General features: G+C 65.9%; 111 protein-coding genes, 7 pseudogenes and 1 riboswitch (2 of these 119 only partly in view). Of the genes and pseudogenes, 65 read left to right on the forward strand and 53 right to left on the reverse strand.

What is annotated here, in order from left to right; all coding sequences use genetic code 11:
• Both CDN38_RS18055 and CDN38_RS18060 read right to left on the reverse strand, forming a co-directional pair.
• On the reverse strand, positions 1-238 hold the 5' portion of the coding sequence (locus tag CDN38_RS18055) for an aromatic ring-hydroxylating oxygenase subunit alpha (RefSeq protein WP_036413812.1). It extends 1,055 nt beyond the left edge of the window; the window shows 238 of its 1,293 coding nt (coding positions 1-238); its start codon is at positions 236-238; its stop codon lies off the left edge, out of view.
• A gap of 4 nt (positions 239-242) precedes the next feature.
• The gene (locus tag CDN38_RS18060; RefSeq protein ID WP_036413809.1) at positions 243-785 is read right to left on the reverse strand and encodes a carboxymuconolactone decarboxylase family protein; all 543 of its coding nucleotides are present in this window, start codon (positions 783-785) and stop codon (positions 243-245) included.
• Positions 786-1,065: 280 nt separating this feature from the next.
• On the opposite strand from CDN38_RS18060, the gene CDN38_RS18065 reads away from it, so the two are divergent.
• From CDN38_RS18065 to CDN38_RS18095, 7 genes are all read left to right on the forward strand, one after another.
• Positions 1,066-2,364 carry an amidohydrolase family protein gene (locus tag CDN38_RS18065; RefSeq protein ID WP_036413807.1) on the forward strand — a complete coding sequence of 433 codons (1,299 nt, stop codon included), beginning with the start codon at positions 1,066-1,068 and terminating at the stop codon, positions 2,362-2,364.
• A 63-nt stretch (positions 2,365-2,427) separates the two neighbouring features.
• Complete coding sequence (locus CDN38_RS18070) at positions 2,428-3,594, forward strand: acyl-CoA dehydrogenase family protein (RefSeq protein ID WP_036413805.1); 1,167 nt, start codon at positions 2,428-2,430, stop codon at positions 3,592-3,594.
• A 133-nt stretch (positions 3,595-3,727) separates the two neighbouring features.
• Positions 3,728-4,876, forward strand: coding sequence for a thiolase family protein (locus CDN38_RS18075; protein ID WP_075512045.1), 1,149 nt, complete (start codon positions 3,728-3,730; stop codon positions 4,874-4,876).
• 85 nt (positions 4,877-4,961) lie between these two features.
• Positions 4,962-5,576, forward strand: coding sequence for a TetR/AcrR family transcriptional regulator (locus tag CDN38_RS18080; protein ID WP_082277271.1), 615 nt, complete (start codon positions 4,962-4,964; stop codon positions 5,574-5,576).
• Positions 5,573-6,076, forward strand: coding sequence for a hypothetical protein (locus CDN38_RS18085; RefSeq protein WP_075512046.1), 504 nt, complete (start codon positions 5,573-5,575; stop codon positions 6,074-6,076). The genes CDN38_RS18080 and CDN38_RS18085 overlap by 4 nt, the downstream gene beginning before the upstream one ends.
• A gap of 135 nt (positions 6,077-6,211) precedes the next feature.
• Positions 6,212-7,483 (forward strand): cytochrome P450, encoded by a 1,272-nt coding sequence (locus tag CDN38_RS18090; RefSeq protein ID WP_075512047.1) that lies wholly within the window; start codon positions 6,212-6,214, stop codon positions 7,481-7,483.
• Positions 7,480-7,668, forward strand: a complete 189-nt coding sequence (locus tag CDN38_RS18095) for a ferredoxin (protein WP_075512048.1) — start codon at positions 7,480-7,482, stop codon at positions 7,666-7,668. Before CDN38_RS18090 ends, CDN38_RS18095 begins: the two co-directional genes overlap by 4 nt.
• Before the next feature lie 5 nt (positions 7,669-7,673).
• Here the strand turns inward: CDN38_RS18095 and CDN38_RS18100 are convergent, their stop codons facing one another.
• The 7 genes from CDN38_RS18100 to CDN38_RS18130 form a co-directional block, all read right to left on the reverse strand.
• Entirely contained in the window at positions 7,674-9,308 is a 1,635-nt protein-coding gene (locus tag CDN38_RS18100; protein WP_099319101.1) for a PE family protein, read from the reverse strand.
• Between the two features lie 75 nt (positions 9,309-9,383).
• Positions 9,384-9,575 carry a ferredoxin gene (locus CDN38_RS18105; RefSeq protein ID WP_036414195.1) on the reverse strand — a complete coding sequence of 64 codons (192 nt, stop codon included), beginning with the start codon at positions 9,573-9,575 and terminating at the stop codon, positions 9,384-9,386.
• A 10-nt stretch (positions 9,576-9,585) separates the two neighbouring features.
• Positions 9,586-10,791: a cytochrome P450 gene (locus CDN38_RS18110; RefSeq protein ID WP_075512138.1), complete on the reverse strand. Its 1,206-nt coding sequence runs from the start codon at positions 10,789-10,791 to the stop codon at positions 9,586-9,588.
• Positions 10,792-10,888: 97 nt separating this feature from the next.
• The gene (locus CDN38_RS18115; RefSeq protein WP_075512050.1) at positions 10,889-11,791 is read right to left on the reverse strand and encodes an alpha/beta fold hydrolase; all 903 of its coding nucleotides are present in this window, start codon (positions 11,789-11,791) and stop codon (positions 10,889-10,891) included.
• On the reverse strand, positions 11,788-13,443 hold the full coding sequence (locus CDN38_RS18120) for a thiolase C-terminal domain-containing protein (protein WP_075512051.1): 1,656 nt from the start codon (positions 13,441-13,443) through the stop codon (positions 11,788-11,790). Before CDN38_RS18120 ends, CDN38_RS18115 begins: the two co-directional genes overlap by 4 nt.
• 172 nt (positions 13,444-13,615) lie before the next feature.
• Positions 13,616-13,912, reverse strand: coding sequence for a ferredoxin (locus CDN38_RS18125; RefSeq protein WP_036414200.1), 297 nt, complete (start codon positions 13,910-13,912; stop codon positions 13,616-13,618).
• A complete protein-coding gene (locus tag CDN38_RS18130; protein ID WP_075512052.1) occupies positions 13,909-15,207 on the reverse strand; it encodes an NADH-ubiquinone oxidoreductase-F iron-sulfur binding region domain-containing protein in 1,299 nt (432 codons plus the stop codon). Before CDN38_RS18130 ends, CDN38_RS18125 begins: the two co-directional genes overlap by 4 nt.
• Positions 15,208-15,244: 37 nt before the next feature.
• Here CDN38_RS18130 and CDN38_RS18135 point away from each other — a divergent pair, with 37 nt between their 5' ends.
• Positions 15,245-15,718, forward strand: a complete 474-nt coding sequence (locus tag CDN38_RS18135; protein ID WP_075512053.1) for a hypothetical protein — start codon at positions 15,245-15,247, stop codon at positions 15,716-15,718.
• 5 nt (positions 15,719-15,723) lie between these two features.
• Here the strand turns inward: CDN38_RS18135 and CDN38_RS18140 are convergent, their stop codons facing one another.
• The 5 genes from CDN38_RS18140 to CDN38_RS18160 all read right to left on the reverse strand — a co-directional run bounded on the left by CDN38_RS18140 (position 15,724) and on the right by CDN38_RS18160 (position 19,970).
• Positions 15,724-16,593, reverse strand: coding sequence for an alpha/beta fold hydrolase (locus CDN38_RS18140; protein WP_075512054.1), 870 nt, complete (start codon positions 16,591-16,593; stop codon positions 15,724-15,726).
• Complete coding sequence (locus tag CDN38_RS18145; RefSeq protein WP_075512055.1) at positions 16,590-17,000, reverse strand: Rieske (2Fe-2S) protein; 411 nt, start codon at positions 16,998-17,000, stop codon at positions 16,590-16,592. The genes CDN38_RS18140 and CDN38_RS18145 overlap by 4 nt, the downstream gene beginning before the upstream one ends.
• A gap of 1 nt (position 17,001) precedes the next feature.
• The gene (locus CDN38_RS18150; RefSeq protein WP_075512056.1) at positions 17,002-18,147 is read right to left on the reverse strand and encodes an amidohydrolase family protein; all 1,146 of its coding nucleotides are present in this window, start codon (positions 18,145-18,147) and stop codon (positions 17,002-17,004) included.
• Between the two features lie 35 nt (positions 18,148-18,182).
• Positions 18,183-19,274: an amidohydrolase family protein gene (locus CDN38_RS18155; protein WP_075512139.1), complete on the reverse strand. Its 1,092-nt coding sequence runs from the start codon at positions 19,272-19,274 to the stop codon at positions 18,183-18,185.
• A 267-nt stretch (positions 19,275-19,541) separates the two neighbouring features.
• Complete coding sequence (locus CDN38_RS18160; RefSeq protein WP_075512057.1) at positions 19,542-19,970, reverse strand: DUF4189 domain-containing protein; 429 nt, start codon at positions 19,968-19,970, stop codon at positions 19,542-19,544.
• Positions 19,971-20,592: 622 nt separating this feature from the next.
• On the opposite strand from CDN38_RS18160, the gene CDN38_RS29575 reads away from it, so the two are divergent.
• Positions 20,593-20,970 carry a hypothetical protein gene (locus CDN38_RS29575; protein ID WP_075512058.1) on the forward strand — a complete coding sequence of 126 codons (378 nt, stop codon included), beginning with the start codon at positions 20,593-20,595 and terminating at the stop codon, positions 20,968-20,970.
• Between the two features lie 556 nt (positions 20,971-21,526).
• Here the strand turns inward: CDN38_RS29575 and CDN38_RS18175 are convergent.
• The 4 genes and pseudogenes from CDN38_RS18175 to CDN38_RS18190 all read right to left on the reverse strand — a co-directional run bounded on the left by CDN38_RS18175 (position 21,527) and on the right by CDN38_RS18190 (position 25,749).
• Positions 21,527-22,999 (reverse strand): annotated as a pseudogene (locus tag CDN38_RS18175) (phospholipase C).
• A gap of 146 nt (positions 23,000-23,145) precedes the next feature.
• Positions 23,146-24,147 (reverse strand): NAD-dependent epimerase/dehydratase family protein, encoded by a 1,002-nt coding sequence (locus tag CDN38_RS18180; protein WP_075512059.1) that lies wholly within the window; start codon positions 24,145-24,147, stop codon positions 23,146-23,148.
• A 7-nt stretch (positions 24,148-24,154) separates the two neighbouring features.
• Entirely contained in the window at positions 24,155-25,252 is a 1,098-nt protein-coding gene (locus CDN38_RS18185; RefSeq protein WP_075512060.1) for an NAD-dependent epimerase/dehydratase family protein, read from the reverse strand.
• Positions 25,249-25,749 (reverse strand): nuclear transport factor 2 family protein, encoded by a 501-nt coding sequence (locus CDN38_RS18190; protein WP_075512061.1) that lies wholly within the window; start codon positions 25,747-25,749, stop codon positions 25,249-25,251. The genes CDN38_RS18185 and CDN38_RS18190 overlap by 4 nt, the downstream gene beginning before the upstream one ends.
• Positions 25,750-25,848: 99 nt before the next feature.
• Between CDN38_RS18190 and CDN38_RS18195 the strand changes: the two genes are divergently transcribed.
• Positions 25,849-26,847 carry an acyl-CoA dehydrogenase family protein gene (locus CDN38_RS18195; protein ID WP_075512062.1) on the forward strand — a complete coding sequence of 333 codons (999 nt, stop codon included), beginning with the start codon at positions 25,849-25,851 and terminating at the stop codon, positions 26,845-26,847.
• Entirely contained in the window at positions 26,831-28,006 is a 1,176-nt protein-coding gene (locus tag CDN38_RS18200; RefSeq protein ID WP_075512063.1) for an acyl-CoA dehydrogenase family protein, read from the forward strand. Before CDN38_RS18195 ends, CDN38_RS18200 begins: the two co-directional genes overlap by 17 nt.
• Positions 28,007-28,095: 89 nt before the next feature.
• Here CDN38_RS18200 and CDN38_RS18205 read toward each other — a convergent pair whose 3' ends face one another.
• From CDN38_RS18205 to CDN38_RS18215, 3 genes are read right to left on the reverse strand one after another with little or no spacing between them, the layout of a single operon-like run.
• Positions 28,096-29,502, reverse strand: coding sequence for a cytochrome P450 (locus CDN38_RS18205; protein ID WP_075512064.1), 1,407 nt, complete (start codon positions 29,500-29,502; stop codon positions 28,096-28,098).
• On the reverse strand, positions 29,466-29,663 hold the full coding sequence (locus CDN38_RS18210) for a ferredoxin (protein ID WP_075512065.1): 198 nt from the start codon (positions 29,661-29,663) through the stop codon (positions 29,466-29,468). The genes CDN38_RS18205 and CDN38_RS18210 overlap by 37 nt, the downstream gene beginning before the upstream one ends.
• Before the next feature lie 18 nt (positions 29,664-29,681).
• Positions 29,682-30,383: an SDR family NAD(P)-dependent oxidoreductase gene (locus CDN38_RS18215; RefSeq protein ID WP_036414695.1), complete on the reverse strand. Its 702-nt coding sequence runs from the start codon at positions 30,381-30,383 to the stop codon at positions 29,682-29,684.
• Positions 30,384-30,645: 262 nt separating this feature from the next.
• Here CDN38_RS18215 and CDN38_RS18220 point away from each other — a divergent pair, with 262 nt between their 5' ends.
• The 10 genes from CDN38_RS18220 to CDN38_RS18265 all read left to right on the forward strand — a co-directional run bounded on the left by CDN38_RS18220 (position 30,646) and on the right by CDN38_RS18265 (position 43,308).
• A complete protein-coding gene (locus tag CDN38_RS18220; RefSeq protein ID WP_075512066.1) occupies positions 30,646-32,187 on the forward strand; it encodes an aldehyde dehydrogenase family protein in 1,542 nt (513 codons plus the stop codon).
• The gene (locus tag CDN38_RS18225; RefSeq protein ID WP_036414699.1) at positions 32,184-33,389 is read left to right on the forward strand and encodes a CaiB/BaiF CoA transferase family protein; all 1,206 of its coding nucleotides are present in this window, start codon (positions 32,184-32,186) and stop codon (positions 33,387-33,389) included. Before CDN38_RS18220 ends, CDN38_RS18225 begins: the two co-directional genes overlap by 4 nt.
• 337 nt (positions 33,390-33,726) lie before the next feature.
• Positions 33,727-34,533, forward strand: coding sequence for an MlaE family ABC transporter permease (locus tag CDN38_RS18230; protein ID WP_036414701.1), 807 nt, complete (start codon positions 33,727-33,729; stop codon positions 34,531-34,533).
• A 27-nt stretch (positions 34,534-34,560) separates the two neighbouring features.
• On the forward strand, positions 34,561-35,406 hold the full coding sequence (locus CDN38_RS18235) for an ABC transporter permease (RefSeq protein ID WP_036414703.1): 846 nt from the start codon (positions 34,561-34,563) through the stop codon (positions 35,404-35,406).
• Between the two features lie 7 nt (positions 35,407-35,413).
• Positions 35,414-36,691, forward strand: coding sequence for an MCE family protein (locus tag CDN38_RS18240; protein WP_082277272.1), 1,278 nt, complete (start codon positions 35,414-35,416; stop codon positions 36,689-36,691).
• A complete protein-coding gene (locus CDN38_RS18245) occupies positions 36,688-37,728 on the forward strand; it encodes an MCE family protein (RefSeq protein WP_075512067.1) in 1,041 nt (346 codons plus the stop codon). Before CDN38_RS18240 ends, CDN38_RS18245 begins: the two co-directional genes overlap by 4 nt.
• Positions 37,725-38,846 (forward strand): MCE family protein, encoded by a 1,122-nt coding sequence (locus CDN38_RS18250; RefSeq protein WP_075512068.1) that lies wholly within the window; start codon positions 37,725-37,727, stop codon positions 38,844-38,846. The genes CDN38_RS18245 and CDN38_RS18250 overlap by 4 nt, the downstream gene beginning before the upstream one ends.
• Positions 38,846-40,243 carry an MCE family protein gene (locus CDN38_RS18255; RefSeq protein ID WP_082277273.1) on the forward strand — a complete coding sequence of 466 codons (1,398 nt, stop codon included), beginning with the start codon at positions 38,846-38,848 and terminating at the stop codon, positions 40,241-40,243. Before CDN38_RS18250 ends, CDN38_RS18255 begins: the two co-directional genes overlap by 1 nt.
• Positions 40,240-41,604, forward strand: a complete 1,365-nt coding sequence (locus tag CDN38_RS18260) for an MCE family protein (RefSeq protein WP_082277274.1) — start codon at positions 40,240-40,242, stop codon at positions 41,602-41,604. Before CDN38_RS18255 ends, CDN38_RS18260 begins: the two co-directional genes overlap by 4 nt.
• On the forward strand, positions 41,605-43,308 hold the full coding sequence (locus tag CDN38_RS18265; protein ID WP_075512069.1) for an MCE family protein: 1,704 nt from the start codon (positions 41,605-41,607) through the stop codon (positions 43,306-43,308).
• A 14-nt stretch (positions 43,309-43,322) separates the two neighbouring features.
• Here the strand turns inward: CDN38_RS18265 and CDN38_RS18270 are convergent, their stop codons facing one another.
• From CDN38_RS18270 to CDN38_RS18280, 3 genes are all read right to left on the reverse strand, one after another.
• Entirely contained in the window at positions 43,323-43,838 is a 516-nt protein-coding gene (locus tag CDN38_RS18270) for an Rv2253/PknI dimerization domain-containing protein (protein WP_075512070.1), read from the reverse strand.
• 95 nt (positions 43,839-43,933) lie between these two features.
• Positions 43,934-44,413: a twin-arginine translocation pathway signal gene (locus tag CDN38_RS18275; protein ID WP_082277275.1), complete on the reverse strand. Its 480-nt coding sequence runs from the start codon at positions 44,411-44,413 to the stop codon at positions 43,934-43,936.
• A gap of 32 nt (positions 44,414-44,445) precedes the next feature.
• Positions 44,446-45,207 carry an Rv1363c family protein gene (locus CDN38_RS18280; protein ID WP_075512143.1) on the reverse strand — a complete coding sequence of 254 codons (762 nt, stop codon included), beginning with the start codon at positions 45,205-45,207 and terminating at the stop codon, positions 44,446-44,448.
• 140 nt (positions 45,208-45,347) lie between these two features.
• On the opposite strand from CDN38_RS18280, the gene CDN38_RS18285 reads away from it, so the two are divergent.
• Positions 45,348-45,752, forward strand: coding sequence for a hypothetical protein (locus CDN38_RS18285; RefSeq protein WP_036414722.1), 405 nt, complete (start codon positions 45,348-45,350; stop codon positions 45,750-45,752).
• Positions 45,753-45,767: 15 nt separating this feature from the next.
• Here the strand turns inward: CDN38_RS18285 and CDN38_RS18290 are convergent, their stop codons facing one another.
• On the reverse strand, positions 45,768-46,280 hold the full coding sequence (locus tag CDN38_RS18290; RefSeq protein ID WP_233027206.1) for a TetR/AcrR family transcriptional regulator: 513 nt from the start codon (positions 46,278-46,280) through the stop codon (positions 45,768-45,770).
• A 177-nt stretch (positions 46,281-46,457) separates the two neighbouring features.
• Between CDN38_RS18290 and CDN38_RS18295 the strand changes: the two genes are divergently transcribed.
• From CDN38_RS18295 to CDN38_RS32460, 6 genes and pseudogenes are all read left to right on the forward strand, one after another.
• Positions 46,458-47,207: a hypothetical protein gene (locus tag CDN38_RS18295; RefSeq protein WP_099319104.1), complete on the forward strand. Its 750-nt coding sequence runs from the start codon at positions 46,458-46,460 to the stop codon at positions 47,205-47,207.
• Positions 47,204-47,950, forward strand: coding sequence for a hypothetical protein (locus CDN38_RS18300; protein ID WP_099319105.1), 747 nt, complete (start codon positions 47,204-47,206; stop codon positions 47,948-47,950). The genes CDN38_RS18295 and CDN38_RS18300 overlap by 4 nt, the downstream gene beginning before the upstream one ends.
• The gene (locus CDN38_RS18305; RefSeq protein WP_075512074.1) at positions 47,947-48,537 is read left to right on the forward strand and encodes a cytochrome c oxidase subunit 3; all 591 of its coding nucleotides are present in this window, start codon (positions 47,947-47,949) and stop codon (positions 48,535-48,537) included. Before CDN38_RS18300 ends, CDN38_RS18305 begins: the two co-directional genes overlap by 4 nt.
• A 6-nt stretch (positions 48,538-48,543) precedes the next feature.
• Positions 48,544-48,825 (forward strand): cytochrome C oxidase subunit IV family protein, encoded by a 282-nt coding sequence (locus CDN38_RS18310; protein WP_075512075.1) that lies wholly within the window; start codon positions 48,544-48,546, stop codon positions 48,823-48,825.
• Between the two features lie 894 nt (positions 48,826-49,719).
• A pseudogene (locus CDN38_RS32455) lies at positions 49,720-50,226 on the forward strand (PE family protein); the annotation flags it as partial.
• Between the two features lie 390 nt (positions 50,227-50,616).
• A pseudogene (locus CDN38_RS32460) lies at positions 50,617-50,907 on the forward strand (cellulose binding domain-containing protein); the annotation flags it as partial.
• A 1,178-nt stretch (positions 50,908-52,085) separates the two neighbouring features.
• Here the strand turns inward: CDN38_RS32460 and CDN38_RS18320 are convergent.
• Positions 52,086-53,363 (reverse strand): cytochrome P450, encoded by a 1,278-nt coding sequence (locus CDN38_RS18320; protein WP_075512077.1) that lies wholly within the window; start codon positions 53,361-53,363, stop codon positions 52,086-52,088.
• A gap of 201 nt (positions 53,364-53,564) precedes the next feature.
• Here CDN38_RS18320 and CDN38_RS18325 point away from each other — a divergent pair.
• Positions 53,565-54,264, forward strand: a pseudogene (locus CDN38_RS18325) (TetR/AcrR family transcriptional regulator).
• Here the strand turns inward: CDN38_RS18325 and CDN38_RS18330 are convergent.
• On the reverse strand, positions 54,180-54,602 hold the full coding sequence (locus CDN38_RS18330; protein WP_075512079.1) for an Rv2576c family protein: 423 nt from the start codon (positions 54,600-54,602) through the stop codon (positions 54,180-54,182). The pseudogene CDN38_RS18325 and the gene CDN38_RS18330 overlap by 85 nt on opposite strands.
• The gene (locus tag CDN38_RS18335; RefSeq protein WP_075512080.1) at positions 54,599-55,363 is read right to left on the reverse strand and encodes an enoyl-CoA hydratase/isomerase family protein; all 765 of its coding nucleotides are present in this window, start codon (positions 55,361-55,363) and stop codon (positions 54,599-54,601) included. The genes CDN38_RS18330 and CDN38_RS18335 overlap by 4 nt, the downstream gene beginning before the upstream one ends.
• Positions 55,364-55,491: 128 nt before the next feature.
• On the opposite strand from CDN38_RS18335, the gene CDN38_RS18340 reads away from it, so the two are divergent.
• From CDN38_RS18340 to CDN38_RS18370, 7 genes are all read left to right on the forward strand, one after another.
• On the forward strand, positions 55,492-55,899 hold the full coding sequence (locus tag CDN38_RS18340; protein ID WP_233026928.1) for a lipoprotein LpqH: 408 nt from the start codon (positions 55,492-55,494) through the stop codon (positions 55,897-55,899).
• Between the two features lie 80 nt (positions 55,900-55,979).
• The gene (locus CDN38_RS18345) at positions 55,980-57,161 is read left to right on the forward strand and encodes an amidohydrolase family protein (RefSeq protein WP_075512145.1); all 1,182 of its coding nucleotides are present in this window, start codon (positions 55,980-55,982) and stop codon (positions 57,159-57,161) included.
• Positions 57,158-58,618: a FadD3 family acyl-CoA ligase gene (locus CDN38_RS18350; RefSeq protein ID WP_075512082.1), complete on the forward strand. Its 1,461-nt coding sequence runs from the start codon at positions 57,158-57,160 to the stop codon at positions 58,616-58,618. The genes CDN38_RS18345 and CDN38_RS18350 overlap by 4 nt, the downstream gene beginning before the upstream one ends.
• A gap of 340 nt (positions 58,619-58,958) precedes the next feature.
• A complete protein-coding gene (locus tag CDN38_RS18355) occupies positions 58,959-59,855 on the forward strand; it encodes an Rv1363c family protein (RefSeq protein WP_075512083.1) in 897 nt (298 codons plus the stop codon).
• A complete protein-coding gene (locus CDN38_RS18360; protein WP_075512084.1) occupies positions 59,852-60,451 on the forward strand; it encodes an Rv1363c family protein in 600 nt (199 codons plus the stop codon). Before CDN38_RS18355 ends, CDN38_RS18360 begins: the two co-directional genes overlap by 4 nt.
• A 41-nt stretch (positions 60,452-60,492) precedes the next feature.
• Complete coding sequence (locus tag CDN38_RS18365; protein ID WP_075512085.1) at positions 60,493-61,125, forward strand: fatty-acid--CoA ligase; 633 nt, start codon at positions 60,493-60,495, stop codon at positions 61,123-61,125.
• Positions 61,122-61,319, forward strand: coding sequence for a (2Fe-2S)-binding protein (locus CDN38_RS18370; protein ID WP_233026930.1), 198 nt, complete (start codon positions 61,122-61,124; stop codon positions 61,317-61,319). The genes CDN38_RS18365 and CDN38_RS18370 overlap by 4 nt, the downstream gene beginning before the upstream one ends.
• Position 61,320: 1 nt before the next feature.
• On the opposite strand, the gene CDN38_RS18375 is transcribed toward CDN38_RS18370, so the two are convergent.
• On the reverse strand, positions 61,321-63,045 hold the full coding sequence (locus tag CDN38_RS18375; RefSeq protein WP_075512086.1) for an alpha-keto acid decarboxylase family protein: 1,725 nt from the start codon (positions 63,043-63,045) through the stop codon (positions 61,321-61,323).
• A 35-nt stretch (positions 63,046-63,080) separates the two neighbouring features.
• Here CDN38_RS18375 and CDN38_RS18380 point away from each other — a divergent pair, with 35 nt between their 5' ends.
• From CDN38_RS18380 to CDN38_RS18395, 4 genes are all read left to right on the forward strand, one after another.
• Positions 63,081-63,524, forward strand: coding sequence for an SRPBCC family protein (locus CDN38_RS18380; protein WP_075512087.1), 444 nt, complete (start codon positions 63,081-63,083; stop codon positions 63,522-63,524).
• Positions 63,525-63,529: 5 nt separating this feature from the next.
• Entirely contained in the window at positions 63,530-64,609 is a 1,080-nt protein-coding gene (locus tag CDN38_RS18385) for a CaiB/BaiF CoA transferase family protein (protein ID WP_075512088.1), read from the forward strand.
• Positions 64,610-64,675: 66 nt separating this feature from the next.
• A complete protein-coding gene (locus CDN38_RS18390; RefSeq protein ID WP_082277284.1) occupies positions 64,676-65,131 on the forward strand; it encodes an SRPBCC family protein in 456 nt (151 codons plus the stop codon).
• 52 nt (positions 65,132-65,183) lie between these two features.
• Positions 65,184-65,624, forward strand: coding sequence for an SRPBCC family protein (locus tag CDN38_RS18395; RefSeq protein ID WP_075512089.1), 441 nt, complete (start codon positions 65,184-65,186; stop codon positions 65,622-65,624).
• On the opposite strand, the gene CDN38_RS18400 is transcribed toward CDN38_RS18395, so the two are convergent.
• The gene (locus tag CDN38_RS18400) at positions 65,605-66,795 is read right to left on the reverse strand and encodes a pyridoxal phosphate-dependent aminotransferase (protein ID WP_075512090.1); all 1,191 of its coding nucleotides are present in this window, start codon (positions 66,793-66,795) and stop codon (positions 65,605-65,607) included. The two genes, CDN38_RS18395 and CDN38_RS18400, sit on opposite strands and share 20 nt — an antisense overlap.
• Positions 66,796-67,082: 287 nt before the next feature.
• On the opposite strand from CDN38_RS18400, the gene CDN38_RS18405 reads away from it, so the two are divergent.
• Together CDN38_RS18405 and CDN38_RS18410 are read left to right on the forward strand one after the other, a co-directional pair.
• Positions 67,083-68,294, forward strand: coding sequence for an acetyl-CoA C-acetyltransferase (locus CDN38_RS18405; protein WP_075512091.1), 1,212 nt, complete (start codon positions 67,083-67,085; stop codon positions 68,292-68,294).
• A 5-nt stretch (positions 68,295-68,299) separates the two neighbouring features.
• Positions 68,300-70,459 carry a 3-hydroxyacyl-CoA dehydrogenase NAD-binding domain-containing protein gene (locus CDN38_RS18410; protein WP_075512092.1) on the forward strand — a complete coding sequence of 720 codons (2,160 nt, stop codon included), beginning with the start codon at positions 68,300-68,302 and terminating at the stop codon, positions 70,457-70,459.
• Positions 70,460-70,915: 456 nt separating this feature from the next.
• Here the strand turns inward: CDN38_RS18410 and CDN38_RS32465 are convergent, their stop codons facing one another.
• Both CDN38_RS32465 and CDN38_RS18420 read right to left on the reverse strand, forming a co-directional pair.
• Positions 70,916-71,236 (reverse strand): four-helix bundle copper-binding protein, encoded by a 321-nt coding sequence (locus CDN38_RS32465; protein ID WP_082277277.1) that lies wholly within the window; start codon positions 71,234-71,236, stop codon positions 70,916-70,918.
• Positions 71,237-71,485: 249 nt separating this feature from the next.
• A pseudogene (locus tag CDN38_RS18420) lies at positions 71,486-72,685 on the reverse strand (FAD-dependent monooxygenase).
• Between the two features lie 77 nt (positions 72,686-72,762).
• Between CDN38_RS18420 and CDN38_RS18425 the strand changes: the two are divergent.
• Positions 72,763-73,296 (forward strand): TetR/AcrR family transcriptional regulator, encoded by a 534-nt coding sequence (locus CDN38_RS18425; RefSeq protein ID WP_075512093.1) that lies wholly within the window; start codon positions 72,763-72,765, stop codon positions 73,294-73,296.
• A gap of 29 nt (positions 73,297-73,325) precedes the next feature.
• A complete protein-coding gene (locus CDN38_RS18430) occupies positions 73,326-74,309 on the forward strand; it encodes an LLM class F420-dependent oxidoreductase (protein ID WP_075512094.1) in 984 nt (327 codons plus the stop codon).
• 30 nt (positions 74,310-74,339) lie between these two features.
• Here CDN38_RS18430 and CDN38_RS18435 read toward each other — a convergent pair whose 3' ends face one another.
• Entirely contained in the window at positions 74,340-74,633 is a 294-nt protein-coding gene (locus CDN38_RS18435) for a putative quinol monooxygenase (RefSeq protein WP_075512095.1), read from the reverse strand.
• 197 nt (positions 74,634-74,830) lie between these two features.
• On the opposite strand from CDN38_RS18435, the gene CDN38_RS18440 reads away from it, so the two are divergent.
• Together CDN38_RS18440 and CDN38_RS18445 are read left to right on the forward strand one after the other, a co-directional pair.
• Positions 74,831-75,256, forward strand: coding sequence for a Zn-ribbon domain-containing OB-fold protein (locus CDN38_RS18440; protein WP_075512096.1), 426 nt, complete (start codon positions 74,831-74,833; stop codon positions 75,254-75,256).
• Positions 75,257-75,270: 14 nt separating this feature from the next.
• Complete coding sequence (locus CDN38_RS18445; protein WP_075512097.1) at positions 75,271-76,416, forward strand: thiolase family protein; 1,146 nt, start codon at positions 75,271-75,273, stop codon at positions 76,414-76,416.
• Here the strand turns inward: CDN38_RS18445 and CDN38_RS18450 are convergent.
• Entirely contained in the window at positions 76,413-78,062 is a 1,650-nt protein-coding gene (locus tag CDN38_RS18450) for a DNA repair helicase XPB (protein WP_075512098.1), read from the reverse strand. The two genes, CDN38_RS18445 and CDN38_RS18450, sit on opposite strands and share 4 nt — an antisense overlap.
• 43 nt (positions 78,063-78,105) lie before the next feature.
• Positions 78,106-80,382, reverse strand: a complete 2,277-nt coding sequence (locus tag CDN38_RS18455; protein ID WP_075512099.1) for a helicase-associated domain-containing protein — start codon at positions 80,380-80,382, stop codon at positions 78,106-78,108.
• A 71-nt stretch (positions 80,383-80,453) separates the two neighbouring features.
• Between CDN38_RS18455 and CDN38_RS18460 the strand changes: the two genes are divergently transcribed.
• The 4 genes from CDN38_RS18460 to CDN38_RS18475 are packed head-to-tail and all read left to right on the forward strand — an operon-like array spanning position 80,454 to position 82,060.
• A complete protein-coding gene (locus CDN38_RS18460; RefSeq protein WP_099319423.1) occupies positions 80,454-80,654 on the forward strand; it encodes a hypothetical protein in 201 nt (66 codons plus the stop codon).
• A 10-nt stretch (positions 80,655-80,664) separates the two neighbouring features.
• Positions 80,665-81,156 carry a cyclic pyranopterin monophosphate synthase MoaC gene (gene moaC / locus CDN38_RS18465; RefSeq protein WP_075512100.1) on the forward strand — a complete coding sequence of 164 codons (492 nt, stop codon included), beginning with the start codon at positions 80,665-80,667 and terminating at the stop codon, positions 81,154-81,156.
• The gene (locus tag CDN38_RS18470) at positions 81,153-81,638 is read left to right on the forward strand and encodes a MogA/MoaB family molybdenum cofactor biosynthesis protein (protein ID WP_075512101.1); all 486 of its coding nucleotides are present in this window, start codon (positions 81,153-81,155) and stop codon (positions 81,636-81,638) included. Before moaC ends, CDN38_RS18470 begins: the two co-directional genes overlap by 4 nt.
• A complete protein-coding gene (locus CDN38_RS18475) occupies positions 81,635-82,060 on the forward strand; it encodes a molybdenum cofactor biosynthesis protein MoaE (protein WP_075512102.1) in 426 nt (141 codons plus the stop codon). Before CDN38_RS18470 ends, CDN38_RS18475 begins: the two co-directional genes overlap by 4 nt.
• Positions 82,061-82,069: 9 nt before the next feature.
• Here CDN38_RS18475 and CDN38_RS18480 read toward each other — a convergent pair whose 3' ends face one another.
• The 4 genes from CDN38_RS18480 to CDN38_RS18495 form a co-directional block, all read right to left on the reverse strand.
• Entirely contained in the window at positions 82,070-82,936 is an 867-nt protein-coding gene (locus CDN38_RS18480; protein ID WP_075512103.1) for a transglycosylase family protein, read from the reverse strand.
• Between the two features lie 9 nt (positions 82,937-82,945).
• Positions 82,946-83,167: riboswitch (cyclic di-AMP (ydaO/yuaA leader) on the reverse strand.
• Between the two features lie 208 nt (positions 83,168-83,375).
• On the reverse strand, positions 83,376-83,642 hold the full coding sequence (locus CDN38_RS18485; RefSeq protein ID WP_075512104.1) for a MoaD/ThiS family protein: 267 nt from the start codon (positions 83,640-83,642) through the stop codon (positions 83,376-83,378).
• Between the two features lie 16 nt (positions 83,643-83,658).
• Positions 83,659-84,744, reverse strand: coding sequence for a GTP 3',8-cyclase MoaA (moaA, locus tag CDN38_RS18490; RefSeq protein WP_075512105.1), 1,086 nt, complete (start codon positions 84,742-84,744; stop codon positions 83,659-83,661).
• Entirely contained in the window at positions 84,741-85,145 is a 405-nt protein-coding gene (locus tag CDN38_RS18495; protein WP_075512106.1) for a YccF domain-containing protein, read from the reverse strand. Before CDN38_RS18495 ends, moaA begins: the two co-directional genes overlap by 4 nt.
• 163 nt (positions 85,146-85,308) lie before the next feature.
• On the opposite strand from CDN38_RS18495, the gene CDN38_RS18500 reads away from it, so the two are divergent.
• Together CDN38_RS18500 and CDN38_RS18505 are read left to right on the forward strand one after the other, a co-directional pair.
• Entirely contained in the window at positions 85,309-85,713 is a 405-nt protein-coding gene (locus CDN38_RS18500) for a cold-shock protein (RefSeq protein WP_075512107.1), read from the forward strand.
• A 346-nt stretch (positions 85,714-86,059) separates the two neighbouring features.
• The gene (locus CDN38_RS18505; protein ID WP_075512108.1) at positions 86,060-88,018 is read left to right on the forward strand and encodes an acyl-CoA dehydrogenase family protein; all 1,959 of its coding nucleotides are present in this window, start codon (positions 86,060-86,062) and stop codon (positions 88,016-88,018) included.
• A gap of 15 nt (positions 88,019-88,033) precedes the next feature.
• On the opposite strand, the pseudogene CDN38_RS18510 reads toward CDN38_RS18505, so the two are convergent.
• Positions 88,034-88,474 (reverse strand): annotated as a pseudogene (locus tag CDN38_RS18510) (D-serine/D-alanine/glycine transporter); the annotation flags it as partial.
• Positions 88,475-88,659: 185 nt separating this feature from the next.
• Between CDN38_RS18510 and CDN38_RS18515 the strand changes: the two are divergent.
• Entirely contained in the window at positions 88,660-89,664 is a 1,005-nt protein-coding gene (locus CDN38_RS18515; protein WP_075512147.1) for a glutathione S-transferase family protein, read from the forward strand.
• Between the two features lie 79 nt (positions 89,665-89,743).
• Here CDN38_RS18515 and CDN38_RS33090 read toward each other — a convergent pair whose 3' ends face one another.
• The 4 genes from CDN38_RS33090 to CDN38_RS18535 are packed head-to-tail and all read right to left on the reverse strand — an operon-like array spanning position 89,744 to position 93,845.
• Positions 89,744-91,411, reverse strand: a complete 1,668-nt coding sequence (locus CDN38_RS33090) for a hypothetical protein (protein ID WP_408633019.1) — start codon at positions 91,409-91,411, stop codon at positions 89,744-89,746.
• A gap of 14 nt (positions 91,412-91,425) precedes the next feature.
• A complete protein-coding gene (locus tag CDN38_RS18525) occupies positions 91,426-91,713 on the reverse strand; it encodes a hypothetical protein (RefSeq protein WP_233026932.1) in 288 nt (95 codons plus the stop codon).
• A 42-nt stretch (positions 91,714-91,755) separates the two neighbouring features.
• A complete protein-coding gene (locus CDN38_RS18530; protein ID WP_075512110.1) occupies positions 91,756-92,247 on the reverse strand; it encodes a DUF2771 domain-containing protein in 492 nt (163 codons plus the stop codon).
• Positions 92,244-93,845 (reverse strand): MFS transporter, encoded by a 1,602-nt coding sequence (locus tag CDN38_RS18535; protein WP_099319106.1) that lies wholly within the window; start codon positions 93,843-93,845, stop codon positions 92,244-92,246. Before CDN38_RS18535 ends, CDN38_RS18530 begins: the two co-directional genes overlap by 4 nt.
• A 193-nt stretch (positions 93,846-94,038) precedes the next feature.
• Here CDN38_RS18535 and CDN38_RS18540 point away from each other — a divergent pair, with 193 nt between their 5' ends.
• Complete coding sequence (locus tag CDN38_RS18540) at positions 94,039-94,842, forward strand: DUF3027 domain-containing protein (RefSeq protein ID WP_075512112.1); 804 nt, start codon at positions 94,039-94,041, stop codon at positions 94,840-94,842.
• Here CDN38_RS18540 and CDN38_RS18545 read toward each other — a convergent pair.
• Together CDN38_RS18545 and CDN38_RS18550 are read right to left on the reverse strand one after the other, a co-directional pair.
• A complete protein-coding gene (locus tag CDN38_RS18545; protein WP_075512113.1) occupies positions 94,839-95,294 on the reverse strand; it encodes an SRPBCC family protein in 456 nt (151 codons plus the stop codon). The genes CDN38_RS18540 and CDN38_RS18545 overlap by 4 nt on opposite strands.
• Before the next feature lie 39 nt (positions 95,295-95,333).
• Positions 95,334-95,609: a DUF2530 domain-containing protein gene (locus tag CDN38_RS18550; protein ID WP_036415386.1), complete on the reverse strand. Its 276-nt coding sequence runs from the start codon at positions 95,607-95,609 to the stop codon at positions 95,334-95,336.
• A gap of 624 nt (positions 95,610-96,233) precedes the next feature.
• Between CDN38_RS18550 and CDN38_RS18555 the strand changes: the two genes are divergently transcribed.
• From CDN38_RS18555 to CDN38_RS18565, 3 genes are read left to right on the forward strand one after another with little or no spacing between them, the layout of a single operon-like run.
• Complete coding sequence (locus tag CDN38_RS18555; RefSeq protein ID WP_063472408.1) at positions 96,234-96,665, forward strand: Rv0880 family HTH-type transcriptional regulator; 432 nt, start codon at positions 96,234-96,236, stop codon at positions 96,663-96,665.
• Positions 96,662-97,489: a TrmH family RNA methyltransferase gene (locus CDN38_RS18560; RefSeq protein ID WP_075512114.1), complete on the forward strand. Its 828-nt coding sequence runs from the start codon at positions 96,662-96,664 to the stop codon at positions 97,487-97,489. Before CDN38_RS18555 ends, CDN38_RS18560 begins: the two co-directional genes overlap by 4 nt.
• Positions 97,486-97,782 (forward strand): DUF2537 domain-containing protein, encoded by a 297-nt coding sequence (locus CDN38_RS18565; protein ID WP_075512115.1) that lies wholly within the window; start codon positions 97,486-97,488, stop codon positions 97,780-97,782. Before CDN38_RS18560 ends, CDN38_RS18565 begins: the two co-directional genes overlap by 4 nt.
• Here the strand turns inward: CDN38_RS18565 and sepH are convergent.
• Positions 97,779-98,528, reverse strand: a complete 750-nt coding sequence (sepH, locus tag CDN38_RS18570) for a septation protein SepH (protein ID WP_075512116.1) — start codon at positions 98,526-98,528, stop codon at positions 97,779-97,781. The two genes, CDN38_RS18565 and sepH, sit on opposite strands and share 4 nt — an antisense overlap.
• A 120-nt stretch (positions 98,529-98,648) precedes the next feature.
• The gene (gene serC / locus CDN38_RS18575) at positions 98,649-99,779 is read right to left on the reverse strand and encodes a phosphoserine transaminase (RefSeq protein WP_075512117.1); all 1,131 of its coding nucleotides are present in this window, start codon (positions 99,777-99,779) and stop codon (positions 98,649-98,651) included.
• Between the two features lie 219 nt (positions 99,780-99,998).
• On the opposite strand from serC, the gene CDN38_RS18580 reads away from it, so the two are divergent.
• Together CDN38_RS18580 and CDN38_RS18585 are read left to right on the forward strand one after the other, a co-directional pair.
• Entirely contained in the window at positions 99,999-101,024 is a 1,026-nt protein-coding gene (locus tag CDN38_RS18580; protein ID WP_075512118.1) for an AurF N-oxygenase family protein, read from the forward strand.
• Positions 101,025-101,030: 6 nt separating this feature from the next.
• Entirely contained in the window at positions 101,031-102,725 is a 1,695-nt protein-coding gene (locus CDN38_RS18585) for an FAD-dependent oxidoreductase (RefSeq protein WP_075512119.1), read from the forward strand.
• A gap of 1 nt (position 102,726) precedes the next feature.
• On the opposite strand, the pseudogene CDN38_RS32470 reads toward CDN38_RS18585, so the two are convergent.
• Positions 102,727-103,002 (reverse strand): annotated as a pseudogene (locus tag CDN38_RS32470) (VOC family protein); the annotation flags it as partial.
• On the reverse strand, positions 102,930-103,184 hold the full coding sequence (locus CDN38_RS32475; RefSeq protein ID WP_368773216.1) for a VOC family protein: 255 nt from the start codon (positions 103,182-103,184) through the stop codon (positions 102,930-102,932). The gene CDN38_RS32475 and the pseudogene CDN38_RS32470, both read right to left, overlap by 73 nt.
• A 1,187-nt stretch (positions 103,185-104,371) precedes the next feature.
• Between CDN38_RS32475 and CDN38_RS18595 the strand changes: the two genes are divergently transcribed.
• The gene (locus CDN38_RS18595; protein ID WP_075512120.1) at positions 104,372-105,877 is read left to right on the forward strand and encodes an Ig-like domain-containing protein; all 1,506 of its coding nucleotides are present in this window, start codon (positions 104,372-104,374) and stop codon (positions 105,875-105,877) included.
• A 60-nt stretch (positions 105,878-105,937) separates the two neighbouring features.
• On the opposite strand, the gene CDN38_RS18600 is transcribed toward CDN38_RS18595, so the two are convergent.
• Positions 105,938-107,059 (reverse strand): citrate synthase 2, encoded by a 1,122-nt coding sequence (locus CDN38_RS18600; RefSeq protein WP_075512121.1) that lies wholly within the window; start codon positions 107,057-107,059, stop codon positions 105,938-105,940.
• Between the two features lie 91 nt (positions 107,060-107,150).
• Between CDN38_RS18600 and pdxH the strand changes: the two genes are divergently transcribed.
• Both pdxH and CDN38_RS18610 read left to right on the forward strand, forming a co-directional pair.
• Positions 107,151-107,777 (forward strand): pyridoxamine 5'-phosphate oxidase, encoded by a 627-nt coding sequence (gene pdxH / locus CDN38_RS18605; RefSeq protein ID WP_099319107.1) that lies wholly within the window; start codon positions 107,151-107,153, stop codon positions 107,775-107,777.
• Between the two features lie 377 nt (positions 107,778-108,154).
• Positions 108,155-109,450, forward strand: a complete 1,296-nt coding sequence (locus CDN38_RS18610) for a citrate synthase (protein WP_075512123.1) — start codon at positions 108,155-108,157, stop codon at positions 109,448-109,450.
• A gap of 20 nt (positions 109,451-109,470) precedes the next feature.
• Here the strand turns inward: CDN38_RS18610 and CDN38_RS18615 are convergent, their stop codons facing one another.
• Both CDN38_RS18615 and CDN38_RS18620 read right to left on the reverse strand, forming a co-directional pair.
• On the reverse strand, positions 109,471-111,036 hold the full coding sequence (locus CDN38_RS18615; RefSeq protein WP_075512124.1) for a phytoene desaturase family protein: 1,566 nt from the start codon (positions 111,034-111,036) through the stop codon (positions 109,471-109,473).
• A 30-nt stretch (positions 111,037-111,066) separates the two neighbouring features.
• Complete coding sequence (locus CDN38_RS18620) at positions 111,067-111,330, reverse strand: DUF2630 family protein (RefSeq protein WP_075512125.1); 264 nt, start codon at positions 111,328-111,330, stop codon at positions 111,067-111,069.
• A gap of 131 nt (positions 111,331-111,461) precedes the next feature.
• On the opposite strand from CDN38_RS18620, the gene arfA reads away from it, so the two are divergent.
• The 3 genes in view from arfA to arfC are tightly spaced (at most 12 nt apart) and all read left to right on the forward strand, a layout consistent with a single transcriptional unit that may run on beyond the window.
• Positions 111,462-112,433, forward strand: a complete 972-nt coding sequence (arfA, locus tag CDN38_RS18625) for a channel-forming protein ArfA/OmpATb (RefSeq protein ID WP_075512148.1) — start codon at positions 111,462-111,464, stop codon at positions 112,431-112,433.
• A gap of 12 nt (positions 112,434-112,445) precedes the next feature.
• Positions 112,446-112,601, forward strand: a complete 156-nt coding sequence (arfB, locus tag CDN38_RS29580; RefSeq protein WP_099319108.1) for a channel accessory protein ArfB — start codon at positions 112,446-112,448, stop codon at positions 112,599-112,601.
• Positions 112,598-113,129 carry the 5' portion of a channel accessory protein ArfC, sunset domain variant gene (arfC, locus tag CDN38_RS18635; protein WP_233026933.1) on the forward strand. It continues 53 nt past the right edge of the window, so the window shows 532 of its 585 coding nt (coding positions 1-532); its start codon is at positions 112,598-112,600; its stop codon lies beyond the right edge, outside the window. The genes arfB and arfC overlap by 4 nt, the downstream gene beginning before the upstream one ends.

A 113,129-nucleotide genomic window follows, 5' to 3' on the forward strand; every position in this document is an offset into this window, starting at 1 on the left:
TGACGACGATCACCGACATGCCGGCGCCGGCCGACGGCAGCTCCTTGGTGAAGTAACTGCCGGTCCGGGGCAGGCGTTCGACACGGCCGACGTTGAGCCAGGTGCGCCGGAAGATCGCCTGCTGTTCCTCGGCGAAGTACTGCGGGTCGATCGAATCGGTGTAGTCGACCGGTGCGGTGCCCAATTCGGGATAGTTTTGCGTCCAGCTCCCCGCGGCTGGTTTGGTGAAGTGGGGCAAGGTACTACCTCTCTTGTTTCGAGTCTTGTTCCAGCTCGACGCCAAAAGTGTTGAAAGCCATGGCCAGTAGTGCATAGCAGCCGACCGTGAACACGTAGTCCATTCGCTGACGGTCGTCGAGGCGTTCGCCGAGAGCGGCCCAGGTCTCGTCGGACAACTCCGACTTCTCGTCGAGTTCGTCGACGCCGGTGAGCACCGCGCGTTCGAAGTCGTCGCCGGCTTCACCGCGGCGGACCGCGGCCACCTCGTCTTCGCCGATTCCGGCCTTTCGGGCCAGCGACACGTGATGGGTCCACTCGTAGGCGCAGCCGCGACGATGCGCAATCCGCAGGATGGCCAGTTCGCGGATCCGGGGCGGCAATGTGGAGGCGAACAACAGGTGGATGTTGAATCGCAGGAACGCCTTGGCCAGCGCGGGGTGATGGGCGAACGTCGACAGCGCGTTGCCGGCGTCTCCCGGGTTGCGGCGTTCCGGGGGCAACATGCCCGAGAGCGACTGCCGGACGCTCTCGTCCCACTGGTCGGCCGGCAGTGGCGGCAGACGCATCCGACGGCCTCCTCTCGACGCTTTGTCCCGATCCTCTCTTGTCCGGAGAATCAGATTCTCATTTCCAACTAATAGAGTTGCATGATTCGTTTCCCGGGTCAATCCCGCTGCGTGGAGTTTCGCTGCGCCCGCCCGCGCAGCTGCGCTGAATGTTGATTCTCACTTCGCGAGAAGATAGTTTCCAACAGTAGAGAGCTTGGAGGCAGTGGTGGCTCGCCGATGCCGGCTCGGTGGCCGCCCGCGGAGACACTCGATGGGCCCAAGGGAGAGGGGTACGGCCATGAACAAAGAGGACATGATCCTGATCAGCGTCGACGACCACACCGTTGAGCCGCCGAACATGTTCAAGAACCACCTGTCGTCGAAATACCTCGACGACGCACCGCGGCTGGTGCACAACCCCGACGGCTCGGACATGTGGAAGTTCCGCGACACGGTGATCCCGAATGTGGCGCTCAACGCGGTGGCCGGCCGGCCCAAGGAGGAATACGGGATCGAGCCCACGGGTCTGGACGAGATTCGGCCGGGTTGTTACAACGTCGACGAACGAGTCAAGGACATGAATGCCGGCGGCATCCTGGCTTCGATCTGCTTCCCGTCGTTCCCGGGCTTTGCCGGGCGGCTGTTTGCCACCGACGATCCCGATTTCTCGGTGGCGCTGGTGCAGGCCTACAACGACTGGCACATCGATGAGTGGTGCGGTGCCTACCCGGCGCGGTTCATCCCGATGGCGATACCGGTGATCTGGGATGCCGAGGCGTGTGCGGCGGAGGTGCGTCGGGTGTCGAAGAAGGGTGTGCGCGCGCTGACCTTCACCGAGAACCCGGCCGCGATGGGCTACCCCAGCTTCCACAACGAGTACTGGAACCCGCTGTGGAAGGCGTTGTGCGACACCAACACCGTGATGAACATCCATATCGGATCGTCGGGCCGGCTCGCGATCACCGCGCCGGACGCGCCGATGGACGTGATGATCACGCTGCAGCCGATGAACATCGTGCAGGCCGCCGCGGACCTGCTGTGGTCACGGCCCATCAAGGAGTACCCGGATCTGAAGATCGCGCTCTCGGAGGGCGGGACCGGATGGATCCCCTACTTCCTGGAGCGAGCGGACCGCACCTACGAGATGCACTCGACGTGGACGCATCAGAACTTCGGCGGCAAGCTGCCCTCCGATGTGTTCCGCGAGCACTTCCTCACCTGCTTCATCAGCGACAAGGTGGGCGTGGCGCTGCGCAACATGATTGGCATCGACAACATCTGCTGGGAGGCCGACTACCCGCACAGCGACTCGATGTGGCCGGGCGCACCCGAGGAACTCTGGGACGTCCTGTCGGTGAACAACGTGCCGGACGACGAGATCAACAAGATGACCCACCAGAACGCGATGCGCTGGTACTCGTTCGACCCGTTCACCCACATCACGCCGGAGCAGGCGACGATCGGCGCGTTGCGCAAGGCCGCCGAGGGCCACGACGTGTCCATTCGGGCGCTCAGCCACCACAAGGACCAGCGGGCGGGTTCGTCGTTCGCGGAGTTTGCGGCCAGCGCGAAAGAGCTTACCGGCAACCAGGATTGAGGCGCCCCATGCTGGCCAGCCGGGAGGTACCCCCAGCTCGCGCTGAAAGGAGGCGCGCAGGGGATGGAGTTTGAGCTCACGGAAGACCAGGAGCTGATTCGCCGGTCGGTGGCGGAGTTGGCGCGCAAGTTCGACGACCACTACTGGATGGAAAAAGACCAGGCGTACGAGTTTCCGCTCGAGTTCTACCGCGCCATAGCCGACGGCGGCTGGCTGGGGATGACGATTCCGACCGAGTACGGCGGCCATGGCCTGGGCATCACCGAGGCCACGATCCTGCTGGAGGAGGTCGCCAAATCCGGCGGCGCAATGAATGCCGCCAGCTCGATTCACTTGTCGATCTTCGGCATGCAACCCGTAGTGGTGCACGGCTCCGAGGAACTCAAGGCGCGCACATTGCCGCGCGTCGCCACTGGCGAAGTGCACGTGTGCTTCGGCGTGACCGAACCCGGTGCGGGGCTTGACACTTCACGCATCACCACCTTCGCCAAGCGCGACGGCGATCGCTATATCGTCAACGGCCGCAAGGTGTGGATCTCCAAGGCGATGGAATCCGACAAGATTCTGCTGCTAACTCGCACCCAAAGCTATGACGAAGTCAGCAAGAAGACCGACGGGATGACGCTGTTCCTCACCGACCTGGACCGCAGCCACGTCGACGTCCGCCCGATTCCCAAGATGGGCCGCAACGCTGTGAGCTCCAACGAGTTGTTCATCGACAACCTGGAGGTGCCGGTCGAGGACCGGATTGGCGAGGAGGGCAAGGGTTTCCAGTACATCCTCGACGGACTGAACCCGGAGCGGATGCTGATCGCGGCCGAAGCGTTAGGGATCGGCAGGGTCGCACTCGACAAGGCGGTCAAGTACGCCAACGAACGTGAGGTCTTCGGCCGGCCGATCGGCATGAACCAGGGCATCCAGTTCCCGCTGGCCGACGCGCTGGCCCGGCTGGACGCCGCCGAGCTGATGTTGCGCAAGGCGACGTGGCTCTATGACAACGGCAAACCCTGTGGGCGCGAAGCGAATACCGCCAAGTACCTGTGCGCCGACGCCGGTTTCACCGCGGCCGACCGGGCATTGCAAACCCACGGCGGCATGGGATACGCGGAGGAGTATCACGTCGCGCGCTACTTCCGCGAGGCCCGCCTGATGAAGATCGCACCGATCAGCCAGGAGATGATCCTGAATTTTCTTGGCACGCATGCGCTCAAGCTGCCTAGAAGTTACTGAGCGACTCAGCGGTACTGTGTTGCTCGTCGAACGTGTACTCACTGCAATTTTTTCGTGATTTTTTCGCACTCAGTACACGTTCGGCGATGATGGGGTGGTGGGCGGGACGGGATTGGATTGATCGGAGCAGACCTTGCGTGAAACAGTCATCGTCGAAGCCGTGCGGACCGCGGTGGGAAAACGCAACGGCGGATTGTCCGGAATGCACGCCGCCGACTTGTCCGCCATCGTCCTCAACGAACTGCTGGAACGCACCGGTATCAACCCTGAGATCGTCGACGACGTGATCTGGGGGTGTGTGTCCCAGGTCGGTGACCAGTCCAGCAACATCGGCCGCTACGCGGTCCTGGCCGCGGGCTGGCCGGAGAGCATCCCGGGAACTACGGTCAATCGGGCGTGCGGTTCCAGCCAGCAGGCGCTCGACTTTGCGGTGCAAGCGGTGATGTCGGGTCAGCAAGACGTCGTGGTGGCCGGTGGGGTCGAAGTGATGAGCCGCGTTCCGCTCGGTGCGGCCAGGGCGACCGGGATGCCGTATGGGCCGAAAGTCCTTGCCCGCTATGGTGATTTCTCGTTCAACCAAGGGCTGTCGGCGGAGATGATTGCCACGAAGTGGGGGTTTTCCCGGGGCCAGCTCGACGAATACTCCGCTCGATCCCATGAGCTCGCCGCCGCAGCCCAGGACCGCGGGGCCTTCATCGGCCAGATCGTGCCGGTTTTTGTCGACCACGCAACGATGGTGAACGCCGACGAGGGCGTGCGGCGCGGGACCAGTGTCGAGAAACTGGCGGCCCTCAAGCCGGCATTCATTGACGACGGTGTCATCCACGCGGGCAACTCGTCGCAAATCTCTGACGGCGCGGCCGCGCTGTTGGTGACCACCTCGGCGATGGCGCTGGAGCTGGGGTTGACGCCGATAGTGCGCTACCGAGCGGGCGCGGTCACCGGGGCCGATCCGGTGCTCATGCTCACCGGCCCGATTCCGGCGACCGAGAAGGTGCTGCGCAAGGCTTGTGTGGCGCTATCGGAGGTTGGCGTCTTCGAGGTGAACGAAGCGTTCGCGCCGGTGCCACTGGCGTGGCTCGCCGAAACCGGAGCCGATCCGGATCGGCTAAATCCGTTGGGCGGAGCCATCGCGCTGGGCCACCCGCTGGGCGCGTCCGGCGCGGTGTTGATGACGCGAATGGTGCATCACATGCGCGACAACGGGATTCGCTACGGCCTACAGACCATGTGCGAGGGTGGCGGCACCGCCAACGCCACCCTCGTCGAGCTCGTGGCTTAACACGGTGCGTGCGCCGCCTCTTGTGGGCGCGGCCAAACCAACCTACTGTATGTTCAGTAGGTTTTCGGTGAGACTAAGGAGTGCGGTGCCCGACGCACGGCCGTACAGCACGCTTCTGGCCAAGGGCGAGGACCGCAAGCAGCGGATCCTTGAGGTCGCGCAGCGGCTGTTGACGCGCAACGGCTGGCGCAATACGACGCTGGCCCAGATTGCCGGGGAAGCCGGGGTCAGCCCGGCGGGACTATTGCATCACTTCGAATCCAAGGAACAGCTGCTGCACGCGGTGCTAGACGCTCGTGACCTCGATGACGACTCCCATGCCGACCGGGCCGGTGATCTCCTCGTCGAAATCGCACGGGTTGCCGATCGCTTCAACCGGGCACCCGAACTGGTCGGCACGTTCACCGTGCTGCTGGTCGAAAACATCCTTCCCGACGCCCCGCTGCACGACCGCATGCTGGCCCGACAGCGCGAAGCGATCGACATTGTCGCCGAACTCATCCGGCGCGGTCAGGCGGACGGCCGGTATCGCAGCGAGATAGATCCGGCTGTCAAGGCAGTGGAGATTCTGGCCTTCGTCCACGGAATGGAAACGATATGGTTGCTCAATCCTTCGATACCCCTGACCGAGGTGTTCAAGGAGTACGCGGAGTCATTGGCACGGGACTTCGCCCCGCCCAGGACGTCCCAGAAGACATGAGATACCGCCTCGACGTCGTCGCTTCGAGCGTCGCCGACGTGGTGCAGTTCGCCGGCGGGTGGCTCTTTGACCGGGCGATGGCGGGCTGGGACGTCACCGTGCTTATCGCTGACCACCCTGACAACCGGCCGCTGCAGATCCTCGGGGTCCAGACACTCGACCTCGAAGACGCCTTGGCATCGGTGGATACCCGTCCGCGCCCACAGGCCCTGGCCGTCGCGGCCGATCTCTTCGGACGCGACTCGCGGGTGCGGCGAGGCGTGCTGAAGGCCCTCGATCATGGCGGCACCGAAGTCACGCTTTGGGGACAGACCTGGCCGGCCGAGCTGGATGACAGCGTCGGTCAGGTACAGCATCCGCTGAGCATGGCCGCTCGGACCTTCAAGGCTCAGGCGATGGCCGCGGCCGCGCTGCCCCAGGATTCCATCGGGCCAACCGAGATCTTCCGCAGCGGGTGGATGACCTGCCCGTCGGTCGCGGCTGATTTAGTCCCTGCCTAACCAGCCTCGACTGTGAATGTCGCGACGCCTTCGCGGCGTAGTCGCGTCGTGGATTTCACGGTCGGCGTCGGGCCAACGTTGCGGTTGGCGACCTCCTATGGAAATGTCATACTCATTAGTGAGAGGGAGGTTCTCATGTACGACGTCACCGAGGCGGACTTCTTCCGTGATGGCCGGCTCGTCGAGAACCCCTACCCCTACTACGAGGCGCTGCGCCGCCAGTGTCCGGTCGTCCGGGAAAACCATTACGGGGTGACCATGGTGACCGGCTGGGATGAAGCGGTGGCGGTGTTGAACGACGCCGAGACGTTCTCCTCGTGCATCTCGGTGACCGGCCCGTTCCCCGGTTTCCCGGTGCCGCTCGAGGGTGACGACGTAACCGAGCTGATCGAGCAGCATCGCGACGAGCTGCCGTTCAGCGACCAGCTGCCCACCCTGGACCCGCCGACACATACCAACCATCGCGCCCTGTTGATGCGGCTGATCACCCCCAAGCGCCTCAAGGAGAACGAGGACGCCATGTGGCTGCTCGCGGACCGGGTGCTCGACGGGTTCTTGGCCCCGGGCCAGGGCGAATTCATCAAGGGCTTCGCCGGACCCTTCACGCTGCTGGTGATCGCCGATCTGCTCGGCGTGCCGGAAGAGGACCGGGACACCTTCGTCAACAACATTCGCCAGCACTCGGGCGGCGGCATCGGCGGCACTGGCAAGGAATCGCTGGCGCACAACCCGCTGGAGTTCCTCTACGGCACCTTCTCCGACTACGTTCGGGACCGCCGCCGCGAACCCCGCGATGACGTCCTGACCGGCCTGGCCACCGCGACCTTTCCCGACGGCTCCGTCCCCGACATCGAGGACGTGGCCCGCGTTGCGTGCAACGTGTTCTCGGCGGGCCAGGAGACCACCGTGCGGCTACTGGGTGCGGCGTTGCAGACCATCGGTGAGCGCCCCGACATTCAGGCGCAGTTGCGCAAGGACCGCAGCCTGATCCCGAACTTCATCGAGGAGGCGCTGCGCATCGAGAGCCCGGTCAAGGGCGACTTTCGGATGAACCGGGTGCCCGTCAATATCGGTGGGGTCGACCTGCCCGCGGGCAGCACCGTGATGGTTGTGCAGGCGGCCGCCAACCGGGATCCGCGCCGGTTCGAAGACCCCGCGACATTCGACCCGGCCCGCAAGAACGCGCGGCAGCATCTGTCGTTCGGGCGGGGGATTCACAGTTGTCCCGGTGCGCCGCTGGCGCGCGCCGAGACCCGGGTGGCACTGGAGCGGCTGCTGGACCGCACGTCGGACATCCGGATCAACGAGCGTGCGCATGGTCCGGCGAATGACCGCCGGTACCAATATGTTCCGACCTACATCCTGCGTGGCCTGACCGAGCTGCATCTGGAGTTCACGCCGGCATGAGGGTGTGGGTAGACGACCAGTGCTGCCGTGGTCACGGCATGTGCCTGACGTTGTGTCCGGAGGTGTTCAGCCTGACCGACGACGGCTATGCCGAAGCGATAACGTCGGATGTGCCAACGGAATTGGAGGAAGCCGCCCGCGAGGCCATCGAATGCTGTCCCGAGCAGGCGATTAGCGAGCGATGACCGACTCAGCCGGGCAGCCCGTCCACCCCGGCGACACCGGCGGCGCCGGGCTGGCCGGGCCCACCGGTGGCGCCGTTCGGGGCGCCCGATCCGCCGGCGCCGCCCGCCCCGGGGTTTCCGCCGGCCCCGCCGGCGCCCGCGCTGCCGCCCGCGCCGGAAGCACCCGAGTTGCCGAACAGCCCGCCGGCGCCCCCGTTGCCACCTACGCCCTGGAGGGAGTTGAAGCCGAATCCGCCCTTGCCCCCCGTCCCGCCGGGGCCGCCAACGTCGCCGGCGCCGCCGGCGCCGGCGTTTCCGCCAATGCCGCCCGCGCCGCCATCACCGATCAGCAGCCCGCCATGACCACCCGTACCGCCCGCGCCGCCGCTGCCACCGGTCGCCCCTGCGGCCCCGGCGCCGCCAGCCCCGCCGGTCCCCCCGGCACCGCCGATGCCGACGAAGCTGCTGGTGGAACTGCCTTGGCCTCCGGTGCCGCCCGTCCCGCCGGAGGCGCCGGTGCCGCCGACCCCCCCGGTGCCACCGGGACCACCCAGACCTGCGTTTATCGCGTTGCCGCCGGTGCCGCCCATGCCGCCGGGAGCACCGGCGCCACCGGCGCCACCGTTGCCACCGGGGCCTCCGATGGTGCCCCTGTTAGGAGGATTCACAAAGTCGGAAGACGCGGTGCCGCCCGTACCGCCCATGCCGCCCGCGGCGCCGACGCCGCCATCACCCCCCGTGCCGCCGGCGCCGCCCATCACCGGGCTGTTGACGTTGGTAGCGCCGCCTGCGCCGCCGTTGCCGCCGGTACCACCGGGTTGCCCGGTGCTGGCGGTGCTGACCCCGTTGGCGCCGGGCCCACCGGGTCCGCCATTGCCCGTGGTGTTAGCGGCGCCGGGGGTGCCGGCAGACGCCGGCGTGCCCGCAGGGAGCGGGCTGGGATTGACGCCCGGGGCACCGGATGCGCCCAGGCCGCCGTTGCCGCCGGCCCCGCCCTGGCCCCAGAAGATGGCCGGCCCGCCGGCACCGCCGTCGCCGCCGTTGGCACCCGGGACGACGGCGTTGCCGCCGTTGCCGCCGGGGCCGCCGCTGCCATAGAAGAATCCACCGGAGCCGCCTTTGCCCCCGGCCGCCCCTGGGGCGCCTAGCCCACCGCTGCCGCCATTGCCCAACAGTCCGGCAGCGCCGCCGTCGCCGCCGGCGGGATGCGCGCCGCCGCCGGACCCGCCATTACCGCCGTTGCCGATCAACAGCCCGCCGGGCCCGCCGTTTTGGCCGGTTCCCGGTGCACCGTCAGTGCCGTTGCCGATCAGCGGACGCCCCAGCAGTGCTTGGGCGGGTGCATTGATCACGTTCAACAGTTCCTGCAAGGGCGAGGTGTTGGCGGCCTCCGCGCTGGCGTAGGCAATGCCCCCGGCGCCCAGGGCGCGGACGAATTGCTCATGGAACGCGGTCATCTGGGCGCTGACTGCCTGATAGCTCTGACCATGCGCACCGAACACCGCCGCGATTGCCGCCGATATCTCGTCGGCCGCTGCCACGGCCACGTTGGTGGTCTGGGCCGCGGCCGCATAGTTTCCGGCGCTGATCGCCGCCCCAATGCGTTCCAAATCCGTTGCGGTCGTGGCTAACAGGTCCGGGGCGGCGATGACAAATGGCATGGTCGTACTCTCCGATCGGCCGGGAAGAAGCCGATCGTATCGCCGTCCCGGTCAACGTATCGCCGTTTCGGGCGACTACTCCTCGATCGAAATCGCCTGCCGTGGGCACTGCCGCACCGCCTCGCGCACCAGCGCCTCGTTCTCGGGCGTGACCTCTGGCTGCAAGACGGTCAGCATGTCGTCGTCGCCGACCCGGAACACCTCCGGGGCGATGCCCATGCATACCGCGTTGCTCTCACACAGATCCCAATCGACTTCGATTCTCATTGCGGCCTCCTCACCGCAGCACTCGGACCGGCACGTTCTGCCAGCCGGCGACGTTTTGCATGTGGACCCGGTTGCAATTCGCCCAGTCCACCTCGTAGCGAGGCATGAAGTCCAGCAGCTTCTCCAACGCGATCGCGCTTTCCATCCGGGCCAGCGCCGCGCCCAGGCAGCTGTGAATCCCGTACCCGAAGCCCAGATTGGTGGCTTCGTGCGGGTCGCGGTCGATGTCGAATTTGTCGGGATCGGTCCAGGCTTGCGGATCGCGGTTGGCGGCGCCGTTGATGAGGAACACCGGCTTGCCAGCCGGAATCGTGACGCCGTGCAGCTCGACATCTCTCATCGAACGGCGGACCTGATACTGCGACGGCGCCTCGTAGCGCAGCAATTCCTCGACGGCGGCGGGAATCTTGCTGCGATCGTCGAGCAGCTTCTGCCATTGGTCGGGGAACCGGGCGAACACGACGGGGGCATTGCCCACCAGCTTGGTCACCGTCTCGGCCCCGGCGCCACCCAATAGTGTTGCAAAGCCGGCTATTTCGAGGTCGTCGAGCTTGGTCAGCTGGCCGTCTTCGCGTTCGATCTCGGCGTTGATCAACTTGGTGAACAGGTCATCGCGCGGCTCGGCGCGGCGTTGCTTGACCAGCTCGTAGTAGAGCATTGCCGTGTTGATGTTGGCCTGCATGCCCTTCTCGCCGACTTCCACCTGCCCGGGCTCGCGGTGCAACGACTCGTCGATCCAATGCCGCACCTGCTGGGCATACTGCTCGGGTACTCCCAGCATGGTCGTGATCACTTCGACTGGGAACGGCGCGGAAAACTCCTGCACCGCGTCAAAGCCATCGGGATCAACCGCGCCCAGATATTTGTCGATCTTGTCGATGACCGTCTGCCGCTGCGACTGGATGGCGCGCGGCGTGAAAACCTTGTTGAGCAGACTGCGCATGTGGCGGTGCTCGGGGGGATCCATGAAAATGATCGCCTTGTGCGGCGGTGGCTGCCCGGTTCGCACCATCGCGAGGTCGATCCCGTAGGCCGACGAGTAGGTCTGGAAATCCTTGAGTCCCGCGGCCACGTCAGCGTGGCGGGTTAGCGCGTAGAAGTCGTACTGCTCGCTGTAGTAGACCGGTGTTTCTTCCTGCATCCGCCGGTAGGTGTCCCAGGCGCCGTTGAAGAACTCCTCGGAGAACGGATCGAACACGACCTTCGATGTGGTCATGACACACTCCTCGAGCACCGGGTTGCGAGCGGAATCGTTACGACTGAGCGTTCGACTGTAACGGTAACGGTAGCGGCTTCGGGGCGGGCGGGAAACATCAACCGGCCTCCTGATCGTCACCAGTCGAGGAGCGCACCCCGGCTGACCGAGTCACGCACTCCTGCACAAATGCAAAGACCTTGCGGTGATAGTCGGCGGCGGTGTGACCGAGACTGAGATTGTGCCCGGCATCGGTCGCCACCTCACTGACGAAATGTGGCGCGGCCGAGAACATGTCGGCGATTTCCGCCAAGGCTTGCGGGTCGGACCGAAAGACGTTGTCGTGGCAGCCCAGCGTGAACCGCACCGGGACCCGGACCGCAGGCGCCAGCGCGGGGAAGTCCCGGTGCGGCCAGTTCAGCGCCACGGTCCGCTCGTAGCGCGGAGCGGTCGCCGAGTTCGTGATTCCACCGATGATGTCGGCCGGATACAACCGCATCGGCTCCCACAACAGCTCGCGGACGCCGGGTGGACGGTCCTGCTGGGCGGCCGCCCGCATGACGTCCTTGGCGGCGGGGTGGTAGCGCCTTCCGGTGCCGCCCAGTTCGAGGCCGAGCAGCTCGGCGCCGCGCGGCGTGGCAGCCATCCGCAGCGCCAACTCGCAGCCGCCCGAATGGCCCATCAGGAACAGCCCCGCGCCGCGTGGGCGCTGCCCGAGGATGCGCTCCACGGCTCCGAAGGCAAGGGCGACGCGCTGCTGCGGACTTTGCACCGCCTCGGGATACGGCGCCGAGCTGCCGTGACCGGGGCGGTCCAGTGCGATGACGGTGAAACCCAGTGTCGCGCCGAGCCGTAACAACGACAGCTGCGGGTGGCCGGGGCAGTCGAAATACGTCGACGTGGTGCCGCCGCCGTGCAGGGCCACCACGACCGCCCGGGGATCTGGGGCCTCGGCGGCCAGCCCCGACATCGGTACGCCGTCGACCATCACCACCCGCGGACGGACGCTGGCCCGGGTCATGCGTCGGCCCGCAACAGGAGCACACCGCTGGGCGTCAGGCCGCCGCTGCTGACCACGCCTACGCGGGCGCCGGCAACCTGGCGCGCGCCGGCTTCGCCGCGCAGCTGGCTGACGGCCTCGTGCAGCAGACCCATTCCGTGGGTACGGCCGTGCGAGAGCTGGCCGCCGTGCGTGTTCAACGGCAGCACACCGTCGCGGGCGATGTTCTTGCCGCCGTCCAGGAAATCTTTGGCTTCACCGATTCCGCAGAATCCCAGTGCCTCGATCCAGGACAGGCAATTCATGGTGAACCCGTCGTAGAGTTCGGCGACGTCGACGTCGCCGGGCCGCAGCGACGTCCGCGTCCACAGATGCGCCGCCTGGCCCAGGACCTGCGGCTCGTGGGTCAGCGTGCTCTGGTCCCAGTCGATGCGCTCGATGATCTGCGTCCCGACCGCTTCCACCAGCACCGGGGGCTTGGCCAGGTCGCGGGCGGCGTCGACGGCGGAGACGACGACGGCCACCGCGCCGTCGCACGGCACGTCGCAGTCGTAGAGACCGAACGGCGTGGTGATGGGCCGCGCATCGAGGTAGTCCGCCATCGTCATCGGCGACCGATAGACCGCGGTGGGGTTGAGTTCGGCGTTGGCGCGCTGGTTCAGCGCGATCCAGCCCAGCGTCTCTTTGGTGGTGCCGTAACGGTGAAAGTGCCGCTGCGCGTTGATCGCCAGGGTGTGCGCCGCCGAGGTGGCACCGAACGGGATCTGCCAGCTGGTGGTGCGGCCGTCGGGTGGGGCGATGCGGCCCCGCTTCATCAGCTCGGTGTAGGTGGCTTCCCACAGCGTCCGGAAACACAGCACGTGTCGAGCCAGGCCACCGGCCACGGCGAGCATCGCCGCGATCACCGACCCGCCGGGGCCGAAGGTTTCGATGCCGCCGTTGTGCCAGGTGGGCCGGATACCCAGCGCCGCCTCCAGCGCGGTCACCCCGCCTTCGCCGAACCCGCCGAGATTGCCGCCGCCGGGGTAGGTCGACAGGCCGTCGATGTCGGCGAAACTCAGCCCGGCATCGGCGATGGCGGCCTCGCAGGCATCGACGGTCAGCGACAGCGGTGTCACCATCAGCCGGCGCCCGATGGCCGACATGCCGATGCCGGTGAGGGCGACCTGGTCCTCGAACTTCGTCGCGGTCAGCACCGGACGGACGTGTTCGCCGAACCGCTGTGGCTCGATCTCGTCGGCCGGCAGGGCGGCCGGCTCTGCGGCGGTGGCCGGCCGGAACAGCGGTAGCCAGACATCCTCGACCTGCTCGAAGACCACCTCGACGGGCTGACCGAGCACCAGCCGATCCGGCTCGCACTCGACGATGTTGGTGGTCAGCCGGACGCGGGAGTCCTCGGTAATCGCCACCTGGGCGACCACATACGGCGCCGGCAGGCCGGGCAGGCTGAACCGATGATTGACCGTGAACCCGGCGAGCGTCGCCGTACCCGAAACGGCCCGCACCCCGATCTCGCGGGATCGGCAATAGCGACACACCGGTGCGGGCGGATGGATCAGCGCGTCGCAGGCCCGGCACTGCTGGAACCGCAGTTCGCCGTCCGCGCCTGAGGTCCAAAAGAATTCGTTCTCGTCGGTGATCTGGGGCAGCGGACGTCCCGGTGCTGCTGACACTTCACCTCCGCGGAGTGGACGGCCCGAAAGATGACTTGGTAGGCCCGTTATGCGAATACGAGAATTACGTTATCATCTTCGCGCCGTCGAAACTGCGCCCAGCTCGCGATCTCGCCGCCGGAGCGTGATCTGTGCGCAGTCTCGATGCCGCCACCGCAGGCTCGGGCAGAAGTCAACGCGTGAATCCCCACTGCGCTTCGTTGGACTCGGTCTTGAGGTTCTCGGCGGGATCTTCCGGGCTGACGGCATACGGGTGAGCGACTTCCGGTGGGCGGTCGCCGATTTCGGTGATGGCGTGCACCGGGCAGTCCAGCAGTGCCCGCATGACCGCATCGCGGTCCTGCTCCCGCACGGTGCCGTCGCCGACCAGGCACGCGTATCCCCAGTCGTCGAGCGAGAAGTAGGCCGGGGCATGCTTGGCGCACACGCCGAAGCCGTCGCAGACGGTGCGGTCCAGACGGATTCTCATGGCTGCCTCACCGCTGTGGCTTGGTAGGGACGGTCGGCGTGAAACGCGCCGGCACTGCACTCCTGGCAGCGGCCGCTCAGATGGCGGGCCACCTCGTGGGGAAACTGGTCCAGCAGTGTCGCGGCAACGTTGGTGGCGGCGTCCAGCGTCGCGCAGGCGCCACGCCCGCGTAACACCACGGACCAGCGGCGCAGCCGGTCGAGATCCTCCTGTGTCGCGGCGGAGTCGCGCAGCGCTGCCGCGACGGCGGCCATGGCAGCCGTGCCGTTGAAACACGAACCGCACTGCCCGGCGTTCTCGCGGTCGAAGTAGGCCAGCACCGACGCCGCAACCGCGACCGGGCAGTCGTCGGTGATCACCGAGATCGCGCCGCAGCCCAAACCGCTGCCGGCGCGCCGCATCGTCTCGTGGTCCAGGGTGGTGTCCAGCACACCGCGGTTGAGCAAGCCGGCGAAGTAACCGCCCATCAGGGCTCCTCGCACCTGCTCGGACGAGACACCGTGCAGCGCAAGCAATTCGGTGAAACGCAAACCGTGCGGAAGTTCGTAGAGCACCGGTGGGCGGCTGGCTCCGGTGACGGTGGCCAGAAATGTCCCCGGCGATGACAGCGTGCCCTGTGCCCGAAATGCCGCCGACCCGCGGCGCTGCAGGTAGGGGAGATTGGCCAGGGTCTCGACGTTGCTCACCAGCGTGGGCCGGCCGCGGACGCCGACCTCGAATGGGCGCGGCGGTTTGTCGGTCGGCTTGGCCGGGCCACCGTTGATCGCGCGGACGGCCGCGGTCTCCTCCCCGGCGATGTATCCGGGTGGCACGGTCCACACGTTGACGCCGACACCGCCGAGGGCATCGGAGTCCAGTTCGGCGAGTGCGGTTTCGACGCTGCTGGCCGCGGCCGGGTCGGAGACATAGACGTAGGCGCGCCTGGCTCCGACGATCGCCGCGGCCAACCGCAGCCCGTCCAGCACCAGGTGCGGGCGGTAGCGCAGCAGCCAGCGGTCCTTGATCGAAGTGGGTTCTCCCTCTTCGCCGTTCGCAACGACGACGGCGCCGCCGGCGGCACGCCCGTTGCGCCGTACCGCACGCAACTTCACCCCCAGCGGAAACGCTGCCCCGCCGCGGCCGAGCAGTCCGGCGGATTCGATTTCGTGCAGCACGGTGTCCGCTTCGGTGAGTGGTTGGTAGCCGCCCTGCTCCCGATAAGCCGCGATGTTCTCGGGTTCGCGGTCGTTCCGCAGCAACCGGGGCGGACTGCCCGGCCAGGTTGCCGTCCTGAACATGGTGTCGGTGGCTTGCATCGATTACCCTGCTATCGCTCCGGTTACGCTTGCCCGTATGCGGACTGTGGTGATGCGGGTCAACGTCGACCCGGCCGGTGTGCTCACGTCTGAGCGGCTACGCGAGGGCATGGGCGCGCTCCGCGGGTTCATCGCCGACATCGGCGCCGAAATAGTCGACAACGACCTCGAGGCCAGGCCGTCCGGCCGCCGCGAGCTGGAACTGCTCATCACCTGCGACGGCGTCGAAGCGGCAAAACAAACGGCAATCGACTTGTGCGCCAAGGCCTTCGACACCACCCCAGTGGCCGGCGTGGTCACCTTCATCAGCAGGGGAACCGATGACGACGCCTATGGTGTGCTGTCTGCCTTCGGAGTCACCGGCGAGATCGTCCGCCAACACGATGATGATGGCTTCGACATCGTCTACGTGACCCTGCGCGAAGCCGACCTGGAGCGGGTCCCGGAAAGCCGGATCCATACCGCGCTGGAAGCGTCGCTGAACTGTGAGGTCCACATTCACATCAGGTAACCGCATCACGGCCTCAAGAATTCGAGGATCGCCGGTGCCGCCTGCACCCAGGTGTCAAACATGTTGAAGTGCTTTACCTTACCCGCCGCACGCTCTTCGCTCGCACGCTCCCACGCGTCCTCCGGCCAGGGCGGATCGATCAGCTCGGATCCTTTGATCAGGCAGCTGACCTCCAGCGAGGTGCGCTTGGGATGATCCCAGTCGTTCTCGCCACCGCGGATGATCAGCGTGGGAACCTTGATGCGGCTGAACATTTCGTCGTCGACGCCGGGGATCGTCTGTCCCGGCTTGGGTACGAACGCGTTGAGCCAGCGCAACATCACCGTGAGGAACTCTTCGGGGTCCAGATCGAGGAACCGCTGCTTGTTGGCCGGGTTCTGGTCGATGCGGTCACGCCACTCGGGTACCTTCAGCAGCCCCTCGATACCCGACCAGCGCACCGCCTGGATACTGGGCAGCACGTAGTAGGCGCCCAGCTGATACATGCCGTACACGCCGCCGACGATGTTCCATACCACCAGCTTTTCCACCAGCTCGGGATAGAGCATCGTGCTCAACATGGAATCCCGCGCCCCGCCGGAACCTCCGGCGATGATGCACCGATCGACCCCGAGCGCGCTCAACACACCGCGCAGGGTCTCGGCGCGCATGTGCGACTCGCTTTGACCGTAGAACTGCACATCGGAAGCGCCGCAATTCGGCCGGTCCCACAACAAGACCCGATAGCCGCCCTCGACCAGTGCCTCGGCCAGCGGACGCAGACCGGGAATGTCCTTGCCGAATCGGCCGCCTGGTGTCAGAACAATGAGATCGCCTGACGCGCCGAGGATTTCGTACACCACGGTGCCGCCGTTCACCTCGATAGCGGGTGTCATGCCATCACCAGCACGTCGTTGCCCACCACGCGGACCGGGTAGGTGCGAATGCTCCATTCCGGTTTGACCGCCGTCGTCCCGGTCGCCAGCTCGAAACCCCATTGATGCCACGGGCAGTAGATGTATTCCAGATCGCGGACCATGACCGCGTCGCCGGGGGCGCTTTCGTCGACGATGGTGCGGCCCCGGGCGCGTCCCGAGCACAGTGGACCGCCTTGGTGCGGGCAGTAATTCGCGATGGCGTAGAAGGTGCCGTTGACGTTGTAGACACCGACGCCGTGCCGCCCGATCGGCACCAGTTTGTGGGTGCCCGGCGGGATCTCGTCCACGGTCGCGACGACGTGCTCGCGGCCCTGGGCGAGACGAGGCCGGGGCTGTGTGGGGCGCCCCGTAGCTTCGGAGGTCAATTCAGAGCACCCGCGTCTGGCCCTCGAGCACCGGCACCGTCTCCGGCAGGTGATAGGTCTCGATGCCGTTCTTGTACATCACCGCATCCCGGGCCGCTTTGGGCAAGTGCTTGACCAACCAGCGCGGGTCGTCGAACGTCCAGTGCGGGTAGTCGGAGGAGAAGAGCAGGATCTTCTCGCATTCCATCCATTCCAGTGCGCGGGTCAGTTCGGTCTTGTCCTCCGGGTAGTCCAGCGGCTGGGTGGTGAACTTGATGTGTTCCTTGACGTACTCCGACGGCTTGCGCTTGATGTCCACCCGAGACTTGCGCGCCGCGTAGATCGCATCCATGCGCCACATCAGCGGCAGGATCCAGGTGAACGCATGCTCGACGAAGACGATCCGCAGTGTGGGGAACCGGTCGAAGACGCCGTCGAAGATCAGGCTCATCACCTGGTTTGCGGCCAGCAGCGAGTAGGTCACCATGAAGTCGTGGTTGTAGCTGGGGAACCCCACCGGCGGCGTCGGCAGCATCTCGTAGTTGCTACGTGACAGGTGACAACTCACGGTGATGTCGTGCTTGGTGGCGGCCGCCCAGACGGGGTTGTACATCGGGTGGCCCCATGACGGCCGCGGCTCGGCCTTGATCAGCACCTGCGCCATGTACGGGTGTCCGGCCCACTCCTCGATCTCGCGGGCCGCCCCTTCGGGGTCTTCGACGGCCGCGCAGATCGAACCGCGCCAGCGCTGATGCCAGTTGTTGTGGCCGTCGAGCCAGTGATTGGCCTGCCAGTGATTGAGTGCCGTCGAATAGGCCTGGTGGGCTTCGGGTAAGCGTGGCGTCCGGCCGCCGGGCTCCAGGATCGCGATGTCGGAGCCGGCCTCCATGATCAGCTGGCGAAACGCCATATCCGGGTCGCTGCCGGGAAACTCGCCGTCGGGAGGGAAGGTGTCGACGCGCATCGCGAAGCTGTGGGCGTAGTCCGGGGCGTCGTAGTAGATCAGCTCGCCAACCCGGTGTTCGAGGAAGTACTTGCTGCGCCACGGCTCCGGGATGTACTGCGAGATTTCACCGCGTCTGGGCATCGGGTGAACGTCGGAGTCGACGCACCGGACGGCGATGCGCTCGGCGGCGGGAACGCGTTCGTGCAAATGGGTCAGCGTCATCGTGATCTCCTCAGTCCCGTGTCACCATTGTGCGACTAGCCCGTTATCAGGTCGACCGAAATGTCGATCCCGTAGAGGTCGGCGGCGTTGCGCCAGCACACCTTCTCGCGCTGCTCGGTCGACAGTGCGCTGGGCAGCTTCGTGGCATCACCGCACTGCCAGTGCGGATAGCTGGAGCCGAACATCACCATGTTCTCCTTGCCGGTGAACGACAACCACTCCCCGGCGAACTCGGCGTCCCCCGGACCATCCATGGCACCCTGCACGAAATACACATGGCCGGGCAGATAGTCGCTCGGTATCCGCGGCGCCCACGGCGTCTGTTCCAGGTGCGGCCGGCCGAACACGTCCATCCGCCAGATGAACGGTGTCACGAAGTCCGCCGCACCGTCGGCCCAAACGAACTTCAGCGTGGGAAAACGCTCGAACACCCCTTCGGCGATCATGTTCATCAGGTGATAGAGGTAGTTCAGCGCCATGAAGCCGACGTATTGCTCGTAGGTGCGGGTGTGTCCGGAGGGCGTGGGAGGAAATCCGATACCTTCGCCGGATTCGATGTGGACCGCCACCGGCAGGTTCGCGTCGGCCGCGGCTTCCCACAACGGCCAGAACTGTGGCTTGCCGTAGACCTCGCGGGACTGCAGCGGAACGCCGATCTGAACGACACGCGGGTGGGCGCGCCACTTGTCGATTTCGCGGAGCGCGCCGGCGATGTCGTCGGGGTTGACCCGGATGGTGCCGCGGAACTTCTCGCCGAACTGGTCGTGCTCGAGCCAGCGCGACACCATCATCTCGTTGTGGGCGGCGTGCAGCGCGCTGCCGAGGCGCCGGTCGGGCATGATGCCGCGGGCCATCGGATGCAGGATCGCCACGTCGACACCGCGCTTGGAAAAGAGTTCGGCGGCAACGAGTTCCACGTTGGAACCGGGGTATTCGCGGTTCGGCCCCTCGGCGTTCGGGGCGTACTCGCCGCCCGGCGCCCCGTACCAGTCCATCTCGTAGTCGGGAAAGCCGCGGCTCTTGAACGGCTCACGCAGGAAGCTGCGCAGGTCTTTGTTGGACGGAAAGAAGATGTGCACACTGGCATCGATGACCGGCGTGCGCGTTCCCTCGGCATCCTCGATCACGAAACCCACCCTCCGGTTCCGGCGATGACGAGCCCGGCCAGGGCATCTGATAGACAACCTAACATTTCCGTCGGTCGCCGATCAACGCCTTTCCGGTAAGCATTTCGATTAATCATCTGCCCTGCTACGCGGTGTTATTGCCGGCCATATTGCCAGTATTGTTCTGCAATACGGATAATATCATTCTCTCCCTGGATCAGGGACGTTCCGAGTGGGACCCGAATACGAGGATTGGGCACTTCGGGCGTGCGGATCCCGCGGCAACGGCTAATTGCACGCCCAGTCCACGATCCACCCGCCGCCGAGCCGGGACATCGCGTGTGCTTCTGCCACGCTGCGGGTGTGTCCCACACCCCCGTGGTACTTCGCGCCGTCGTGGGCAACCGCGCCGCATCGGGTGAAGACGCTGACCACTGTGCACGTGTCGATCCCACACAGCTCCAAGGCACGCTGCTTGGCGTGCGCCTTGGAGAGGTGCCGCCATGCCTTGCCATTCGACCCGTCGTGTCCGTAGGCGATGGCGCCGTAGTAAACAGGGAAGGGCGGCATATTGGACACATGGGTCATCTCGCCCCGGTGGGTATGGGCGCCTGCCGGATGGATCTGCGTGACGGTGACTGCGGCTGCAACCGCCAGGCCCGACACTGCCAGTACGATTCGGCGAAGCTTTCCGGTGCTTGCCTCAGCTCTACTCACCTGGGCTCACCTCCACCACACACCCCACTGTTCTCGATGCTCCGATGGATGAGGGCGCTGACGCAATATGACATGCGATATTTACTTGACTGAAACATTTACCATCTACACTAGCTTGCCGCTGACCGCCGTTTGGCCGTGCGACCCGGGCCTCATAGGCAATTCATGATGTGGGTTGGCCGTGCCCGTGGGCCGGGCAGTCTCAAACATCGGCACGTCGTACCCTCAGGCGTGCTATGCATCGAAATCGCTTCGGCCCCAACCGTAACGCCGATGCCAGATTCAGTACAACCGCTGGGAATGCCCCTGGCGGGAGTGTCGGCGGGGCCGGCGGGCAAGGTGGAGTCGGCGGTGATTCCGCCCAAATTAGCTACGCGGCTGATGCCGGTGGTTCTGGCGGGAGCGGCGGTACCGGCGGGAGTGGGGATGGCGGCGCTGCGGGCGGCGCCGGCGGCGCCGGCGGGCGACTGTTCGGCAACTCCGGATCGGATGGGTTGCACCAGGATCGGGCCGAGACCCCCGGGTGCTTGCAGAATTCGGGGATGCCCCAGGCCGTTACCGCAGCTTCAAGGATCGCAAGAACTATGCGGGGACCAGTTCGATCACCCGGCAATCTGGGAGGATGCGGATCGTCGCGGCCGGCTACATTCACAACGATCGGCTCGTCGACGCTCTCCAGGGACAGGCCTCCTGCGCGATTCTGCACGACCCCGAAGTCCGCAGCTATTACGACCAGCTCCGCGCCTGCGGCACCAAGCACGACGCCGCTCTCCGCCAGGTCGCCAACCGGCTCGTCGGTATCCTCCACGGCTGCCTCAACGCCCGAACCCGATACGACCGGAACACGGCATGGCCCATCGACACACCGCCGCTGCTTGACAATCAACTTCCAGGGATGTCTTGGTTGAAATTGGTGCGCACCATCAATCGGTACATCGCGCGGTCACAACAGTCACATGCGTCGCCGCACCGGGCGACACCCGATGTGCCCGGCTCTTAGCGACAATCGCCTGACCTGCGGTGGTGTTCCCAAGTTGGCGGTGGCCGTTGGGGTTGGGAGGTGGCGTTGACCTGCAAAAACCGAGTTGTCGCGCGTAGGTGGGCAGGGCGACCATCGCCTCCGGCAGAGGCCAGTGTTGCCAATGTGACTAGAGAGTAATACAGACCAGCAGGGGCAGAACCCGGGTCAGACTGAGTTATGTTGCACGCCAACGTAGTTCGGAGTAGCCCGCGATTCGCTGTCGTCGCGTCCAGGTGCACCTGAGCGACCGGCCCGCCATGAAGACAAACTGGTCGCCACCGTGCGACCTGAACCCAACGAAAGCACCTGCACGGGCCGCGGGAGCCGGAAATACATCGAGGTGCGCCAATCCGGCACACATCCTCGACCCGGGCCGGGCGCATCGACATCTTGCGTGAATCGGGCTTCATAGGCAATTCATGATGTGGGGGTTTGGCCGTCGCCGTACGCCGGCAATCTCGACATCGGCAGGTCCTCAAGCGTGCTATTCATCGAAATCGCTTCGGCCCCAGCCGTATCGCCGATGCCGCCAGATTCAGCACGGACCGCTGGGAATGCCCCTGACGGGAGTGGTTTCCTGGCTGGGCATCGCCTGCGGGTAGGGCACCCGGTAGGGAGGGTTCAAGCGAAAAGCCCCCGTTGCGGCTCCGACACCGAGGCCGCATTGCGCGAGCTCTGGCAGCACCCGTCGGGATTGGGTCAGCGTGGGCGGTGACGGGTTGGGTGGGACGGCGAAGTTGAAGGCCGACGTCATATCGCCGGTCACGCTTCGGCGCCATGCGGTGAGGTTGGGCACCGGCACACCGAACCGCTTCTCGATCAATCGAAGTTGTGAGGTGTGGTCGAAGACGTCGTGGACCATCAGCCCGCCGCGGCTGAACGGTGAAATCACCAGGCAGGGAACGCGAAATCCCAGGCCGATCGGTCCCCGGATGCCGCCGGAAGCGGGTACTTTGCCGATGTCGGGCACCGTAAGGTATTCGCCGGCAGTTCCCGGCGGCGCTGTCGGCGGCACGACGTGGTCGAAGAAGCCACCGTTTTCGTCGTAGCTGACAATCAGCGCGGTCTTTTCCCACACCGCCGGGTTGGACAACAAGATCCGCAGCGTGTCCGCGATCACGACGGCGCCACCTGCGTCCGGCATCGCCGGATGTTCGGACACAAGAATGTTGGGAACCAGCCAGGAGACCTGCGGCAGCCTGTTGGCTCTGATGTCGGCGGCGAAGTCCCACGGGTAGCGCGGGACGGCGCCGAAGCGAGCCAGATCCGACCGCGGGTCTGCGGCCTGTTTGAACCATTGCACGATCTCGCGGTAACCCACGTAGGTGTTGATCACGGGCCCTAATGACTTGTCGCTGTACACCTTCCAGCTGATGCCGGCATCGCTGAGGTTCTGCGGCATGATGCGCCAGCTGTAGGCGCCGATCGGCGCGGTATTAGCGGTCTCCACCGATGGTCCACCGTCGGTGCCGGCGGGGTCGATCCAGGCGCTCAGCCAGTACAACCGGTTGGGAGAGGTAGGGCCCAGCACTGAGCAGAAGTAGTGGTCACACACGGTGAATGTATCGGCCAGCAGGTAATGCATCGGGATGTCTTGACGGGTGTGATAGCCCATTGCCGCCGGTGTGTTGGCCGGCGAGCGGGTCCGCGCTTGCGCCGGAGCCAGTTGTCGTTCGCGCCACCGTTCCACGACTGGTGCATCGTGATCCAATCATGGTCGGGGTCGTTGATGCACGCGCCGTTGAGCAAAGGTGCCCTGGTGCTATCGAAGCGGATCCGTCGGTACCAGAAAGTGTTCCGTAGTAGTGATCGAAGGACCTGTTTTCTTGCATCAACAGCACGATGTGCTCGATGTCGGTCAAATGACCCGAGCACGGCCCGGCCCCGTAAGCCTTTTCGATCACCGGCCCGGTTATAGTAACGACATCAGAGAGGCGGCAGTGGTGGCGGCGGCGGCTTTGGCGAAAAACTCCCGGCGCGACATTGTGTCAACCGGGTGTTTGCCCATTACCACGCGTCCTTCCGCACAGTTGGGCGAACTGTATCTTTGCGACGGCGATCTACCGTGACACCTCAACGGGTGTGTCGTGCCGAATGCGCCGGGGCGCTGACGCGGATCCACCAGGGCGCGAGAAGCCGGCGTGCCGCCGAAACCTAATCGGCTGACTTCGCGACGAAAAACCGGGCGGCCTTACGGATGGAATCTTCCACCGGCTCCGGTGTCCAGCCCAGTTCGCGTTCGGCTTTGCTGTGATCCAGCGGCGACATCAGTTCGGCCATGCGCGCGCCGACGTAGGCGAATGGCAGGTCGCGACGCAGCAAGCGGGCGGCTAGATCGTTGAGGCGCGCCGCGGCACGCATGACGGGCATCGGGATCCCGACGCGCGGCGGGCGTATGCCCACTGCGCGGGCCGCGATCTCATGGATTTCCCGGGTGCTCATATAACGATCGGAAATAATGTAACGCTCACCGATGTGGCCGCGATCGGCTGCCAGAAGCATTGCGCGCGAGGCATCTTCGATACCGACGACCTCAGCGGAGAAGCCGAGGTAGAACGGGAACCGCCCGGTGGCGACGCGCGCGATGAGCGAACCATGAGGGGTCGGGGCCCAGTCGCCGGGCCCGTAGGTGGTCGAGATACACATCGCGACCGCCGGTAACCCCTTCTCGCGCACGTACTGCATGACCAGGTTCTCCGCGGCCACCCGGGATTCGATGTAGGCGCCGCCGTCGTTCCAGTTGTGCGGATCGTCCTCGGTGACGGGCCGCTGGTCGTTGATTGCCAATGTGCCGGTGCTGCTGGTGAATAAAAACTTGCGTAGCTGTGCGTCGAGCGCCGCGTCGAGTACCTGCCGCAGGCCTTCGACATTGGTGCGGAACAACGGCGTGGGGTCGCGCAGCCACATCCGGGCATCCACGACGCAGTAGTAGACGACGTCGCAGCCGGCCATGGCTTCTCGCAGCGCGGCGGCGTCGAAGATGTCGCCGTAACAGCGTTCGACTTTGCGAGTCTGCAACAAGTCGTCGATGCCCTTGGTGACACTGGTGCGCCGCACCATGACCCGCACGTCCTGCCCTGCTGCGACGAGTTGGCGGGTGACGTGTGAGCCCAGGAAGCCGCTGGCCCCGATGACTAGTTTGGTTGCTCCGGTCATCGCCGCCTCAGAAGGTGGTGGGCGCGAGCGCGTCACGGCCGTATTTCGTGCCGATCAGAGCCCACGGGTCGGCGTACTGACCTCGGTGCTCAAGCCGTCGTTGCACGTCCAGAAGCGCGCGTATCGCCGGACGGATCACGGGGCCAAGCGCTTTCAACACGGTGCGGCGTCGTCCCATCGAGGCGGCAATCCATGCCAGTGTGTCGGCCCAGTCGTGTTCCTGATAGCCGAGCAGGGCCTGGGATTCGCTGGTGTCGAACCACCCGGTGAAACACCACCCGCGGTCGTCGTCGGGATTGCCGGGCAAGCCGGCCGACGGTCCGAGTCGCCCGATGCCGACCGCCGCCATGACGTCGTCCTGCAGGTCGCTCATCAGGTGTACATAGGTGTCGTTGCCGGCAATCACCAGCACTTTGCCGTCGAGGGCTTCGCGGTGGTCCACGGCGTTGGCGAAGGCCAGCGCGGCATCACGGCCATCCACGGCGTGCATGCGGTTGTCCGTCGGGGTGGCTCGTACCAGCAACAGATAGTCGGCGTCGAGGTTGGCCGAGCCGTCCGGCGAGATGACTCCGCCCAGCCGCAGTAGGGCGTAGGGCAGGCCGCTTTGTCTGACGGCGGCCTCGGCGAGGACCTTGTCCTGGCCGTACTGGTCGATCGGATTCACCGGGGTGGCGGCGGTGATGCGCTCGGGTTGCCGGTGCGGGTTGCGGGATCCGTAGACGGCCGCGCTGGAGGCGAACACGAACAGCGGACGTTCGCTGCAAGACTGCGCTGCTCTCACCAGGTTTCGGGTGCCCTCGACATTCACCTTGCGGGCCAGCCGGGGATCGCGGTAGGAGGGCGGGGACAGGATTGCCGCCAGATGCACGATCGCGGTTGGCCGGTGGCGGGCCACCGCGGCGGCGACCGCGCCGGCGTCGGTGAGGTCGGTGAATTCCGGTACTAGCGTTGGGAATTCGCCGGCCAGTGCCGCCGCGGCAGCCGCCGCACGGTCGCTGCGTACATCCACGGCAACCACGGTGCGGCCGCGGCGCAGCAGGATTTCGGTGCAGCGCTTGCCGATCTGGCCGAACGCGCCGGTGACCAGAACGGTCTGGGGGCTCACCGGCCGAGCCGCCGCGTCAGCGAAGCCGCGGCGTCCCGCAGCCGAGGCGAAATACGCACGGAGAAAAGGGGATTGAAGACATCCTCGCGCAGCCGGGTCAGCGTCGATGACTTGATCAGCCAACTGCCGTCGAGCTTCTCATAGGTTTCGTGGTAGTGACCGCGCCCGTTGAGATTGACACCCGGGCCCAACCGCACCACGTCCTCGAGCGCCCAGATCCCGGTCGCGGTCGTCGGCGACGTCAGCGTGATTTCGGGGGCGTGCACCTGATGCACCGTGGGTTGCGACGGCTTGCCCAGGGCGCGGCGCACGTAGGACACGAACTCGTCGGCGCCGCGGATCACCGTTCCGCCCGACTGCGAGGTGTCGCTGACGAAATCGTCGGTGAACAACTGCCGCCAGTCATCCCAGCGCTTGGTGTCCAGGTATCGGCAGTATCGGGCCTTGAGCTGTTTGATCGCCTCGATCTCCCACAGTGTCGTTGCGGTGGCGGACATCGCAGCTCCTCATGCACCTCATAGCCCGTTTGCGAGATTACTGCTTCCATATCAGAGAATGCTATTCTCGCATAACAGCGACGACAGGAGGCGGCTCGGATGCTGTTGGAGTTCGATGCTGATCAGCGCCTGTGGCAGGACACCGTCCGCGATGTCGTCGCCAAGCAGTGCCCGGCGTCGCTGGTGCGTGCCGTGGCCGAGGACGGCGTCGACACGAGCCCGCTATGGAAGGTGTATGTCGACCTCGGCTGGACGGAGCTCAACGACCCGGCGGCAGCGGTGGAGCTGGCGATCGTGTTGGAGGAGCTGGGGCATGCCACCGATCCCACCCCCTTCCTGGCGACGATGAGTCAGTTCGCGCCGCTGGCCATGGACCACTTCGACCCGCACCAGTCGGGCACCGCCGTGTACAGCGGGGTGACCGCGCGCCGGGACGCCGATGGATGGGTGCTCGACGGTACCGCACGCCACGTTCTCGACGGCGATCGCGCCGACCGATTGGCGGTGGTCACTGACGCCGGGGTGTTCGTCGTGGACGCCCATCAGGTCTCGGCCCGTCGCGAATCCGTGTTCGACCCGGTGCTGCACGTCGCCGACCTGACCTTCGATCGGATTCGGGTACCCGACGCTGTCCGGGTAACCGTCGATCGGGAACGCGCACGCCACGTTGCGCTGACCGGCATGGCGATCACGATGGTCGGCGCCTGCCAGCGCATCCTGGATCTGGTGCTCGAGCATGTGCGCAGCCGTCACCAATTCGGGGTACCGATCGGGTCGTTCCAGGCGGTGCAGCACAAGGCCGCCGACATGCACGTCGCGGTGCAACGGGCCCGGGCGCTGGCCTACTTCGCGGCGCTGACCATTGCCGCCGACAACCCGCGGCGGCGGCTGGCCGCCGCCATGGCCAAGGCCAGCGCGGGGGAGTGCCAGTCGCTGGTGTTCCGGCACGGCTTACAGCTGCACGGCGCAATGGGATTCACCTGGGAGAACGATCTGCAATTCGCGCTCAAGCGGGCCAAGGCCGGTGAGCTGATGCTCGGCGGCGCCGCCGAGCATCGGGCCCAGATCGCGCAGGAGTACCGTGCAGCTGACTTTTGACCCCGACGTCGAGGCGTTCCGGGCGGAGTTCGCGGCCTTCCTCGACGAAAACCTGCCTCCGGCAAGCGAAACCCTCGAGCGACCGCGGTCGGTCTCGCACCTGCCGGCCTGGGCACGCCGCTGGCAGCGGTTGCTGTTCGACAACGGCTGGCTGCTGCCCGGCCAGCCGCCGGAGTTCGGCGGGCGCAACGCGACGGTGGTTCAGCAGTTCGTCCACCTCGAGGAACTATGCCGCCGGCGGATCTATCACAGTTTCAACCCCCAAGGCGTGAATATCGTTGCCGCGTCGCTGTTGTCGTTCGGCACCGACGAGCAGAAACACCGCTGGGCGGTGCCGATCCTGCGCGCCGAGATCACCGCGTCGCTGGGGATGAGCGAGCCCAGCGCCGGGTCCGACCTGGCGTCGCTGCGCACCCGGGCGGTGCTAGACGGCGACCACTTCGTGGTCAACGGGCAGAAGGTGTGGACCTCCGGGGCACACGACGCCGACGTGCTGCTGACGTTCGTGCGCACCGACCCAGATGCGCCAAAACACAAGGGCATCAGCGCATTACTCATCCCGACCGACACCGCGGGTGTGGTGCGCCGGCCGTTCCCGTCCATCTGCTCGGCCGACGACCTGGACTTCAACGAGGTGTTCTTCACCGATGTGCTGGTGCCGGCGGAAAACCTGGTGGGTCCGCTCAACCAGGGCTGGCGGGTGGCCAATGGTTCCCTCGGGCACGAGCGCACCATGATGTGGCTGGGTTTCGCCGATCGGCTGGACAATCTGCTGGCCGACTTTCATCCCAGCACGGAACTCGAACGCGACCGGTACGCCACCATGGTGATGGACAAACAGGCGCTGCGCCTGTTGGGTTCGGTGGCGCTGGCCCGCGCCGCCCGCGGCGAGGACGACACCGCCGCCATCTCGGTGCTCAAGCTGCTGGGTTCGGAGGCAGAACTGCAAGCGTGCGAGCATGCGCTGTCAGCCGCCGGCTCCGACGGACTGGTACACCCCGCGCTGACCGGACCGTATGCGCCGATGAACCTTGACCACTATTTCGCCAGCTGGTTCGAGCGTTACGCCCGCAGCTTTTCCGGCACCATCGCCGGAGGCACGTCGGAAATCCAGCGCAACATCATCGCCCGGCGAGTGCTGGGCTTACCCCGAGGCTGAGTTCTCTTGGCGAGCAGACACACAATCGCATGAGTTCTGGCGCTGCGATGCGATTCTGCGACTGCTCGCCGGGTCGCCGCGGCAGTGGCTCACCGAATGTCCGCAGCCTCTTTACGTTCGGTGACCGGTCTGGCGAGTTCCTGCTCCACGCAGATGCGTTGCAGCTTGTCGAGAGTTTCCTCAAGGCCCGCACCTACCTTGGGTCCGGGCGTGAAACTGGCCGGTAGCTTGCGCATCCCCTGGATGACCCCGATGGTCTCGTAGTAGACGGTGCCCGCGGGGTCGCAACGGTAGTCCGGCATCCGGTCGAGGACCGCGGTCAGCATGGATTTGAACACGGTGCGCGCCACGTTGGATCCGATGCAACGGTGCACACCGATGCCGAAGCTGAAGTGCCGGTTCCCTTTACGATCAAGGATGACCTTGTCCGGGTCGGGGAACACCGCGGGGTCGCGGTTGGCCATCGCCCACGAAATCCACAGCCGCTCACCCTCTTTGAAATGCAGCCCGTCCAGCTCCACGTCGTCGGCGAATGTCCGGCCGTCGCCGGGCGCAGGGGTGAAGTAGCGCAGAAATTCCTCGGTCGCGGAGTCGAGCAGGGTTTCGCGTCCCCTGCTGAGCAGCTCACGCTGTTCAGGGCTTTCCGAAAGCCATTCCAGCGCATGGGCGGTCAGCGCCGTCGTGGTGTCGAAGCCGCCGCCGATCAGCAATCCGAGATTGCCCAGGATTTCCAGATCGGGAGCGGGCTTGCCGTCGATCCGCATCGAGAGCAGGGCGTTGACCACGCCCGGCCGGGGATTGTTGCGGATCTCGACCATGTTGTTGACCAGGTCGAGCCCCATCTGCCGGTGCATCTCGGTAACCCGCTGGATGTCCGGCGAGTGCTCCGGGGTATATACCGCGGCGTGGGTCGGCTCGCTGTACATCTTCCAGTTCTGCAGCGGAATACCCATGAGCGCCAAGGTCAGAACGGCGGGCACGACGTTGGCCAGATCGTCGACGAAGTCGATGCTGCCGTGCTCGATCCTCTCGTCGAGGCAGGCGCGGGTCACGTCGTCGACGAACGGCGCCCAGCGCTTGACGGCGGCCGGCGACAAATACGGGTTGAGCACGTTGCGGTAACTGCGGTGCTCGGGGTCGTCCATCTCCAGGATGCCGCCGCGCACGCCGTTGATCCGGCTGGCCGTCGGAATCGAAATGCCCTTGTAGTCACGGCGTTCGTGGTTGACATCGTGATCGTTGGAGACCGCGGGGCAGCGGGCGAGCTCGAACACTTCGTGGCTGCCGGCGGCGACCCAGTGCCCGCCGTAGGTGTCGCTCCACGCCATCGGGCACGTGGCGTGCATCTCCTCGGTGATCGCCTTGAACCGCGACCGGTACTCCGCGGAGTGCCGGTCGAAGTGGTACCGATGCTTGCTGCGGTCACTGACGCTCAACCCGCTGTCTCCCTTGACCCGTCTTACCCGTCGGTGATGACGATGGCCTGCTCCGGGCATGATTGCGCGGCTTCACGCACCCGGTCCTGCTGGTCGGCCGGTACCACTTCGCTGACCGCCGACGAGGTGCCGTCGATGTCGCTGAGCCGGAAGGAGTCCGGGGCGATCATGGCGCACAAGGTATGGCCCTGGCAGCGATCGGGATCGACCCAGACCTTCACGACGTCCTCCTTCCCGGTTCAGGTGTTGCGGCCGCCGTTGACACCCAGAATCTGGCCCGTGATGTAGCCGGCTTCCTCGGACACCAGAAAGGCGCAGGCCGCCGCGATGTCTTCGGGCCTACCCATCCGGCGCACCGGCGTGCGCGCGATGTTCTCTTCGATGTCGCCGAGGAACCCTTGCTCGGCGGCCTTGCGCAGCATCGGGGTGTCGACGAATCCCGGTGGCACGGCGTTGACGGTGATGCCGCTGGGCCCGTACTCGAGTGCCAGGGACTTGGTGAGCCCGTTGACCGCGGATTTGGCCGCCACGTAGTGCGCCATATAGGGGGTGCCGGAATGTGTGCTCGACGACGAGATGTTGACGATCCGTCCCCACCCGGCCTCGACCATGTCGGGCAGCACCGCCTGAATGGTGTGAAACACGCCGTTGAGGTTGACGTCGATCACCCGCTGCCAGTCCTCGAAGGTGATGTTGGTGAACCGCTTGAAGCCGTCCAGGCCCGCGGCGTTGACCAGGATGGTGACCGGCCCGAGTCGGTCACGGATCGCCGAGAGTGCGGCATCGACCTGCGGGCGGTCCGTCACGTCGGCGGTGTAGGCAAGCTCGGCATCGCTGGGCCTGAGGTCGATGGTGGCTACATCGATGCCGTCGGATCGCAGCCGACGGGCGACCGCCAGCCCGATGCCGGAGGCGCCGCCGGTGACGACGGCGGTCTTCATGCCCGCAACCTCTCAATCATAAAGAATCTACCTTACAATTATGAGAACCCTACTCTCGCTGTCGAGCGGCCCGCAAGCCGACGCCGAAACCGCGTCCTGCCTGCGCCGAATGCTGCAATCGGGATAGCGCTGAGCAATTGTTTAGCACCCCGGCAAGTCGGTCCGATGTCGGGGCATCCTTGAACTCTCATGCGGCGAATGTAAGATTCGCAAAGGATGAGAATGAAATTACCGTGACCGTCAGCATACCGAGGGGGCCGCAATGCCGACGCAGCAGACGGCGGGAACCATCGCGGAGGCGCGGACAGCCGGCGGGGGAGCCGGCGCCCCGAGTCAGTCACCGGCCGACCGGCGGCTATTGATCGACGGCCGGCTGCTCACCACCGACACCACCTTTGCCTCCATCAATCCCGCCACGGGCGCGGTTGTCGGTCATGCGCCCGACGCCGGCGTTGCGGAAGCCCGGGCAGCGGTCGCGGCGGCCCGCCATGCCTTCGACACCACCACCTGGTCAACCGACGTCGAGTTGCGGACGCGCTGTCTCGACCAACTCCATCAGGCATTGCTCGACCATGCCGAGGAGTTGCGCGAGCTCACGATCGCCGAGGTCGGCGCCACCCGCGCCCTGACCCACGGAGCGCAGCTCGACGAGCCGATCGGCATCGTGCGCTATTACGCCGACCTGCTGCGCCGCTACCAGTTCACCGAAGACCTCGGCGACAAAGAATCGCGTGGCATGCGCCATCACCGCTGGGTGGAAAAGGAAGCCGCCGGGGTGGTCGCGGCGATCATCGCCTACAACTACCCCAACCAGCTCGCACTGGCCAAGCTGGCCCCGGCGCTGGCCGCCGGCTGCACCGTCGTGCTCAAGGGCGCGCCGGACACCCCCCTGGTCACGCTGGCACTCGGCGAGCTGATCGCCGGGCACACCGATATCCCGGCCGGCGTGGTGAATGTGCTGAGTTCCTCGGACGCCGCCGTTGGAGAGGTGTTGACCACCAGTCCCGATGTCGACGTGGTCAGCTTCACCGGGTCAACGGCGGTCGGCCGACGGATCATGGCGGCGGCCAGTGGGACGGTCAAGCGGGTGTTCCTGGAATTGGGCGGCAAGTCCGCGGTGATCATGCTCGACGACGCCGACTTCGCCGGCGCGGCCATGTTCGCGGCGTTCAGCATGGTCACCCACGCGGGGCAGGGGTGCGCTTTGACGTCGCGGCTATTGGTGCCCCGACAGCATCATGACGAGATCGTCGCACTGATTGCGCAGAACTTCGCCAAGGTGCGCCACGGCGACCCGGCCGACCCGAAAACGTACCTGGGTCCGCTGATCAGCGAACGCCAGCGGGACAAGGTCGACGGCATGGTCCAGCGCGCCATCGCCGCTGGCGCGACCCTGGTCACCGGAGGCAAGCGCCTGGGCCCCGGCTATTTCTATGCGCCCACCCTGCTCACCAACGTCGACCCGGACAGCGAGATCGCCCAGGAGGAGGTGTTCGGTCCGGTGCTCGTCGTGATCGGATTCGATGACGATGATCACGCCGTCCGGATCGCCAACAACTCGATCTACGGTTTGGCCGGTGCGGTCTTCAGCCGCGACCAGGATCGCGCGCTGGCGGTGGCCCGCCGGATCCGCGCCGGATCGTTTTCCATCAACGGCGGCAACTACTTCGGCGCGGACACCCCGTTCGGCGGCTTCAAGCAGTCCGGGGTCGGTCGCGAGATGGGGGTCGCCGGCCTGGAAGAGTTCTTGGAACGCAAGACTTTTGCCGTTCCGGTCGGACCGGGGCAGGGGGCCCGCGGATGAACCCCCTCGAAGGCATCCGCGTCCTGGAAGTCGCCATGTACGGGTTCGTCCCGTCGGCCGGCGCGGTGCTCGCCGAATGGGGAGCCGACGTAGTCAAAGTGGAGCACGCGGTGACCGGCGACCCGCAGCGCGGCCTGCGGCAGACCGGCATGCTGCGGGTGGAGGGCGACCCCAACCCCAACATCGAGCACGCCAACCGTGGCAAACGCAGCATCGGCCTGGACATGTCGGTGCCCGAGGGCAAAGAAGTGCTCTACGAATTGGCCCGCCGCTCCGACGTATTCCTGACCAGCTTCCTGCCCGACGCACGACAGAAGTTCGGCATCGACGTCGACGACATCCGGGCGGTGAACCCGTCGATCATCTACGCCCGCGGCAGCGCGCTCGGCCCGCGCGGCGACGAAGCGACCAAAGGCGGCTACGACATGACCGCATTCTGGTGCCGGGCCGGAACCGCCGCCACCATCACTCCGATGGGCTACGCGGGCATGATCAACCCGCCCGGGCCGGCCTATGGCGACACCATCTCGGGCACCAACCTCGCCGGTGGCATCGCGGCCGCGTTGCTCAAACGGGAGCGCACCGGGGAACCGTCCGTCGTGGACGTGTCGTTGCTGGGCAGCGGATTCTGGTCGCTGGGCCACACCGTGGCGCTGACAAGGCATTTGGGTCAGCCAATGCAGGCGCCGCCACCCGGTGTGCACGGCGCGCCCAACAACCCTTTGGTGGGGCTGTATACGACATCCGATGGCCGTTACATCTCGTTGGTGATGATGCAGCCCACCAAGTTCTGGGCCGACGTGTGCCGGCACATCGACCGGCCCGAATTGGCCGACGATCCGCGCTTCGCGACCGTCGAGAGCATCGCCGCCAATACCGCAGATGCCGTCGAGATCTTGACCAAAGTGATCGCAACACGCACGCTTGCCGAGTGGAGCGAACGCTTTGCGACGCTCGCGGGACCATGGGCGCCGGTGCAGGACACCCTGCAAGCGGCCGACGACGCGCAAATCCGGGCGAACGAATATCTGGTGCGGGCGGGCCAACTTGAGCTGGTCGCCAACCCGGTGCAGTTCGATGTCACTGCGCCCCATACCGGGCCGGCGCCCGGATTCGCCGAGCAGACCGACGAGATCTTGTTGGAACTCGGTCTGGACTGGGATCGCATCATCGAACTCAAAACGGCCGGCGCCGTCACCTGAGACCCACATGAGACCCGATCCCGTGATGCGCAATGCCCCCGTTGTCGAAACCCTCGCAGCCGGTCTGCTTCGCCGGATAACGGTTACGGGTTTCCGGTTACACCCGGGCGCAGCATGAGCCATAATCGCCAAGGCTGCAAGACGTGGGGGCCGGCATTGCTTGCAAGTGCCAGCTCACGCGACGGAACGGAGGATTGGCGTGGGGGCGGTAGCCGCTCTGCACGACGAACCTTTGCCCTCTGGGGGCAACCGATGATCGTCGCTGCCCGAGTCGGCTTGGCGCGCAGCATAATCGGCCACATGACTGGCCGGATAGCGCCGGAAGGGTGTTGGGCCGATGGCGAGTAGGGGGGCGGATCGCTGGTCGCCGGGCATCACGTTTGGGCGCGGGTCTAAACCCATGCAGGCGGTCGGGGGGCTGTTCGCGATGTCGGCGGATGCCATCAAGTTCGTGTTCCGGCGGCCCTTCCAGTGGCGGGAGTTCCTGGAGCAGTCGTGGTTCGTCGCGCGCGTCTCGATGGCGCCGACGCTGCTGGTGGCCATCCCGTTCACCGTCCTGGTCAGCTTCACCCTCAACATTCTGCTGCGGGAACTGGGCGCGGCCGATTTGTCCGGTGCCGGGGCCGCTTTCGGTGCGGTCACCCAAGTCGGTCCGCTGGTGACCGTGTTGATCGTCGCCGGCGCCGGCGCGACGGCGATGTGCGCCGACCTCGGTTCGCGAACGATCCGTGAGGAGATCGACGCGATGGAGGTACTGGGTATCAACCCGGTGCAGCGCTTGGTGACCCCACGCATGCTTGCCTCGGGGTTGGTGGCTTTGTTGTTGAACAGTCTCGTCGTCATCATCGGCATCCTGGGCGGCTACGTCTTTTCGGTGTTCGTCCAAGACGTCAACCCCGGCGCGTTCGCCGCCGGCATCACCTTGTTGACCGGGGTGCCCGAGGTGATCATTTCCTGTGTCAAGGCAGCACTTTTCGGCCTGATTGCCGGTCTGGTCGCGTGCTACCGGGGGCTGACGGTATCCGGCGGGGGCGCCAAGGCCGTCGGAAACGCCGTCAACGAGACCGTGGTGTACGCATTCATGTCGTTGTTCGTCGTGAACGTGGTTGTCACCGCTATCGGCATCCGCATGTCAACCAAATAACGCACGGGGGAGGCCTAGGGACACGCTGTGACACTGCGAGCAGCCTATCCGCGACTGACGCGACAACTCCAGAAACCGGTCGGCACGTTGAGCCGCATCGGCGATCACACGTTGTTCTACGGCAAGGCGCTGGCCGGCGCTCCGTTCGCAGCCACTCACTACCGGCGGGAAATCATTCGTCTCGTCGCCGAAATCAGCATGGGTGCAGGGACTTTGGCGATGATCGGCGGGACCCTGGTGATCGTCGGCTTCTTGACGCTGGCCGCCGGAGGCACGCTCGCGGTCCAGGGCTACAGCTCGCTGGGCAACATCGGCATCGAAGCGCTGACCGGATTCCTGGCCGCCTTCATCAACGTTCGCATTTCGGCGCCGGTAGTGGCGGGGATCGGGCTGGCCGCCACCTTCGGCGCGGGCGTGACCGCGCAGCTGGGCGCCATGCGGATCAACGAAGAGATCGACGCGCTGGAATCGATGGCTATCCGGCCGATTTCATATCTGGTCAGTACCAGGATCGTCGCCGGGATGCTCGCGATCACCCCGCTGTATTCCATCGCCGTCATCCTGTCCTTCCTCGCCAGCCAATTCGTCACCGTGGTGCTGTTCGGCCAATCCGGCGGCCTCTATCAGCACTACTTCACGACATTCCTGAATCCGATCGACCTGTTGTGGTCGTTTCTGCAGGCGGTGCTGATGGCACTGACCATCTTGTTGATCCATACCTATTTCGGTTATTTCGCCTCGGGCGGACCGGCCGGTGTCGGGGTCGCGACCGGTAATGCGGTACGCACCTCGCTGGTCGTGGTCGTCTCGGTGACACTGCTGGTGTCGCTGTCCATCTACGGCTCCAACGGCAACTTCCACTTGTCGGGCTAGGGGAACAGTGACAAGCCACCTCGGGCCGGGTCCCATTCACCGATCGGAAACCGCCAGCGCCGCAAGGCCTGTCGCGGCGTCACCCGGCCGGCACTTCGGCGTGCGGTCCTACGTCCGCCCCGTGGCGGGTTTGGCAACCGTCGTCGTGGTCGCCGGCATCGCCGCCGTCGCGGTGGGCTTGTTCCAGGGCTCTTTCACCGACAGCGTGCCGGTGACCGTGGTTTCGCCGCGAGCCGGCCTGGTGATGAACCCCGACGCCAAGGTGAAGATGCGCGGGGTAGAGGTCGGCAAGGTCGCCTCGATCGAATCCCGGCCGGACGGCAAAGCGGTGCTGCACCTGGCCATGCAACCGTCGCAAATGCATCTCATCCCGTCCAACGTTCTTGTCGACATCGCGTCGACGACCGTCTTCGGCGCGAAGTTCGTCGAGCTGGTGCCGCCCGAAAATCCGTCGCCGCGGCCGCTACGCGGCGGTGACGTGCTCCAAGGCCAACACGTCACCGTCGAAATCAACACGGTATTCCAGCAACTCACCTCCGTGCTGAACTCCATCGATCCCGCCAAACTGAACGAGACCCTCGGTGCCATCGCTTCGGCGGTGAACGGCCGCGGCCACGAGATCGGCCAGATGCTGTCCGATCTCGATCACTTCCTGGCCACCCAGGACCCGAGTCTTCCCGCGCTTCGCCATGACCTCGAGACGCTGCCCGCGGTGAGCAATGCCTATGCCGACGCCTCCCAAGACCTTGTCACCACGGCCGACAACGCCATCCGGATCAGCAAGACGATTGTCGACGAGCAACGAAACCTGGACGCCTTCTTGATCAGCTCGATCGGTCTGGCCGATATGGGCAACGAAGTGATAGGCGGCAACCGGCAAGCGCTCACCGATGTCCTGCATCTACTGGTGCCAACCACGAATCTGACCAACGAATATCACCAGGCGCTGTACTGCGGTCTGGCCGGGTCGTTGGTGAATTTGCACGCGCCGCCGCTACCCACCCCCGGGGTGTTGGTGTTGGTCGGTTTCGAGTGGGGCGCCGAACGATATCGCTATCCGGCCAACTTGCCGAAGGTGGCCGCGACCGGTGGCCCGCAGTGCTGGGAGCTTCCGGTGGTGCCCTTCGACGTGGCGCCGCCGTTCGTGGTCGCCGACGTCGGCGCCAACCCCTGGCAGTACGGAAACCCGCATCTGCTGCTGAATTCGGATGCCCTCAAACAGCTGCTGTACGGGCCGCTCGACGGGCCGCCGCGCAACACCATGCAGATCGGGCAGCCCGGATGAGCAGCTCACGCCCGATGATCATCAAGTTCGGCATCTTCGCCGTGATCATGGCGGTGCTGACGGTGTTCTTGTTCTTCATTTTCGGTCAGTACCGCACCGGTTCGACGAATGGCTATTCCGCTGTCTTCAACGATGTCTCGCGACTCAAGGCCGGACAGACGGTACGCGTGGCGGGCATCCGGGTGGGCACCGTCAACAGCGTCACGCTCCTGCCCGACAAAAGGGTGCGGGTGAAGTTCGACGCCGATCGCAGCGTCGTGCTCACCACCGGCACCCGGGCCGTCGTCCGCTACCTCAACCTGGTCGGCGACCGCTATCTCGAACTCGTCGACGGTCCCGGATCCACCAAGGTGCTGCCCGCCGGCGGCGAGATTCCGCTGGACCGGACGGCGCCCGCGCTGGACCTCGATCTGCTGCTGGGTGGCCTGAAACCGGTTATCCAGGGCCTGAATCCGCAAGACGTCAACGCGCTCACCGCGTCGCTGGTACAGGTGTTCCAGGGCGAGGGCGGCACGCTGCAGTCGTTGCTGTCGAAAACGTCGTCGTTCTCCAATACGTTGGCCGACAACAACGCAACCGTCCAGCAATTGATCGACAACCTCAACACGGTGGTCGCCACGTTGGACAAGGACGGCGACAAGTTCTCCACCGCGTTGGATCGCCTGCAGCGGCTCGTCACCGCGTTCTCCGACGATCGCGACACGATCGGCAGCGCGATCGACGCCCTGGACCGGGGAACCGCATCGATCGCGGATCTGCTCACCCGGGCCCGGCCACCGCTGGCCGGCACGGTGGATCAGCTCAACCGGTTGGCGCCGCTGCTTGACGAGGACAAGGACAAGATCGACGTTTCGTTGGCGAAGCTGCCCAACAACTACCGCAAGCTGGTACGGCTGGGCTCCTACGGCGCCTGGATTCCGTACTACCTCTGCGAGCTGAGCCTTCGGGTCTCCGACCTGCAGTATCGGACCGTGGTATCGCCCATCTACCGCCAAGAAGGCGGGCGGTGCGCGGAGCCCGATGAGGGAGACCGATGAACAAGTACCGCGGCGCCGGTCTGGTTCGGGCCGGATTCATCGGCACCGTGCTGGTGATCATGGTCATCGCGGTCGGACTCTCGCCCGAGCAGCTGATTCAGCGGGCCACCGCCGTCAGGTACCAGGCGGTGTTCTCCGAAGCCGGTGGCCTGGCACAGGGCAACGACGTGACGATATCGGGGATGAAGGTCGGCTCGGTCTCGGATGTGGCCTTGCACAACGGCGACGCCGTGGTGACGTTCAACATCAAGGGCTCGGTGCTCCTCGGGTCGGACACCACCGCACACATCAGGACGGGTTCGCTGCTGGGCCAGCGGGTGCTCACCCTGGAATCGGCGGGCAGCGGCAAGCTGCATCCCACGGACGTGATACCGATTTCACGCACGTCCTCGCCGTACTCGCTCAGCGAAGCCCTCAGTGATCTCACCACCGATGTCGCCGGCACCAATACCGATACGCTCAACCAGTCGCTGGACACGCTCTCTACAACGCTTGACCAGATCGCCCCGCAGTTGGGTCCGGCCTTCGACGGGGTGACCCGGCTGTCGCAAACCCTCAACGGCCGCAACAAGTCACTGCGCGACCTCTTACAAGGCGCCGCCGATGTCACCAAGATCCTTTCGCAACGCAGCGCGCAGGTGAACACGCTGATCCTTGACGCCAACAGCCTGCTGTCCGTTCTGGTGGCCCGCCGCCAGGAGATTGTGCAACTGCTGGCCAACACCTCCGCGGTGGCCAAGCAGCTGACCGGATTGGTGCACGACAACGAAAGCGAGTTGGCGCCGACGTTGACGAGGCTGAATTCGGTGATCGCGATGCTGGAGAAGAACCGCGACAATCTCTCGCAGGCGCTGCCCGGGCTGGCCAAGTATCAGCTCACCCAGGGCGAGGCCATTTCCAACGGGTTCTACTACACCGCGTTCGTCCCGAACTTCTTGGTAATGGAGATCTTTCAGCCGTTCTTCGACTATTTCTTCGGTTTCCGGGCCTACGGGGCGCCCGGCCAGCCACCGGACACCGCCGGTCCGCGAGCACTGATCCCCTTCCCCTCCAACGCCATTCCGCCGTGCCCCGACTGCCGGGTGCCCGGACTTCCGCCCTTCCCCGGAGGGTCGTGATGATCACCCGCACCATGCTTCGGGCCGGACTGGCGATCATGTTGGCAGCGCTGGTCGTCGTCGGCGCCGCCGTGGCCGTGCGCAATACGTTCTTCCGCCCGAAGACGATCACCGCCAATTTCACCAAGACCACCGCGATCTACCCGGGCGACGACGTGCGGGTCTCGGGCATCAAGGTCGGCACGATCACCGCCATCCATCCGGAGGGGACCACCGCCAAGATGGTCATGCACGTCGATCACGACGTCCCCATTCCGGCGGACGCCAAGGCGGTGATCGTCGCCCAAAATCTGGTCGCCGCCCGCTATGTCCAACTCGCCCCGGCCTACCGGTCCAGCGGTCCCACCATGCCCGACGGTGCGGTGATACCGCGCGAGCGGACCGCGATACCCGTCGAGTGGGACGAGGTCAAAGACCAATTAATGCGGCTGGCAACGGAATTGGGCCCCAACAGCAAGGTCTCGACGCCCTCGGTGGCGCGCTTCATCGACAGCGCCGCCAACGCGCTGGGCGGCAATGGCGACAAGCTTCGGCAGACCCTGGCCGAACTGTCCGGGGTGGGGCGGATTTTGGCCGACGGCAGCGGCAACATCGTCGACATCATCAAGAATCTGCAGACCTTCATCAAGGTGCTTCGCGACAGCAACCAGCAACTCGTGGTGTTCAACAACCAGCTGGCCACGCTCACCAGCGTGCTCGACGACAACAAATCCGATTTGGACGCCGCGCTCACCGATTTGGCCGGCGCCGTCGGTGAGGTGCAACGGTTTATCGCGCAAACCCGTGATCCGACCTCGGAGCAGATCGCGCGGTTGGCCGACCTGACCCAGATCCTGGTCGACAACAAGATGGCTCTCAAGAACATCCTGCATGTCACGCCGAACGCACTCGCCAACGCCTACAACGACTACGAACCCGACATGGGGGCAATCCGCGGGGCGTTCACGGTCAACAACACGGCCAATTCGGTGAACCTGTACTGCTCGCAACTCGGAGCCATCGAGAACGTCACCGCCGTCGAATCCGGCAAGCTTTGCGGCCTGTACCTCAGCCCGGCACTGCGAGTGTTCAACCCGCTATTGCTCTTCAACTGGAACTACCTCCCTATTCCGATCAACCCGATCCTGGCGTCGTCGGCGGACCCGCAAAACATCGTCTACACCGAGCCGCGGCTAGCGCCCGGCGGCGAGGGCCCCAAGCCCGGACCGCCCGAGCTGCCGCCGGCGGTGTCCGCCTACACCGGACTGCCCGGCGATACGCCGGACTATCCGCCGCCGCCGGGGCCGCCGGCACGGATACCGGGTGCGGCGATGCCGGAACCGCCGGCGCCCACCCGCCCGGGCGAGTCACCGGCTCCGATACCCGGCCTGCTCCCAGCCGAAGGAACGCAGCCGTGACCGCCCGGGTGGTGGCCCGCCGCCTGCTGGTCCTGGGCGCGGCCGTGATGCTGAGTGTGACCGGGTGCGCATTCAACGGCCTCAACTCGCTGCCGCTGCCCGGTGCGGTGGGACGTGGCTCCGGCGCTGACATCTACCACGTCGAGATCGCCAATGTCGGTACTATGGAGTCGAATTCGCCGGTGATGGTCAACGACGTCGTCGTCGGCAGCATCGGCAGGATGAGGGTGACCGGCTGGCACGCCGACGTCGAGATCTCGGTGAAGCACGGTCTGGTGATACCCGCCAACGTGATTGCCCGCGTCGGTCAGACCAGTCTGCTGGGATCCATGCACCTGGAGCTCAATCCGCCGCCCGGAAAACAGGGCGAAGGCAAGTTGCAACCGGCGGCCGAATGCGTCCGGCTGCACCTCGCCCAGCCGCCCTGCGCCACCGTCCCGCTGGACAAATCATCGACGTACCCGTCGACGGAACAGACGTTGTCGTCGTTGTCGGTCGTCATCAACTCGGGCGGCTTCACCCAAATCGGCGACATCGTGCACAATTTCAACGCGGCCTTGTCCGGGCGGGCAGCCGATGTTCGCGACCTGATCGATCGCCTCGACCGGTTCGTGGGAACGCTCGACCAACAGCGTGGCAACATCGTCGCGTCGATCCAGGCGCTCAACCGGCTTGCCGGCACGTTCGCCAGCCAGCGCGACATCATCACCCAGGCGCTCTACAAGGTGCCGCCCGCCCTGGACGTCCTGATCCGCGAGCGGCCGCGGATCACGGCCGCACTGGACAAGCTTCGGGTGTTCAGCGACACTGCCACCAGACTGGTCAACGATGCCGGCAGCGATCTGGTCACCAACCTGAAAAACCTCGAGCCGACCATCAGTGCGCTCGCCGACGTCGGGCCGGAACTCGACGCCGCCCTCGCCTACGCGCCGACGTACCCGTTCACCCAGAACCTCATCGACCGAGCCATCCGGGGTGACTTCGTCAACGGGTTTTTCGTCCTCGACCTGACGAACGCCCGGCTGCGCAAGGGGCTGTTGCTGGGCACCCACTGGGGACGGTTGGGCGCGGAGCTGGTGCCGGCGCCGGGGGACCCCGAGTACCTGCAGTACCAGTACACGCCCGACCCGCGCAATCCATCGGCTCCGGGACCGGTGGCGCCGCCGGTCGGTGCGCCGTTGACGCCGACGGCGGCGCCGGGGCCCGCAACACCGGTACCGCTGCCGCTACCGCCGCCGGGCGCGCCGCCGCCGGTGCCGCCGCCGCCGCGGCCGCAGCTCGGACCCGCGACGCCCGAGTTCGGTCCGCAGGTGCCGGGCACGCCGCCGACCGCGACCCAGCCGCCGGATGGGGGCTCATAGATGCTGACCCGCTTCGTTCGTGTCCAGCTGGCGATCTTCACGATCGTGGGCATCGTCGGTGTGGTCGTGATGGTGTTGATGTACATCCAGGCGCCGACGCTGCTCGGCATCGGGCGGATAACGGTCACCCTGGAAGTGCCCGCGGCCGGTGGCCTCTACCGCTTCAGCAACGTGACCTACCGCGGGGTGCAGGTCGGCAAGGTGACCGCGGTGGGGCTGACGTCGCACTGCAGCGACCCCAAACGCAGTCCGTGCACGAATGCGACGCTGTCGCTTGGTTCTTCACCCAAGATCCCGGCGGACCTGCAAGCCGATGTGCGCAGCATCTCAGCGGTCGGCGAACAGTACGTGGATCTGCGGCCGCGCACCAACTCGCCGCCCTATCTGCACAACGGATCGGTGATCCCGATGAGCCAGGCCACCATTCCGCAGCCGATCGGGCCGGTGCTCGATCAGACCAGTGCGTTGATCGACAGCATCCCCAAGGGCAAGCTCGTCGAATTGCTCGACGAGGCATTCAAGGGATTCAACGGGGCGGGCTACGATTTCGGATCGTTGTTCGACTCGGCGGCAAAGGTTTCCGGTGACCTCAACGGTGTCGGCGACCGGGCCCGCACCCTCACCGAGGACACCGGGCCGGTTCTGGACTCGCAAGCGCAAACCACCGACGCGATCCGGCTGTGGGCGCGCAGCCTTGCCGGCGTCTCCGGTCAACTGGTGACTAACGACCCGCAGGTCCGCACCCTGCTGGAGCAAGGACCCGGCGCACTTGACGAGGCGTCTCGACTGCTCGAGCAGATCAAGCCGACGCTGCCGGTGCTACTGGCCAACCTGACCACCGTCGGCCAGATCGCGGTGACTTACCACGCGTCACTCGAGCAGGTACTGGTGTTGCTGCCGCCGTTCGTTGCCGCGATTCAATCGTTCGTCGGCACCAAGAACCCGACGGGCTACGCCCAGGGTGACTTCGCGGCTCTGGTCGACGATCCGCCCGGCTGCACTGTCGGGTTCCTGCCGCCGAGCCAATGGCGCTCGCCTGCCGACACCACGACCATCGATACGCCGAACGGGCTGTACTGCAAGCTGCCGCAGGACTCGCCGATCTCGGTTCGCGGTGCCCGAAACTACCCCTGCATCGAGCACCCGGGCAAGCGCGCCCCAACAGTCGAAATCTGTGACAGCGACCAGCCTTTCGAGCCACTGGCGATGCGCCAGCACGTCTTCGGCACCTACCCGCTGGATCCGAATCTGCTCGCGCAGGGCATCCCGCCCGATGACCGGGTCAACTTCTACCGCGACCGGATTTTCGGACCGGTGGAGGGCACCCCGTTGCCACCGGGATCGCCCGGGCCGCGGGGAACGCCGCCGGGACCGCCGAACTCGCCGGTGCCGCTGGGGCAACCGCCGATACCGCCGGGATCGTCGGTACCGCCGCCGGCCAGCTTGCAACCGCCGGCACCGGTGGACCTTACGCCCGTCGCACCGATGGACGTTCCGGACGGCGGGCCCCCGGCCCCGGTCGGCGGGCCGCAAGCCGCACCAAGTGCCTTCGGCCGCAGCGGTTCTCGAGTGAGCTCGGGTTTGGCGGTGGCGCAGTACGACCCCCGCACCGGCCGCTACGTCGGTCCGGACGGTCAGCTGTATCGGCACTCAGATCTGGTCAACGCACCCAAAACTTGGAAGGACATGCTCTTGGCGGCGTGATTCGGGCGTCCCGGTCAGATCTTGTCGAGCCGGAACGGCATCAGCACGACGAGCCACTTGTTGGTTCCGCATGCGCCGCTGGGCCCGACGGTCTGGTCCTTGCCGGCATATGTCGACGAGCCGGACTGGACGGTGCCGTCCGGCCCCGCGGGGTAGAAGGTGAACGTTTGTACGCCGGTGAACGAGGTGCCGTCGGGGCACGTTTCCCAGTTCGGCACCTCGTGCTTGACGGTCCACATCACCCCGTCGTGCATGTAAAGCGGTGCGCTCCAACCCTGGTCGCTGGTGACGTGGCCGGAGCAGTCTTGAGCCGTGCTACAGCTGGACGACACCGTCCACGTGCTACTGACGGTCGGTTCGTCGTGAAAAGATTGATTCGTCTTGGCCCATTCACCGACGGATGTGGCGCGGTAGGTTCCGTTGATGGCGAGACCGTCGGTGGAGGCCCGGGCCGGCGGTGCGGTGCTCGAGCCGCCAATCACCGTGGCAGCCACCAGTATTGCGCTTGCGACAGTGCCCATTGACCGCATCACGTGCTCCTCGACGCGCTAGCGCCACTTCCCACTGAGACAGTAACACCGGCGCCGCCGAGTGGGCGAGGGCTTTACCGCGAAGCGCGCGGCCGTCACAGCGAGTCGAGCTTGGCAATGAGCCAGGATCCGTTGACCTTCGTCAGCGTTACCCGAACGCTACTGGTGGTTTTCACCGGGTCGGGTTTGTCCCTGCTGGTGGTCTTCAGACTGATAAACACAAGTACGACAGCTGAATCCGGATGCAACTCCGCCGCGGCGGCTCGAATGACGCGGGCGTTGGTCGTGATTTGGCCCCGCTGAGCCGCCGGCGCCACGATCTGCTCGGTGAAGCGTTCGTAGTAGGTCTGATAGTCGCCGGTGAGACGCGATCTCGCGTTGTCGAAATCCCGGCTCAGGCTGTCGGGCGAGTACGACAGGAGCGCCACCGTGCCCTCGGAAGCCGCTCTGATCGCGTCGCGTGCCGCCGCGTCGTCGGTCTGTTGATCCGGACGGTAGCCGAAGTAGAAGAATCCGGCGGCGAAGCCCGTCGTGGCAATGACCAACAGCCCTAACAGAATTGGACGCCACCACATCAGGCATCGGCGGATCCGACGGCCTGCCGGGCTCACGGCAGCGCCTCGACCTTCGCCACTTTGAGCTGTCCGCCGTCTCGTTGCACCGTCATGACGATCCGCCAGGACCGCGGCGGCAGTTTGGCCTGGTCCGGATTGGCCTCGGGATTAGCGACCTCGGCTTTGGCCGCCACCAGGACCACCGCGGAATCGTCGGTCATCGACTGGACGGCGACGCCTTGCACGGTCACCTTGGTGCTGACCCTGGACTGCTCGACCGACTGGACCAGGTCGTCGGCAGCGATCAGCATCCCGCCTTTGAACGCGCCGGTGGTGCTGTCGATGATGCGTTGTACATCCTGTCTGGCCTTGGTGGCGTCGATCGACATCAGGATGATGGCGCCCTGCCGCGCCGCGGCCGCGAACTCGGCGGCGCGCTGCTGTTGGTGCGCGACATTGCGGTGGTGCCATATCAGAAAGCCGCTCGCGCCCAGTGACCCGCAGCTGATGACGGCCGCGGCTATTGCGGCCAGGCCCGTGCGTGCCGGACGCCGAAGCCGCCGCGGCCGCACGCGGAATCGGCGCCGTGCCTTAGCGACTGCGTCGTCGACGGTTGCGTCCCCAGCCTCGGTGCCAGCCGTTGGCTGCCGGTCGCCGGCTATCGCGTCGGCCCTTTCGCTCAGCCGTCTCGCGCGTTCCCGGGCCGCGCGTGCCCTCGCTTCGGCCAGGGCGACGGCTTCTGCTGGCTGGGTTAGCGATTCGCCGTCGCGGCCGTCGGCATCGAGGGCCTCAGATGGACGCTCACCCGACGGCATCGTCACCTTCCTGACCACGCGCTGAGGGAGAGCAACATTATCTATCACCGATCACAAGGTCCTGGCCCCGCCCCGAATGGGTTGATTTCTGTCTTCTCCGAGCAGGAGAGTTTTCTTCTCAATTGTGCAAGAGTAATAGCGTGCGCTTACTCGTGGCAGCGATTGCCGCGTTGCTCGGCATGACGGTATGGACGGCACCACCCGCCGACGCGGGTCCGACGGTTTGCGACTATCCGGCCTGCACGCCCGGAATCACCCCGAATGTCGTCCTCGGGGCACCTTGCGACAACACCACCTACTACGTCTTCGGAACCGCCGACTACTACGTCTCGTTCGCCACCGAGCCGGGACGGCTGATGTTCTGCGGTTCGCCGCGCAGATATGAACCCAGATGGTTCCGATCACCCCCGATGGCCGGGATCAAGGACGAGAACTCCGACTGCACCCGATATCCGGAGTACTACGTCGCGCAGGCGCCCGACGGCCTGTTCCTGGTGTGCGTGGCGCAGAACGGTCACGCCAGATGGGTGCGGGGCGACACCTAGCGAAGCTAGCCAGAGTTATTCGGCGCCGATGAGCCGACGGGTGATGCGGCGCAATTGCGAACGCAGTGACTCGTCGTCGATATCCGCGACCAAGGGGTGCATCACGCCGACGGCTATCGCGCCCGACAGCATCGCCGCCGACACCCGCGCGTCCTCGGCGGCGTCGTCGACCAGCACTCCGTAGAGCCGCGCAATGAATTGCTGAAACGGTTGGTGTTCGGCCAGCAGCCGGACGATGACCGGATCGAACTGCAGCGTGCTGGCCGCGCCCCGGCGCTCGACCGCCACATCGATCACCCGATCCAGCAGCAGCTCACGCGCTCGCGGCTGGTGAGCCTGGGTTTCAGCGGCCTCCAGTGCCTCTTCCAGACCGCCGAGCTCACGTTCGGTGAGGGCGATGACGATCTGCTCTTTGGTTTTGAACTGGTGGTACACCGCCGCCTTGGTAACGCCGATGGCGTCGGCGATCATCTGCAGCGACGTGCCGCCGACGCCGTGCTCGGCGATCAGCTGCAGTGCCGCATCCAGAATGCGGGTCTGCGCTGGGCTGCGAGTGATGAAGCGGAATTGGCCGGGCGGCGGCGTGGACACCACATCGAGAGCCTAGCCGACCGGCTATTGACGACAGATAGCCGATCGGCTAGCTTCGCTGAGAAGCCGCACCCCGCGATCGCGCACCGTCCCGCGGACCGGAAGGAGTCCTCGATGTCCGGCATCGGCGAGCACCGAACGGCCCCGCCATCGGCGTCACGGCGCACCGATGGCGAGCTGATCCTGTTGTGGACGTTGCCCGTCGTGGCGATCATCTGGGTCTCGGCGTTCCTGTTGTTTCCCGGCTTTACGCCACCGATGTCTCCCAGAATGCCGGCCGAGCGGGTGGCCGCCTTCTATCGGGAAAACCAGTCCGGAGTCCGCTACAGCATGATCCTGTTCAACTGGTTCTGCGTGGGCCTGATCCCGGTCCTGATCCTGCTGGTGATGCAGATTCGCCGGATGGCGCACCGCACACCGATCTTTTCCTACTGCATGCTCGGGTGCGTGGCCGGTGGTCCCACCCTTTTTCTCATCGCCAACGTCTGCTGGCTGCTGGCCGCGTTCCGCCCGGAACGCAACCCGGAGCTGACGCAGATGTTCAACGATCTGGCCTGGCTCACCTTCACCACTCAGGTGCCCTTCCTCATCGGGCAGAGCGTGATTCTGGCCCTGGCGATCTACTTCGACGCTCCGTCGTATCCGGTATTCAGCCGGTGGGTGGCCCATTTCAATTTGCTCATCGCCGCGGTGCTGGCGCCGGCGGCGTTCGCCGGCCTGACCCTGTCAGGCCCCCTGGCGTGGGACGGAGCGTTGTCGTTCTGGCTCAAGAACATCGCCATCGCGGTGTGGATCGTGGTGTCGGCCGTCGTCCTCGGCCGGGCTGTTTACCGCGAACGCGCCGACGAATCGGCCGGCGCATGAGCGCAGTGGCGACAAACCCCAAGCGCGAGTTGTGGCTGGCCTGGTGGACGCTCGTCGTCTTCTACAACTTGTTCGCGCTGGTGTTCTTCGTGCTGACCCGCACCCAGCCCCCGCCAGACCCCTCGTGGGACACACCGAGAATCGTTCGGTGGTTCCAGGACAACCACTTTGGGATACTCATCGGCTTTGCCATCATGTTCGTCATCACCGGCATGACGACGATGAGCAACGCGCTCATCGCCTATTCCATGCGCCGCATGACGGTCAGCCCCGCATTCGGGTATTCGTACCTGGTGTTGTACTCGCTCAGCGCTATTCCGGGGATGTTGCTGATGTGCATCGTGCTCACCGCCGGGGCAATGCGCCCCGACCGCGATCCCGAGCTGATCGGTTGGCTCTACGACTTCGGCTTCCTGTCGTTCATCGGGACCATGGGGGTTTTCCTGATCGGCTCGCTGGTGTGGATGCTCGCCATCCTGATCGACAAGAACCGGGTTTTCCCAAAGTGGTTCGGCTACCTCAACCTCTGCAATGCGCTCACCGAGATCGTGGTCTCCCCGGCCTGGATCTTCCGTCGCGGTGTCTTGGCCTGGAACGGGCAGATCGCCTGGTGGCTGAACATGGTCGTATTCGGCGTCTATACAGGCGTTTTCATCGTCCTGCTGCGGCGGATGATCCAGCGCGAGGACTTCGGTGCCGGCCCGGTGCCCGAGCATGCGCCCGGGAAGGTGGGCGCGCTATGACCGCCGGTGCGAACAAGCCGGTCAGGTTCATCCCCGGCCAACCGGACATGTGGGCCTTCGTGCTGTTCGAAACGCTAGTCTTCGCTGCATATTTCAGCTTCTACCTGTTCTACCGAACGCAGATCCCCGAGCTCTTCCTGCGGGCCCAGGCGCAGCTGGATCTGCGTATCGGGGTGTTCAACACGCTTGTTCTGCTGCTGAGTTCCTGGTCGATGGCACGATGTGTCCAGTCGGCCCGCGCCCACGCACACCGGGCAGCGCTCACCGACGCCTTTCTCACCGCGTTCTTTGGTCTGCTGTTCCTTGTCGCCAAGGTATTGGAGTGGGCCAAGCAGATCCGGATGGGCAATTCCTTTGCCGCTAACGACTTCTTCACTTATTACTTCTTTCTCACCGGTATCCACTTCGTGCACCTGCTGATCGGATTCGTGGTCATCGGAGTCGTCGTGTATCAGCTGTGGGGCCCGGCACGAACATGTCAGGGGTCTCGGGGATCTCAGCAGCTGGTCGAGACCTGCGCTACCTACTGGCACACCGTCGACTTCCTCTGGGTGCTGATATTCGCACTGCTGTACGTGGTGAGGTGATCCGAAATCAGACTCAACAAGCGGCTTTTGGTCGTCTGGGTGGCGCTGGCGTCATTGACGCTGTCGTACCTCTGGCTTGATTACGCTGTCGACGGATCTCCGAAGGCCAGCGCCGTCGTCACGTCTAGCGTGATCGTCATCGCACTCATCAAGGTACGCATCATTTTTCGCGAGTTCATGGAAGTCAGGCAGTCTCCCGCCGTGCTGCGCCGCCTGACGGACGCATGCGTGCTGGTTGTCGGCGCTGCGTTGCTCGGCAGCTATCTGGTTGGTACGACGCTCGGGTAGGACGGTTGGTGGCCTCGTCAGCTCGCTCAGCGGAGTCCTGAGCGCGGCAATCACATCTTTCACATTGGTCCCTGTCCGGGCCGATGCGTATTTGCCCGCTTCACTCGGAAATTCAGGGTGACCACGAATGCGGCTGGTCAACGATGTCCTGTTGCGCAGCTTTGGCTGCCTGGCTCTGTTTTGCGGCACGCCGATACCGCACCTTCGCTCAAACCTCTTGTGATGGCGGGCGTTCGGGGGATGCCTCACGTGCTCACCGAATCGGCTGCGATGCCGCCGCATCGAGTGTGCGGTGACGGCTTTGAGTGTGTCCGTAGGGCGGGAACATCCACGATCGGCCGCCCTGACGGCACACTCGACGCCGCCAGCGCACACTCGGCGCCATCAGCGCACACTCGGCGCCGTCAGCGCACACTCGGCACCGCCAGCCGCCGACCCAACCGCACCGGCACGCGATTTCCATCTCCCCACACCGGGGCGCAGCCCCACGACCGCCTTGAGCGACAAGCCAAGGTGCGCAACGAATGTGTCGTGGGTAGGCGAGCGAACGAGACGCCCCAAACCCGTGGAGAGTCAACCTCATCGGTCCGTCCGAGCCGGTGGCGTGCGGATGACCGGCCCCACCTCGTCGCTTCGTGCAAATCGGAATGTGTTTCTAAAAAGCCAAATTCATCCAATGCCGCCCCGGACCAACACGTAGGCATAAGTGGTGTACCGATGTTGACCCGCTGGGCGTGGAAGTGCATGATGATCCTACGAAGATCACAGTTTAATAACGGCCAGATCTCTTGGTGTCGCGCCGCCTGGCAGTGCTGTATCCGACGCACGAGAGCATCTGACAGATCCGCTGATAGCCGAGAAACCCTATGACAAGTAGGTGGCCCCGTGACATTCGTGATTGCAATCCCGGAGATCATTTCCTCAGCGGCCGCGGATCTGGTCCGTATCGGTTCGACAGTGAGCGCAGCCAATACGGCGGCGTCGGTCCCGACCACCACGCTGATGGCCGCCGGTGGTGATGAGGTGTCGGGGGTGATCGCTTCGCTGTTCGCCGGCTACGCCGAGGACTATCAGTCGCTTAGCGCTCAAGCGGCGACGTTCCACCAGAAGTTTGTGCAGGCGTTGAGCGGCGCTGGGAATTCGTATGGGGTCGCTGAGGCGGTCAATGCCTCGATAGTGCAGACCATCGAACAGGACCTGCTGGGTCTCATCAACGCGCCGGCCCTCGCATTGCTGAATCGCCCGCTGATCGGCAACGGCACCGACGGGGCGCCGGGCACCGGGCAAAACGGCGGGCCTGGTGGGCTGTTATTCGGCAACGGCGGCAACGGCGGGTCCGGCGCTCCCGGACAACCGGGCGGCCGGGGCGGGGACGCCGGGCTGTTTGGCAACGGTGGTCAGGGCGGCGCCGGCGGGAACGCCCCGGTCGATGCTTCGGGGGCGCCGGCCGGCAACGGCGGGGCCGGCGGCGCAGGCGGCCACGGCGGCTTCTTGTACGGCAATGGTGGCAATGGCGGTAACGGCGGTAACGGCATCATCGGCGGCGCGGGCGGGGCCGGCGGGCAAGGTTCGCCACTGTCGGGCCATCCGGGCGCCAACGGCATCGACGGCACGAGCACCGGTAGCGGGACCGGTGGCAGCACCAGCACCGGCACTGGCGGTGGTACCAGCGGCGGCAATACCGGCAGTGGCAGCGGTACCGGCGGCGGTACCAGCGGCGGCGGTACCGGCGGCGGTACCAGCGGCGGCGGGACCGGCACCGGTACCGGCACCGGCATAGAGGCGACATACAACGTTGGGTCGCAGTGGGATAGCGGCTTTACTGCCAGTTACACGATCACCAATTCGGGTGCGACTTCGCTGACCAATTGGCAGGTCCAATTCGATTTGCCCGCAAGCGAATCCATTACAGGCGTGTGGAACGGACAGGTCGCCCAGTCCGGCACGCAGTATGTCATAACCCCTGCGTCGTGGAACGAAACGATTGCACCGGGCGGTTCGATCACAGTCGGCTTCCAAGCCGCACAGACCGGCTCATATTCGCCACCGACGAATTTGCTGGTCAACGGACAACCAATCAGCGGTGGCACGGGGACCGGCGGTGGTACCGGTACCGGCGGTGGTACCGGTACCGGCGGTGGTACGGGCACCGGCACCGGTGGTTCGACGGCGGGTCACTTCTCTCCCTACGTCGATGTGACTCTTTACCCTGCGACCAACTTCACGGCCGTCAGCAACGCTGGAATCAAAGACGTCACACTCGCCTTCATTACCAGCAACCCCCAGGCTCAACCCGCCTGGGGCGGCTATTCGGCGTACACGATCAATGGCGGCTCCGACATCTCGTACATCGACAACCAGATCGCCGCCCTGCGCAGCGCAGGCATCAGCCCGACCATCTCCTTCGGCGGCCAGGCTGGCCAGGATCTGGCTTATACGGCTCCGAGCGCTGCCGCGCTTGCCGCGCAGTACCAGCAGGTGGTGAGCACCTACGGAATCTACAAGCTCGACTTCGACGTCGAAGGTGCCATGCAAGCCAACAATGCGGTACTGACCACTCAGGCTCAGGCGATCGCCATGCTGCAGCAGCAGCAGACGGCTGCCGGCACGCCCATCACCGTGTCGTACACCCTTCCGGTATTGCCTTCGGGCCTGGTTGCGGGGCCCAACGGGGGTTTGAATGTTCTGCAGATCGCCAACGCTAACGGCGTGAAAATCTCAACCGTGAATATCATGGCCATGGACTACTACGACCCGTCGGTCACCGACATGGGCACCGCTGCGATCGAAGCCGCGCGGGCCACCCATAGCCAGCTGATGACGATGTATCCGTCGATGTCCAGCCAACAGGTGTGGTCGATGATCGGGGTGACGCCGATGATCGGAGTCAATGACGACCCGAGCGAGATCTTCAGCCTCGCCGACGCCCAAGAGCTGACCGCTTTCGCCCAGCAGAACAACATCAGTGCACTGTCCATGTGGTCCCTCGCCCGCGACACCACAGGTACGGTGGGCGTAGCGACATCCACCGGCAGCGGCGTGACCCAAACCCCACTTGCCTACTCCCTGATCTTCGATCAGTTCGGTAGCGTATCCCAAACGTGACCGCCGACCGGTACTCGCCGGGCTGTCGCAACTGCTCCGGCAGTCGAACACGAAATCGCAGTTCTCATAAGTTTATTCGCCGTCGCGCCGCCTGCGGTGCAGCCCGGGGCCAATAACTGCCCGGGCCGGTTCTGCGGTCCGGGCGCGTCGAGTGCTTACCCCGTCGGGGTGAACGTGAGATGTAGTTCGGTGAGTCCGCGCAGGATGTAGGTCGGCTCGTAGCGGTAGCGGCGATTGTCCGCCGGCCCGTGCACGGACTCGTCGGCGGCAATGTCGGCCATCCGGTCCAGGATGCGCTCGATCGAGACACGGCCCTCCACCCGGGCAAGCGGTGCGCCGGGGCAGGAGTGGACTCCGCGGGCAAAAGCCATGTGTTCGCGGACATTCTTTCGGTCGAGGCGAAACTCGTGCGGATTGTCGAACCTGCGCGGGTCGCGGTTGACGGCACCGGGCAACACCATCACCACCGTGCCGGCCGGGATGTCGACCCCGGCGACGGTGGTGGCTCGGCGGGCGAGCCGCGAGTCGCTTTTGACCGGGCTCTCCAGCCGCAGTGATTCTTCGATGAACGCCGGAATCAAGCTGCGGTCCTCGCGCAGCCGCTGCTGTATGCCGGGCCGGTCGGCGAGCACCTGCAGCGCGGCGCTGAGCAGTTTGGCCGTCGTTTCCTGCCCGGCGGCGAAAAGGAATGTGGCCGAACGGACTACGTCAATGACCTCGGGTGTGGGTCCGTCCGGATACTTCGCCGTCGCGAGCGCGGTCAGTACGTCTTCACGCGGTTGGCGGCGGCGGTCTTCGATGTAGTTGCAGAACTTCTCGTCGAGCCACTGCAGTGGGTTGGTGCCGACCGACTCGTGGTCGAGCGCGCCCACCCGTCCACCGGGACGCTCGGCGCCCAACATGACACGAAACTCCTTGTGGTCGTCCTCCGGAACGCCGAGCAGGTCGGCAATCACCAGGGTGGCAAAGGGTTTGGAGTATTCGGTGATGAACTCACAGTTACCGTTGCCGAGGAACTCGTCGAGCTGACGGTCGGCGAGGCGCCACATGAACTCCTCGTTCTGTTTGAGGCGGCTCGGCGTCAGCAGCCGGCTCAGCAACGACCGGGCGCGAGTGTGCTGCGGCGGGTCCATGGTGACCATGTGCTCGTACATTGGGAACTTCTCGCGGTTCTGGTCGATCTGGGCGTTGATGTCGTCGCCGTCGGGCACGAACGGCAGCGGCGGGAAAGGTCCGCCCAGTGCGACGCAATTGGAGAAGGAGTCGGTGTCCTTGTAGACCGCGGTGGCCTCGTCATACCCGGTGACCGCGACGACGCCGTAGTGCGGTAGCCGCAGAACCGGGTTTTTGCTGCGCAAGTAGTCGAAGTACGGGTAGGGGTCGGCGACCAGCGACGGGTCGGTGAAAAAGTCGATCGAATCGTAGTCGCTCATGTCGCGCGTGCCTCCCGCAGCTGGCGTTTGCCGTATGGGCCGTCGGCGGCGATAGCTTCGGCCGCCCGAATCCGACGATGTGCTGAGCACCTGCTTAGCATGGCGGTAATGTCGTGGTCAAGGCGGCCCGCCCGTCGCTACGCCGACGCCGCTACGATCTGCGTGGTTGACGTCGAGGTATCGAAAATACGGAGTGAGGGCATGACATCGGCTCGCCGGATCGGAGCGCCGGACGCGAAGAATCGCGGCCTGCTGCTTGACGCGGCCGAGCGATTGATGCTCGAAGAGGGCTATGCGGCAGTGACTTCGCGCCGTCTGGCGGGTAAGGCCGGGTTGAAGCCGCAATTGGTGCACTACTACTTCCGCACCATGGATGACTTGTTCCTGGAAGTGTTTCGCCGCCGCGCCGAAGCCGGTCTGCGGGTTCAGGACCGAGCGCTCGAGTCGCCGCAGCCGCTGTGGGCGCTGTGGCGGTTCGGCACCGAGCCCGGATTCGCAAAGATGACAATGGAATTCATGGCGTTGGCGAACCATCGTAAGGCGATGCGGTCGGAAATCGCTTACTACGCCGAACGTTTCCGCGAACGGCAGCGGGTGGCGTTGACGGCTGCGCTGCAGCGCTACCACGTCGACACCCAGGACGTGCCGCCGGTGGTGTGGACGGTGCTGATGACCAGTATTTCGCGATTTCTGGTGATCGAGCAGGGGCTCGGCATGTCGGGTGGACATGCCGAAACGGTGGAAGTGGTCGAGCGCTACCTGCGTCGTCTGGAGGGTGAGCCACCACCAGTCGAGGGCTGACGCAGTTGCGCCGAGTCACCAGTTGCGCAGCGAACAGAGCACCCCACGGGGGCCGTCCTTGGCGACGACGACGACGCCGTCCACAGCCAGATCGCAATGAAACATCGGTGTGCCCGGTTCCGGGCCGGTGCTGGCGGTGACCATTGCCCACTGGTCGGGGTTGGCCAGCACGACTTGCATGGTCCACGGCCTGCCCGGAGCGATATCGGCCTGGATGTTCGGCGTGAACTGATAGGGGTTGTGGCTGTAGTCGGAAAAGACGGCAGGATCCTGGTCCTGGTAATAGATGTCGGCGTAGATCGGGTTCTTCGCCGAGATGGTGTACCGGACCTGGTGCATGGGTGTGTCGTCGGCGTGTGACCGGCCGGTGCTTGCCGTCAGGCCCGTGCCCACCAAAACCGCCAAGCCGAAACCCAGCTGCCGCCTTGTCGTGGTCATGTCGCGCCTCCAGCTGGCCGGCGGGGACCGGACGTGCGGCTCATCACCCGCGCTGCGGCCTGCCAATGGGCCTCCGCCACCCACAGTCGTGCAAAGGATGCTATCGCCTCATCAGCCGAAACGCCGCCGATTACCCGCTTGATCTCGGTGGCCGGGTGGCGGGCCAGGGCTGCGGCAACCGATCGCCACCCACGATCCGGTGAGTCGAACGAGGTGCGGGGCAGCACCAGATCCACCAGGCCGATGCGTTCGGCCTCGACGGCGTGAAGCGCCGTTCCGGTGCCCGCCAGCAGCAGCGCCTTGCTCTTTCCGACCAGCGCGGCCAGTCGCTCGGCGCCGCCCCAGGCCGGCATGATCTCCAGGTCCACCTGATTGAACGCGATCTTGATGTCGTCGGCGGCAATCCGGATGTCTGCGGCGACGGCCACCTCGGCGCCACCGCCGAAGGCGTGGCCGTTCAGCACGGCGATCACCGGAGCCGGAAAAGCCGCGAGCTGGTCGCAGATGGAGCGCATCCGCTTCGCCATCGCCGCGGCGTCCTCCTCGGTTCGCAGCGCGCTCAGCTCCTTGAGGTCACCGCCCGACACGAAGGCCCGCTCCCCGGCGCCCCTGATCACCAGCGCTCGCGCGCCCGCCGCCGCCTCGAGTGCCGTCTCCAGCTGGTCCATGGTGTCCGGCGCGATGGCATTGCGCGCGTGCGGGCGGTCGATGGTGAGCACCGCCAACCCGTTACCCGACTTGTCGAACTCGAGGTCCACCATGCGTCAGTGCTTCCGGGACGAGCGGCGATATTGGCATTCTCTTACTTGGAGAATAGCATCATCGTTAAGGCTCGGGACTTCCATCACACAGCATCCGGGGTGGGCACGTGCAGCGCCGAATCGGGGCAGTGAGCACAGCGGCCGTAGCGGCACTGTCGGTAGCCGTTCTCGGGGCCTGCGGCGCGCCGTCGGCCGCTCGTATCTCCAGCACGGCAACCGTGCGCGTCAACGGCAACGAGGTGCGGCCCCACCTCGTCAGGTGCGTCCAGTTGGAGTGGTACCGGACGATCGAGGTCGGCGATGGCGACTCCGGGGCGACGGTGGTCATCGATCAATGGGCCGAATCGATTACCGCCAAGGCGGTCCGCATCCGCAATCTCGCCGGTTTCACCGGCGGGTTCTCCGAAGGCGACGGCGGCGACGCCCACACCAGTTTCGGCGACAACACGTTCACCGTCAGCGGCACCGCCGACGGCTTCGATACCGCCACCAACCAACCGGCTACCGCCGAGTTCCGGATCGCCGCGCGCTGCTGAAGCCCACCGAAGCCCGCTGCCCTGTTGCGGCGAACCCGATGAAGAGAATACTATTCTCGAAAATCGCGAAGGAGGATTTCATGTCGTCGGGCGCGTTGTCGTATCCGCTGTTCGATGCGGACAATCATCTCTACGAGACCGAGGAATCGCTGACCAAGTACCTGCCCAAGCAGTACCAAAACGTGATCCAGTACGTCCAAGTCAAGGGGCGCACCAAGATCGCGATACGCGGCCATATCAGCGATTACATCCCCAATCCCACCTTCGAGGTGGTCGCCAGGCCGGGGGCGATGGAGGAGTACTTCAGGGTGGGAAACCCGGAGGGCAAGAGCCGCCGGGAGATCTTCGGCGAACCGATGCGCTCGATCGCGGCTTTTCGCGAACCCGGCCCGCGGCTGGAGCTGATGAACGAATTGGGCGTCGACCGCAGTTTGATGTTCCCGACATTGGCCAGCCTCATCGAAGAACGCATGCGCGACGACCCGCTGCTCATCCATGTGGTCGTCCACGCGCTGAACCAGTGGCTGGACGAAGTGTGGGGCTTCAACTACCAGAACCGCATCTTCACGGTGCCGGTGATCAGCCTGCCGATCGTGGAGAAGGCGATCGAAGAGCTGGACTGGGTGGTGCGACGCGGCGCCCGGGCGGTTTTGGTGCGGCCGGCCCCGGTTCCGGGGTACCGCGGCCCCAGGTCGTTCGCGCTGCCGGAGTTCGACCCGTTCTGGCAGCGTTGCGTCGAGCACGACGTGCTGGTGGCCATGCACTCCTCGGACAGCGGCTATGCCCGCTATACCGCGGAGTGGGACGGCGGCGACAAAGAGATGCTGCCCTTCCAGACCAACGCGCTCGCCATGCTCAACGAGTGGCGTCCGGTGCAGGATGCGGTGGCGTCCTGGGTGATTCACGGTGCGCTGTACCGCTTGCCGCAACTCAAGGTCGCGGTGATCGAAGCCGGGTCGAAGTGGCTGTTCCCGCTGCTGGAACAGCTGGCCGATGTCTACAAGAAGACACCGGAAAGCTTCCCCGGCGGCGACCCGGTCGAAGAGATCAAGAACCGCATCCACATCAGTCCGTTCTACGAGGAGGGGATCCGGGACCTCGTCGACCTGATCGGTGTGGACCATGTCCTCTACGGCTCGGACTACCCGCATCCGGAAGGGCTCGCCGCACCCCGGCATTACGCCGATGCGCTGCAGTACCTCAGCGTCGACGACCAGGCAAAGATCATGGGCGGCAACCTGTCTCGGCTCGTGTCGGTATGACGCAGTCGGCGCGGCGGCGCCGGGACGAACCACCATGGGAAACCATCCCCGAGATGGTCGGCAGCGCAGCGGACCGGTTCGGCGACGCCGAAGCCGTCGTCGATGGGCCGCTGCGGCTGACGTTCACCGAGTTGGCCGATCGGGTGCGCCGGGCCGCTGGTGCCTTCGCCGCGGCGGGAATCGACAAAGGTGATCGGGTTGCGATCTGGGCACCCAACTCGGCGGAATGGATCATCGCCGCGTTTGGGCTGCTGACCGCCGGCGGCGTGCTGGTTCCGGTCAACACCCGATTCAAGGCAGCCGAGGCGGCCGACATCATCGGACGCAGCGGCGCCAAGGCCGTGCTCGTCGAGAAGGGTTTTCTGGGGCTGGATTTCGCTGTCCCGAACGCCATCCCGGTGATCGACGTGAAGTCCGGATTCCTCGACAGCGGCAAGCCGTTCAAGCGCGCGGTCAGTGGCTCAGACGTCGCCGACATCGTCTACACCTCGGGAACCACCGGGCGGCCCAAGGGCGTGATGATGGACCACGCTCAAACGTTGCGGCACTACGCGGAGTGGTGCGATCGCGCCGACCTGCGCTGCGGCGACCGCTATCTCATCGTCAACCCGTTCTTTCATATCTTCGGGTACAAGGCTGGCTGCGTCGCGTCGCTGATCCGGGGCGCCACGATTGTTCCGGTACCTGTTTTCGACATTGACCGGGTGCTGGAATTGATTGAGCGGGAACGGATTACGATGCTCCCCGGACCGCCGACCCTGTACCACTCGCTGTTGGGCCACCAGGGCGAGCGGGATTTGTCGTCGCTGCGTGCGGGGGTGACCGGCGCCGCCGACATTCCGGTGGAGCTGATCCGGCGGGTGCGCACCGAGCTGCCCTTCCAGACCCTCATGACCGGTTACGGCCTGACCGAGGCGGGCACGGTGACGCTGTCCCGGCCCGAGGATTCGTTCGAGGACATCGCGACCACCGCCGGCGTTCCGTGCGACGGGATCGAGGTCGGCATCGCCGACGACGGCGAGATCCTGGTGCGCGGGTACAACGTGATGAAGGGCTATCTCGACGACCCGGTCGGCACCGCCGAGGCCATCGATGACCAGGGCTGGCTGCACACCGGGGATCTGGGCAACCTGGACGAGGCGGGTCGCCTGCGCGTCGTCGGCCGCAAGAAGGACATGTTCATCGTGGGCGGCTTCAACGCCTATCCCGCTGAGATCGAAGGCTTCCTGCTCGAGCACGAGGCGGTCGCCCAGGCCGCCGTGATCGGTGTATCCGACGACCGGCTCGGGCAGGTGGGCAAGGCGTTCGTCGTTCGCAAAGGTGTTGTCAGCGCTGACGAATTGATCAGCTGGTGCCGGGAGCGAATGGCGGGGTTCAAGGTGCCGCGCTGGGTGCAGTTTGTCGACGCGCTTCCGCTCAATGCCACCGGCAAGGTGGTCAAAGACCGGCTGCGTTGAGCCCGGTGTCGGCGGCGAGCCGTGTCGGCGGGTCTCGGCGGGGCTGCGGGTCTCGGTGATGTGCTCGATCTGAGAATGCTATTTCCGCTGGATGTAGGATTGTTTGGCCGTGGCCGCGGCGTGACCTCGGGGTGGAAGGTGTTGACTTGGCTCTCCTAGACCCGTCGATGCCGAGGAGCCGGCGCCCGGTCGGTGACCGCAACGTCGGCCCGGGTTCTCGCCTGATGTCGGCTTTGCCTAGTAGGGTTGCGCAACAGCGAGGTCTGGCTACTGGCGGACCAGGGGTAGAGGAGATCCGCGTTGAGTTACCCGAGCAGTCGCCCCGTCGGGCCGGTGAATCATGAGCGCCGGCAGCAACCAACACGCCGCTGACACGAGATCGGTTCTGGTGAGCGACGACGAAACCGCAAGCACTGCAGCTGAATTGCGGGCATTGGCCGAACAGGCCGAGGCTGAGGCCGCCGAAGCCGAAGCCCTGGCCGTCGCCGCCCGCGCCCGCGCCCGGGCAATTCAGTTGCGCCGCCGGGCCGAAGTCGCCGCAGGCCCGGAAGAAGGTCCGGTCGCCGAAGAAGATCCGGCCACCGAAGAAGTCGACGCGGAGGTGTCCGGGGGTGAGCCGGATGATTCCGGGCCCACGGCGGTATCCGAAACCGTCGAGGCCGAGCGTGATTCGGACGTCGGGGGTGAGGACAGTGACGTCGATGTGTCCGCCGATGCCGACGAGGCGCCGGCGCGGCGCCGGCTGCGTCTCACCCGGTCCGCTGTTGCCGCTGCGCTAGCCGTCATGGTCATACTGGCCGCGCTGTCGGGCAGTCTGTATATGGTTGTGCAGCATCGCGATGCCACCCGCCACCGTGACCGAGTGGCCGAGTTCGCCGCAGCGGCGCGACAGGGCGTCGTGACGTTGACATCGCTGGACTTCACCAACGCCAAGCAGGGTGTGCAGCGCATCCTCGACAACTCCACCGGGACGTTCCGCGACGATATGGCAAAGGTGGCAGACGATTTCATCAAGGTGGTCGAACAGTCGAAGGTGGTCGAGCAGGGCACCGTCCAAGCCGTCGCCGTCGACGTGGACACCATGACCGACGACTCGGCGGTGGTGCTGGTCGCCTCGACGTCCGAAGTCACCAATGCCGCCGGGGCCAAGCAGGATCCTCGCAAGTTCCGGCTGATCGTGACCATCACCCGCGACGGTGACCAGCTCAAGATGTCGAAAGTCGAGTTCGTGCCATGACCGCAGAGGAAACGTCGGTCGAGGAGACTGCGGAGGCCGACTCGGCCTTGCCAACCGACGACGACCGGCCCGCGCGGCCGAAGCGCCGCGCCGGCTGGCTGAGCAAGCTGTCGTCGGGCAAGGTGATCGCTGCCCTGATGGCGTCGCTGGTGGTGGCCTCGGTGGCGCTGCTGGCTGGACTGTATTTCTTCTCCTACCGACCGGATCGCGAAGTCGATGACCAGGCCGCCAAGTCGGCGGTCGCGGCGGCTACCGATGGCACCATCGCCATCCTGTCGTATTCTCCGGATACTCTGGACCGCGATTTCTCTTCCGCGAGGTCACATCTGACCGGCGACTTCTTGTCGTATTACGACCAGTTCACCCAACAGATCGTCGCACCGGCAGCCAAGCAGAAGTCGGTCAAGACGAGCGCGGTGGTGCTTCGCGCCGCCGTTTCCGAATTGCATCCGGATTCGGCCGTCGTGCTGGTGTTCGTCAACCAAAGCACCCGGAGTGCCGACCGGCCGGAGCCGACGTTGACGTCCAGCAGCGTCATGGTCAAGCTGACCAAAGCCGACGGCAAGTGGCTCATCTCATCGTTCGATCCGGTGTAGATCCGGTAGATCGGGGGTCTGCGGGTGACGGGACTACGACCATGACCAACGACATCCATTCGATGGTGATCGCGTCCGACTACCGGGTCCCGGACCCGAACCGGGTGTGGCCGCTGCTGCAGCGCAAGAAATCGGCGCTGGCCGCTATCGGAGCCCACCATGTGCTGGTCTATACCTCGACCCACGACTACGGCCGCGTCCTGGTGATGATCGGAGTGCACAGCCGCGAACCGATCGTGGAGCTGTTGCGCTCCCGGGTCTTCTTCGAATGGTTCGACGCGGCGGGCGTCGAGGACCTCCCGGCGGTATTCGCCGGCGAGATCGTGGACAGGTTCATTGCCGAAGCTCCGGCTGCGGGGGCCGCCGGCCGGGCCCCGGGGGTCGTGGTAGCCGGGATCGCGGCGGTGGACGACGTGTCGACGCTGATCGTCGAGGTCGGCCTGGCGATGGCGCGGTTCAGCGCCGCCGGCATCCGAAAGACATGGGTTTTCCAGGCTTTCGACGACGAGCACGAGGTCCTGATCCTGCAGGAATTCCCGGACGAAGAGCGCGCCCTGGAGTGGATCGACCATCCCGATGCCGCGGCCCAATGGATGAGCCGCGCCGGAGTCGGTGCCTACCCACCGTTGTTCGTCGGCCGGCTTTCGGAGATGACGCGGATCGAGACGGATTGAGCGGATCGCTCGATGTATGTCTGCCTAACGGCGTCACCAGCCAGCTAGTGGCCGAGGCCGTTGCTGCCGGCGCCTCGACGACCAAGGATGTCGCCCAGGCCTGTGGAGCGGGCGCCGATTGCGGACGTTGCCGGCGCACCATTCGCGCGATCCTTGATTCCATGGCCGCGCTGCGGTCACCGCACCGGTCCTGAGTCAGCGGCGCGCGGTGCCGTCCACCGACGTGGGCGCGACGAGATCGCTGAGTAGATGCGGGATTTCCAGCCGCGGCAGCACGGCCTCGACGAGCACCAAGCGGTCCCGGTGCGCCGCGGCCGCGGTGAGCGCGTCATCGAGTTCGCCATACGTCTGCGCCCGGAACGCCAGGTGATCGGCCACTCCCAGCGCGCTGGGGATGGCGGTCCAACTCCAGTTGACGATGTCGTTGTAGGGGGCCGTCTCGCCGTGTATCGCGCGTTCGATGGTGTAGCCGTCGTTGTTGACCACCACGATGACCGGGGACAAGCCCTCGCGGGAGAAGTTGCCGATCTCCTGGACGGTCAGTTGAGCTGCCCCGTCGCCGATCAACAGCACCGTCCTGCGGTCACGATGGGCCACCGCCGCCCCGAGCGCCGCCGGTAGCGTGTAACCGATTGAGCCCCAAAGGGGTTGACCGATGAAGGTGACGCCGTGCGGCAACCGGTGGTCCGCCATGCCGTAGAACGAGGTGCCCTGCTCGGCCAGCACCACGTTGCCCGGGGTGAGCGCGTCGTTGACCCGGTCCCACAGCATCCGTTGGGTCAGCGGGTCCTCGCGCCTCGGAGTCAGCGCCGGCCGGTGGTCATCCGGAGCCGGCACCGGGGGTGAGGTTATCCCGCGCCCGGTCAGGATCTCGGCCAGCGCGCGCAGGGCGGCGCTCATCTCGAGCGGCGCGAACACCCGGCCGGCCACGGTGCTTTGGTACTGGCCGATGTCGATGGTGCGCGCCGGGTCGATCCGCTGGCTGAAGAACCCGCTGACCATGTCGGTGAACACCACCCCGGCCGTCACCAGCACCGGCGCCTGCTCGATCGCCGCACGTACCCGCTTCGCGCTGGCGGCTCCGGCATAGATGCCCAGAAAGTTCGGAGAGCTCTCGTCGAGCAGACTCTTTCCCCACATCAGCGTGGCATGCGGCACCACGTCGGCGGCCAGCAACGCCTCCAGCTCGCCGACCGCCCGCAATCGATGGACCAGCAGGTCGGCGAGCACGGTGAGTTGGTGCTCGCCGATCAGTGCGGCAGCGGCTTCGGTGAACAGCGACAGCGCGCGCGGGCTGGTGCCGCCGCCGTAGCGGGGGAGCGGGGCGCCGGGCGCTTCGGTGGGGAAGCGGGCCACGTCGGTGGACAGCAGTAGGTATCCGGGCCGCTTCTGCTCCCGCACCTCGCACAGCACCCTGTCGATCTCCCGGCATGCCGTTGCCGGCATGAGATTGGCTTGGGCGCAGGTGATTTCGCGGCTGATCCGAAGGAAGTGCTCGAAGTCCCCGTCGCCGAGCGAATGGTGCAGCGCCCGCCGGGTGCCCTGGGCGTCCTTGGAAGGGCCGCCGACGATGTGGACCACCGGCACATGCTCGGCGTAGCTGCCCGCGATGGCGTTGGCCGCCGACAGTTCCCCGACACCGAATGTCGTAACCACAGCTGACATTCCGCGCAAGCGTCCGTAGCCGTCGGCGGCATAGCCGGCGTTGAGCTCGTTGGCGTTGCCCACCCAGCGGATGGCCGGATGGGCCACGATATGGTCGAGGAACTCCAGGTTGTAGTCCCCGGGCACGCCGAAGATTTCGGAAACGCCGAGTTCGGCGAGGCGGTCCAGCAGATAGTCGCCGACGGTGTACACGGGTTCGTTGGGGCCAGCCGCACGATCGGTCACGAAGACGACGGTACGCCCGGCCGAAACCATTCCGGCAAAGACGCGGTCGCGCTATCGTCGGCGCCATGGCAGTCAAGGAATCCCGCGAAGTAGTCATCGAAGCAAGTCCCAAGGAGATCCTCGACGTGGTCGCCGACGTCGAGGCAATGCCCGAGTGGTCCGACATTCATCAGAGCGCAGAAGTACTCGACCGTGACGAGGACGGCCGACCGCGGCGCGCCCGGATGAAAGTCAAGACCGCCGGGGTCACCGACGAGATCGTGCTCGCTTACACCTGGCGCGACGACGGCGTCACCTGGACGCAGGAAAGCGGGAAGGCGTCGCGTAACCAAGAGGGCGGCTACACGCTCACGTCGGAGGGCGACAAGACCCGGACGAAGTTCGACCTGAGCCTGGACCCGGTAGTGCCGCTGCCCGGCTTCGTGATCAAACGCGCCATGAAAGGGGTCATGGAGCTGAATACCGACGGGCTGCGCAAGCGGGTGCTCAAGGTCAAGAAGGGCGGCTAGCCACCGTGACCGGCGGGGGGCCCTTGGCCGGGGTGAAGGTCATCGAACTCGGCGGTATCGGACCCGGCCCGCATGCCGGGATGGTGCTGGCCGACCTCGGCGCCGACGTCGTGCGGGTGCGCCGTCCCGGCGGGCTGACCATGCCGTCCGAGGACCGGGATCTGCTGCATCGCGGAAAGCGGATCGTGAACCTGGATGTCAAGGCCCAGCCGGGTGCGTTGCTGGCGCTGGCCGCCAAGGCCGATGTGCTGCTGGACTGCTTTCGGCCCGGCACCTGCGAGCGGCTCGGCATCGGTCCCGACGACTGCGCGGCGGTCAATCCGCGACTGATCTTCGCCCGCATCACCGGCTGGGGACAGGATGGGCCGCTGGCATCGACGGCCGGCCACGACATCAACTACCTGTCGCAGACCGGTGCGCTCTCGGCGCTCGGCTACCGCGACCGGCCGCCGATGCCGCCGCTGAACCTGGTCGCCGACTTCGGCGGCGGCTCCATGCTGGTGCTGCTGGGCATCGTGGCCGCGCTGTATGAGCGGGAGCGGTCGGGCAAGGGGCAGGTGATCGACGCCGCGATGGTCGACGGGGTCAGCGTGCTGGCCCAGATGATGTGGACCATGAAGGCAATCGGGAGTTTGCGCGACGAACGCGAATCGTTCCTGCTCGACGGCGGCGCCCCGTTCTACCGTTGCTATGAAACGTCCGACGGCAAATACCTGGCGGTGGGTGCGATCGAGCCGCAGTTCTTCGCGGCGCTGCTGGCCGGGCTCGGCTTGACGGCCGACGACGTGCCCAACCAGCTCGACGTCGGCTCGTACCCGCGGATGGGCGAGATTTTCGCCGAGCGGTTCGCCGGCCGGACCCGCGACGAGTGGACCGAGGTCTTCGCCGGCACCGACGCGTGTGTGACCCCGGTGCTGACTTGGAGCGAAGCGGCCGGCAACGCCCACATGAGAGCCCGGTCGACGGTGATCAACGTCCACGGTGTCGACCAGGCCGCGCCCGCGCCGCGCTTCTCGCGAACACCGGCCGTACCGGTCGCGCCGCCCCCGGCGGCAACCACGCCGATCGACGAAATAAATTGGTAGTCACCTATTCTTTCGAATTGTCCCGAACACGTCCGCGAATAGGGCGGCGTTGCTAGCTTGAGCTTGGTGGCCGTCAAAGCATCGCGGGAAATCATCATCGATGCGCCTCCGGAAGTGGTCATGGAGGCGCTGGCAGATGTGAGCGTGCTGACATCCTGGTCACCGCTGCACAAACAGGTGGAAGTGATCGACTATTACCCGGACGGGCGCCCCCATCATGTGAAAGCCGTGGTCAAAATTCTGGGGCTGGTCGACAAGGAGATCCTGGAATACCACTGGGGCCCGGACTGGATGTGCTGGGATGCCGACCAGACTTTCCAGCAGCATGGCCAGCACATCGAGACCACCGTCAAGCCCGAAGGCGTCGACACGTCACGGGTGCGGTTCGACATCACCGTCGAACCGGCCGGCCCGATTCCCGGCTTCATCGTCAAGCGGGCCAGCGAACACGTGCTGGATGCCGCGGCGAAGGGGCTGACCGAACTGATCAGCGGCCGCAGCGACCGGGATCATCCGACATAGTTCCGGTTCCGCCGCGCCGCGTGCCGGCCGATGGTTGCTAACTTGGTGGGCAGTGGCTGTCCAAGCGTCGAGCGATATCGTCATTGATGCGCCCCCTGAGGTGATCATGGAGGCGCTCGCCGACATGGACGCGGTGCCGTCGTGGTCATCGGTGCACAAGCGGGTCGAGGTCGTCGACACCCATCCCGACGGTCGACCGCACCACGTGAAGGTCACCGTCAAGGTGACCGGCATCGTGGACACCCAACTGCTCGAATACCATTGGGGGCCGGACTGGATGGTCTGGGACGCCCACAAGACCGCTCAGCAACACGGGCAGCACGGCGAGTACAACCTGCGCCGCGAGGGGGAAGGCAAGACCCGGGTGCGGTTCACCCTCACGGTGGAGCCGTCGGCGCCGCTGCCCGAGTTCTGGATCAAGCGGGCCCGCAAGAAAATCCTGCACGCCGCCCTGGAGGGACTGCGCAATCACGTTATGGGAAAGGCTGAGTAGTCCCGTCACGCAGCGCGGCCAGTCGCCTGATCGCCTCGTCCAGGGTGTCCGCGCGTTTGCAGAAGGCGAAGCGCACCAGGTGATTCCACAGGTCGGCGTGCTGTGCCGCGGGGTCGCAGAACGCCGACATCGGGATGGCGGCCACCCCCGCCCTCTCCGGCAGAGCAGCGCAGAACGCCGCGCTGTCGTGGTAGCCCAGCGGACGCGGATCGGCGCACACGAAGTAGGTGCCGTAGCTGTCGTGCACCTCGAAACCGATCTCGGTCAATCCCGAGGCCAGCCGACCGCGTCTGGTCTGCAACGAACTGCGCAGCGCGGCCACCCAGGCGTCCTCGGTGTCCAGCGCAAGCGCCACCGCCGGCTGAAACGGCGCGCCGCCCACATAGCTCAGGTACTGTTTGGCCGCACGCACCCCGGCGATGAGTTGCGCTGGGCCGCAGGCCCATCCGATCTTCCAGCCGGTGCAGTTGAACATCTTGGCCGCACTCGAGATGGTGATCGTCCGTCCGGCCATGCCGTCGAAGCCGGCCAGCGGCAAGTGATCATGGCCGTCAAACACCAAGTGCTCGTAAACCTCGTCGGTGATCACCAAAAGGTCTGCGGCCACTGCGATCTCGGCTATGGCCGCCAGCTCGGCCCGGCTCAGCACCGCGCCGGTCGGATTGTGCGGAGAGTTGACGATCAACGCCCGGGTGCGCGGCGTCACGGAGCGTCGCAACGCGTCGGCGTCCAGAGCAAAGCCGCGGCCGTCAGCCACCAGCGGCACGGAAACTCGATGCGCGCCGGCCATCACCACGACCGGCGAGTAGGAGTCGTAGAACGGCTCGATCAGCAGTACCTCCGAGCCGGGTTCGACGAGGCCCAGCACGGACGCGGCAATAGCTTCGGTGGCTCCGACCGTGACCAGCACCTCGGTGTCCGGGTCGTACTCGATGCCGAAATGCCGGCGGCGCTGGGCGGCGACGGCCTGCCGCAGGGCCGCGAGGCCCATCCCCGGCGGATACTGATTGACGCCGGCGGCAATGGCGTCTTGTGCGGCCTTGAGCATCGCCGGCGGCCCGTCCTCGTCGGGAAACCCCTGCCCGAGGTTTACCGCGCCGACGCGCGCGGCCAGCGCCGACATCTCGGCGAACACCGTCGTCGCGTAGGGCTGCAGCCGCGACACCGTCATGGCAGACGAGCTTAGGCGCGGCGACGACGCCGAACGGCGGTGCGACCACTGATCCAGCGACCCCGCTGCGCTAGATCCCACTTGCCTGAGGAGGAGGGGGACCGCTCGTTCTGCCCGCCTTTCCGCGCCAACTGCGGCGCACAATTCCCACAACTGCGCCAGCTGCCCCCTGACCTGCGAGGCCTTGGCCAACCAACAGGTTGGCCGAGGACCCTGTTAGTGTTCCCCTACTGGACCTAGTCTTGAAGACGGATCTAGCCCCCCTTTCCCCCGAACAGGAAATCGACATGCCCGAAGAAGCCTTTATCTACGAGGCCATCCGTACCCCGCGTGGCAAGCAGAAGAACGGATCGTTGCACGAGGTCAAGCCATTGAGCCTGGTCGTCGGCCTAATCGAGGAGCTGCGCAGGCGCAACCCCGATCTGGACGAGAACCTGATCAGCGACGTCATCCTGGGCTGCGTCTCACCCGTCGGTGACCAGGGCGGCGACATTGCCCGCGCCGCGGTGCTGGCGTCCGGGATGCCCGTCACCTCCGGCGGTGTGCAGCTCAACCGGTTCTGCGCATCGGGCCTGGAAGCCGTCAACACCGCCGCGCAGAAGGTGCGTTCCGGCTGGGACGACCTGGTGCTGGCCGGCGGCGTCGAGTCCATGAGCCGGGTGCCGATGGGCTCCGACGGTGGCGCGATGGGGCTGGACCCCGCCACCAACTACGACGTGATGTTCGTTCCGCAGGGCATCGGCGCCGACTTGATCGCCACCATCGATGGCTTCTCCCGCGAAGACGTCGACAGCTACGCGTTGCGCAGCCAGGAGAAGGCCGCCGCCGCATGGTCGGGCGGCTACTTCGCCAAGTCGGTGGTTCCGGTCCGTGACCAGAACGGCCTGCTGATACTCGACCACGACGAGCACATGCGGCCCGACACCACCATGGAGGGTCTGGCCAAGCTGAAGCCGGCCTTCGAGGGCCTAGCCGCGATGGGTGGTTTTGACGACGTCGCCCTGCAGAAGTACCACTGGGTGGAGAAGATCAACCACGTCCACACCGGCGGCAACAGCTCCGGGATCGTCGACGGGGCGGCGTTGGTGATGATCGGCAGCGAGAAGGCCGGGCAAGCGCAGGGCCTCACCCCGCGGGCCCGCATCGTGGCCACCGCTACCAGCGGCGCCGACCCGGTGATCATGCTGACCGGGCCCACCCCGGCCACCCTCAAGGTGCTCGACAGGGCCGGGCTGACCGTCGACGACATCGACCTGTTCGAGCTCAACGAGGCGTTCGCGTCGGTGGTGCTGAAATTCCAGAAGGATCTGAACATCCCCGACGAGAAGCTCAACGTCAACGGTGGCGCCATCGCGATGGGCCACCCCCTGGGCGCTACCGGCGCCATGATCCTGGGCACTATGGTCGACGAACTGGAGCGCCGCAATGCCCGACGGGCGCTCGTCACGCTATGTATCGGCGGCGGCATGGGCGTCGCGACGGTTATCGAGAGGGTTTAAAAGTTATGCCCGACAATACAATCCAGTGGGACAAGGACGCCGACCGCATTGTCACGCTGACCATGGACGACCCGTCGGGGTCGGCCAACGTGATGAACGAGGCCTACATCGAGTCGATGGGCAAGGCCGTGGATCGCCTTGTCGCCGAAAAGGATTCGATCACCGGCGTGGTCATCACCAGCGCGAAGAAGACCTTCTTCGCTGGCGGCGACGTCAAGAGCATGATTCAGATCGGGCCCGAGAATGCCGGTGAAGCGTTCGACACCGTCGAGACCGTCAAGAAGCAACTGCGCACCCTCGAGACGCTCGGCAAGCCGGTGGTCGCCGCCATCAACGGCGCCGCGCTGGGCGGTGGCCTGGAGATCGCGTTGGCCTGTCATCACCGCATCGCGGCCGACGTCAAGGGCAGTCAGATCGGGCTCCCGGAAGTGACCCTGGGCCTGCTGCCCGGCGGCGGCGGCGTGACGCGCACAGTGCGGATGTTCGGCATCCAGAACGCGTTCGTCAACATCCTGTCGCAAGGCACCCGCTTCAAGCCGGCCAAGGCCAAAGAAATCGGACTGGTCGACGAATTGCTGCCCACCGTCGAGGAATTGGTGCCCGCCGCCAAGGCGTGGATAAAGGAGGAGCTCAAGGCCAACCCCGACGGTGCCGGTGTGCAGCCGTGGGACAAGAAGGGCTACAAGATGCCCGGCGGCACCCCGTCGTCGCCGGGATTGGCGTCCATCCTGCCGTCGTTCCCGGCGCTGCTGCGCAAGCAGCTCAAGGGCGCGCCGATGCCGGCGCCGAAGGCCATCCTGTCCGCCGCGGTCGAGGGTGCGCAGGTCGACTTCGACACCGCCAGCCGCATCGAGAGCCGGTACTTCACCGAGCTGGTCACCGGCCAGGTTTCCAAGAACATGATCCAGGCGTTCTTCTTCGACCTGCAGACCATCAACAACGGTGGTAGCCGCCCCGAGGGGATCGAGCCGGTCACGATCAAGAAGATCGGGGTGCTGGGCGCGGGCATGATGGGCGCCGGCATCGCCTACGTCTCGGCCAAGGCCGGCTACGACGTGGTGCTCAAAGACGTCAGCCTGGAGGCGGCGCAGAAGGGCAAGGGTTACTCCGAGAAGCTGGAGGCCAAGGCTCTGGAGCGGGGCCGCACCACGCAGGAGCGCAGCGATGCGCTGCTGGCGCGCATCACCCCGACGGGCGACCCAGCGGATCTCAAGGGTGTCGACTTCGTCATCGAGGCCGTCTTCGAGAACCAGGAACTCAAGCACAAGGTGTTCCAGGAGATCGAAGACATCGTCGAGCCCAACGCGGTCCTTGGGTCCAACACCTCCACGCTGCCGATCACCGGTCTGGCGACCGGCGTCAAACGACAAGAGGACTTCATCGGGATCCACTTCTTCTCGCCGGTCGACAAGATGCCGCTGGTCGAAATCATCAAGGGCGAGAAGACATCTGACGAGGCGCTGGCCCGGGTCTTCGACTACACGCTGGCGATCGGCAAGACCCCGATCGTGGTCAACGACAGCCGCGGCTTCTTCACCTCACGGGTCATCGGCACCTTCGTCAACGAGGCCCTGGCGATGCTCGGCGAGGGCGTGGAGCCGGCGTCGATCGAACAGGCCGGGTCGCAGGCCGGGTACCCGGCGCCGCCGCTGCAGCTGTCCGACGAGCTGAACCTGGAGTTGATGCACAAGATCGCCGTCGCCACCCGTAAGGGTGTCGAGGATGCCGGCGGCACCTACGAGCCGCATCCGGCCGAGGCGGTCGTCGAGAAGATGATCGAACTCGGGCGGTCCGGCCGACTCAAGGGTGCGGGCTTCTACGAATACGTCGACGGCAAGCGATCCGGCTTGTGGCCGGGGCTGCGGGAGACCTTCAAGTCGGGGACGTCGGCGCCGCCGCTGCAGGACATGATCGACCGGATGCTGTTCGCCGAGGCGCTGGAGACCCAGAAGTGCCTCGACGAGGGTGTGCTCACGTCCACGGCCGACGCCAACATCGGGTCGATCATGGGAATCGGCTACCCGCCGTGGACCGGCGGCAGCGCGCAGTTCATCGTCGGCTACCAGGGGCCGGCCGGTATCGGCAAGGAAGCCTTTGTGGCCCGTGCCAAGGAGTTGGCCGCCAAGTACGGCGACCGTTTCCTTCCGCCGGAATCTCTGACCTAGTTTCGGCCGCGAGCAGACGTAAAGTCCCCCGAAAACCGCGGTTTTCGGGGGACTTTACGTCTGCTCGCGGCCGGGCCTCCGGCGCCGCAGCTAACTGCGGGTTAGCCCCGCTCTAACCTAAGCCTTGATTACAGGGGGATTGATTGCAGCGCGCGATACCTGCCGAGGAGCCCATCGGCGGCGAATGGGACTGTCGCAATAACGGTGTAAGCAGCCTCACACACCCCTGGTGGGTCGGGGGCACCAAGGTCATCTAAATGACCGAGCCGGTCGTAGCTGTGACTGCTCGAACGCCACCGGTGGATCGAGCAACACCCGCGAACGCGGCCGCGACAACAACACGACTGCGGGCCGGGCTGGCGTCAGCCTAACAGGGGTCACTGACCAGGGCTGCGACGGGTGCCGGTAAGCCCGTTATCTAGCGCCGATCCTTTTGCGCGCGTGCGCTGGATCGGATCAGGCCATCGCCCGGCACTCTTGAGCGCAGCGGCGACACGACTCTGCGCAGGCGCGGCAGTAATCGTTGTCGTACTTGTCGCACTCGGCCGCGCACGCATCACAAATCTCTGCACACAGCTGGCACAACTGGGCCGCCCAACGCGACCCGCGGGACACCAGCGTCACACACACCGCGCAAATCGCTGCGCAGTCCACGCATAGCCGGGCGCAGTCGGCCATCTTCGCGTCGTTGACGCAACAGTTGTAAGCGCATGCCTCGCACGCCGCCTGACATTCCGCGCACGCATCCAGACAGGCCTGGTTTGCCGTTACCGCCATGACAAATCTCCTCACTCGTCGGTTATCCCGTTAGGGCCAGGTCCTAACGGCTACCCAGTTAGGGTCAGGTCCTAAACTAGCCCCTCGTAAGTCGAGTAAACAATTGGCTTTTCGAACTTTGACCTCCGAGCAATGCTTGAAATCTGTGGATCTGCTTGGGAAGGGGCGTACCTTCCCAGGTGGTAAGTGAAGGTTCCAAGCTAGCTAGGCCGAAGCTAGGCCATAAGCTAGGCCCGCCTTAGCCTTGGTTTAGCCCGCTGTATCCGTGAACCGCATCGAGTCGTAGAGTCGCACGCCCTCGGTGTTCAGCTTGGCGACCGCCCTGGTAAACCCGGCGGGCAGCAACGGGACCAGCTGGGCGCCGCGGGTCAACGCCCACACACCCACCGCGGAGTCCGGCATGATGCTCTTCGCCATGGCTTGCGCAAGCGTGCGGCTGCGATGCACCGGGTCCGCCATCTGCCGCTCGTAGGCCGCGAACGCGCTTGCGTAGTCTGCACCCGACCGCGCCAGTTCGCCGGCGAGTATGTATGCCCCCAGCACCGCGATGCTGGTGCTGCCGCCGACCGCGGCACCCGAGCAGTATCCGGCATCCCCGACCAGGGTGACCCGCCCGCGCGAACAGTTGTCGAGCCGCAACTGCGTGATCGAGTCGAAATAGAAGGAGGGTGTGCGGTCGAGCTCGTCGAGCCAGCTGTCCACCTGCGGGTGCATCCCGGCAACCGCGTCGCGCAGTAATTCCTTCTGCCGCAGGATATCTCGATAGTCATACTGCAGCTCATCCGTGCCCCGGAACAGGAACAATGCGCGCGCGTCGTCCTGCGGGCGCGCGGTATAGATCATGGCAATGCGGCCCGCGCTCAGGTGAGCTATTGATTCTTGTTCACGGGCAAGTGTTTTCGGCACCGAAAGGACCGCAAGGTAACCACCGAGGAAGCGGGTGCGTCCCGAGTCCGCACCGAAGACCAGGCGCCGGACGTTCGAGTGCCACCCGTCGGCGCCGACGACCACGTCGAAGCAGCCAGGCTTACTGTGCTCGAAAGCGACGTCGCCGGTGGAAGATATGGTGGTGATCGAGTCGCCGAACAGGTACTCGACATGATTGCGGCCGGCGCGGTAGTACGCCTCGCTCAGATCGTCGCGCATGATCTCCACGTGCCGGTCGGATGCGGCGGCGACGATCTTGGTGAGGTCGACCCGCGCCGGTCGCTGGGCGCCTTGGCGATACAGCGTCAGTGGGCTGGTTCCGGTGGCCAGTGCCTCGATTTGCGGCAGGACGCCCATTTTCTCCGAGATTTCCATGGCCGGCCGGAACAGGTCGACGGCATGGCCCGCCGGTCTTGCGCAATTGCGGGGCGCGTTCGACCACGGTGACATCAAAGCCGTACGGGCGAGCCGGTACGCCAGGACCGGACCTGCGATGCTGGCGCCCGAGATCAGTATGCGCATGACTTCCTCTTTTTACTTAACGTTCGGTAAGGCTAGCATGCCTACTTACCTATCGGTAAGTCAGTTACGCTGGCAGGGTGACCAAGGTCAGGTCGGACACCAGGCAACGTATCCAAGAGGTAGCCCGTGTGCTCTTCCTGCGTCAGGGTGTGCAGCGCACCAGCCTGCAAGACATCGCCGACGAGTTGGGGATCACCAAACCCGCGTTCTACTACCACTTCAGCTCCCGAGAGGATCTGGTGCGCAGCATCGTGGTGCCGTTGATCGACGAAGGGGAACGGTTCGTCGCCGAGCAGGAAACCCGCGGCGACGTCGAGGTCCGCGAGTTGCTGGAGGGCTATTTCGATTTTCACTATCGCCACCGCCAAGACCTCATGCTGGTGGTCGCCGAATTGACGATGCTGGCCGATCTCGGGCTGATCGACACGGTGCTCGGCTGGCGTGAGCGGCTGGGAAAGCTGGTCTTTGGCCCGACGCCGACGCTTGCGCAGGCGACGCGTGCGGTGCTGGCATTCGGCGGATTGCAAGACTGTTGTCTGCAGTTTCCCGATGCGCCGCGCCTGGAGTTGCGAGCCTGCTCGGTGGAAGCGGCTTTAGCCGCCTTAAATTAGGTGCCTGACACCGGGCTAAAGTCCCAGCTATGCGCTTCGGACTTTTCATCCCGCAAGGCTGGCGAATGGATTTGGTCGGCATCCCGCCCGAAAAGCATTGGGCCCTCATGCGCGACCTCGCTACCTACGCCGACGCAAGCGCCTGGGATTCACTGTGGGTTTACGACCACTTTCATACCGTCCCGCTGCCGACCGATGAAGCCACTCATGAGGCGTGGTCGTTGATGGCGGCATACGCCGCGACGACATCGCGGGTCAAGCTGGGCCAGATGTGCACCGCGATGAGCTACCGCAACCCCGTCTACCTGGCCAAGGTGGCAGCCACCGCCGACATCATTTCCGGCGGCCGGATCCAGATGGGCATCGGCGCCGGATGGTACGAACATGAGTGGCGCGCTTACGGTTACGGGTTTCCGTCGGCCAAGGTGCGGTTGGCTCGCCTGGACGAGGGTGTGCGGATCATGCGAGACGCCTGGCGCGACGGCAAGGTGACTTTCACCGGCGAGCACTACCGGGTAGACGGTGCAATAGTAGCGCCAAAGCCATTGCAAGCCAGCGGAATTCCGCTGTGGATTGCCGGCGGCGGGGAAAGGGTGACGCTACGCATCGCGGCAAAGTATGCCCAGTACACCAACTTCACACCCGAGCCCACGGCATTCGCCCGAAAGTCGGAACTGCTGGCGCAGCATTGCCGAGAACTGGGCACCGACTTCGATGCCATCGTTCGCTCATCCAACTTCACCGCCGTCGTCGGCACCTCGGACACCGATGTCAAGGATCGGTTGCAGCAGGTGCGCGAGCGCTTGGTCGGCTATGTGCCTGAGACGCTGGCGGATTCGATGGTCGCGGGCCTTTCGGATGCGGCGACGGGCACGCCGGAACAGGTGATCGAGCAGCTGGCCAAGATCCGCGACCTCGGGTGTGACTACGCCATTTGCTATTTCCCCGAGGCCGCCTACGACCGTTCGGGCATCGAGCTTTTCGAACGTGAAGTGATTCCGGAGCTGAGTTGATTGCCTTTTGCAATGTGCCGGGTGCTGCCGTCAGATGTCGGTCGTCACGTACCTGGTCTTGACGGGAGGCGCGGCGAGCAACGGCGGAAGCTCCGTCAGCCGGCCTTCGCCGGCGCGAAATCTGCGGTAGGCCTCGTCGTGCTCGACGGTGTCCCAGAGTTCGTAGATGAGCCAGTGGGCTTCGTCGCCTTGATCGACCAGCACGTCGGTACCGAGGTTGCCGTCGAACGCCCGGGTGTCTTGCAATGCCCGGCTCATGACCTCGCGCGCCGCAGGCAACGCTTCGGGCTTGAGCCTGAGTTCAAGTATCACCGTGATAGGCATCGTCGGGTCCTCACCTGGGGTTCAGTTACGCCGGTACGGGCGATCTGGAGAAGATAGCGAAAGGCGGGAGTCCGACGTCGGGGGCGGTAGGTCCAACGCTTCGCGGATGGCGAGAATGATATTTCCGTTTTGTTCGAATGCTGTTGTACTGTTTGGTAAAGCGTCTTATTCTGCGGCCGACGACGAAGGATTGCGCGATGCAGAAGGCACTGGCCCCCGACATCTCGACCTGGCCGAACGACGACCCGAAGCTGATCGGCAGTTGCTGTGGCGACTGTGGCGCCACGACTTTTCCCGTGCAGCAGTGGTGTCCGCGCTGCAGCGGCGCGGACATGAGCGAGGTGTTGTTGCCGCGTCGCGGCACCCTCGTGGCCTGGACCACCCAGGGGTTCCCGCCCGGACCTCCCTATGCCGGGCCGGCCGGCAAGGATTTCGTGCCGTTCGGCATGGGCTTGGTCCAGCTCGGCCTGGGAGAGGAGGCGGTCATCCGGGTCGAGGGCCGGCTGACCGAGAACGACCCGGCCAAGCTGCAGTTCGGCCAGGAGGTCGAACTCACCATGGTGCCGCTCACCACCGACGAAGACGGCAATGAGGTCGTCACGTTCGCGTTCCAGCCGGTCTGAGCAAGGAGCCTGAGATGAGCAACGACGTGGCGATCATCGGCGTGGGCCTGCATCCGTTCGGCAGGTTCGAGAAGACCGCGATGCAGATGGGCGCCGAGGCCATCCGATCCGCGCTGACCGACGCCGGCGTGGAATGGAAGGACATCCAGTTCGGCTTCGGCGGCAGCCACGAGGTGTCCAACCCCGATGCGGTGACCCGGCTGGTCGGGCTGACCGGCATTCCGTTCACCGACGTGTTCAATGCGTGCGCCACGGCGGCCAGTGCCGTCCAGCAGACCGCGGACACCATCAGGCTGGGCAAGTACGACATCGGCATCGCCATCGGCATGGACAAACATCCGCGTGGTGCCTTCACCGACGACCCCGCCAAACTTGCGCTGCCCCAGTGGTATGCGCAGAACGGTCAGTTCGTCACCACCAAATTCTTCGGCATGAAAGCCAACAAGTACCTCCACGACCACCACATCTCCCGGGCCACGCTGGCCAAAGTCGCCGCCAAGAACTACCGCAACGGTGCGCTGAATCCAAATGCCTTCCGTCGCAAGGCGATTCCTGAGGACGAGATCCTCAACTCGGCGGTGCTGAACTATCCGCTGACCCAGTACATGTTCTGTGCGCCCGACGAGGGCGCCGCCGCCGTCATCATGTGCCGCGCCGACATGGCGCAGCAGTTCACCGATAAACCGGTGTACGTGCGGGCCTGTGAGATCCGCACCCGCCGCTACGGCGCCTACGAGGTTCATGCCACCTCGGCTCCGCTGGACGAGGACGCCTCACCGACGGTGTACGCGGCTCGAGCCGCGTACGAGGCCGCGGGGATCGGGCCCGACGACGTCGACGTCGCCCAGCTGCAGGACACCGACGCCGGCGCCGAGGTCATCCACATGGCCGAGACCGGCCTGTGCGCCGACGGCGAGCAGGAGAAGCTGGTCGCCGACGGCGCCACCGAGATCCACGGCTCGATCCCGGTCAACACCGACGGTGGGCTGATCGCCAACGGTGAGCCGATCGGCGCGTCGGGGTTGCGCCAAGTGCATGAACTGGTGCGGCAGCTGCGCGGTGAGGCGGGCGAGCGTCAGGTGCCCGGCAACCCGCGCGTCGGCCTGGCGCAGGTGTACGGCGCCCCGGGCACCGCGTCGGCCACCATCTTGTCGGTCTAGATCGCCGGGCCCAACAGGTCGTCGGCGTCGCGGATGATGTAGCCGTAGCCCTGCTCGGCCAAGAACCGCTGCCGGTGCGCGGCGTATTCGGCATCGAGACTGTCGCGGGCCACCACCGAGTAGAAGATGGCGCCGCCGCCGTCGGACTTGGGCCGCAGCAGCCGGCCCAACCGCTGCGCCTCTTCCTGACGCGAGCCGAACGTACCCGAGACCTGAACCGCCACAGCGGCTTCCGGCAAGTCGATGGAGAAGTTGGCCACCTTGGACACCACCAGCGTGGAGACCTCGCCGCGGCGGAAGGCGTCGAACAACGCCTCGCGTTCGCTGGTCCTCGTCGATCCCTGGATCACCGGAGCGTTGAGCTCGGCACCCAGCTCCTCGAGCTGACCCAGGTAGGCGCCGATCACCAGGGTCTGCTCGCCGGGGTGTTTGTCCAGAATCGACTTGACCACAGCGATTTTGGTATGCACGGTCGAGCACAGCCGGTAGCGCTCCTCGGGCTCGGCCGTCGCGTATTGCATCCGCTCGTTGTCGGTCATCGTCACCCGAACTTCGACGCACTCCGCCGGTGCGATCCAGCCTTGGGCCTCAATGTCTTTCCAGGGTGCGTCATAGCGCTTCGGGCCGATCAGCGAGAACACGTCGCCCTCACGGCCGTCTTCGCGGATCAAGGTGGCAGTCAGCCCCAGTCGCCGCTTAGACTGCAGGTCGGCGGTCATCCGGAACACCGGCGCCGGCAGCAGATGCACCTCGTCATAGATGATCAACCCCCAGTCACGGCTGTCGAAGAGTTCCAGATGCCGGTATTCGCCCTTGGTGCGACGGGTGATCATCTGGTACGTCGAAATGGTGACGGGCCGAATCTCCTTGCGCTCACCGGAGTATTCGCCGATCTCGTCCTCGGTCAGCGAGGTGCGGGCGACCAGCTCGCGCTTCCACTGCCGCGCGGCCACGATGTTGGTCACCAGGATCAGCGTCGTGGCCTGAGCTTTGGCCATTGCGGCCGCGCCGACCAGGGTCTTGCCCGCGCCGCACGGCAGAACCACCACCCCGGAGCCGCCGGACCAGAACGAGTCGGTGGCCATCTGCTGGTAATCCCGCAGCTGCCAGCCATCCTCGTGCAGACTGATCGGATGCGCCTCACCGTCCACGTAGCCGGCGAGATCTTCTGCGGGCCAACCGATCTTGAGCAGCAGCTGCTTGACCCTGCCCCGCTCGCTGGGGTGGACGACGACGGTGTCCTCGTCGATCCGGGCGCCGAGCATGGGTGCGATCTTCTTGTTGCGCAGCACTTCCTCGAGCACGGCACGGTCCAGGCTGAGCAGCGTCAGGCCGTGTGCCGGATTCTTGACCAGTTGCAGCCGCCCGTAGCGGGCCATGGTGTCGACGATGTCGACCAGCAGCGGCTGCGGCACGGCGTAGCGGGAGAAACTGACCAGCGCATCGACGACCTGTTCGGCATCGTGCCCGGCGGCGCGGGCATTCCACAACGCGAGCGGGGTGATGCGGTAGGTGTGCACATGCTCGGGTGCGCGTTCCAGCTCGGCGAACGGCGCGATCGCGGCGCGTGCGGCACCGGCCAGGTCATGGTCGACTTCGAGCAGCACCGTCTTGTCGGACTGCACGATCAACGGCCCGTCGGTCACAAGCGCGCTCCGCGGCAATCGGGTGGTCGGGTCATGGGTTCCATTATCGGTCGCCGACCGACATCACCGAGGTGATGCGATGGATGGCGAAGTCGCGCAGCTTCCCCGACGACGAGTCGAAGGCCATCAGCTGCCCACTGCGGACGGCGATCGGTGACACCACCCGCTGGGTCGCCACGCCTGCGGCGTCGAGGTAGCCGATCAACACCGTGGCCTCGTCCTTTATCGCGCGCTGGAGGAGCGATATCGCGACGGCCGGGTCGACGCGGATGTTGCCGAACGGCGCCGCCGTCACCTTCCGCAACACCGCGACCACCGCGTGCAACGTCTCGCTGCTGGGCCGCGGAGCCGGCCGGTAGGGCCGGCGTTGGTGCGGCGCGGGGACCCGGGCGTCGCGCGGCCGGACGTCGACGATCGCGCCGCTGGAATCTTCGGCGGCCGGAGCGAAGCCCGCATTGCGCAAGGCGGCCAGCACCTCGGCGATGGGCGCGGATGACACCGCCACCGTCGGCGCCAGAGCCCGCAGCTGCAGGTCCGCGGCCGCGGCCACGGCCTGGGCCAACAGTGCGGGGTCCTCACACCGTACGAACGACGCGGCCATGCCGATCCGGAGTTGCCCGTGGCGGCGTGCCACATCGTCGATTAGGTAGGTAAGTCCCTGCGGCACCGGCGTTTTGGAGTGGCTGGTGAAGAATCCGTGCATCCAGTCGCGGGTCTTGCCGACGTCTAGGGCATGCCGGATGGACTGCTCGCTGACCCGGTACACCATTGCGGCCCCGGCCGATTCGACGGTAGCCACCGTGGCCAGCTGATCGGCGAGTTCGCGGTGCAGCGGCCCCGGTGCCACGACGGTCAGATCGGCCTGGACCAGGAAGTGGTCGATCGGCTTGGGCAGCGCCCGCGTCATCGCATCGACCACCAGGGCGGGGTCCGCACCGTCCCGATCGCTGTCCAGCAGTGCACGGCCGGGCGTGCTGATCGCTCCGCGGCCCACCAGGCCCAGCGCGTGGCCTTCGGTCAGTAGATCGGCGACCGGCCCCGGCTGTAAACGCCGGCCCCACCGCGGGCGACGCCAGATCAGGGCGGCCGAGGCTGTTGCCGCATCGACACCGGCACCGGCAGGCAGCTCGGCGAGCATGCCCAGCAGCAGCCGCCGATCCAGCGGCGCCGCCGTCGAGAACAGCGAATCGCTCAAGGCGGCATACGGTTTGCCGTCCGGGCCGCGGCTGCCGAGCAGCGCCGGCCGGCCCGGCAGGTCGAGCCAGGTGCGGGCCAGCAGGTGCCACCGCTCGGCGGCCGACATGGCGGTGAACCGGTCGGCGGCCGGCGTCGGAGCCCAATAGGGCGCTTCGCCGTGGGACGGCAGCGGCTCGGGCATGCCGCCGGCGATCAGCCCGGCGGCGGCCAGCACCTCGAGGATCAGACCCAGATGTGGTTCGTCGATCCCGGTTGCCTTGGCCAGCCGCTTGATTTCGCGCACGCCGAGCCCGCCGGTGCGCAGCTCGGGAACCGGCGTGGCGCTGAGATTCTGCAGCAGGACATCGATCTCGCGCAGCAGGTCGATGACGGCTCCGGCGGCCGCGGCGTCGACGTCGCGTGGCGCGGTGGTGGACACCACCGGATCGGGGGCGGTCAGCTGCATCGGACCGGGTTCCTCGCCGCGGAGCAGCTGCCCGACTTGGCGGGGCAAGATCACCGTCTCAGCGTCGACGCGCCGCAGCAGCCCCGCGGCCAGCAGCCGGGGCACCGGGCGGTCCTGCGGGGCGCCGGGTGCGGCGTCGCGAGTGCGCCCCATCGGCGATCCTTCGAGGAGTTTCTCCAGCACCTCGCGCCGGGCCTCGTCGAGCCCGGCGATCAACTCGGCGATCTGCTCGCCGGTGCGCGAGCCGTCTTCGAGGGTGACCTGGCCCGGGTGCCACGGCAGCGCCGTGCCGGTGTCGGCGGCGACCCGCACCGCGCTGTCGCCCCAGACCAGGGCTCGTTTCCTGAGGTCGGCCAGCGCATCGGTCACATCGGCTTCGCCGGCGCGGTCGCCGATCAACGACAGCAGCTTGGCGATCGGCACGGGTGCGGTGTCGGCTTGCAGCACCAGCAGGGCATCCAGCACCGCCAGCCGCAGGAAGTCGAGGTCGTCGGTGGCGGCCTTGACCGACTGCCGGGCCTGGGCGCGCGCGGCCAGCGCGGCGATGCTGCCCGGTGGCGGCTGCGCCAGATCCGGCCGAAACTCCAGCAGCTCGATCAGCTGCTGGTCGGATAGGTCGGCCAGCCAGGACCCCAGCGGGATCTCCGGGGTGGGTTCGGTCGGGGCTTGCTCAGGCATTGCTGATCAGCGTAGGCCCGACCCGCAACCTTGCGCCGCGAGCGGGAGGAAGACCTGTCAGAATGGATGCCGTGGCTGACAATGCTGACGGCAATGCGCGCAAGACCAAGTACGTGGACAACGGCTGGCCGACCACCGACCCGGACGACCATGCGGTAAGCGAACTGGTGACCGACCGCACGGGTGCGTTGTCACCCTTCGGCGAGTTGGCGTTCCCGCTGCCCGCCGACGACCTGCCGTACGTCCACCCGGTGACCGTCGTCAACAGGTAGGACTCCGCCGATGGCCGAAGCGGCCGATTTCCACTCGGGCGGACTGTCGCACCTGGACGAGCGGGGAGCCGCGCACATGGTCGACGTGACCGAGAAGTCGGCCACCCGGCGCACCGCCGTCGCTGCCGGCGCGTTACGCACCTCGACGGAGGTGGTGGCGCTGATCTCCACCGGCGGTCTGCCCAAAGGCGACGCGCTGGCCACGGCACGGGTGGCGGGCATCATGGCGGCCAAGCGCACCAGCGACCTCGTTCCGCTGTGCCATCAGCTCGCGCTCACCGGTGTCGACGTGGACTTCACCGTCGGCGAGTCCGACGTCGAGATCACCGCGACGGTACGCAGCACCGATCGAACGGGGGTCGAGATGGAGGCGCTGACCGCGGTGAGCGTGGCGGCTCTTACGCTCTACGACATGATCAAGGCGGTGGACCCGGCGGCCCGGATCGACGACATCCGGGTGCTGCGCAAAGAGGGCGGCCGTAGCGGAAGCTGGCAGCGGTGACCGGCGCGCGGTCCGCCCGGGTGATCATCGCGTCGACCCGTGCAGCGTCGGGCGTCTATACCGATGAGTGCGGTCCCATCGTCACCGAATGGCTGGCGCAGCGGGGTTTTTCGCCCGTCGAGTCGGAGGTGGTCGCCGACGGGAATCCGGTCGGCGAGGCGCTGCACAACGCCGTCGAGGCGAGGGTCGACCTAATCATCACGTCCGGCGGCACCGGCATCTCGCCGACCGACACCACCCCGGAACAGACCGTGGCGGTGCTGGATTTCGTCATCCCCGGGTTGGCCGACGCGATCCGTCGCTCGGGCCTGCCCAAGGTTCCGACGTCGGTGTTGTCGCGGGGGGTGTGCGGCGTCGCCGGCCAATCGTTGATCGTCAACCTGCCGGGTTCACCTGGTGGGGTTCGCGACGGGCTCGGCGTGCTCGCCGACGTGGTGGATCACGCACTCGATCAACTCGCAGGCCAAGATCACCGGCGATGACGCTGGTCCTGCGCGCCTCGCTGACCGACCAGCCGATCCATCTGGCCGAGCATGAGGATCTGGTGAGTCATCAAGCGGCCGGGGCTGTCGTCGGGTTCGTCGGCGTGGTCCGAAATCACGATGGCGGACGGCACGTGGTGCGGCTGGAGTACTCGGCTCATCCGTCGGCTGCCCAGGTTCTTGCCGACGTGGTAGCCGAGGTTGCGGAGAACTCCACCGGGGTGCGTGCGGTGGCGGCAAGCCACCGCATCGGTGCCCTGGCGGTCGGGGAAGCGGCCTTGGTGGCCGCCGTCGCCGCCGATCATAGGCAGGCCGCGTTCGCCACCTGCGCACAGCTGGTGGACTCCATCAAGGAACGGCTACCGGTATGGAAGCACCAGTTCTTCGGCGATGGCTCCGACGAATGGGTGGGCTCGGCCTGAGCCCGTGTCTCAGCCGATGACAGTCGGTTGGGCGAGCGCGTCCAGCGCGTCGTTGCCGCTGAGGTTTTGTCCCACGATCGCCTGCCAGAGCTTCTTGGTATAGGCGACGTTCGAGACCTGGTGGATTTCCACCGGTGCGTTGGCTGCGTCGGCAGGCGCTGGTGCGTCGGCAGGCGCTGGCGCGTCCGCCGGGTCGGTCAGCGGCAATCCTGCCTCCAGGACTGCCGGGGCCTCCGGCGCGGCCGGAACCGCCTCCGGTGCCGGCGCCAGGTCGGCGGGGGCCGGCACCAGGTCGGCGGGGGCCGGGGGCAGGTCGGATGGAGCCGTCAGCTCGGCAGGAGCCTGAGGAGCCGGCAGTTCGTTACCGGCGAACTGCACCTGCGGGGCCGGGTCGACCGGCTGTGGAAGGTCCGCGGGGGGTGCGGCGTCGGCCAGCGGGGCCGGCTCGCCGTTGACATCCGGCGCATCGACGGGCGCGTCCATCGCCGCCGGAGCAGGAACGGCGCGGGGAGTGGCAGACGACAGCCCGTGACCGCACACCGGCCAGGCACCGCGGCCCTGGGTGGCCAGCACCCGCTCGGCGACCGCGATCTGCTGTTCCCGGGTGGCCAGTTGGGCCGACGGGGCGAACTCGCCGCCGCCGTGGGAGGCCCAGGTGCCTGGGGTGAACTGCACGCCGCCGTAGTAGCCGTTGCCGGTGTTGATCGCCCAGTTACCGCCGGACTCGCAGCGGGCTACCTGATCCCATTCCCAATCGGTGGCCGCGGCCGCATGACCGGCCATGGCGATGCCGCCGCCGCCGAGCACCGCGCCGGTAAAGGCGACTTTGGCGACGCTGACGCTTGATGTGGTGGGCTTACGGTGACGTCCACTCATACGCTCGGTTATTCCTCTCTGTACACGCCTACGAGGTCAGCTGTCGGGTTCGGGTTGGTTCAAAACCAGAGAGGCCACCCGGCCAGCGTCGTACTCCGGTGAGACGACGTCGGCTTCACCCCAAGGGCCGTGAACGGCCCCGGTCCGATCTCGGCGGACCCGGTGGGTCCCCCGCCTCCATCCGCGGTCGGAACCCCTCACCTACTGGATGGAGCTCGGCGCGTGGTAGGCAGGGCGGGCAAGTCAGTGGTTCGTTGACGAGCCTTCGGAGACGGTAGCGGTTTCAGCCGATCTCGTCACGTGTGAGATGGACCGGCGTTTTGCTCACAGACGCCGGCCAAAACCCCAGGAAGCGCGGCTATTTGCGCAGGTCATAACACTCGACACCGCACCGTGTCCGGCTTGTTATCGTTCCGTTACGTGACATATCTCACAACGATCAGCCGCCGGCGAACGGGGGAAGTACGTCAAGTGTGTCGCCGGCGGATAACGGTGTGGCGTCGTCTCGGACGGCAATTCCGTCGCGCAGATAGGAGCACCGGCCCAACACCGTTGCCAGGCGAGCGTTGCGTGCGGTCAGGCCGTCGACCAATTCGGCCACGGTGGCCCCGGGCCGCAGCGTGACTGTTTCCGACTCGATACCGGCGGCCGCCCGCGCCGCCGCGAAGTAGCGGACGGTCACGTGAATCCCGTTGGCATGGCCCATCGAGCTAGCCGTCGAGTCAGCCACCGATGGCGCTCATCGGACGGTCGGGCTGCACGAAATCCGGATCGTTGATGCCGTGGCCGGCCGGCTTGCGCCACATCGCGGCGCGCCACGCCCGCTCGATCGCGTCGTCATCAGCGCCGCTGCGCAGCAGGCCGCGCAAGTCGGTCTCCTCGCTGGAGAACAGGCAGCTGCGGATTTGGCCGTCGGCGGTAAGCCGGGTGCGGTCGCACGTCGAGCAGAAGGCGTGCGAGACCGAGGCGATGACCCCGAACTTGCCGGCCGGAGTGTCGGGGCCCGAGTCGGCCAGCAAGAGCTCGGCCGGGGCCGAACCTCGCGGGGCCGGGTCGGGCCGTAGCCGGAAATGCGGGCGCAGCGCTGCCAGCACATCGTCGGCGCTCAGCGCGGCGTTGCGGCGCCATTGGTGCCCCGCGTCGAGTGGCATCTGCTCGATGACTCGCAACTGGTAACCGTGTTCCAGGCAGTAGCTCAGCAGCTCGACGACATCCTTACGGCCGGTGGCGGGGTCGAGCACGGCGTTCACCTTGACCGGGGTCAGGCCGGCGCTCTTGGCGCCGGCCAAGCCCTCCAACACGTCGGTGAGCCGGTCCCGACGGGTGATGGCCGCGAAGTGCGCGCGATCCACGCTGTCCAGCGAGACGTTCACCCGGTCCAGGCCGGCGTCGGCCAAAGCGGCTGCCCGTCGTGCCAGCCCGACGCCGTTGGTGGTCAACGAGATCTCCGGACGAGGCTGCAGGCCGGCCGTTACGGCGACGACCTCTTCCAGGTGACGGGCCAACAGCGGCTCGCCGCCGGTAAACCGCACGCTGGTGACGCCGAGCCGGGTGACCGCGAGACCGATCAGCCTGCCCAGCTCCTCAGGTCGCAGCAATTGCTCCCCGGGCAGCCAGTCTAGGCCCTGCGCCGGCATGCAATAGTTGCACCGCAGATTGCAGCGGTCGGTCAGCGAAACCCGTAGGTCGGTTGCGACCCGGCCGAAGCTGTCCAGCAAAGGGCCTTCCACAGGGGCGGCGTCCAGCGGGGCCGCTGGCTCCGGCAACCGGCCACGCACCGTCGGAACGCCCAGCGCCGTCACCGTCATGCGGTCACGCGTTCGATTCGAGCCGGCGCACCGACGGGAACGATCTCTTTGCCCAACGGCACCAACGACACCGGGATCAGTTTGAGATTGGCCAGGGCCAGCGGAATGCCGATGATGGTGGCTGCCATCGCCACCGCGCTGACCAAATGCCCGATTGCCAGCCAGATGCCGAACAGCAGCACCCAGATGACGTTGCCGAGCAGGGCACCGGTCCCGGCGCTCGGCTTGTCGACGATCGCCCTGCCGAACGGCCACAACGCGTACGACGCGATGCGCAGGGCAGCGAAGCCGAACGGGATGGTGACGATCAATAGGAAACAGACCAACGCGGCGACCAGATACCCGATGGCCAGCCACAGGCCACCGAAGACCAGCCAGATAACGTTCAGGATCAGGCGCATATCTCCTCCAGCGGTAATCCCAGCCTACTCAGTACGCGGTAAACACGGATGCTCGGTGGCCGACGATCCGAGTAGGATCTGAGATCGTCATCGCGTCCTGCGCAGGCGGGGCGCGTCTTGGTGTGGAAAACCTAGCCATCCGTCAGACAAGCAGGTGAGAGCAGTGCCGACCGGCAAGGTGAAGTGGTACGACTCCGAAAAGGGGTTCGGCTTCCTGTCGCAGGAGGACGGCGAGGACGTCTACGTCCGTTCCTCGGCGTTGCCGGCGGGTGTCGAGGGACTCAAAGCGGGGCAACGCGTTGAGTTCGGCATCGCATCGGGGCGGCGTGGACCGCAGGCGCTGAGCCTCAAACTGATCGACGCGCCGCCGAGCCTTTCTCGCACCCGGCGGGAGGTGGTCGAGCACAAGCACAGTCCCGACGAACTGCACGGCATGGTCGAGGACATGATCACCTTGCTGGAGAGCACGGTGCAGCCCGAGTTGCGCAAGGGCCGCTACCCCGATCGCAAGACGGCTCGGCGAGTGTCCGAGGTGGTCAAGGCCGTGGCGCGGGAGTTGGACGCCTAGACTAGCCGCGCCGGCTGCCGACGTTGCCGGCGCAGCCGTTCCTGTCGGATCGGTGGCGCGCCACGACACAGTGCCGCCGGGTACCCGGTCTTGCAGCGACACCGACTCGGTGGGTTCGCCGGCCAGGCTTATCCGGCAATGCTTTTCGTGTGTAACAGCGGGCCCGGCCGGGCGGCGCGGCAGTTCTGCACCCGTCCCGCTCGGACTTGGAGGCGCGCGGCTGCGCTGGGCGATCGCACAGTTTTTGCCCCGGCCGGTAAGGGTCATTCGGGCCGTCTCTCGTCGTACTATCGGGCAGGAACCGGGTAATCAACCCCCATGTCGGTTCATCAGCGAGGAGGCCGCGATGGCGCAGCAAGTGCAAGTCACCGAACAGCAGGCGAGAGCGCTTGCCGAAGAATCGCGCGAAAGCGGTTGGGATAAACCATCTTTCGCCAAAGAAATTTTTCTTGGCCGGTTCCCGCTCGAACTCATCCACCCGTTTCCGAAGCCGTCGGAAGCCGAGGAGGCTCGCATCGAGGCGTTCCTGGGCAAGTTGCGGGAATTCCTCACCACCGTCGACGGCAGCGTGATCGAGCGTGATGCCCAGATTCCCGATGAATACGTGAAGGGCTTGGCCGAACTGGGTTGTTTCGGCATGAAAATCCCGACCGAATATGGCGGATTGAACATGTCGCAAGTCGCCTATAACCGCGCGCTGATGATGGCCTCGACGGTTCATCCGAGCCTGGGCGCACTGCTGTCGGCCCACCAGTCGATCGGGGTGCCCGAGCCGTTGAAGCTGGCCGGAAGCCCGGAGCAGAAGCGGAAGTTCTTGCCGCGGTGTGCTGCTGGCGCCCTGTCGGCTTTCCTGCTCACCGAGCCCGACGTGGGCTCGGACCCGGCGCGCCTGGCCGCGACGGCCACACCAATCGAAGACGGCAAGGCGTACGAACTCGAGGGCCTCAAACTGTGGACCACCAACGGCGTGGTCGCCGAATTGCTGGTCGTCATGGCGCGGGTCCCGAAGAGCGAGGGGCATCGGGGCGGCATCAGCGCGTTCGTCGTCGAGGCCGACTCACCCGGGATCACCGTGGAGCGGCGCAACAAGTTCATGGGGCTGCGCGGTATCGAGAACGGGGTCACGAGGCTGCACCGCGTGCGGGTCCCCGCCGAAAACCTGATCGGCCGGGAGGGCGATGGTCTGAAGATCGCGCTGACCACACTCAACGCGGGACGGCTGGCGATACCGGCGATGGTGACCGGATCGTGCAAATGGTCGCTGAAGATCGCGCGTGAATGGTCGCGTGAGCGGGTGCAGTGGGGCAAACCGGTAGGCAAACACGAAGCGGTGGCCGGCAAGGTCGCGTTCATCGCCGCGACCACCTACGCGTTGGACGCGGTGGTCGAGCTGTCCGGTCAGATGGCAGACGAGGGTCGCAACGACATCCGGATCGAGGCGGCGCTGGCCAAGTTGTGGTCCAGTGAGATGACCTGTCGGATTGCCGACGAGCTGTTGCAGATCCGGGGCGGGCGAGGGTACGAGACCGCCGAGTCGCTGGCCGCGCGAGGTGAGCGCGCGGCACCAGTCGAGCAGTCGCTGCGGGACATGCGGATCAACCGCATCTTCGAGGGATCGAGTGAGATCATGCGGCTGCTCATCGCCCGAGAGGCAGTGGATGCGCACCTGACAGCTGCCGGTGATCTCGCCAAGCCCGAGACCGATCTGCGCCAGAAGGCCGCAGCGGCGGTCGGCGCCAGCGGCTTCTACGCAAAGTGGTTGCCGCAGCTCGTATTCGGTGAGGGGCAGCGACCTAAGGCATATCAGGAGTTTGGCCCGTTGGCGACGCATCTGCGATTCGTCGAACGATCGACGCGCAAGCTGGCCCGCAACACGTTCTACGGCATGGCGCGTTGGCAGGCCAGGCTGGAGCAGAAGCAAGGGTTCCTCGGGCGCATCGTCGATATCGGTGCAGAGCTGTTCGCCATGTCCGCGGCGTGCGTTCGGGCCGAGGCTCAGCGGGTTGCTGATCCGGTCGTCGGTCACCAGGCGTACGAGCTGGCAGAAATCTTCTGTGAGCAAGCGACGCTTCGCGTCGAGGCGCTGTTCCACGCGTTGTGGGCCAACACCGACAGCAGCGATGTTCGCCTGACCAACGATGTGTTGGACGGCCGCTACATCTGGCTGGAGGAGGGGATCATCGATCAGTCGGAGGGCACCGGACCGTGGATCGTGCCCTGGGAACCCGGCCCATCCACCGAAACCGATGTGGCGCGGCGTATTTCGACGGCACCCGGGCCTCTCGGTCGAACGCAAAGCGCGTGAGTCCCGCTGAGAAGCTCAGCATCGAACTGGCTCTAGCTTGGCTTGAAATCGGCGAGATCGTTCAGTGCGGCCCGGCCGCCGCCGGACGACGAGCCAACCGACCGCTAGGAGCATGAGCCACAACGGAAACCACGCCAATGCGACCAATGTCTCGGTATTTGTAGTGAGCGTCCAGAGCACGAATACGAAGAAAGCCAGCACAGCCCAACACATCATGACGCCACCGGGCATCTGGTAGTTCGAGGTTGCATGACGCTGTGGGTGTCGGCGGCGATAGGCAAGGTAGCTGAGGATGATCATTGCCCAGACGAACATGAACAGCAACGACGAGATGGTCGTGATGAGGGTAAAAGTGCCGACCACCGAACCGCCGGCGTAAAGCAGCGGGATGGCGGTGAGCAGTAGCACGGCGGTCAGCAGCAGCGCCGGCGCCGGTACGCCGCCGCGATTCAGTTTTTTCTTCGTGTTGCCTTTTGTAGCGTCCTGCTCTCCGGCGTTGACCCGTCACGACCGTGGCCGCGGTGCCCGCGGGGCGGCGGAAACGACGGCAGCACACGGCTATGAGATTCGGCGGGGCCGCCGTTCGACCGTCAAGTGTCGAGCACTTCGCCCGGGGTGTGCGCCAAGGCATGATGGACACCATGGCCGCTTACGTCGCCGGGACAGGCGAATTCAACCGCGACACCAATTACATCACCACCCGTATCACGGCCGACGGACGCGACGGCTATCCGGTCGAGCCGGGCCGCTATCGGCTTGTCGTTGCCCGCGCCTGTCCCTGGGCCAACCGCACGATCATCGTCCGTCGGCTGCTTGGCCTGGAACCCGTTCTGTCCATTGGTTTTTGCGGTCCCACCCACGACGAGCGCAGTTGGACGTTCGATCTCGATCCCGGAGGCGTCGACCCGGTACTCAAGATTCCCCGGCTGCAGGATGCCTACTTCAAGCGTTTCCCCGGCTACCCGAAAGGCATCACAGTTCCGGCGATCGTCGACGTGGCGAGCGGGGCGGTGGTCACCAACGATTTCGCGCAAATCACCGTGGACTTTTCCACGGAGTGGGCCGCATACCACCGCGGCGGCGCGCCGCAGCTGTACCCCGAGGCATTGCGGGACGAGATCGACGAGGTGAGCAGGAGGGTTTACACCGAGATCAACAACGGCGTTTACCGCTGCGGTTTCGCCGGATCACAGGAGGCCTACGACGCCGCCTACGACCGGCTGTTCACCGCGCTGGATTGGGTCAGCGACCGCCTGGCGACGCAGCGATACCTGGTGGGGGACACCATTACTGAGGCCGACGTGCGGCTGTTCACCACGCTGGTCCGCTTCGACCCGGTATATCACGGGCATTTCAAGTGCAATCGAAGCAAGCTGTCCGAGATGCCGGTGTTGTGGGCCTATGCCCGAGACCTGTTCCAGACGCCGGGTTTTGGCGATACCGTCGACTTCACTCAGATCAAGCAGCACTACTACATCGTGCACGCCGACATCAACCCGACCCGCATAGTGCCCAAGGGCCCGGACTTGGCCGGTTGGTTGTCACCGCATGGTCGGGAGGCCTTGGGCGGCAGGCCTTTCGGCGATGGGACGCCACCAGGACCGCCGGTCGAGGGGGAATGGGTGCCGGCGGGTCACGGGGCGTAGGGCGATTGGGGCGTCGACGTGTCCGGCTGAAAAGAGTTGACGGGCATGCCGCCCTGGTATGGCTGCCGCGTCTGAGGAATCAGTCCGCTGCGTCACCTTTGAGCTTGTGGGCTTGTCGTTCTCCGGCGGGCGTGAGGCCCAGCCAGATCGTGAATTCCCACAGATCAGGCTCATCGTATTTGCTGACGAACAGGTTGGAGACGCGCTCCATAGCAGCGTCCACCGAGAGGTCCCACCCTGCGAACCTTTCGCCCGGGTAGGGCAGGCCCCCAATTTGCATGAGCTCGTCTTCCAAGAGCGATCGGATGGTCCGCAGGGCGAACTGTTGTCGGGCGGGAATTGTGGTAGCGAGGTTGTCGCGGGTGATGGCCGATTCGATCTGAGCCAGCGGCACCAGGTCGTACAGCGCACTGATCAGCAGTTCCGCCCGCAGCCGGTCTTGCGCCGTTTCAATTGGCTGGGTCTCCGGCCGTCTATTCTCGTCGGGTCGAGTCATAATTCTCCGTCTTTGTTGGTGTGCTTGGGCTTTCGCTGGTCGGCGACCGGTCGGAGTCAACGTCAGGGCGTCATCCGGGGTTGAATTCGTCGAGGTCGGGTAACTCGTCCTTGCCCAGCACCGGGGGCCCGTGGTGGCTGTGGGGCGGGTGAACAGGGTGTGGCACGGATTCCGGCGGTACCGGGCCGATCCCGACCAGTGGCGGTGCGCGACCGGGCGTCGGCGCGGCCGGTGGGCGCGTCGCGGCTGGGGGTTCGACCGGCGCTTGGACCACTGGCACCTCGGGTGGCGCTGGCCTGACAGGTGCGGGAATGTCTGGCACGCCCCCTTGCGGGTTGATATGCACCTTTGTGTAGTCCCTTTGCTGGGGAACCGGACATCAAGGACGGGCTTTCCGGTCGATTCGGCAGCCCAGCGTTGCCCAATCGTTGTGCCGTCCGGAAGTCGATATCGGGTGCCTTTGCTGGGATCGCCATAGCCGTTGGGGATTTCTACCCCGTTCTGTTGGGCCCACTTCCACAGGTTCTGAAGGTCTTCTGGTGAGCGGATCTCCCTGATATCAGGGGAATTACCGACGGGCAATTTATCCAGCACCTTGCGAATATCGTCGGCGCTCGGACCGGTGGCAGGTTCCGGGGGCGGCGCCGGCGTCGGGTCCTGTTTCCAGGTGCGGTTGTCGACGGCCTGGACGCGGTTGCCCTGTGGCGGTGCGGCGGGGACAGGCGTTGGCGGGACGGCGTGTCGGACGCCGGCCACGGCGGCGGTGACTTTGGCGGCGACTTGCCGATCGAGCCCGACCAGCTGGACGGCTCGTTGGCGGATGTCGCCGGCGAAGGCTTGTGCCTGGGCTTGACGCGCGGCACGCTGCGCGGCCGACCCACCCCTGCTTCGATCTGTGACCGACAGGTCCTCGCCGACATCGAATCCCGCCGCGCGGGCATCCTGGACCGCGTAGCGCACCCCCGAGCGCGCCGCATACAGATCCGAGGCTCCGCTGCGGGCCACTTTGGCCGCCTCATGCAACTGGTCGGCCACCGCGCTGGTCGTCAGCATGTCGGAATGCGTTTCGGTGCGCAGCGTGTCGGCTGCCGCGCCTCGCCAATCCACCGCTAGCGCGTCTCGCCAGACCTGGTTGGCCATCCCGTAGCAGCGTCCACCGACAGCCTCCCAGTGGTCAGCGGCCTCGGTGAGATGCTCGGTGGGCCAGGCCAACAGCTGCGAAAGGGTGGGAAACGCGGCGACCGCTGACATGTGCTAGGCGCGGATCACCGGACTGGCCACGGCGGCCAGCATGTTTCCCACCTTGTCTCGTTGGCAACGTAGCGAGTATCAGCCTCGACGACATGGGTGGCCCGGGCGATCACCCGTGCGGCGAGCGCCGCCGAGAACGCCGTGACATCGGCGTGGGCGCCGTCGACCGCGACAGCGCTGGCTTGACCCGACAAACCCAGCCCCGGCGGAGCCACTGTCGCGTTCAGTTCGCCCGCCGCAGCGCCCCAGCGGGTGGCCATGGTCTGCAGACCACCGCTATCGACGCGCAGATGCTGCTGCATGGCGGCAGTGTAGCCACCCTTTTCGTCGCCCGCACTTCGGCGTCAAAAGACCAGGCGCACAGACCATTCCGCGTGCGGCGCCTCCCGCAACTCGCTGGAGGCGGGGTCGACCACCAACGTCAACAATTGCACCACAATCCCGGTCAGTCGGCCCCGATGCGGGTCGACGGTGGGGATGGTGACCGCGAGCCGGCTGTCGGGCCGAAAGATGGTGGCGGCGGCATCGGCGGGGTCCTCGTAGAGCTGCAGCAGTCGCCACGGTGCCCGCGAAATGGCTTGCGGCACCGAAAGCTGCACCGGATCGCGTTCGTTCACCGGCAGTTCGCCCTGGGTCTGCGGTGTCTCACACTCGTCGAGCCGCAACACGTTGCAATACATGTAAGGGCCGACGCGGCTCAGGTGGCCGTGCGAGTACGCACTGATCTCAGGTCGCTGCGGACCGGAATCGCGCACCAGCAGCCACGCGCCAAGCCCCGCCCCGACGGACAACAGCAACACCACGACCGCGAGAAGCGCAACGCACCAACGTTTCACCGCGGCATCGCTCCGGTTGCCGAAGCGGCGCGGCGGGTGCTCTCCTGCTCGGCCAGCACCGGCCGATTACCGCCGAGACCCGGGATCAGCGAGTCGCCCCGGAAGCTGACGACGGTCTGCGCCAGACCCAGGATCAGCAGGGCGCTGACGGCGGTGAAGCCGACCCCCAATTCGGTGTAGACCAACACCCCGACCGCACCGCCGAGCACCCAGGCCAGTTGCAGCGTCGACTCCGAACGGCCGAACCCCGATGCCCGCGATTCCTCGGGCAGATCGTCTTGCAGCGACGCGTCCAGCGAGGCTTTGGCGATTGCACTGCAGCCCGACGTGATCAGGGTCGCGACTGCGGCCGCCACCAGATTGCCGGCCACCGCGGCCGCTAGCGCGAACACCGTCACCACCACGGTGCAGCGCACGACCAGCACCGCCGGCCTGCCCAGTTGCAGGCGTGCGCTGGTGAAATTGCCGGCGAAGTTGCCGATCGCGGCGGCCGCGCCGATCAGGCCCAGCATGGCCAACTGAACCCACCCGTCGGCGTCGTGAGCCTTCGCGACGAACGCCGGATACAAGAATAGAAAGCCGACCATCACCTTGATGGTGCAGTTGCCCCACAACGAGGTAATGATGTTGCGGCCCAACGGTTGGCGCAGTGTTCCGCTGAGGTTCTTGACTTCCTCCGGCCAGCTTCGCCGCAGCCTGCCGGCGTCGCGGTGGTAGCTCAGCGTGGCCGGCACCTCGCCGGTGGTCACCTCGACCCAGCTCGGAATCCGCATCGACAGCACGGCGCCGGCGATGGTGATCGCGACGACGACGAACAACGCGCCGGGAAGTTCCAACAGATGGGTACAGCCGAACTCGACTCCCGCGGCGACGGCACCGCCGGCCATGGTGCCGCCGAGCAGACCGAACACCGTCAGCCGGGAGTTGACCCGCACCAAGTCGATCGTCGGCGGCATCACCCGCGGGGTCACCGCACTGCGCAGCACGCTGAACGACTTCGAGAACACCATCATGGCCAGCGCGCACGGATAGAGCACCCATGACGGGAAGCTGCCGGTGGCGCCGTCGTAATTCATGATCAACACCAGTGCCAACGCGGTCCGAAGTCCGAACGATAGAGCCAGCGCCACCCGTCGGCCGTGCTGCAGCCTGTCTAGCGCGGGACCGATCAGTGGCGCGATCACGGCGAACGGCGCGATGGTAATCAACAGGTAAAGAGCTACCCGCGATTTGCTTTCACCGCTTGCCGCGGCGAAGAACAACGTGTTGGCCAGCGCAACCGCCATCGCGGAGTCGACCGCGAAGTTGGCCATCACCGGCCAGGTCAGCGCGGTCAGGCCCGACTTGTCGGCGCCGTCGGCGGTGGCGGCGCGCTGCACCATCCAATACATCCGCGAGCCCATTTCGCGGCTGCGCATCGCGGCGGCCCGGGTGACGGTGATCCGTTCGCCGCCGTTGAACTCGTGCGGCGGCGGTTGGCTGTCGCGCTGGCGTTCCTGCTCCTGACCCAGCGGCGGGAGGTAGCGGTTGGCGCTCGGCATGGGCGGCGGACGGCGTGGGCGTCGATAGTCGGCGTCGTCAGCGGGATAGTTGGCCATGCCGGGGTGCTCGTTGACCGTTCCGTTCCGGCTCCGGCGGCCCGCAGCCGGAGCCGTACGGCCCGGGTGTTCACGCCGCCGTGCAGACACGCATCAATTCTGGCTTATCCCGTCTCCACGCGTAGGCAACCGGGTGTGGCTCGTCCACCGTGTCTTCCGGCAGTATGGATACGCACTGCAGAGAGGGAAGAGTGTGACCGGACCCTTGGAGAATTCGGCGGAATCCGCCGTGGCGACCGTGGCCGAGTGGCCGCAAGATTTGGCGTCGGTGCTCACCGGCGCGGTGGACCAGGCCAGGGCGGCGGTCGCCGAGTTCAGCGGGCCCGATGCGGTCGGCGACTACCTCGGTGTCGGCTACGAAGATCCCAATGCGGCGACACACCGATTCCTGGCGCATCTGCCCGGGTACCAGGGATGGCAGTGGGCCGTCGTCGTCGCCGCCTACGCCGGTGCCGACCATGCCACCATCAGCGAGGTGGTGCTGGTCCCCGGCCCAACGGCCTTGCTGGCGCCGCCCTGGGTGCCCTGGGAGCGGCGGGTACAGCCGGGAGATTTGAGCCCGGGAGACCTGCTGGCGCCGGTAAAGGACGACCCGCGGCTGGTCCCGGGGTATAGCGCCAGCGGTGACCCGCAGGTCGACGAGACCGCTGCCGAGATCGGGCTCGGCCGACGCTGGGTGATGAGCGCGTGGGGCCGCGCCGCGGCGGCGCAACGCTGGCACGACGGCGACTACGGCCCCGATTCGGCGATGGCGCGGTCGACCAAACGCGTGTGCCGCGACTGCGGGTTCTTCCTGCCGCTCGCCGGAGCACTGGGCGCAATGTTCGGGGTGTGTGGTAACGAAATGTCGGCCGACGGTCATGTCGTCGACAAGCATTACGGTTGCGGTGCGCATTCCGACACCCCGGCCCCGGCGGGCAGCGGCTCTCCGACGTACGACCCGTACGACGACGGGGTGCTCGACATCTGGGAGAAGCCGCCAGAGTCGTCCGATTAGCCTTTTTCGGCGGCCGCCTTGATCTTTGCCAGCGAGGTGTTCATGCCGTCGACCAATTCGCGTTCGAAGTTCGTGGTGCCCCCCAAGAGGGTGTTCACCGACAGGTTGGAAAACGCGCTGACCCCGTTTTCGGCGTGGCGGCTCTCGGTGACCCGGGTGCCCTCGCCATTGGGCTCCAGCTCGTAGCTCCAGATGCTGCGGTTGGTGTCGACCCGGAACGCCAGCTTCTGCTCCGGGATGACGTCGACGACGGTGCAGGTTGTCGGCCAGAACAACCGGTTGCGACGGTTGAGGTTAATCGTGCGGGTGCCACGGCGCAGCGGACCGAATTGGTGCGTCCAGCGACATTGCGGGCTCCATTGCGGCATTCGCCGCAAATCGGAAATCAGCGCCCAGACTTTCGAGGGCGGCGCATCGATGTCAACCTGCGCCTGCAGCAGCGGAGCTACCATTTGTCCTCCCAGATGTGTTTTGCGCCACTATTTTTGGTCTTATTGGTGGTCCAGATACGTCTCGAGTCCGGCTTGAGCGCCGCGAGCACCGCGGCGGGCGGCGGCAAGTTGCCAGACGAAGATGCCCGTGCCGAGCATTCCCACCGCGAGCCCGGCCACTGTCACCGGACGCCATGTCTGAAGACTGGGCACGGCGAACGCGGCCACCGCGGCAGCCACCCAGCCGAGTGCGCCGACCGCAATGACCGGCCACACTTCCAGTAGCGCTGCCGGTAATGGTGGCGGCTCGGGATTGTGGTCAGGTTCGTCACTCATCATCGGGTTTCAACATAGCCCGCGACGATGCCCGCCGCTGTACGGGCGGAATGTCCATTTGCGTTGGCGCTGACGGCGCCGAGTGTGCGCTGGCGGTGCCGAGTGTGCCGTCAGGGCGGCGGATCGTGGATGTTCCCGCCCTACATGCACACTCAAAACCGTCACCGCACACTCGATACGGCGACATGACAGTCGACTCTCGGGAAGGCATGTGATCGCCGAGCAGATGTCGTACGTCGTAAGTGAGTCGACACAGCATCCTGGAAGCGTCTTGGAAGCCGTTGTCAGCCGGCCGAATCACATCGCGCCGGCACCCACCGCTTCGCAACCACCCTCGAAGCACCGCCCGGTCAGCATCGCCTAGCCCCAACACCAGCAGGCAGCCCCACTCACCAGCCCTGCTCACCCTTGACTTTTCGAGTGAGCGATCTGGCCTCTCGGGTGTCCCTGTTGTAGCGACCGATGTGACAGGCGGGGTAGATGCGACGGTGCTGGACCCGGCGGCGCAATGGTTCCAGCGTGGGCGGCGAAGGGTGACGGCGGGCCACCGTCCGAAGGCGCGGGGCGCAGTCGTTTGCCGTCGTTCTGATCGCGAGCATTGGGGTTCCGTTGTAACCTCGCGCTGTGCCTGACAGCGATGCGCAGCTGGCGAGCGACTTGTCGCTGGCGGTCATGCGTCTGGCGCGCCAACTTCGATTCCGGAACCCGTCATCTCCGGTGTCTTTGTCGCAGCTGTCGGCATTGACAACGCTGGCCAACGAGGGCGCGATGACGCCCGGCGCGCTGGCGATTCGGGAGCGGGTCCGCCCACCGTCGATGACCCGGGTGATCGCCTCCCTGGCCGACGTGGGTCTGGTGGACCGCGCCCCGCATCCCGTGGACGGCCGTCAGGTGCTGGTGTCGGTATCCCAGGCTGGTGCGGAGCTGGTCAGGGCTGCACGGCGAGCCCGTCAGGAGTGGCTGGCCGAACGGCTCGCGACGCTCGACAGCGGCAAACGTGACACCCTGCGCCACGCCGCCGACATCATGATGGCCCTGGTCGACGAAAGCCCGTGACTGCTCCCGACGTCGACGTTCAAGACATCAGCGATCCCGACGATCCGCGCCTCGACGATTTCCGCGACCTGAACAGCGTCGACCGCCGGCCCGACCTGCCGTCCGGGAAGGGCCTGGTGATCGCCGAGGGTGTGCTGGTCGTGCAGCGCATGCTGGCTTCGCGCTTTACCCCGCGGGCAATGCTCGGCACCGACCGCAGGCTGGCCGAGCTCAGGGATGACTTGGCCGGCAGCCCGGCCCCCTACTATCGAGCCTCCGCGGAAGTCATGGCGCAGGCTGTCGGGTTTCACCTCAACCGGGGGGTGCTGGCCTCGGCAAGCCGGTTACCGGAGCCCATCGTTACCCAGGTGGTCGACGGCGCTCGCACTGTGGTCGTGCTCGAGGGGGTCAACGACCACGAAAACCTGGGGTCGATCTTTCGCAACGCCGCGGGGTTGGGTGTGGACGCGGTGGTGTTCGGCAGCGGATGCGCCGACCCGCTATACCGTCGCGCGGTCCGGGTTTCCATGGGGCACGCTTTGCTGGTGCCCTACGCTCGAGCAGCCGACTGGCCCGCCGACTTGCTGATGTTGCAAGAACGGGGCTTTCGGCTGTTGGCAATGACTCCGCGCGGCGACGCGCGGCAGCTGGGCGAGGCGATGGACGCGGTGCGTGACCAACCGGTTGCGTTGTTGGTCGGTGCCGAGGGGCCTGGACTGACCGCTGCCGCCTTGCGGATCAGCGATCTGCGGGTGCGGATCCCGATGTCGCGGGGCACCGACTCACTCAACGTGGCGACGGCGGCCGCGTTGGCTTTCTACGAGCGGGTTAGGCTTGGCCGGTGAGCCGGGAGCTCGAAGCGCGCGACGAATCTGTGCCGTGGGCAACGGGTTTGGTGGTAGCCGGTTTCGTCGCCGCAGTGACCGGGGTCGGGATGGTCGTGCTCAGCCTGGGGCTGATCCGGGTGCACCCGTTGCTGGCGGTCGGGCTCAATGTGGTGGCGGTCGGTGGGCTGGCGCCGACCCTCTGGGGCTGGCGGCGCACCCCGGTGCTGCGCTGGTTTGTCCTGGGTGCGGGAGTAGGGGTCGCGGTGGCGTGGTTGACGCTGCTCGCGATGACCGGGTTGGGGCGTGCTTAGCGCTGCCCGCCGGAGCGCACCCCGAGCAAGACGTCCTCCCAGGCCGGGATGGCCGGCTTGCCCCGTCGATGGCTGGCTGGTGGTTCCGCCGCCGGGGCGGGTGCCGGCTTCGCCGGTTCGTCGAAGGCGAGGTGGGCCACCGGGGCAAGCTGCCGAGGTTTGAAGTCGGGGTCGATCAGCTCACTGGCCGCGTCGTCGATCGCTGTGACGGTGCCGCCATGCGCGCCCGGTGTGTAGCGGAAATGCGCGAGGTTATCGGAACGGCCGGCCTGCCACGCAAGCTGCACCGTCCAGCGGCCGTCTTCGTTGCGCCACGCGTCCCAGCCGAGTTTCTCCGGGTTGAGACCCCGCGTCAGCAGCGCGCTGGTGATGGTTTCGAGCAGCGTCAGCACCGCGGGGCCGTCCGACAGCATCGGGTGCGCTGCCGTTGCCAGCTCCGCGGCACGCGACCGTTCCAGCAATACCGGGTGGGCGAATCGCAGGATGCGCGCCAGATCGGAGCCCGACGCCGCGGCCACCTGCTCCACCGATGCTCCGGCGCGGATCCTGGCCTGAATTTCCTTGGGGCTCAACATATTCGTTATTTCCATGTCCAGGTGCGGTTGAACCGGGTGCGCCGTACTGCCGCTCAAGACCGCGTGCAATCGGTCGTCGGCCGGCAGCTTGAATGTTTCGGCCGGTTTGGCACCCTCGCAGATGAGGTATTTGCCGTCGGCGTCCAGTCCAACCAATTTGAGTTCCCGCATGGCTTCTCCTCGCAGGCTCCGCGCCTCTGAGCGCCGGACCTGTTACGTGCGCACTTTAATGCAGCCAGCCCCGCAACCCGCGCTGACACGCGGGACGGTTGCGGGCGGATAACGAGCAGGTTAAAGCCGCTCGACCACCCAGTCGATGCACTGGGTGAGGGCGCTGACGTCGTCGGGTTCGACGGCGGGGAACATCGCCACCCGCAACTGGTTGCGGCCCAGTTTGCGGTACGGCTCGGTGTCGACGATGCCGTTTGCCCGCAAGGTCTTGGCCACGGCCGCGGCGTCGACGTCGTCGTCGAAGTCGATGGTGCCCACCACCTGCGAGCGCAGCTCCGGGTCGGTCACGAACGGCGTGGTGTACGGCCGCTCCTGCGCCCACGAGTACAACCGCTGCGAGGAGTCCGCGGTGCGCTTGACCGCCCACTCCAGCCCGCCGTTGCCCAGCAGCCAGTCGAGCTGTTCGGCCAGCAGCGCCAGCGTGCCGATCGCCGGTGTGTTGTACGTCTGGTTCTTCAGACTGTTCTCGATCGCTATCGGTAGCGACAAGAAGTCGGGAACCCAGCGCCCCGAGGCCGCGATGGCCTCGACGCGGGCCAGCGCGGCCGGGCTCATCAGCGCCAGCCACAGGCCACCGTCGCTGGCGAAATTCTTTTGGGGCGCGAAGTAATACGCGTCAGCATCGGTGATGTCGACCGGCAGACCGCCGGCACCCGAGGTGGCGTCGATGACGATCAGCGCGTCGCCCGAGTCGGCGGGACGTCGCACCGGTACCGCCACCCCGGTCGACGTTTCATTGTGAGCCCAGGCGATCACGTCCACCGACGGGTCGGCCTGCGGCCGCGGCGCGCCGCCCGGGTCCGCCTTGATGATGATCGGGTCGCCGACGAACGGGTTCTTGGCGACGGCGGAGGCGAACTTCGAGCTGAACTCGCCGTAGGCCAGATGCAATGAGCGCTTGTCGATCAGCCCGAACGCGGCGGCGTCCCAAAACGCCGTCGCGCCGCCGTTGCCCAGAATCACCTGGTAACCATCGGGCAGCGAGAAGAGCTCGGCCAGGCCGGTGCGCACCCGGCCCACCAGATTCTTGACCGGCGACTGCCGGTGCGAGGTGCCGAACAATGCCGCCGCGGTGGTGGTCAGCGCCTGTAATTGCTCGGGCCGCACCTTTGACGGGCCCGACCCGAAGCGCCCGTCGCGGGGTTTGAGGTCAGCGGGAATCTCGAGGGCAGTCGTGAGCTGGTCGGCCATGGCACTCAGGGTAGTGAAGCGGTGGGGGGCCGGCGACCATGCGGGCCGGATTACGCCGCGGCAAGCCGCCCGGCGTGAGCAGCGTCACACCCAATCGATCGATGCGGACCAGGACACAGCCCGCCGGCGGGTCTGGATAATTCCCGGTACCAGCGGTACCGTGTTTATCGGACGTCCGAAGGTAAACCTCAACACAAACCTCATCGGGGAGGCTTCTCAGTGGACAAGACGCGCATGGTTCGGCGTTGGCGCCGCAACATGGAGGTTCGGGACGATACCGAGTACGTGGAGATGCTCGCCACACTGTCCGAGGGGTCGGTGCGGCGAAACTTCAACCCGTACACCGACATCGATTGGGAGTCAACGGAATTCGCTGTCACCGACAACGATCCGCGGTGGATCCTGCCGGCGACGGACCCGTTGGGCCGCCACCCCTGGTATCTGGCGCAGCCCGACGAGCGCAAGATCAAGATCGGGATGTGGCGCCAGGCCAACGTGGCCAAGGTCGGGCTGCACTTCGAGTCCATCCTGGTCCGCGGCCTGATGAACTACACGTTCTGGATGCCCAACGGATCACCGGAATATCGGTATTGCCTGCACGAATCGGTTGAAGAGTGCAACCACACCATGATGTTCCAGGAGATGATCAACCGTGTCGGCGCCGACGTTCCGGGGATGCCCCGGCGGCTGCGCTGGGTTTCGCCGTTCATCCCGCTGGTGGCCGGCCCGTTGCCGGTGGCGTTCTTCATCGGGGTGCTCGCCGGCGAGGAGCCCATCGACCACACGCAGAAGAATGTGTTGCGCGAGGGTAAGACGCTGCATCCGATCATGGAACGGGTGATGTCCATTCACGTGGCCGAGGAAGCTCGGCACATCTCCTTCGCGCATGAGTTCCTACGTAAGCGGTTGCCGCAGTTGACCAAGCGGCAGCGATTCTGGACGTCGTTGTACTTCCCGCTGACCATGCGGATGTTGTGTAACGCAATCGTGGTGCCGCCCAAGGCGTTCTGGGAGGAATTCGACATCCCGCGTGAGGTGAAGGAGGAGCTGTTCTTCCGGTCGCCGCAGTCGCGGAAGTGGTTGCGCGACATGTTCGCCGACGTACGGATGCTGGCTTACGACACCGGGTTGATGGAAAGTCGCCTGGCCCGGCTCATGTGGCGGCTGTGCAAGATCAATGGCGAGCCGTCGCGCTACCGCAGCGAGCCGCAGCGTCAGCACCTGGCTGCTGCCCCGGCCGCGTAATCCTTTATGCCGCACGTTATTACCCAGTCGTGCTGCAATGACGCGTCCTGTGTCTTTGCCTGCCCGGTCAATTGCATCCATCCCTCGCCGGACGAGCCGGGGTTTGCGACGTCGGAGATGCTGTATATCGATCCGGTGGCGTGCGTCGACTGTGGCGCCTGCGTGAGCGCCTGCCCGGTGGGAGCGATTTCACCGGATAGCAGGCTGGAATCGCGGCAACTGCCGTTTGTCGAGATCAACGCCTCGTATTACCCGAAGCGGCCCGCCGATGCGAAGCTGCCGCCGACGTCGAAACTGGCCCCGGTGATCCCGGCCGCCGAGGTGCATGCCCGCCGCCATCCGCTGACCGTTGCCATTGTCGGATCCGGGCCCGCGGCGATGTATGCCGCCGACGAACTGCTGGTCCAACCGGGCGTGCACGTCAACGTCTTCGAGAAGTTGCCCACGCCCTACGGGCTGGTGCGCGCCGGGGTGGCGCCGGATCACCCGAACACCAAGCGGGTCACCACACTGTTCGACCAGGTCGCGCGCCATGACCGGTTCCGGTTCTACCTCAACCTTGAGATCGGTAAGCACCTGACGCACACCGATCTGTTGGCCCACCACCACGCCGTGGTGTACGCAGTCGGTGCTCCCGACGACCGTCGCCTCGACATCGGCGGAATGGGGTTACCCGGCACCGGTACCACGACGGAGCTGGTCGCGTGGATCAACGGCCATCCCGACTTCGTCGATCTCCCGGTCGATCTCGGTCACGACCGCGTCGTCATCATCGGCAACGGCAATGTCGCTCTCGACGTGGCACGGGTGCTCACCGCCGACCCGGGTGACCTGGCCCGGACCGACATCGCCGATCATGCACTGCAGGCGCTGCGCGGCTCGGCGGTCCGTGAGGTGGTGATCGCTGCCCGCCGCGGACCCGCTCACTCGGCGTTCACCCTGCCCGAGTTGATCGGGCTTACCGCCGCGTCCGACGTGGTGCTCGGCCGCGATGACCACAAGCGGGTCCTCGAGGACTTGGCAACCGTCTCGGAGCCGCTGACGAAAGCCAAGCTGGAGATCCTGAGCACCCTGGGCAACGGGTCGACCCCGGCGTCGCACCCACGAATCCGGCTGGCCTATCAGCTCACACCCCGCCGCGTTCTGGGACCCCAACGGGCCACCGGCGTCGAGTTCGCCGTCACCGGCACCGACGAGATGCGCCGGCTTGACGCGGGGCTGGTGCTGACGTCGATCGGTTACCGCGGCAAGCGGATTCGTGACGTGCCGTTCGACGAGGCGGCGGCCGTCGTGCCCAACGACGGTGGCCGGGTCGTCGATCCGGGTACCGGGCAGCCGGTGCCGGGTGCCTATGTCGCGGGCTGGATCAAGCGCGGGCCGACCGGGTTCATCGGTACGAACAAATCCTGCTCTTGGCAAACCGTTCAGGCGCTAGTGGCCGACTTCAATGCGGGCAAGCTCACCGATCCGGTGGGCAAGCCGGCGGCGCTGGACCAGCTGGTGGCCACCCGTCAGCCTGACGTCATCGACGCCGCGGGCTGGTGTGCCATCGATGCCGCCGAGGTCGCCCGCGGCAGCCGCGACGGGCGGCCGCGCAACAAATTCACCGACGTCACCGACATGCTTACGGCGGCGACCGGCGAACAGCAGACGCCGCCACTGGGGCGGCGCCTGCTGACGCGGCTGCGCGAGCTGGCCTGAACTAGCCAGTCGCCTGCGTCGACATCGCCTCCTGGATCTCGGCCGTGCTGACCTCCCGTACGGGTTGCCCCAGTGACCAGTGGTGGCCGAACGGGTCGGCGACTACTCCGTATCGGTCGCCCCAGAACTGGTCCGCCAACGGGATTACCACGGTGGCGCCGGCGTCCAGGGCTCGCTGGAACTTGGCATCGACATCGGTGACGGTCAGGTGGATGGTGACCGGGGTTCCGCCAGTGACTTCGGCGTCGTCGACTTGCCGCCGCAGGTTTCCGGGAAGTCGTCGTTGAGCATCACCATGAAGCCGTTGATGCGCAGCGCGGCGTGGACGAGCTTGCCATCGGGGCCTGGTACGCGACCCAGCTCGACGGCGTCAAAGGCCTTGACGTAGAAGTCGATCGCCGCCGCGGCGTCGTCGACGACGAGGTGAGGGGACAATGCGGGTTCCACGGTGATTGCCACTTTGTTCGCTCCTTCGGATAGTTGGTATCGCCCGCGCGGGGCTCACAGGTACTGACCGAACGCGGCGGCGATTTTCATCGCGCGGCGTCGGCGACGGCAGGCCGGGTCACAGCGACTCATGTCGCCGGTGGGTACCTGGTTGACCGACGGCGCGTGATCAGTTGATTACGGATACTTTTGGTATCACCATGAGCACCATCGGATCTCGACACGGGTGCTTTTCGGTATCAACACGAATACTTTTGCATCACAACGTCGGGTCGAGCGACACCACAAGCCGTGCTGAATACCCCGACGGTCCTGTCACATCGTCTTTGTGGGCGACCAACCGGCCCCCTGGCCAATGCTCGACAGGAGTGTTCCGCCAAGACCGGACGGCTACCACGAATCGGCAACCCGGGCCGGCTCCGTGCCTGGTTGGGCAATGCTGAAAAGAATGTCGAACAACCACTGGCTACCAGAACTGTAGCGCAGCGAAACTCGTTGTGCGGCCGAGTACCTCAGCCATTGTTCACACTTGGCAGGTCCACTGGGCACGGGTTCACGTACATAGGCGGAGGCTTCCATTGAAACGATGCTCATCGCCTGTGAAACCGCCGGGTCTCGACGGAGTGCACAGCGATATCAGCTGCCCGCCAAGGAGGTTCGGATTACAGGGAGCTAATCGACAGCTGTCCACCGTTGATCGCCCGAGTGAATGAGCGGCAGGTTCGCATGCGTGCGCGGTCCGCTCTCTTCAAACGTGCGATAGGAATGCCGTTGCATGTCAACATCGTTGACGAAGGCGACAGCGATTTCTCGGTCACCTTTCAAAGGGCTCGTCGAAAGTGCGGAGGGTTGGTCCTGGCGCCGAGATCATCGAAGCCAGGCAGTTGCGACGGTGCGCCGTTCGCGGCGCGGGACGCATCGCCTCGCCTCCGAGCGGGTGCCTCGTCGAACTCGGAAACTGGTTGAAAGTGCCGGCGGGACACCCGAAGGCGATTAGGTCAGCTAACCCAAAGTCGGATATTGACAATAGCTCTCGCGGCGCGGCAAACTTCGCTCGGCATTCGCACCTATGGGTCCAACACCGCTGATGTCCGATGCGAAATGCGACCCGAAATGCTACGGCAAGCGACGACGAGCACCCGAATTATCCACTGACAGTTCAACAATCACCGGCTCTAGTGGATGCGCGAGGAGAATCCATGGGTTATGCCAGGCGTATCGGCGGCGTCGGGGCGATAACCGCTATTCTGCTGGCTGGCACCACGCCGACCAATCCTACGGTCGGCTACGCTGCGCCAACGGATTCGGGTTCATCAGCGGGCGAGTGGGCAGACGTGCCGTCACCGCCAGCCGGGTCGGACACCTCGGCGGCTGCGCTGCCGGGCGGGGCTGGGGTGCCGGGCGCGGCGGCTGCGGTGCCGGGCGCGGCCCTGCCAGGCGCCAGCGCGCAACCGGTCGACCCCGGCAGCATTCCCGATGACCTGCTCAACGCCGTGATCGACTTTCTGGCCGCGATTCGCAACGGGGTTGTGCCCGTCCTGTTCAACCGGACTCCGGTCGCTACCCCCCAACAGGTCAGTATCCCCCTGAACGGCAGCACCGGCCCCGTCGCATTCACGGCCTTTGACCCCGACGGCAACAGGATGACCTTCAAGGTCAATCCGCGGGGTACACCCGGCGGACCGCAGCACGGCGTTGTCAGCATCAACCAACAAACAGCCAGCTTCACCTATACGGCCGATCCGGGTTTCGTCGGCGACGACACCTTCACCGTCGCCGTCAGCGACGACACCAGCCTGCACGTGCATGGTCTGGCGGGATACCTGGGTCCCTTCCACGGGCACGACGACGTCGCGACCGTGACCGTCTTCGTGGGTGGCATCCCGACCACGACGATAAGCGGTGTCTTCAGCATGCTCACCTACAACATTGCCGGGCTGCCCTTCCCGCTGTCCAGCGCAATCCTGCCGCGCTTTCTGTACACCAAACAGATTGGGCAGCGGCTCAATTCCTACTATGTCGCCAACGTCCAGGAAGACTTCGCCTACCACGATTTCCTGGTCAAGAAATCGGATATGCCCAGCCAGACACCGCCCAGCCCACCCACGTTGCTGTGGCCTATCGGAGTGCCCTTCTCCGACGGACTCAACACCCTCGCACAGTTCAAGGTGAAAAGGCTCGACCGGCAGACATGGTGGCAGTGCAGCGCCGACAACTGCCTCACCGCGAAAGGCTTCAGCTACAGCCAGCTGCAGCTTCCGGGCGGTGAAACGATCGACCTCTACAACCTGCATACGAATACCGGCGGTGGCGCGTTCACCAACGCCAACCTCGATCAGATCACCAACTACATCCAGCAGAATTCGGCGGGCCGCGCGGTCATCGTCACAGGCGACTTCAACGCCCTGTATTCCGACGACCAAAGTGCGCTGCTGCAATTCGCCGGGAACAACTCCCTCACCGACGCGTGGGTGCTGGTGCAGGGTGGCCCCACCAGCCCACCCTTCGCGCCCACGTGCATGGTGGGGAACGAGTGCGAGTTGCTGGACAAGGTCTTCTATCGAAGCGGTCAGGGTGTGACGTTGAAGGCGATCGGTTACAGCAACGAGGCGCCGAAGTTCTTCAATTCCAACGGACAGCCGCTGTCGGATCACAGTCCGCCCATGGTCACCTTCCAGTACACCGCTGACAACGTGGGTCCCTAGGCCGCAACTGTCGGTGACGGCTGGTGGCGGGGGCGCCCTTCGCGTCGAATCAGGCTCGAATCAGGCGGACGTGAGAACCTGGTCCCACCCTGCGATAGATTCCGGGCTGCGCGGACCCGGCCCGACATAAATGGCCGACGGGCGGACCAGCTTGCCGAGTCGCTTCTGCTCGAGGATGTGCGCGCACCAGCCTGCGGTGCGCCCGCAGGTGAACATTGCCGGCATCATGTTGGCCGGCACCCGGGCGAAGTCCAGGATGACGGCGGCCCAGAACTCCACATTGGTCTCGATCGCCCGGTCCGGGCGGCGTTCCCGCAGCTCGGCCAGTGCAGCCTGCTCCAGCGCCATGGCGACTTCGTGGCGCGGTGCGCCCAACCGCTCGGCCGTTGCTCGCAACACCCGCGCCCGCGGGTCCTCGGCGCGGTAGACCCGGTGCCCGAAGCCCATCAGCTTGTCGCCACGATCCAAGATCTTCTTCACCAGACCGCGTGCGTCGCCGGTGCGCTCCACTTCTTCGAGCATCGGCAGCACCCGCGCCGGCGCCCCGCCGTGCAGCGGTCCGCTCATCGCGCCGATCGCTCCGGACAGCGCTGCCGCGACGTCTGCACCGGTGGAGGCGATCACGCGTGCGGTGAACGTCGAGGCGTTCATGCCGTGCTCGGCCGCCGACACCCAGTAGGCGTCGATGGCTTCGATATGCCTGGGGTCCGGCTCGCCTTGCCACCGGGTCATGAAACGCGCTGTCACCGTTGAACATTCGTCGATGACTCGCTGTGGTACGGCCGGCTGGTAGATGCCGCGCGCGGATTGCGCGACGTAGGACAATGCCATCACCGATGCACGGGCCAGCTGTTCGCGGGCCGTGCGATCGTCGATGTCGAGCAATGGCGCGTACCCCCAGATGGGGGCCAGCATCGCCAGTCCCGCTTGCACATCGACCCGCACATCGCCGGTGTGGATGGGCAGCGGGAACGGCTCGGCCGGCGGCAGCCCATGGCCGAATTCGCCGTCCACCAGCAGCGCCCACACATCGCCGAATGCGACCCGTTGACTCACCAGATCTTCGATGTCGACGCCGCGGTAGCGCAACGCGCCGCCGTCTTTATCCGGCTCGGCAATCTCGGTGGTGAAGGCCACCACGCCATCAAGACCAGGGACAAAATCTTCCGGGACCACAGTCATAGGCAAATTCTTGCACCCCACCTCCCAGCGGACGCTACCGGCTGGTAACGACACCGGTAGCGTTGACACCATGGCAGGTCATCTGGCTGGAATGCGGGTGGAGTACGGGTCCGAGGAGAGGGACGGAAGTCCCGACCTGGATGAAGCCTGGCTCGCCGACGGATGGCTGGCTTTGTTCCGCACCTGGCTTGCCGAGGCTGAACGCGCCGGCGTCGCCGAGCCGAATGCCATGGTGCTGGCTACCGTCGCAGCGGGCCGGCCGGTCAGCCGATCGGTGCTGTGCAAGGGCGTGGACGAGATGGGGATCACCTTTTTTACCAGCTACGAGTCGGCCAAGGGCGCCGAGTTGGCGGCTGTGCCTTATGCGTCGGTGACGTTTCCCTGGTATCAGCTGGGTCGACAGGTCCACATCCGCGGCCCGGTGAGTCGGGTTGATCCCCGGGTGACCGAGCAGTACTGGTCCCAACGGCCGCGCGGGTCGCAGCTGGGAGCGTGGGCGTCGCACCAGTCGCAGCCGATCGCGTCGCGCGCGGCGCTGCTCGATCAACTTGCGGAAGTGACTGCGCGGTTCGCCGACGTGGAGCGCGTTCCGGTTCCGCCGAACTGGGGCGGATACCTCATTGGTCCTGAGGTGGTGGAGTTCTGGCAGGGCCGGGAAAACCGGGTACACAACAGGATCCGGGTCACCGGCGGTCATATCGAGCGGCTCCAGCCCTAGCGGGCCCGACGATGCGCGCGGCGCAGCGGCGAGGTGTGTGTGAAGCGCGACCCGCGAAGCGGCATAGGGGCGGATAGCTCTCATATCAAGCCGCTGACGAGCCGAGTGTGCACTGGTGGCTTTGACTGTGAGCTGACGGTGGCCCAAAGGGCCTTCGGGTCGCCCGGAGCGCACACTCGACGCCATGGATGCACACTCGAGACGCCGCAAGTGCGCGAAGGCCTACCCGCATGCGCGGACAAGCCCGGAAAGACCCGACAAGCGCCACGTGACCGGCAGATTCGACCCCGGGCAGGCGCACCGTCCTGTCAACGACTACCTTCACCTATACGCATCGAGTGGGGCTGCCATATCAGCCAGAGCGCAAAGGGGTTCTCGTGGCCGACACCGACGACACCGTAATCCTGAAGTACCCGGGGGGCGAGATCGACCTGCAGGTTGTCCATGCCACCGAAGGTGCGGACGGTATTGCGCTCGGTCCGCTGCTCGCCAAGACGGGACACACGACATTTGACGTCGGCTTCGTCAACACCGCCGCCTGCAAGAGCTCCATCACCTACATCGATGGGGACGCCGGCATTCTGCGCTACCGCGGTTACCCGATTGACCAGCTGGCGGAGAAGTCGACCTTCATCGAGGTCTCCTACCTGCTGATCTACGGCGAGCTGCCCACCCCTGACCAGCTGGCCGAATTCACCGGCCGCATCCAGCGCCACACCATGCTGCACGAGGACCTGAAGCGGTTCTTCGACGGGTTTCCGCGCAACGCACATCCGATGCCGGTGCTGTCCAGCGTGGTCAACGCCCTCTCGGCGTATTACCAGGATGCCCTGGACCCGATGGACAACAACCAGGTTGAGCTGTCGACCATCCGTTTGCTGGCCAAGCTGCCCACCATTGCTGCCTACGCCTACAAGAAGTCGGTCGGCCAGCCCTTCCTCTACCCGGAGAACTCGCTGACGCTGGTGGAGAACTTCCTGCGGATGACGTTCGGCTTCCCGGCCGAGCCTTACCAGGCCGACCCCGAGGTGGTGCGGGCGTTGGACATGTTGTTCATCCTGCACGCCGACCACGAGCAGAACTGTTCGACATCGACGGTGCGGCTGGTGGGCTCGTCGCGGGCCAACCTGTTCACCTCTATCTCCGGCGGCATCAACGCGCTGTGGGGCCCGCTGCACGGCGGCGCCAACCAAGCGGTGCTGGAAATGCTCGAGCAGATTCGCGAGAGCGGCGACGACGTGGGCGAATTCGTCCGCAAGGTGAAGAACCGCGAGGCCGGCGTCAAATTGATGGGCTTCGGCCACCGGGTCTACAAGAACTACGACCCACGCGCGCGGATCGTCAAGGAACAGGCCGACAAGATCCTGTCCAAGCTGGGCGGCGACGATTCGCTGCTGGGCATCGCCAAGGAGCTCGAAGAGGCGGCGCTGACCGACGACTACTTCATCGAGCGCAAGCTCTACCCGAACGTCGACTTCTACACGGGCCTGATCTACCGTGCGCTCGGTTTCCCGACTCGGATGTTCACCGTGCTGTTTGCGCTGGGCCGGCTCCCGGGATGGATCGCGCACTGGCGGGAGATGCACGACGAGGGCGACAGCAAGATTGGTCGCCCACGCCAGATCTACACCGGCTACACCGCGCGCGATTACGTGGCCATCGACGGGCGGTAATTACCGCTGATCTAGCGAAGCTAGTCGAGTGACGCCAACACCGCCATGGCGGCGTTGTGCCCGCCGATGCCCGATACCGCGCCGCCGCGGCGGGCACCCGAGCCGCACAGCATGATCCGTTCGTGGCCGGTGGCCACCCCCCATTGCCGGGCCGGTGTGTCCAGCGGCTCGTCGTCCTCGGCGAAAGGCCACGACAGGGCGCCGTGGAAGATGTTGCCGCCGGTCATGTGCAGCGTGTGCTGCAGGTCCAGCGTGGTGGTGGTCTCGATGCACGGCCGGCCGTCCGCGTCGGTCATGAGGACATCCTGAATAGGTTCGGCCAGAACCGAATTCAGTGACGACAGCACCGACCGCGTCAGCTGGCCGCGGACGGTGTCCGGGTCGGTGCCGGAGCACAGCGAATGTGGCGTATGCAAGCCGAACACGGTCATGGTGTGCACTCCCGCGTCGCGCAGCCGGTCCGACACGATGCTGGGATCGGTCAGCGAATGGCAGTACGCCTCGCACGGCAACGGGTCGGGCAACCGCCCGTCGGCTGCATGTGAATACGCGGTGTCCAGCTGGGTCCAGGTCTCGTTGACGTGCAAGGTCCCGGCGAAGGCCTGCTCCGGGGTGACGCTGGGGTCCCGCAACCGGGGTAGTTGGCGTACCACCATGTTCACCTTGACCTGGGCGCCCGGGGTCAGCAAGGGCTCCGGTTCGCCCAGCAACCCAGCTAAAACCGCCGGTGTCACGCCGGCCAGCACGAACCGGCCTCGGATCACATGCTCGTCGCCGTACGCGCGGTAGCGCACCTCCCCGGTCGGATATACCGCGAAAACGTCTGCACCAGTGGTTATTTCGGCCCTGCAGCGGGTGGCCGCAGCGGCCAGGGCCGAGGTCACCGAACCCATGCCGCCGACCGGGACGTCCCAGTCTCCGGTACCCCCGCCCAGCACGTGATACAGAAAGCAGATGTTCTGCGTCAGCGACGGGTCGTCCAGTCGGGCGAAGGTGCCGATCAGCGCGTCGGTCGCAATCACCCCCCGGACCAGGTCGTTAGCCACCGCGTCGGTAATGGCGTGCCCGATCGGCTCGTCGATCATGGACTGCCAGGCGCCCGCCGCGTCCCGGCCGCCGCGGTCCACGACGTCGCGGCGCGCCTGCTCGCGGGTGCGCAACGGCTCGATCAGCGTCGGCCAGAGCCGTTCGGTCACCAGTCGGCAACGGCGGTAGAAGGCGGCAAAGCCATGCTCATCAGCCGCGGCGCCGATCGCAGCGAATGTACGCGCGCCGTTCGGCCCGACGAGCAGACCGGACCGCCCGGCCGTAGCCGGGTCCGGTGTATACGACGAATAGGGTCGACGGGCCAACCGCACGGGCGCGCCCAGGTCGTCGATGATGCGCTTCGGCAACAGGCTGACCAGGTACGAATACCGCGATAGCCGGACCTCGACACCCGCGAAGGCCTGCGCCGACACCGCGGCCCCGCCGGTGTGGGACAGCCGCTCCAGCACCCGCACCGAAAGCCCCGCCCGGGCCAGGTAACCGGCCGCGACCAGGCCGTTGTGACCGCCGCCGACGACGACGACATCGAATTCCCGCATGGTGGCGTCGACAGGCAGCCCGGATCGGTGCTAGCTGAGGTAGCCCTCGACTTGGCCGCCGGGACGCAGGTGCGCCTCGCGCGGGTCACCACCGGTTTCGCGCAGTGCCCGTCGCTGCCGCAGCAGGTCCCAACACTGGTCGAGTTCGATTCCGATGCGCCGCAGTTGCTGATGCTCATCGGATTCGGTGATGTCACCCTGCTGCAGCCGCGCACGCAGCGCCTTCTCTTCGGCGACCAGGTCGCGGATCTGCGCCAGGGTCTCGCTGTCCGTTGGTTTGCTCCCGCTAGCCATTGCTCCAGTGTGCCCGACATTGGCAGTTTCGCCGCTGGACAGTCGGTAGGCTGCATATCGCCTGAGGGCGGGACAGACATTTTTCAACGACGAGAGGCGCGGCGATGGTGGGTACCCAGCCGGTCTCAGACATGCCGTCCGCACCCACCCGCGCGTGGAGATTGCGTCGGCGCCCGCTCGGCGTCGCCTGGCTGATCGCGCTGGTAGTTATTCCGTTGCTGATAGCGGCAATCGGTTACGGCGCGTTCGAGCGCCCCACGTCGGTCACCGGACCGGCCGGTGACCTGCCCACCCTGACAACGACCAGTAGCAAGTCCAGCGCCTCCGACGTGTCATGGTCGCTGCTTTCAATCAGCCGCAGCGGCAACACCATTACGCTTATCGGCGATTTTCCCGACGACAATTCCAAGGCGGCGCTGCTGGCAGCGCTCAGAAACGTGCTGACACCGGGCGTCACCGTCATCGACCAAATCCGTATCGATCCCCTGGTCCGCGCCCTCGATTTCACAAATGCGGAACCGGTTTTCACCGCTGGCGCCGCAATCCCGGACTTCAGCGTCAAGGTCGGGGGCAACACCGTGACCTTGTCGGGAACGGCCGCATCGCCCGACCAGAAAGACGCGGTGGAGCGTGCGGCCAAAACTGCTTGGCCCGCAGTCAATGTCGCGAACAACATCGAGGTCAAGGCGCCGGCCCCGACATCGGGCGCCAGTCCACCGCCAGGCTCCGGCGCCACCGGCCCGTGTGCCGACTTACCAGCGGCCATCAATGCTCTGACGGGCGGCGCGATTGCCTTCAAGGACGATGGGGTCAGCCTCACCCCCGCCGACAACCAGATCCTGAGCCAGGTAGCCGCCAAACTCAAGGCCTGTCCGGACGCACGCGTGACCGTCAACGGCTACTCCGACAACGGCGGCGGCGAGGGCATCAACTTTCCGTTGAGTGTTCAGCGAGCCACCATCGTCGCCGACTTCCTCGCTGCCCAAGGAGTTGCCCGCGATCACATCACCGCCCAGGGTTACGGTTCCGCCAATCCGATAGCCAGTAACGACACACCCGAGGGTCGCGCCAAGAATCGCCGCGTCGAAATCGTGGTCAGCTAAGGAGAATCCAGCGTGGATTTCGTGATCCAGTGGTTGTACTACCTGGCTGCCTTCGTGGCAGGTTCGGCTCTGGCATGGGTGATCGCCACCGTCTTCGTCAAGCCCGTCGGCCAAGAACAGCAAGAACGGCAAGTGCCCGAGCCCCATGAGACGGAGGCGGCGCCGTGACGGGCCAGGTGCACTGGTGGCTGGTGGGTCTGGCTTTCGCCCTCGGCATGCTGGTGACCTTCACACTGATGGTCGGTCCCGTCAAAGGCCAACAGCCGCAACACAAGTCGCAGATCGTGCCGCAACGGCCGGCGAAGAAGGCCACTGCCGCGGAAGCGCCGCTGAAGAAGGCCGTCGCCGGCAAAGGTGCACCGGCGAAGAAGATCCCGGCCGCCACGAAGGTACCCAGACCCGAGAGCGCCGATGCGGAAAAGGAAACGCACGAGATCGCAGCTGCGAAAGTCTCCCCGGCGCAGCAGGTCCCGGACGCGACGGAGTCGGCCGAGCAGACCGTGGTCACCGGGAAATCTTCGCCGCAATCCCCGGCGCGGTTTGCCCCCTACGGCCCGGGTTCCGCGCGCGCCGCCGACGGCAGCGGACCGGAGGGATGGCTGGTCAAGGGCCGCACGGATACCAGGCTCTATTACACCCCCGACGATCCCGACTACGACACGACCGCGGCCCAGGTCTGGTTCCAGGACGAGGGCG

The sequence above is a fragment of the Mycobacterium ostraviense genome (assembly GCF_002705925.1).
In the GTDB taxonomy this organism is placed as follows: domain Bacteria; phylum Actinomycetota; class Actinomycetes; order Mycobacteriales; family Mycobacteriaceae; genus Mycobacterium; species Mycobacterium ostraviense.

Bases quoted from the DNA above. Each gene is read 5' to 3' on its own strand.
- CDN38_RS18270 (WP_075512070.1), bottom strand. From the start codon at position 43,838: ATGCGGTCAATGGGCACTGTCGCAAGCGCAATACTGGTGGCTGCCACG.
- CDN38_RS18205 (WP_075512064.1), bottom strand. From the start codon at position 29,502: ATGCCCGGAGCAGGCCATCGTCATCACCGACGGGTAAGACGGGTCAAG.
- CDN38_RS18110 (WP_075512138.1), bottom strand. From the start codon at position 10,791: ATGACCACATCGAAGGTCGTGTTCGATCCGTTCTCCGAGGAGTTCTTC.
- CDN38_RS18305 (WP_075512074.1), top strand. From the start codon at position 47,947: ATGACCGCCGGTGCGAACAAGCCGGTCAGGTTCATCCCCGGCCAACCG.
- CDN38_RS18400 (WP_075512090.1), bottom strand. From the start codon at position 66,795: ATGACGGTGTCGCGGCTGCAGCCCTACGCGACGACGGTGTTCGCCGAG.
- CDN38_RS18485 (WP_075512104.1), bottom strand. From the start codon at position 83,642: ATGGGCCATGCCAACGGGATTCACGTGACCGTCCGCTACTTCGCGGCG.
- CDN38_RS18365 (WP_075512085.1), top strand. From the start codon at position 60,493: ATGACCAACGACATCCATTCGATGGTGATCGCGTCCGACTACCGGGTC.
- CDN38_RS18220 (WP_075512066.1), top strand. From the start codon at position 30,646: ATGCCGACGCAGCAGACGGCGGGAACCATCGCGGAGGCGCGGACAGCC.
- CDN38_RS18410 (WP_075512092.1), top strand. From the start codon at position 68,300: ATGCCCGACAATACAATCCAGTGGGACAAGGACGCCGACCGCATTGTC.
- CDN38_RS18375 (WP_075512086.1), bottom strand. From the start codon at position 63,045: ATGGTTTCGGCCGGGCGTACCGTCGTCTTCGTGACCGATCGTGCGGCT.
- CDN38_RS18125 (WP_036414200.1), bottom strand. From the start codon at position 13,912: ATGAGAATCCGTCTGGACCGCACCGTCTGCGACGGCTTCGGCGTGTGC.
- CDN38_RS18550 (WP_036415386.1), bottom strand. From the start codon at position 95,609: ATGAGTGACGAACCTGACCACAATCCCGAGCCGCCACCATTACCGGCA.
- CDN38_RS18505 (WP_075512108.1), top strand. From the start codon at position 86,060: ATGGCGCAGCAAGTGCAAGTCACCGAACAGCAGGCGAGAGCGCTTGCC.
- CDN38_RS18600 (WP_075512121.1), bottom strand. From the start codon at position 107,059: ATGACTGTGGTCCCGGAAGATTTTGTCCCTGGTCTTGATGGCGTGGTG.
- moaA (WP_075512105.1), bottom strand. From the start codon at position 84,744: ATGACGGTGACGGCGCTGGGCGTTCCGACGGTGCGTGGCCGGTTGCCG.
- CDN38_RS32465 (WP_082277277.1), bottom strand. From the start codon at position 71,236: ATGGCGGTAACGGCAAACCAGGCCTGTCTGGATGCGTGCGCGGAATGT.
- CDN38_RS18615 (WP_075512124.1), bottom strand. From the start codon at position 111,036: ATGCGGGAATTCGATGTCGTCGTCGTCGGCGGCGGTCACAACGGCCTG.
- CDN38_RS18090 (WP_075512047.1), top strand. From the start codon at position 6,212: ATGTACGACGTCACCGAGGCGGACTTCTTCCGTGATGGCCGGCTCGTC.
- CDN38_RS18300 (WP_099319105.1), top strand. From the start codon at position 47,204: ATGAGCGCAGTGGCGACAAACCCCAAGCGCGAGTTGTGGCTGGCCTGG.
- CDN38_RS29575 (WP_075512058.1), top strand. From the start codon at position 20,593: ATGCGGATCGTCGCGGCCGGCTACATTCACAACGATCGGCTCGTCGAC.
- CDN38_RS18535 (WP_099319106.1), bottom strand. From the start codon at position 93,845: ATGGCCAACTATCCCGCTGACGACGCCGACTATCGACGCCCACGCCGT.
- CDN38_RS18105 (WP_036414195.1), bottom strand. From the start codon at position 9,575: ATGAGAATCGAAGTCGATTGGGATCTGTGTGAGAGCAACGCGGTATGC.
- CDN38_RS18435 (WP_075512095.1), bottom strand. From the start codon at position 74,633: ATGCCTATCACGGTGATACTTGAACTCAGGCTCAAGCCCGAAGCGTTG.
- CDN38_RS18455 (WP_075512099.1), bottom strand. From the start codon at position 80,382: ATGCCTGAGCAAGCCCCGACCGAACCCACCCCGGAGATCCCGCTGGGG.
- CDN38_RS18195 (WP_075512062.1), top strand. From the start codon at position 25,849: ATGCTGTTGGAGTTCGATGCTGATCAGCGCCTGTGGCAGGACACCGTC.
- CDN38_RS18130 (WP_075512052.1), bottom strand. From the start codon at position 15,207: ATGCAAGCCACCGACACCATGTTCAGGACGGCAACCTGGCCGGGCAGT.
- CDN38_RS18380 (WP_075512087.1), top strand. From the start codon at position 63,081: ATGGCAGTCAAGGAATCCCGCGAAGTAGTCATCGAAGCAAGTCCCAAG.
- CDN38_RS18515 (WP_075512147.1), top strand. From the start codon at position 88,660: ATGGCCGCTTACGTCGCCGGGACAGGCGAATTCAACCGCGACACCAAT.
- CDN38_RS18255 (WP_082277273.1), top strand. From the start codon at position 38,846: ATGATCACCCGCACCATGCTTCGGGCCGGACTGGCGATCATGTTGGCA.
- CDN38_RS18345 (WP_075512145.1), top strand. From the start codon at position 55,980: ATGTCGTCGGGCGCGTTGTCGTATCCGCTGTTCGATGCGGACAATCAT.
- CDN38_RS18245 (WP_075512067.1), top strand. From the start codon at position 36,688: ATGAGCAGCTCACGCCCGATGATCATCAAGTTCGGCATCTTCGCCGTG.
- pdxH (WP_099319107.1), top strand. From the start codon at position 107,151: ATGCGGGTGGAGTACGGGTCCGAGGAGAGGGACGGAAGTCCCGACCTG.
- CDN38_RS18225 (WP_036414699.1), top strand. From the start codon at position 32,184: ATGAACCCCCTCGAAGGCATCCGCGTCCTGGAAGTCGCCATGTACGGG.
- CDN38_RS18405 (WP_075512091.1), top strand. From the start codon at position 67,083: ATGCCCGAAGAAGCCTTTATCTACGAGGCCATCCGTACCCCGCGTGGC.
- CDN38_RS18585 (WP_075512119.1), top strand. From the start codon at position 101,031: ATGCCGCACGTTATTACCCAGTCGTGCTGCAATGACGCGTCCTGTGTC.
- CDN38_RS18135 (WP_075512053.1), top strand. From the start codon at position 15,245: ATGCGGACTGTGGTGATGCGGGTCAACGTCGACCCGGCCGGTGTGCTC.
- CDN38_RS18295 (WP_099319104.1), top strand. From the start codon at position 46,458: ATGTCCGGCATCGGCGAGCACCGAACGGCCCCGCCATCGGCGTCACGG.
- moaC (WP_075512100.1), top strand. From the start codon at position 80,665: ATGGCCGAAGCGGCCGATTTCCACTCGGGCGGACTGTCGCACCTGGAC.
- CDN38_RS18180 (WP_075512059.1), bottom strand. From the start codon at position 24,147: ATGACCGGAGCAACCAAACTAGTCATCGGGGCCAGCGGCTTCCTGGGC.
- CDN38_RS18085 (WP_075512046.1), top strand. From the start codon at position 5,573: ATGAGATACCGCCTCGACGTCGTCGCTTCGAGCGTCGCCGACGTGGTG.
- CDN38_RS18350 (WP_075512082.1), top strand. From the start codon at position 57,158: ATGACGCAGTCGGCGCGGCGGCGCCGGGACGAACCACCATGGGAAACC.
- CDN38_RS18215 (WP_036414695.1), bottom strand. From the start codon at position 30,383: ATGAAGACCGCCGTCGTCACCGGCGGCGCCTCCGGCATCGGGCTGGCG.
- CDN38_RS18100 (WP_099319101.1), bottom strand. From the start codon at position 9,308: ATGCCATTTGTCATCGCCGCCCCGGACCTGTTAGCCACGACCGCAACG.
- CDN38_RS18330 (WP_075512079.1), bottom strand. From the start codon at position 54,602: ATGACCACGACAAGGCGGCAGCTGGGTTTCGGCTTGGCGGTTTTGGTG.
- CDN38_RS18070 (WP_036413805.1), top strand. From the start codon at position 2,428: ATGGAGTTTGAGCTCACGGAAGACCAGGAGCTGATTCGCCGGTCGGTG.
- CDN38_RS18320 (WP_075512077.1), bottom strand. From the start codon at position 53,363: ATGAGCGACTACGATTCGATCGACTTTTTCACCGACCCGTCGCTGGTC.
- CDN38_RS18355 (WP_075512083.1), top strand. From the start codon at position 58,959: ATGAGCGCCGGCAGCAACCAACACGCCGCTGACACGAGATCGGTTCTG.
- CDN38_RS18445 (WP_075512097.1), top strand. From the start codon at position 75,271: ATGAGCAACGACGTGGCGATCATCGGCGTGGGCCTGCATCCGTTCGGC.
- CDN38_RS18115 (WP_075512050.1), bottom strand. From the start codon at position 11,791: ATGACCCGGGCCAGCGTCCGTCCGCGGGTGGTGATGGTCGACGGCGTA.
- CDN38_RS18150 (WP_075512056.1), bottom strand. From the start codon at position 18,147: ATGACGCTGACCCATTTGCACGAACGCGTTCCCGCCGCCGAGCGCATC.
- CDN38_RS18440 (WP_075512096.1), top strand. From the start codon at position 74,831: ATGCAGAAGGCACTGGCCCCCGACATCTCGACCTGGCCGAACGACGAC.
- CDN38_RS18595 (WP_075512120.1), top strand. From the start codon at position 104,372: ATGGGTTATGCCAGGCGTATCGGCGGCGTCGGGGCGATAACCGCTATT.
- CDN38_RS18265 (WP_075512069.1), top strand. From the start codon at position 41,605: ATGCTGACCCGCTTCGTTCGTGTCCAGCTGGCGATCTTCACGATCGTG.
- CDN38_RS18280 (WP_075512143.1), bottom strand. From the start codon at position 45,207: ATGCCGTCGGGTGAGCGTCCATCTGAGGCCCTCGATGCCGACGGCCGC.
- CDN38_RS18475 (WP_075512102.1), top strand. From the start codon at position 81,635: ATGACGCTGGTCCTGCGCGCCTCGCTGACCGACCAGCCGATCCATCTG.
- serC (WP_075512117.1), bottom strand. From the start codon at position 99,779: ATGGCCGACCAGCTCACGACTGCCCTCGAGATTCCCGCTGACCTCAAA.
- CDN38_RS18360 (WP_075512084.1), top strand. From the start codon at position 59,852: ATGACCGCAGAGGAAACGTCGGTCGAGGAGACTGCGGAGGCCGACTCG.
- sepH (WP_075512116.1), bottom strand. From the start codon at position 98,528: ATGCGGGAACTCAAATTGGTTGGACTGGACGCCGACGGCAAATACCTC.
- CDN38_RS18525 (WP_233026932.1), bottom strand. From the start codon at position 91,713: ATGCAGCAGCATCTGCGCGTCGATAGCGGTGGTCTGCAGACCATGGCC.
- CDN38_RS18480 (WP_075512103.1), bottom strand. From the start codon at position 82,936: ATGAGTGGACGTCACCGTAAGCCCACCACATCAAGCGTCAGCGTCGCC.
- CDN38_RS18095 (WP_075512048.1), top strand. From the start codon at position 7,480: ATGAGGGTGTGGGTAGACGACCAGTGCTGCCGTGGTCACGGCATGTGC.
- CDN38_RS18430 (WP_075512094.1), top strand. From the start codon at position 73,326: ATGCGCTTCGGACTTTTCATCCCGCAAGGCTGGCGAATGGATTTGGTC.
- CDN38_RS18620 (WP_075512125.1), bottom strand. From the start codon at position 111,330: ATGGCTAGCGGGAGCAAACCAACGGACAGCGAGACCCTGGCGCAGATC.
- CDN38_RS33090 (WP_408633019.1), bottom strand. From the start codon at position 91,411: ATGTCAGCGGTCGCCGCGTTTCCCACCCTTTCGCAGCTGTTGGCCTGG.
- CDN38_RS18190 (WP_075512061.1), bottom strand. From the start codon at position 25,749: ATGTCCGCCACCGCAACGACACTGTGGGAGATCGAGGCGATCAAACAG.
- CDN38_RS18250 (WP_075512068.1), top strand. From the start codon at position 37,725: ATGAACAAGTACCGCGGCGCCGGTCTGGTTCGGGCCGGATTCATCGGC.
- CDN38_RS18230 (WP_036414701.1), top strand. From the start codon at position 33,727: ATGGCGAGTAGGGGGGCGGATCGCTGGTCGCCGGGCATCACGTTTGGG.
- CDN38_RS18065 (WP_036413807.1), top strand. From the start codon at position 1,066: ATGAACAAAGAGGACATGATCCTGATCAGCGTCGACGACCACACCGTT.
- CDN38_RS18545 (WP_075512113.1), bottom strand. From the start codon at position 95,294: ATGGTAGCTCCGCTGCTGCAGGCGCAGGTTGACATCGATGCGCCGCCC.
- CDN38_RS18140 (WP_075512054.1), bottom strand. From the start codon at position 16,593: ATGACACCCGCTATCGAGGTGAACGGCGGCACCGTGGTGTACGAAATC.
- CDN38_RS18060 (WP_036413809.1), bottom strand. From the start codon at position 785: ATGCGTCTGCCGCCACTGCCGGCCGACCAGTGGGACGAGAGCGTCCGG.
- CDN38_RS18335 (WP_075512080.1), bottom strand. From the start codon at position 55,363: ATGGTGGACCTCGAGTTCGACAAGTCGGGTAACGGGTTGGCGGTGCTC.
- CDN38_RS18275 (WP_082277275.1), bottom strand. From the start codon at position 44,413: ATGTGGTGGCGTCCAATTCTGTTAGGGCTGTTGGTCATTGCCACGACG.
- arfA (WP_075512148.1), top strand. From the start codon at position 111,462: ATGCCGTCCGCACCCACCCGCGCGTGGAGATTGCGTCGGCGCCCGCTC.
- CDN38_RS18495 (WP_075512106.1), bottom strand. From the start codon at position 85,145: ATGCGCCTGATCCTGAACGTTATCTGGCTGGTCTTCGGTGGCCTGTGG.